Annotated in this window: 110 protein-coding genes and 1 pseudogene (2 of these 111 running past the window's edge); 58 read left to right on the top strand and 53 right to left on the bottom strand. The window is 59.7% G+C overall.

All coding sequences use genetic code 11. The annotated features are described in order from the left end of the window. Together QA646_RS10485 and QA646_RS10490 are read left to right on the top strand one after the other, a co-directional pair. Positions 1-75: the 3' end of a type II toxin-antitoxin system RelE/ParE family toxin gene (locus QA646_RS10485; RefSeq protein WP_349254250.1), read on the top strand. It extends 336 nt beyond the left edge of the window; only the last 75 of its 411 coding nucleotides appear in the window; the start codon falls outside the window, past its left edge; it ends in the stop codon at positions 73-75. Next, positions 68-358 carry an addiction module antidote protein gene (locus QA646_RS10490; RefSeq protein ID WP_283055400.1) on the top strand — a complete coding sequence of 97 codons (291 nt, stop codon included), beginning with the start codon at positions 68-70 and terminating at the stop codon, positions 356-358. The genes QA646_RS10485 and QA646_RS10490 overlap by 8 nt, the downstream gene beginning before the upstream one ends. 100 nt (positions 359-458) lie before the next feature. Here the strand turns inward: QA646_RS10490 and QA646_RS10495 are convergent, their stop codons facing one another. Continuing rightward, positions 459-2312 (bottom strand): ABC transporter ATP-binding protein, encoded by a 1854-nt coding sequence (locus QA646_RS10495; RefSeq protein WP_283055401.1) that lies wholly within the window; start codon positions 2310-2312, stop codon positions 459-461. Positions 2313-2705: 393 nt separating this feature from the next. Here QA646_RS10495 and QA646_RS10500 point away from each other — a divergent pair, with 393 nt between their 5' ends. From QA646_RS10500 to QA646_RS10515, 4 genes are all read left to right on the top strand, one after another. Continuing rightward, a complete protein-coding gene (locus tag QA646_RS10500; protein ID WP_283055402.1) occupies positions 2706-3167 on the top strand; it encodes a tRNA (cytidine(34)-2'-O)-methyltransferase in 462 nt (153 codons plus the stop codon). Between the two features lie 115 nt (positions 3168-3282). Beyond that, on the top strand, positions 3283-4440 hold the full coding sequence (locus QA646_RS10505; protein WP_283055403.1) for a hypothetical protein: 1158 nt from the start codon (positions 3283-3285) through the stop codon (positions 4438-4440). 210 nt (positions 4441-4650) lie between these two features. Further along, positions 4651-6294 carry a Na/Pi cotransporter family protein gene (locus QA646_RS10510; protein WP_283055404.1) on the top strand — a complete coding sequence of 548 codons (1644 nt, stop codon included), beginning with the start codon at positions 4651-4653 and terminating at the stop codon, positions 6292-6294. A 131-nt stretch (positions 6295-6425) separates the two neighbouring features. Continuing rightward, the gene (locus tag QA646_RS10515) at positions 6426-6836 is read left to right on the top strand and encodes a VOC family protein (protein ID WP_283055405.1); all 411 of its coding nucleotides are present in this window, start codon (positions 6426-6428) and stop codon (positions 6834-6836) included. A gap of 15 nt (positions 6837-6851) precedes the next feature. On the opposite strand, the gene QA646_RS10520 is transcribed toward QA646_RS10515, so the two are convergent. Beyond that, the gene (locus tag QA646_RS10520) at positions 6852-7112 is read right to left on the bottom strand and encodes a hypothetical protein (protein WP_283055406.1); all 261 of its coding nucleotides are present in this window, start codon (positions 7110-7112) and stop codon (positions 6852-6854) included. Positions 7113-7281: 169 nt separating this feature from the next. Here QA646_RS10520 and hemF point away from each other — a divergent pair, with 169 nt between their 5' ends. The 3 genes from hemF to QA646_RS10535 all read left to right on the top strand — a co-directional run bounded on the left by hemF (position 7282) and on the right by QA646_RS10535 (position 8880). Further along, the gene (hemF, locus tag QA646_RS10525) at positions 7282-8193 is read left to right on the top strand and encodes an oxygen-dependent coproporphyrinogen oxidase (protein WP_283055407.1); all 912 of its coding nucleotides are present in this window, start codon (positions 7282-7284) and stop codon (positions 8191-8193) included. Between the two features lie 90 nt (positions 8194-8283). Beyond that, positions 8284-8562 carry a hypothetical protein gene (locus QA646_RS10530; RefSeq protein WP_283055408.1) on the top strand — a complete coding sequence of 93 codons (279 nt, stop codon included), beginning with the start codon at positions 8284-8286 and terminating at the stop codon, positions 8560-8562. A gap of 132 nt (positions 8563-8694) precedes the next feature. Next, a complete protein-coding gene (locus QA646_RS10535) occupies positions 8695-8880 on the top strand; it encodes a DUF1059 domain-containing protein (protein ID WP_283055409.1) in 186 nt (61 codons plus the stop codon). A gap of 17 nt (positions 8881-8897) precedes the next feature. Here the strand turns inward: QA646_RS10535 and QA646_RS10540 are convergent, their stop codons facing one another. The 3 genes from QA646_RS10540 to QA646_RS10550 are packed head-to-tail and all read right to left on the bottom strand — an operon-like array spanning position 8898 to position 11406. Further along, positions 8898-10154: a CCA tRNA nucleotidyltransferase gene (locus tag QA646_RS10540; RefSeq protein WP_283055410.1), complete on the bottom strand. Its 1257-nt coding sequence runs from the start codon at positions 10152-10154 to the stop codon at positions 8898-8900. Then, on the bottom strand, positions 10151-10786 hold the full coding sequence (locus tag QA646_RS10545) for a CoA pyrophosphatase (RefSeq protein ID WP_283055411.1): 636 nt from the start codon (positions 10784-10786) through the stop codon (positions 10151-10153). The genes QA646_RS10540 and QA646_RS10545 overlap by 4 nt, the downstream gene beginning before the upstream one ends. Then, the gene (locus QA646_RS10550; protein ID WP_283055412.1) at positions 10783-11406 is read right to left on the bottom strand and encodes a DUF1285 domain-containing protein; all 624 of its coding nucleotides are present in this window, start codon (positions 11404-11406) and stop codon (positions 10783-10785) included. The genes QA646_RS10545 and QA646_RS10550 overlap by 4 nt, the downstream gene beginning before the upstream one ends. Positions 11407-11574: 168 nt before the next feature. Between QA646_RS10550 and QA646_RS10555 the strand changes: the two genes are divergently transcribed. From QA646_RS10555 to QA646_RS10575, 5 genes are read left to right on the top strand one after another with little or no spacing between them, the layout of a single operon-like run. Next, positions 11575-12588 (top strand): MoxR family ATPase, encoded by a 1014-nt coding sequence (locus QA646_RS10555; RefSeq protein ID WP_283055413.1) that lies wholly within the window; start codon positions 11575-11577, stop codon positions 12586-12588. Between the two features lie 27 nt (positions 12589-12615). After that, positions 12616-13536: a DUF58 domain-containing protein gene (locus QA646_RS10560; RefSeq protein ID WP_283055414.1), complete on the top strand. Its 921-nt coding sequence runs from the start codon at positions 12616-12618 to the stop codon at positions 13534-13536. Further along, the gene (locus tag QA646_RS10565) at positions 13533-16358 is read left to right on the top strand and encodes a DUF4159 domain-containing protein (protein ID WP_283055415.1); all 2826 of its coding nucleotides are present in this window, start codon (positions 13533-13535) and stop codon (positions 16356-16358) included. Before QA646_RS10560 ends, QA646_RS10565 begins: the two co-directional genes overlap by 4 nt. A 1-nt stretch (position 16359) precedes the next feature. Next, the gene (locus QA646_RS10570; RefSeq protein ID WP_283055416.1) at positions 16360-18435 is read left to right on the top strand and encodes a glutamine amidotransferase; all 2076 of its coding nucleotides are present in this window, start codon (positions 16360-16362) and stop codon (positions 18433-18435) included. 5 nt (positions 18436-18440) lie between these two features. Then, positions 18441-18866 (top strand): GNAT family N-acetyltransferase, encoded by a 426-nt coding sequence (locus QA646_RS10575; RefSeq protein ID WP_283058836.1) that lies wholly within the window; start codon positions 18441-18443, stop codon positions 18864-18866. Between the two features lie 31 nt (positions 18867-18897). On the opposite strand, the gene QA646_RS10580 is transcribed toward QA646_RS10575, so the two are convergent. Both QA646_RS10580 and QA646_RS10585 read right to left on the bottom strand, forming a co-directional pair. Further along, positions 18898-20889, bottom strand: a complete 1992-nt coding sequence (locus tag QA646_RS10580; RefSeq protein ID WP_283055417.1) for a PhoX family phosphatase — start codon at positions 20887-20889, stop codon at positions 18898-18900. Between the two features lie 141 nt (positions 20890-21030). After that, positions 21031-21603, bottom strand: a complete 573-nt coding sequence (locus tag QA646_RS10585) for an N-acetyltransferase (protein WP_283055418.1) — start codon at positions 21601-21603, stop codon at positions 21031-21033. Positions 21604-21931: 328 nt separating this feature from the next. Between QA646_RS10585 and QA646_RS10590 the strand changes: the two genes are divergently transcribed. Continuing rightward, positions 21932-22921: a glutathione S-transferase family protein gene (locus QA646_RS10590; RefSeq protein WP_283055419.1), complete on the top strand. Its 990-nt coding sequence runs from the start codon at positions 21932-21934 to the stop codon at positions 22919-22921. A 10-nt stretch (positions 22922-22931) separates the two neighbouring features. Here the strand turns inward: QA646_RS10590 and QA646_RS10595 are convergent, their stop codons facing one another. Continuing rightward, complete coding sequence (locus QA646_RS10595) at positions 22932-23423, bottom strand: NUDIX domain-containing protein (protein ID WP_283055420.1); 492 nt, start codon at positions 23421-23423, stop codon at positions 22932-22934. An 80-nt stretch (positions 23424-23503) separates the two neighbouring features. Here QA646_RS10595 and QA646_RS10600 point away from each other — a divergent pair, with 80 nt between their 5' ends. The 5 genes from QA646_RS10600 to QA646_RS10620 all read left to right on the top strand — a co-directional run bounded on the left by QA646_RS10600 (position 23504) and on the right by QA646_RS10620 (position 26950). Next, a complete protein-coding gene (locus QA646_RS10600) occupies positions 23504-24412 on the top strand; it encodes a metallophosphoesterase (RefSeq protein WP_283058838.1) in 909 nt (302 codons plus the stop codon). 111 nt (positions 24413-24523) lie between these two features. After that, on the top strand, positions 24524-25072 hold the full coding sequence (locus tag QA646_RS10605; RefSeq protein WP_283058839.1) for a tetratricopeptide repeat protein: 549 nt from the start codon (positions 24524-24526) through the stop codon (positions 25070-25072). A 210-nt stretch (positions 25073-25282) separates the two neighbouring features. Next, positions 25283-25798, top strand: a complete 516-nt coding sequence (locus QA646_RS10610) for an RNA polymerase sigma factor (RefSeq protein WP_283055421.1) — start codon at positions 25283-25285, stop codon at positions 25796-25798. Between the two features lie 20 nt (positions 25799-25818). Then, positions 25819-26637, top strand: coding sequence for an anti-sigma factor (locus QA646_RS10615; RefSeq protein ID WP_283055422.1), 819 nt, complete (start codon positions 25819-25821; stop codon positions 26635-26637). A 109-nt stretch (positions 26638-26746) separates the two neighbouring features. Further along, positions 26747-26950 carry a hypothetical protein gene (locus QA646_RS10620; RefSeq protein ID WP_283055423.1) on the top strand — a complete coding sequence of 68 codons (204 nt, stop codon included), beginning with the start codon at positions 26747-26749 and terminating at the stop codon, positions 26948-26950. Positions 26951-26995: 45 nt separating this feature from the next. Here QA646_RS10620 and QA646_RS10625 read toward each other — a convergent pair whose 3' ends face one another. Continuing rightward, the gene (locus QA646_RS10625) at positions 26996-27400 is read right to left on the bottom strand and encodes a hypothetical protein (RefSeq protein ID WP_283055424.1); all 405 of its coding nucleotides are present in this window, start codon (positions 27398-27400) and stop codon (positions 26996-26998) included. A 317-nt stretch (positions 27401-27717) separates the two neighbouring features. Between QA646_RS10625 and QA646_RS10630 the strand changes: the two genes are divergently transcribed. Beyond that, complete coding sequence (locus QA646_RS10630) at positions 27718-29568, top strand: ABC transporter ATP-binding protein (protein WP_283055425.1); 1851 nt, start codon at positions 27718-27720, stop codon at positions 29566-29568. Between the two features lie 67 nt (positions 29569-29635). Here the strand turns inward: QA646_RS10630 and leuA are convergent, their stop codons facing one another. After that, the gene (gene leuA, locus QA646_RS10635) at positions 29636-31348 is read right to left on the bottom strand and encodes a 2-isopropylmalate synthase (protein WP_283055427.1); all 1713 of its coding nucleotides are present in this window, start codon (positions 31346-31348) and stop codon (positions 29636-29638) included. 327 nt (positions 31349-31675) lie between these two features. Continuing rightward, complete coding sequence (locus QA646_RS10640; RefSeq protein ID WP_283055428.1) at positions 31676-32860, bottom strand: benzoate/H(+) symporter BenE family transporter; 1185 nt, start codon at positions 32858-32860, stop codon at positions 31676-31678. A gap of 245 nt (positions 32861-33105) precedes the next feature. Here QA646_RS10640 and QA646_RS10645 point away from each other — a divergent pair, with 245 nt between their 5' ends. Further along, positions 33106-33489 carry a YciI family protein gene (locus QA646_RS10645; protein ID WP_283055429.1) on the top strand — a complete coding sequence of 128 codons (384 nt, stop codon included), beginning with the start codon at positions 33106-33108 and terminating at the stop codon, positions 33487-33489. 115 nt (positions 33490-33604) lie between these two features. Here QA646_RS10645 and QA646_RS10650 read toward each other — a convergent pair whose 3' ends face one another. Continuing rightward, the gene (locus tag QA646_RS10650) at positions 33605-34192 is read right to left on the bottom strand and encodes an ATP-dependent Clp protease proteolytic subunit (RefSeq protein ID WP_283055430.1); all 588 of its coding nucleotides are present in this window, start codon (positions 34190-34192) and stop codon (positions 33605-33607) included. Between the two features lie 228 nt (positions 34193-34420). Between QA646_RS10650 and QA646_RS10655 the strand changes: the two genes are divergently transcribed. Then, positions 34421-35218 carry a DUF2076 domain-containing protein gene (locus tag QA646_RS10655; RefSeq protein ID WP_283055431.1) on the top strand — a complete coding sequence of 266 codons (798 nt, stop codon included), beginning with the start codon at positions 34421-34423 and terminating at the stop codon, positions 35216-35218. Between the two features lie 57 nt (positions 35219-35275). Here the strand turns inward: QA646_RS10655 and queF are convergent, their stop codons facing one another. Both queF and QA646_RS10665 read right to left on the bottom strand, forming a co-directional pair. Then, complete coding sequence (gene queF, locus QA646_RS10660; protein ID WP_283055432.1) at positions 35276-35740, bottom strand: preQ(1) synthase; 465 nt, start codon at positions 35738-35740, stop codon at positions 35276-35278. 1 nt (position 35741) lies between these two features. Then, a complete protein-coding gene (locus tag QA646_RS10665) occupies positions 35742-36656 on the bottom strand; it encodes a cation diffusion facilitator family transporter (RefSeq protein ID WP_283055433.1) in 915 nt (304 codons plus the stop codon). Between the two features lie 393 nt (positions 36657-37049). On the opposite strand from QA646_RS10665, the gene bluB reads away from it, so the two are divergent. Then, entirely contained in the window at positions 37050-37799 is a 750-nt protein-coding gene (bluB, locus tag QA646_RS10670) for a 5,6-dimethylbenzimidazole synthase (protein ID WP_283055434.1), read from the top strand. Positions 37800-37952: 153 nt separating this feature from the next. Here the strand turns inward: bluB and QA646_RS10675 are convergent, their stop codons facing one another. Further along, the gene (locus tag QA646_RS10675; protein WP_283055435.1) at positions 37953-40142 is read right to left on the bottom strand and encodes an anthranilate synthase; all 2190 of its coding nucleotides are present in this window, start codon (positions 40140-40142) and stop codon (positions 37953-37955) included. Positions 40143-40460: 318 nt separating this feature from the next. Then, entirely contained in the window at positions 40461-41363 is a 903-nt protein-coding gene (locus QA646_RS10680; RefSeq protein WP_283055436.1) for a LysR family transcriptional regulator, read from the bottom strand. A gap of 128 nt (positions 41364-41491) precedes the next feature. Here QA646_RS10680 and QA646_RS10685 point away from each other — a divergent pair. Then, a pseudogene (locus QA646_RS10685) lies at positions 41492-41877 on the top strand (cupin domain-containing protein); the annotation flags it as partial. A gap of 58 nt (positions 41878-41935) precedes the next feature. Further along, complete coding sequence (locus QA646_RS10690) at positions 41936-43165, top strand: arabinose transporter (protein ID WP_283055437.1); 1230 nt, start codon at positions 41936-41938, stop codon at positions 43163-43165. Between the two features lie 120 nt (positions 43166-43285). On the opposite strand, the gene QA646_RS10695 is transcribed toward QA646_RS10690, so the two are convergent. The 3 genes from QA646_RS10695 to QA646_RS10705 all read right to left on the bottom strand — a co-directional run bounded on the left by QA646_RS10695 (position 43286) and on the right by QA646_RS10705 (position 46069). Further along, positions 43286-44806: an ABC-F family ATP-binding cassette domain-containing protein gene (locus QA646_RS10695; RefSeq protein ID WP_283055438.1), complete on the bottom strand. Its 1521-nt coding sequence runs from the start codon at positions 44804-44806 to the stop codon at positions 43286-43288. 159 nt (positions 44807-44965) lie between these two features. Then, positions 44966-45100 carry a hypothetical protein gene (locus QA646_RS10700; protein ID WP_283055439.1) on the bottom strand — a complete coding sequence of 45 codons (135 nt, stop codon included), beginning with the start codon at positions 45098-45100 and terminating at the stop codon, positions 44966-44968. A gap of 72 nt (positions 45101-45172) precedes the next feature. Then, positions 45173-46069 (bottom strand): SDR family oxidoreductase, encoded by an 897-nt coding sequence (locus QA646_RS10705; RefSeq protein ID WP_283055440.1) that lies wholly within the window; start codon positions 46067-46069, stop codon positions 45173-45175. 98 nt (positions 46070-46167) lie between these two features. Between QA646_RS10705 and QA646_RS10710 the strand changes: the two genes are divergently transcribed. Further along, a complete protein-coding gene (locus QA646_RS10710; RefSeq protein ID WP_283055442.1) occupies positions 46168-46995 on the top strand; it encodes a helix-turn-helix transcriptional regulator in 828 nt (275 codons plus the stop codon). A gap of 94 nt (positions 46996-47089) precedes the next feature. Here QA646_RS10710 and QA646_RS10715 read toward each other — a convergent pair whose 3' ends face one another. Further along, positions 47090-49312: a TonB-dependent hemoglobin/transferrin/lactoferrin family receptor gene (locus QA646_RS10715; RefSeq protein WP_283055443.1), complete on the bottom strand. Its 2223-nt coding sequence runs from the start codon at positions 49310-49312 to the stop codon at positions 47090-47092. Positions 49313-49630: 318 nt separating this feature from the next. Between QA646_RS10715 and QA646_RS10720 the strand changes: the two genes are divergently transcribed. Both QA646_RS10720 and QA646_RS10725 read left to right on the top strand, forming a co-directional pair. Next, a complete protein-coding gene (locus QA646_RS10720; protein WP_283055444.1) occupies positions 49631-50467 on the top strand; it encodes an extensin family protein in 837 nt (278 codons plus the stop codon). 122 nt (positions 50468-50589) lie between these two features. Further along, the gene (locus QA646_RS10725) at positions 50590-50847 is read left to right on the top strand and encodes a ribbon-helix-helix protein, CopG family (protein WP_283055445.1); all 258 of its coding nucleotides are present in this window, start codon (positions 50590-50592) and stop codon (positions 50845-50847) included. Here QA646_RS10725 and QA646_RS10730 read toward each other — a convergent pair. Further along, on the bottom strand, positions 50844-52523 hold the full coding sequence (locus QA646_RS10730; RefSeq protein ID WP_283055446.1) for a formate--tetrahydrofolate ligase: 1680 nt from the start codon (positions 52521-52523) through the stop codon (positions 50844-50846). The genes QA646_RS10725 and QA646_RS10730 overlap by 4 nt on opposite strands. Before the next feature lie 176 nt (positions 52524-52699). Here QA646_RS10730 and QA646_RS10735 point away from each other — a divergent pair, with 176 nt between their 5' ends. Beyond that, positions 52700-53209, top strand: coding sequence for a TIGR00645 family protein (locus tag QA646_RS10735; RefSeq protein ID WP_283055447.1), 510 nt, complete (start codon positions 52700-52702; stop codon positions 53207-53209). Positions 53210-53221: 12 nt separating this feature from the next. Here the strand turns inward: QA646_RS10735 and QA646_RS10740 are convergent, their stop codons facing one another. Next, the gene (locus QA646_RS10740; RefSeq protein ID WP_283055448.1) at positions 53222-54169 is read right to left on the bottom strand and encodes a hypothetical protein; all 948 of its coding nucleotides are present in this window, start codon (positions 54167-54169) and stop codon (positions 53222-53224) included. 358 nt (positions 54170-54527) lie between these two features. On the opposite strand from QA646_RS10740, the gene QA646_RS10745 reads away from it, so the two are divergent. Next, the gene (locus QA646_RS10745) at positions 54528-55253 is read left to right on the top strand and encodes a LuxR family transcriptional regulator (RefSeq protein WP_283058840.1); all 726 of its coding nucleotides are present in this window, start codon (positions 54528-54530) and stop codon (positions 55251-55253) included. 140 nt (positions 55254-55393) lie between these two features. Here QA646_RS10745 and QA646_RS10750 read toward each other — a convergent pair whose 3' ends face one another. From QA646_RS10750 to QA646_RS10765, 4 genes are all read right to left on the bottom strand, one after another. Beyond that, complete coding sequence (locus tag QA646_RS10750; protein WP_283055449.1) at positions 55394-56533, bottom strand: DUF2333 family protein; 1140 nt, start codon at positions 56531-56533, stop codon at positions 55394-55396. Between the two features lie 190 nt (positions 56534-56723). Next, positions 56724-57746: a hypothetical protein gene (locus QA646_RS10755; RefSeq protein WP_283055450.1), complete on the bottom strand. Its 1023-nt coding sequence runs from the start codon at positions 57744-57746 to the stop codon at positions 56724-56726. An 80-nt stretch (positions 57747-57826) separates the two neighbouring features. Next, a complete protein-coding gene (locus QA646_RS10760; RefSeq protein ID WP_283055451.1) occupies positions 57827-58213 on the bottom strand; it encodes a cytochrome c family protein in 387 nt (128 codons plus the stop codon). An 86-nt stretch (positions 58214-58299) separates the two neighbouring features. Continuing rightward, positions 58300-58881 carry a thymidine kinase gene (locus tag QA646_RS10765; RefSeq protein ID WP_283055452.1) on the bottom strand — a complete coding sequence of 194 codons (582 nt, stop codon included), beginning with the start codon at positions 58879-58881 and terminating at the stop codon, positions 58300-58302. A gap of 233 nt (positions 58882-59114) precedes the next feature. On the opposite strand from QA646_RS10765, the gene QA646_RS10770 reads away from it, so the two are divergent. From QA646_RS10770 to QA646_RS10805, 8 genes are all read left to right on the top strand, one after another. Continuing rightward, on the top strand, positions 59115-60071 hold the full coding sequence (locus QA646_RS10770; protein WP_283055453.1) for a choline ABC transporter substrate-binding protein: 957 nt from the start codon (positions 59115-59117) through the stop codon (positions 60069-60071). A 185-nt stretch (positions 60072-60256) separates the two neighbouring features. Further along, positions 60257-61102 (top strand): choline ABC transporter permease subunit, encoded by an 846-nt coding sequence (gene choW, locus QA646_RS10775; protein ID WP_283055454.1) that lies wholly within the window; start codon positions 60257-60259, stop codon positions 61100-61102. Beyond that, a complete protein-coding gene (choV, locus tag QA646_RS10780; protein ID WP_283055455.1) occupies positions 61099-62148 on the top strand; it encodes a choline ABC transporter ATP-binding protein in 1050 nt (349 codons plus the stop codon). Before choW ends, choV begins: the two co-directional genes overlap by 4 nt. A 39-nt stretch (positions 62149-62187) precedes the next feature. Continuing rightward, positions 62188-62937: a pyridoxamine 5'-phosphate oxidase family protein gene (locus tag QA646_RS10785; RefSeq protein ID WP_283055456.1), complete on the top strand. Its 750-nt coding sequence runs from the start codon at positions 62188-62190 to the stop codon at positions 62935-62937. Positions 62938-63052: 115 nt separating this feature from the next. Then, positions 63053-63370, top strand: coding sequence for a metalloregulator ArsR/SmtB family transcription factor (locus QA646_RS10790; protein WP_028751732.1), 318 nt, complete (start codon positions 63053-63055; stop codon positions 63368-63370). Between the two features lie 358 nt (positions 63371-63728). Beyond that, entirely contained in the window at positions 63729-65057 is a 1329-nt protein-coding gene (locus tag QA646_RS10795) for an aspartate aminotransferase family protein (RefSeq protein WP_283055457.1), read from the top strand. A 94-nt stretch (positions 65058-65151) separates the two neighbouring features. Next, complete coding sequence (gene ade, locus QA646_RS10800) at positions 65152-66849, top strand: adenine deaminase (protein ID WP_283055458.1); 1698 nt, start codon at positions 65152-65154, stop codon at positions 66847-66849. 49 nt (positions 66850-66898) lie between these two features. After that, positions 66899-67627: a hypothetical protein gene (locus tag QA646_RS10805; RefSeq protein WP_283055459.1), complete on the top strand. Its 729-nt coding sequence runs from the start codon at positions 66899-66901 to the stop codon at positions 67625-67627. A 109-nt stretch (positions 67628-67736) separates the two neighbouring features. Here the strand turns inward: QA646_RS10805 and QA646_RS10810 are convergent, their stop codons facing one another. Next, the gene (locus tag QA646_RS10810; RefSeq protein WP_283055460.1) at positions 67737-69383 is read right to left on the bottom strand and encodes an alpha-glucosidase family protein; all 1647 of its coding nucleotides are present in this window, start codon (positions 69381-69383) and stop codon (positions 67737-67739) included. A gap of 294 nt (positions 69384-69677) precedes the next feature. On the opposite strand from QA646_RS10810, the gene QA646_RS10815 reads away from it, so the two are divergent. The 8 genes from QA646_RS10815 (at position 69678) to QA646_RS10850 (ending at position 78205) form a co-directional block, all read left to right on the top strand. Further along, complete coding sequence (locus QA646_RS10815) at positions 69678-71258, top strand: peptide ABC transporter substrate-binding protein (protein ID WP_283055461.1); 1581 nt, start codon at positions 69678-69680, stop codon at positions 71256-71258. A gap of 51 nt (positions 71259-71309) precedes the next feature. Continuing rightward, on the top strand, positions 71310-72233 hold the full coding sequence (locus QA646_RS10820) for an ABC transporter permease subunit (protein WP_283055462.1): 924 nt from the start codon (positions 71310-71312) through the stop codon (positions 72231-72233). Beyond that, entirely contained in the window at positions 72230-73147 is a 918-nt protein-coding gene (locus QA646_RS10825) for an ABC transporter permease subunit (RefSeq protein WP_283055463.1), read from the top strand. Before QA646_RS10820 ends, QA646_RS10825 begins: the two co-directional genes overlap by 4 nt. A 1-nt stretch (position 73148) precedes the next feature. Then, entirely contained in the window at positions 73149-74144 is a 996-nt protein-coding gene (locus QA646_RS10830; RefSeq protein WP_283055464.1) for an ABC transporter ATP-binding protein, read from the top strand. Beyond that, the gene (locus QA646_RS10835) at positions 74137-75123 is read left to right on the top strand and encodes an oligopeptide/dipeptide ABC transporter ATP-binding protein (protein ID WP_283055465.1); all 987 of its coding nucleotides are present in this window, start codon (positions 74137-74139) and stop codon (positions 75121-75123) included. The genes QA646_RS10830 and QA646_RS10835 overlap by 8 nt, the downstream gene beginning before the upstream one ends. A 95-nt stretch (positions 75124-75218) precedes the next feature. Beyond that, positions 75219-76136 carry a sugar kinase gene (locus QA646_RS10840; RefSeq protein ID WP_283055466.1) on the top strand — a complete coding sequence of 306 codons (918 nt, stop codon included), beginning with the start codon at positions 75219-75221 and terminating at the stop codon, positions 76134-76136. Positions 76137-76260: 124 nt separating this feature from the next. Beyond that, positions 76261-77367 (top strand): glycosyltransferase family 1 protein, encoded by a 1107-nt coding sequence (locus tag QA646_RS10845; protein WP_283055467.1) that lies wholly within the window; start codon positions 76261-76263, stop codon positions 77365-77367. A 397-nt stretch (positions 77368-77764) separates the two neighbouring features. Continuing rightward, complete coding sequence (locus tag QA646_RS10850) at positions 77765-78205, top strand: MarR family transcriptional regulator (protein ID WP_283055468.1); 441 nt, start codon at positions 77765-77767, stop codon at positions 78203-78205. Between the two features lie 126 nt (positions 78206-78331). Here the strand turns inward: QA646_RS10850 and der are convergent, their stop codons facing one another. The 3 genes from der to QA646_RS10865 all read right to left on the bottom strand — a co-directional run bounded on the left by der (position 78332) and on the right by QA646_RS10865 (position 81142). Next, positions 78332-79759 (bottom strand): ribosome biogenesis GTPase Der, encoded by a 1428-nt coding sequence (der, locus tag QA646_RS10855; protein ID WP_283055469.1) that lies wholly within the window; start codon positions 79757-79759, stop codon positions 78332-78334. 15 nt (positions 79760-79774) lie between these two features. Beyond that, the gene (locus tag QA646_RS10860; protein ID WP_283055470.1) at positions 79775-80458 is read right to left on the bottom strand and encodes a tetratricopeptide repeat protein; all 684 of its coding nucleotides are present in this window, start codon (positions 80456-80458) and stop codon (positions 79775-79777) included. Between the two features lie 102 nt (positions 80459-80560). Beyond that, positions 80561-81142 carry an NnrU family protein gene (locus QA646_RS10865; protein ID WP_283055471.1) on the bottom strand — a complete coding sequence of 194 codons (582 nt, stop codon included), beginning with the start codon at positions 81140-81142 and terminating at the stop codon, positions 80561-80563. A 202-nt stretch (positions 81143-81344) separates the two neighbouring features. Between QA646_RS10865 and QA646_RS10870 the strand changes: the two genes are divergently transcribed. Next, positions 81345-82325: a polysaccharide deacetylase gene (locus QA646_RS10870; protein WP_283058841.1), complete on the top strand. Its 981-nt coding sequence runs from the start codon at positions 81345-81347 to the stop codon at positions 82323-82325. Between the two features lie 162 nt (positions 82326-82487). On the opposite strand, the gene sbmA is transcribed toward QA646_RS10870, so the two are convergent. After that, on the bottom strand, positions 82488-83753 hold the full coding sequence (gene sbmA / locus QA646_RS10875) for a peptide antibiotic transporter SbmA (RefSeq protein ID WP_283055472.1): 1266 nt from the start codon (positions 83751-83753) through the stop codon (positions 82488-82490). A 420-nt stretch (positions 83754-84173) separates the two neighbouring features. Here sbmA and QA646_RS10880 point away from each other — a divergent pair, with 420 nt between their 5' ends. After that, positions 84174-84746, top strand: a complete 573-nt coding sequence (locus QA646_RS10880) for a PadR family transcriptional regulator (protein WP_283055473.1) — start codon at positions 84174-84176, stop codon at positions 84744-84746. Positions 84747-84845: 99 nt separating this feature from the next. On the opposite strand, the gene map is transcribed toward QA646_RS10880, so the two are convergent. From map to glpK, 11 genes are all read right to left on the bottom strand, one after another. Then, positions 84846-85598 (bottom strand): type I methionyl aminopeptidase, encoded by a 753-nt coding sequence (gene map, locus QA646_RS10885; protein ID WP_283055474.1) that lies wholly within the window; start codon positions 85596-85598, stop codon positions 84846-84848. Positions 85599-85638: 40 nt separating this feature from the next. Continuing rightward, positions 85639-86700 (bottom strand): LLM class flavin-dependent oxidoreductase, encoded by a 1062-nt coding sequence (locus tag QA646_RS10890; RefSeq protein WP_283055475.1) that lies wholly within the window; start codon positions 86698-86700, stop codon positions 85639-85641. 95 nt (positions 86701-86795) lie between these two features. Beyond that, positions 86796-87215, bottom strand: a complete 420-nt coding sequence (locus QA646_RS10895) for a type II toxin-antitoxin system VapC family toxin (protein ID WP_283055476.1) — start codon at positions 87213-87215, stop codon at positions 86796-86798. Continuing rightward, entirely contained in the window at positions 87215-87463 is a 249-nt protein-coding gene (locus QA646_RS10900) for a type II toxin-antitoxin system prevent-host-death family antitoxin (RefSeq protein WP_283055477.1), read from the bottom strand. Before QA646_RS10900 ends, QA646_RS10895 begins: the two co-directional genes overlap by 1 nt. A 374-nt stretch (positions 87464-87837) precedes the next feature. After that, positions 87838-88251 (bottom strand): DoxX family protein, encoded by a 414-nt coding sequence (locus QA646_RS10905; RefSeq protein WP_283055478.1) that lies wholly within the window; start codon positions 88249-88251, stop codon positions 87838-87840. Between the two features lie 96 nt (positions 88252-88347). After that, positions 88348-89604 carry an RNA polymerase sigma factor gene (locus tag QA646_RS10910; protein WP_283055479.1) on the bottom strand — a complete coding sequence of 419 codons (1257 nt, stop codon included), beginning with the start codon at positions 89602-89604 and terminating at the stop codon, positions 88348-88350. After that, positions 89601-89975 (bottom strand): YciI family protein, encoded by a 375-nt coding sequence (locus tag QA646_RS10915; protein ID WP_283055480.1) that lies wholly within the window; start codon positions 89973-89975, stop codon positions 89601-89603. The genes QA646_RS10910 and QA646_RS10915 overlap by 4 nt, the downstream gene beginning before the upstream one ends. Positions 89976-90054: 79 nt before the next feature. After that, complete coding sequence (locus QA646_RS10920; RefSeq protein WP_283055481.1) at positions 90055-90495, bottom strand: hypothetical protein; 441 nt, start codon at positions 90493-90495, stop codon at positions 90055-90057. Next, positions 90492-91001, bottom strand: coding sequence for an LD-carboxypeptidase (locus QA646_RS10925; RefSeq protein WP_283055482.1), 510 nt, complete (start codon positions 90999-91001; stop codon positions 90492-90494). The genes QA646_RS10920 and QA646_RS10925 overlap by 4 nt, the downstream gene beginning before the upstream one ends. 79 nt (positions 91002-91080) lie before the next feature. Then, positions 91081-91890: a membrane-anchored protein gene (locus QA646_RS10930; protein ID WP_283055483.1), complete on the bottom strand. Its 810-nt coding sequence runs from the start codon at positions 91888-91890 to the stop codon at positions 91081-91083. Positions 91891-92048: 158 nt separating this feature from the next. Beyond that, entirely contained in the window at positions 92049-93545 is a 1497-nt protein-coding gene (gene glpK / locus QA646_RS10935) for a glycerol kinase GlpK (RefSeq protein WP_283055484.1), read from the bottom strand. A 237-nt stretch (positions 93546-93782) separates the two neighbouring features. Here glpK and QA646_RS10940 point away from each other — a divergent pair, with 237 nt between their 5' ends. From QA646_RS10940 to xdhC, 4 genes are all read left to right on the top strand, one after another. Beyond that, complete coding sequence (locus tag QA646_RS10940; protein ID WP_283055485.1) at positions 93783-94559, top strand: 3-hydroxybutyrate dehydrogenase; 777 nt, start codon at positions 93783-93785, stop codon at positions 94557-94559. Positions 94560-94732: 173 nt separating this feature from the next. After that, positions 94733-96202 (top strand): xanthine dehydrogenase small subunit, encoded by a 1470-nt coding sequence (xdhA, locus tag QA646_RS10945; protein WP_283055486.1) that lies wholly within the window; start codon positions 94733-94735, stop codon positions 96200-96202. Between the two features lie 3 nt (positions 96203-96205). Beyond that, positions 96206-98542 carry a xanthine dehydrogenase molybdopterin binding subunit gene (gene xdhB, locus QA646_RS10950; protein ID WP_283055487.1) on the top strand — a complete coding sequence of 779 codons (2337 nt, stop codon included), beginning with the start codon at positions 96206-96208 and terminating at the stop codon, positions 98540-98542. 1 nt (position 98543) lies between these two features. Further along, entirely contained in the window at positions 98544-99389 is an 846-nt protein-coding gene (gene xdhC / locus QA646_RS10955) for a xanthine dehydrogenase accessory protein XdhC (protein ID WP_283055488.1), read from the top strand. On the opposite strand, the gene QA646_RS10960 is transcribed toward xdhC, so the two are convergent. Beyond that, the gene (locus QA646_RS10960; protein WP_283055489.1) at positions 99365-99565 is read right to left on the bottom strand and encodes a hypothetical protein; all 201 of its coding nucleotides are present in this window, start codon (positions 99563-99565) and stop codon (positions 99365-99367) included. The two genes, xdhC and QA646_RS10960, sit on opposite strands and share 25 nt — an antisense overlap. A 102-nt stretch (positions 99566-99667) precedes the next feature. On the opposite strand from QA646_RS10960, the gene QA646_RS10965 reads away from it, so the two are divergent. Continuing rightward, a complete protein-coding gene (locus tag QA646_RS10965; RefSeq protein WP_283055490.1) occupies positions 99668-100564 on the top strand; it encodes a LysR substrate-binding domain-containing protein in 897 nt (298 codons plus the stop codon). Positions 100565-100571: 7 nt separating this feature from the next. Here QA646_RS10965 and QA646_RS10970 read toward each other — a convergent pair whose 3' ends face one another. Beyond that, positions 100572-100904, bottom strand: a complete 333-nt coding sequence (locus QA646_RS10970) for a hypothetical protein (protein WP_283055491.1) — start codon at positions 100902-100904, stop codon at positions 100572-100574. Positions 100905-101139: 235 nt separating this feature from the next. Between QA646_RS10970 and QA646_RS10975 the strand changes: the two genes are divergently transcribed. From QA646_RS10975 to QA646_RS10985, 3 genes are read left to right on the top strand one after another with little or no spacing between them, the layout of a single operon-like run. After that, positions 101140-102378, top strand: a complete 1239-nt coding sequence (locus QA646_RS10975; protein WP_283055492.1) for a urate hydroxylase PuuD — start codon at positions 101140-101142, stop codon at positions 102376-102378. Next, a complete protein-coding gene (gene guaD, locus QA646_RS10980) occupies positions 102375-103682 on the top strand; it encodes a guanine deaminase (RefSeq protein WP_283055493.1) in 1308 nt (435 codons plus the stop codon). Before QA646_RS10975 ends, guaD begins: the two co-directional genes overlap by 4 nt. Positions 103683-103729: 47 nt before the next feature. After that, the gene (locus QA646_RS10985) at positions 103730-104869 is read left to right on the top strand and encodes an alpha-hydroxy acid oxidase (protein ID WP_283055494.1); all 1140 of its coding nucleotides are present in this window, start codon (positions 103730-103732) and stop codon (positions 104867-104869) included. Here the strand turns inward: QA646_RS10985 and QA646_RS10990 are convergent. From QA646_RS10990 to QA646_RS11025, 8 genes are all read right to left on the bottom strand, one after another. Continuing rightward, a complete protein-coding gene (locus tag QA646_RS10990; RefSeq protein ID WP_283055495.1) occupies positions 104866-105606 on the bottom strand; it encodes a metallophosphoesterase family protein in 741 nt (246 codons plus the stop codon). The genes QA646_RS10985 and QA646_RS10990 overlap by 4 nt on opposite strands. A 3-nt stretch (positions 105607-105609) precedes the next feature. After that, a complete protein-coding gene (gene uraH / locus QA646_RS10995; RefSeq protein ID WP_283055496.1) occupies positions 105610-105966 on the bottom strand; it encodes a hydroxyisourate hydrolase in 357 nt (118 codons plus the stop codon). Beyond that, positions 105963-106463, bottom strand: a complete 501-nt coding sequence (locus QA646_RS11000; RefSeq protein ID WP_283055497.1) for an ureidoglycolate lyase — start codon at positions 106461-106463, stop codon at positions 105963-105965. The genes uraH and QA646_RS11000 overlap by 4 nt, the downstream gene beginning before the upstream one ends. A 7-nt stretch (positions 106464-106470) precedes the next feature. Continuing rightward, positions 106471-106833, bottom strand: coding sequence for a HepT-like ribonuclease domain-containing protein (locus tag QA646_RS11005; RefSeq protein WP_283055498.1), 363 nt, complete (start codon positions 106831-106833; stop codon positions 106471-106473). A gap of 177 nt (positions 106834-107010) precedes the next feature. Next, complete coding sequence (gene uraD / locus QA646_RS11010) at positions 107011-107508, bottom strand: 2-oxo-4-hydroxy-4-carboxy-5-ureidoimidazoline decarboxylase (protein ID WP_283055499.1); 498 nt, start codon at positions 107506-107508, stop codon at positions 107011-107013. 1 nt (position 107509) lies between these two features. Continuing rightward, the gene (gene puuE / locus QA646_RS11015) at positions 107510-108436 is read right to left on the bottom strand and encodes an allantoinase PuuE (RefSeq protein WP_283055500.1); all 927 of its coding nucleotides are present in this window, start codon (positions 108434-108436) and stop codon (positions 107510-107512) included. A gap of 92 nt (positions 108437-108528) precedes the next feature. Continuing rightward, a complete protein-coding gene (locus tag QA646_RS11020) occupies positions 108529-109236 on the bottom strand; it encodes a DUF1045 domain-containing protein (RefSeq protein WP_283055501.1) in 708 nt (235 codons plus the stop codon). Positions 109237-109344: 108 nt separating this feature from the next. Further along, entirely contained in the window at positions 109345-110529 is a 1185-nt protein-coding gene (locus QA646_RS11025) for an FAD-binding oxidoreductase (protein WP_283055502.1), read from the bottom strand. Between QA646_RS11025 and mnmD the strand changes: the two genes are divergently transcribed. Then, positions 110528-111256 (top strand): tRNA (5-methylaminomethyl-2-thiouridine)(34)-methyltransferase MnmD, encoded by a 729-nt coding sequence (gene mnmD, locus QA646_RS11030; RefSeq protein WP_283055503.1) that lies wholly within the window; start codon positions 110528-110530, stop codon positions 111254-111256. The two genes, QA646_RS11025 and mnmD, sit on opposite strands and share 2 nt — an antisense overlap. A 2-nt stretch (positions 111257-111258) precedes the next feature. Here mnmD and QA646_RS11035 read toward each other — a convergent pair whose 3' ends face one another. After that, positions 111259-114191, bottom strand: partial view of a response regulator gene (locus QA646_RS11035; protein ID WP_283055504.1) — the 3' portion only. 322 nt of this gene lie beyond the right edge of the window; the window shows 2933 of its 3255 coding nt (coding positions 323-3255); the start codon falls outside the window, past its right edge; it ends in the stop codon at positions 111259-111261.

Below are 114191 nucleotides of genomic sequence, written 5' to 3' on the forward strand. Positions count from 1 at the left end.
GATAATAGCAGCCAAGCCGGGGATATCGAACAAGCGAAAACGCTCGCCAAAAATTCGGACGAATTTGATGCCTGAGAAATTAATCCCGTACGATCCTGCAGAGGCGCTAACTTCCAACGACGCCGTCGATGAATTCATGAGGGACGCTTTTGAAAGCGGTGATGCGGGATATATCGCCCATGCGCTCGGCGTCGTCGCCCGTTCGAAAGGCATGACTGGAATAGCGAAAGAGACTGGTATGGCGCGGGAAGCACTCTACCGCTCCTTCGCACCGGACGGCAACCCGACACTGAAGTCGGTCCTCGCGATGATGCAATCGCTTGGTTTTGAACTAACAGTCAAACGACACAACACTTGACAATCGGAACCGCCGCATGGATGCCCGTAACCTCTTTCTGGCCAATCTCAGCAATAAATAGCCTTAACAAGAAGGGCGAGCCCGAAGCCCGCCCCTCTCCTCATTCCGCCGCCGCCTCGGCCTCTTCGTGATCGGCCAGGAACCCTCCAGACTGGCGGTTCCAGAGGTCGGCATAGATGCCGCCGTGCTGGACCAGATCATGATGGGTGCCCGTCTCGATGATGCGGCCCTTGTCCAGCACGATGAGGCGGTCCATCTCGGTCAAAGTCGACAGGCGGTGGGCGATGGCGATGACCGTTTTGCCCTGCATCAGCGCGAAGAGGTTTTCCTGGATCGCCGCTTCCACTTCGGAATCGAGCGCCGAGGTCGCCTCGTCCAGCACCAGGATCGGCGCGTCCTTGAGGAAGACGCGGGCAATTGCGATGCGCTGCCGCTGGCCGCCGGAGAGCTTGACGCCACGCTCGCCGACCTGAGCGTCGAGCCCCTTGCGACCCTGCATATCCGTCAGCCCTTCGATGAACTCCCAGGCATTGGCGCGCTTGGCCGCCTGGATCACCTCCGCATCGGTCGCCTCCGGATGACCATAGGCAATGTTGTCGCGGATCGAGCGATGCAGCAGGGATGTATCCTGTGTCACCACACCGATCAGCGAGCGCAGGCTGTCCTGCGTCACCTCGGCGATATCCTGGCCGTCGATGGTGATGCGTCCACCTTCGAGATCGTAGAAACGAAGCAGCAGGTTCATCAGCGTCGTCTTGCCGGCGCCTGAGCGTCCGACGAGACCAACCTTCTCGCCCGCATGGATATCGAAGGTCAGGTTGTCGATGACACCCTTGGCTTTGCCGTAGTGAAAGCGGACCTGATCGAAACGGATCGCCCCCTGCTTGGCCGTGATCGCCCGCGCAGCCGGTGCGTCGACGATATCATGCGGCTTCGTCAGCATCTCGATGCCGTCATAGATCGTGCCGATATTCTCGAACAGTGCCGAGACTTCCCACATGATCCATTGCGACATGCCGTTGACGCGCATGGCAAGCCCGATAGCGATAGCGATGGCGCCGATCGAGATCGAACCGCTCAGCCAGAACCAGATCGACAATGCCGAGATGATGAACAGAGCCACGCAGTTGTTGATGTAGACTGCGATGTAGAACAGCGTCACCTTGCGCATCTGCCCGTAGACGGTCTGCAGGAATTCGCTCATGCCCGCCTTGGCATAGCCCTCTTCGCGGCCCGCATGCGAAAACAGTTTCACCGTCGCGATGTTCGTATAGCTGTCGACCACCCGCCCCGTCATCGTCGAGCGTGCATCGGCCTGAGTGGCTGCAATCTTGCGTAGTCTCGGCACGAAGTAGCTGACGACGCCGATATAGATCGCCATCCATGCCAGGATCGGCAGCATCAACCGCCAGTCCGCTGCAGCGATCACCAGGATCATCGACAGGAAATAAGTGACGACATAGACGAAGACATCGAGGATCTTCATCACCGTTTCACGCACGGCAAGCGAGGTCTGCATCACCTTGGTTGCGACGCGGCCGGCGAACTCGTTGGCGAAGAAGGTCATGCTGTGGCGCAGCAGGAAGCGATGCATCTGCCAGCGGGCAATCATCGGATAGTTGCCGAGCAAGACCTGATGCATGATGACGGAATCAAGCACGGCCGCCACCGGCAAGCCGACCAGCACCATCGCGCCCATCCAGAAGAGCTTCTTCCACTCCGTCTGCAGAAATGTCGCCTTGTCCGCATGCGACAGCCAGTCGACGATATCGCCCAGAAACTTGAATAGAGCCACTTCGCCGATAGCGATCAGCGTTGTGAGAACGGCCATGGCAATCAGCCAGGGCGTGGCCGACTTGGTATAGTGCCAGCAGAAGGCAAAGAGGCCTCGCGGCGGAACGTCCGGCACTTCGCTTGGAAATGGATTTAGTCGGCGTTCGAACCAGCTAAACATTGAAATGCTCCAAAGACTCGACCCTTCGACCACCCACTGCGCTGAAAGATCGCAGACTCATATGGTGGCCGGGTGATAAAACAACGAGGCCATGCCAGCCGCGCAATGACTTAAAGAAGGGGGGTACTTGCGAATACGCGCCTTGTAGCGCTCGTCAAATCCGTGGGTTCACGGCACGGAGGCGCATCATCACAAACAAGATATCCATCTGTGCCTCCTTCTTTCGCAAGTTGTAGAGCGCTTGCCTTTTAGCGCGACTTTTCTTGTTTGAAAAGCGAAATGTGCCTGAAAAATGGGCTAAATCCTTCAATTCTGTTTATGAGGGACATCACAGAAATGAAGGGCTCGCGAAAAATCGAAGACAAATCCCGGCGATTTCGCTAGTTGCAGCACATGACAAAACTGCACATCGCCCTCTATCAGCCCGACATTCCCGGCAACACCGGCACGATCCTCCGGCTCGCCGCTTGCCTCGGCCTTGGCGTCGATATCATCGAGCCGGCGGGTTTCGACATATCGGATCGCAATCTCAAGCGCGCCGGCATGGATTACCTCGCCGCCGTGACCCTGACGCGCCATGTCAATTGGGAGCGTTTCGAAGCCTGGCGGGCGGAAAGCGGGCGGCGGCTGGTGCTCGCCTCCACCAAGGCAGCCGAACGCTATACGGATTTCGCCTTTCGGAAGAACGACATCCTGCTTTTCGGCCGCGAGAGCGCCGGCGTGCCCGATCATGTGCATGAAAAGGCCGACGGCCGCATCCTGATCCCGATGGTTGGCGGACAGCGCTCCATCAACGTTGCCATGTCTGCGGCGATGATTTCGGGCGAGGCGCTGCGGCAGACGAGTTGGTCGTAAATCTCACGGCAAATCTCAGTGCCGCGGCGGCCAATTGCCGTTGGCACACCGGGTAAAGTGTGAGAAGCTTTCCTCTGGAATGCTTTACCTAACGGCAGCCCTGGCGAGGTGACCCATGTTCCAGACGGCATTCACCCTCACCCTCACTCAATTCGCGCGCACCCTTAGCCTCCCCGAGCGGCTGCAGCGCTCGCCGTTACGCAATCTCACCCTGGAGGCTCTCCGCCAGCGCAACACTGCTCTCGATGCGCTGTTTTATGACGTCAAGGTCATCACCCCGGAAGAAGCCTTCTATCTCAGCGGCTCGTTGGCGGCAGAAGGCTCGATCATGGTCGTGCCGCCGAGCGGCGGGGCTCAGATCGTTCTCTGCGAAACGCTGGAGGAGTTCGCGCTTCGCGGCGGTGGCGATGCCAAGGCACTGGCCGTCGCAGGCATCGGCGGCTCCGCCCTTGGTGCTGCCGCCTTCGCCCGCAATGTCGCCGACGCGATCGGCGCGCCGGTCGCCGCCGTCGTCTCCGGATATGGTCTGGCCGACATCGTCACCGAGGCGTTTGGCGGTCACTTCTTCTTCGGCCATCTGAGAGGTCTGCGGCCCCTCTTCGAAATGCTGGACGACTTTGCCGGACGGCCGCAATTCGGAGCCACCGACAAGAATGACAGCGAAACGGCAGCGCGCACCAGCCTCGACACCAGAACCGTGCGCGCACTTCTCGCCGATCCTCGCTTCTCCTTCCGCCTGCTGGCCGGACACTCGAAAGGCGACCTGGTCATTTCGGCCGCTCTTCACGAACTCTGCAAGCAGGATCAAGTCCGGGCCGCGACATTGGCGGAGAGATTGAAGATCGTCACCATCGGCGCCCGCATCGCCATGCCGCCGATCTTTTCCGACGTCGTCGATGTCATCGGCGAATGGGACTGGTTCGGTGAGATGAACTCCAGGCCGTTCATTTCGACCGATCAGCGCATTCCGCATGCCTGGCACCACACCAACACGGATTTGGCCGGCCATCTGCCTGTCACCGCCGTACTCAAAAATATCCTGGCCACAGCCCCGATTTCCGAGGAGACTCAAGCGGCGCCGGTCTTGCATGCCGTAGCCGAGCCGGGGGCATCGACAGCAGAAACCGCCGTCCCGCCGTCCTCGGGGCGTCCGATGCGGCGGCCGGCAACGATCGATAAGATCAGGGAAGCCTTTTCGGAAAAAACGTTGCCCGACATCCCGCCGAGGCAACACGATCGATCCGGTGAAATGCAGCCGCCGAAACCGCATTAAAATCAGTACTCCGCAATTATTGTCTCGATATGTCGTTCGCAGTGTTGGACGGCAGGCCTTCACAGGCATATAATCTTTAGCCGGCAAGCAAATTGCCGCCCGCTCACTAGACAGCTTTAAGCGCTGAAATCCATGCCTTTTCAGTGACTTCCACTCGATTTCCGACACAAGTTGAAACATGACGGCATGAGAAAGATATAAAAAGACGACATGGAATCCACCGTCGTGATGATCAATTTGTTCGGGGCTGTTGCTTTACTGCTATTCGGCCTCGCACAGGTGAAGGATGGTGTGTCGCGCGCCTTCGGCGCCAAACTCAGAACCGGTCTTGCCAGCGGCACGCGTGGCAGGCTCCGCTCCTTCACCTCTGGCTTTTTGGCGACGGTCGCACTGCAAAGCTCGACCGCAACGGCGCTGATGATCGCTTCTTTCGTGGAGCGTGATCTCGTCTTGCCGAGCATGGCGCAGATCGTGCTGCTTGGCGCCAATGTCGGCACCGCGGTGACGGCCTGGATCGTCGCGACGGGCATTGAATGGCTGTCACCACTGATCATTCTCGTCGGCATCGTGCTCTACCGCCGCTCATCCACCACCAAACAGGGCGCGGGTGCGGCGCTGATCGGCATCGGCCTGATGCTGCTATCACTGCAATTGCTGAGCCTCGCTACCGCGCCGATGCGACAGTCGCCGGCGCTTGCCGCCTTCATTGGCCTGCTCGACGGCGCCCTGCCCGTGGCTTTGATCTTTTCGGCTGTACTCGCCTTCGTCTCGTCGTCCAGTCTTGCCATGGTCGTGCTGATCCTGTCGCTCGCTTCCACCGGCATTCTCTCCCCGGCCCTGACGGTCGCGCTCGTTCTCGGCGCCAATCTCGGCGGGGCGATCCCGCCGGTCATGGCAACCCTCTCCGGCCCCGCCACTGCCCGACGGGTGACGCTCGGCAATCTGATCGTGCGCACCATCGGCTGTCTCATCGTCCTGCCTTTTGCGGGCTATATCGGCGAGTGGATGCAGGCCCTGCATTTTTCGCCGGCCAAGTTGCCGGTCGACGTGCACCTGCTCTTCAATATCGCCCTCGCGCTTTGTGCCTGGCCCTTCTCCTCCTTGCTGTCGAAAACGATGCAGCGGATCGTGGCCAACGATCCGCAAGCCGAAGATGGACCGAAATATCTAGATCACAACGCGCTCAACACGCCGGTCGTCGCACTTGCTAGCGCAACGCGCGAGGTTCTGGGCGTCGGCGACCTCATCGAGCGCATGCTGATCCGCACGGAAAACGCCTTCAACAACAATGATCTGGCACCTCTGAGAGAAATCGCAGTTCTGGAAAAGCGCGTCGACCGGATCCAGCAAGAAGTGAAGATCTATCTCTCCAAGCTCGGGCGCGAAGGATTGGACGACGAAAACGGCCGCCGCTCGATCGTTATCATCGACTATGCCATTAACCTCGAGCATATCGGTGACATCATCGAAAAAGGCCTGGCCGAGCAGGTGGCGAAGAAGATCGGCAAAGGCCTGACCTTCTCGGACGATGGCTATCAGGAGCTGCAGAGCCTCTTCAACCTGACGATCGACAATCTGCGCATCGCCCAGACCATCTTCGTCACCCGCGATTTCAACCTCGCTCGCCAACTCATGGAGGTGAAGGTCGACGTTCGCCGGCTGGAGAAACAATCCGCCGAGCGTCACCTCGAACGCCTGCGCGACGGCCGCATTGACAGCCTGCAGACCAGCTCGCTACACCTCGATATGCTGCGCGACCTGAAGCGCATCAATGCCCACATCGTCTCGGTGGCGCATCCGATCCTGGATGAGAGCGGGCTGCTGATCGAGAGCCGGCTGCGAAACACGCAATAGCTGGTTCAGTTCCCCGTCTCTTATGGTTTGATTTTGTTCAACAATAAAGCGACTTCCCTCGCCATTACATTATCGCCACTTTAGAAGCCTATGTTGTAGGGCATCCACAGATGACAGATGGAGGAAACGTCATGCGTCTGGATGCCTATCTGATCTTTGACGGCGATTGCCGGCAGGCCCTCCAGTTCTACCACCGATGCCTTGGCGGCGAACTGACTATCATGGACTACAGCCATCCGAATGTGGCGAGCCAAACGCCGGAACACTGGCGCGAGAAAGTCATGCATGCAAGGCTGACGGTCGGCGACGCGGTCCTGATGGCCTCTGACGGCAGGCCAGGTGAAACCGGCAAGAAATATGGCTTCTCGGTCTCCGTTCAAATCGACAGCGCGGAAGAAGCGGAGAAGCTGTTTGCGGCATTGCAGGAAGGCGGCACGGTGACGATGCCCATCGATGAAACCTTCTGGGCGGAGCGGTTCGGCATGCTGGTCGACAGGTTCGGCGTGCCGTGGATGATCAATTGCCAGCGTTCGACCGCCTGAAGACATTCCGCCGGTTCAATCTGCGGACGGCAGGCGACGCATGGTGAATTCGATGCGGTCGCCTTCCACCTGTCGCCAGCTTTCGACTTCGGTCCAATAGGCGGCTTTCGGAAATTCGTCGAACCACTCGCGCGCCTTAGCGCGCGCTTCCGGGCGACTGAGACAAAAAGTCTCGCGGACAAAATCACCTTTTGCGCCGGTGGGCTTTTCCTGCCGGTAACGTGATATTCTGCGTCTCAACCCGTCAAGGGGCGGCGGTCCGGGTATTTTCATCATGAAACCTCGCCTTCGAGAGGGAAGATAATACCGCATTTGGCAATTTGCGAGTCGATTCTCCGGCGGACCCGGCGCGCTGGTGACGATGCGATGATGCTGATATTCAAACCGGGAATCGACACTACGAGAATCGCGGGCCTATAGCGGCCCGCATTGCCGGAGAACATGCATGGAACGACCGGAACTTCCCAAGGGGCTGCCCGAGGACATCGAAGAAAAGAAAGAAGCGGCAAAGGGCTGGTTTGAAAGCCTGCGGGACGCGATCTGCGCCCAGTTCGAACAGTTGGAGGACGAGCTTGCCGGCCCCCTCTCCGATCAGGAGCCGGGGCGCTTCATCGCCAAGGATTGGCTTAGGGAGAACGGTGAAGGCGGCGGTGGACGCATGTCGATCATGGAAGGCCGCGTCTTCGAAAAAGTCGGCGTTCACACGTCCACCGTTTACGGCGAATTCTCATCTGATTTCCGCAGCCAGATTCCGGGCGCCGAAGAGGATCCGCGTTTCTGGGCCTCCGGCCTGTCGCTGATCGCCCACCCCGTCAATCCGAATGTCCCGACCGTACATATGAATACGCGGATGGTGGTGACGACCAGCCATTGGTTCGGCGGCGGCGCCGACCTGACGCCGGTGCTCAACCGGCGGCGCACGCAGGAAGACCCCGACAGCGTCCTCTTCCATCGCGCGATGCAGATTGTCTGCGATCGTCATACGGTTGCAGACTATCAGCGCTATAAAACATGGTGCGACGATTACTTTTATTTGAAGCATCGTAACGAACCGCGTGGCATCGGCGGCATTTTCTTCGACTGGCTGCATTCTGGGGAGGAGGCAGGCGGTTGGGACGCCGATTTCGCGTTTACGCGCGATGTCGGACGTGCATTTTCCATGGTCTACCCGCGGATCGTGCGCTCGAATTTCAATGAAGTATGGTCCGAGGAGGATCGTGACGAACAATTAATTCGTCGCGGGCGCTATGTGGAGTTCAATTTGCTGTACGATAGGGGTACAATATTCGGGTTAAAAACGGGAGGCAACGTAGAGTCGATTTTATCGTCCTTGCCACCCGTCGCGCGTTGGCCATAGAATGGCAAATGCTAATAAACAAAAACCCCTAAAGTAGTTCGGAGGAGTACCGAGGTTAGGTAATGCTCGTTTCAATCGGAGGAGGTTGTAATGGCAGTACAGAATCAAGTGGCAGAAACCGCGAATGAAAGAAAACTTTCACGCGCAGTTGATACGCCGGAATTCGTAGTCCGGCTGGCTGAAGACATGAGGATCAGAAGCGGGTCGGATCTGCCACTCTCCTGCTTCATCGAGCAGGTGAGAATGCAATTGGCTGGCAAGTCGCCAAGCGACGTCGCCCGCTTCGTATCCGACCGCCCGGCAAGGCAGACGCCCATTCCGAAGTATCAATCTTCGGATTGCTTCAAATCCTGGGCCATGCCGGATTGATATCCCGCAAGCATCGTCCGGCAGGGTGGAGGCCTTGCCGGACGTCCGAAACCTTTCCCCACCTTTTGCGTTTTGACCTTCAGGCCGTTTGGAGTGAAGTCTTTCATAGCGTCAAAATATCAGGAGGCAGATATGCGACTGTTCGAATGTGGTACTTTGGTACCCGGCTGCGACTGGCACACTCGGGCCAATGACGATGCGGAAGTGGTTCGCCGCGCTGTCGAGCACATGCGCAACACCCACGGCGAAACGATCATCCGCGAAAACATGATCGACAATATCAAGGCCCGCATTCGCGACGAAGCAAGCGCCGCCTGATCATCAGACCATAACCATCAGGGCTCGATCAATTCCTTGAGCCGGGCGAGAAGAGCCGCCCGGTCCATGGCGAAGTTGCCGTCGACCCATTGTTGCTCGAGTTTACCCAGAATCTCGCCAACCCTTGGCCCCGCGCTCACTCCGGCGGCCAGAGCATCTGCGCCGTTGACTGGAAAGACCGGCTTCTTCCAGCGTGTCGTCCGCTCCAGCAACTTGCCGAGCCGTGCAGCGCGTGCCATCTCCTCGAAATCGCCTTCTGCTTTGCCCCGCGCAACGGCAAGCGACAGCTTAAGCCGGGTGGCAATGCCGGATGCATCGTGGCGATAGAGCAAGCGATCGAAGGCTGCCTCAGACACGTCATCCTTGATGCTGGGTGCATTTGCCCAGTCCTGCAAATAGGCGGCTTCCGCCTTCGACAGCCTGAGCCGTTCGCCAAGCTTTGCCAGTCTTGCGGCATCCGGAGGCACGATGGCGGCCAACCGCAGCAGCGGATCGGGCGTCCAGCCGAGCGCCTGTTCCGTGGCCACAAGCGCCGGAATGGCATCGATACCCCACCTTTCGGTCTCCGGCAGCACCTCGGTCAAAATCCCGACCTGCCGCATCCAGAGCAACGCTCGCGCTGGATCCTTGGCCGCAAGCAGCTTCTTCATTTCCGACCAGATACGTTCGGCCGAAAGCGCCGCGATCTTCGACCGCGCCGCTGCACAGGCGCGCAATCCGTCCGCGTCCGGTCTTCCACTGCCGTAATAGGCGAAAAAGCGGAAGAAACGCAGAATCCGCAGATGATCCTCGGCAATCCGCGTCGCCGCGTCACCGATGAAGCGGATATTGCGGCGCTCCAGATCGGCGAGCCCGCCGACCATATCGACGACCGTACCATCGGCAGAGGCATAGAGCGCGTTGATCGTGAGATCGCGCCGTTCGGCATCAGCCTGCCAATCATCGCTGAAAGCCACCCGAGCGCGGCGGCCATCCGTTTCAACATCGTGCCGCAAAGTCGTGATTTCGAAAGGCTTTCCGTCGACGACCAGCGTCACTGTCCCATGCGCGATGCCCGTCGGCACCGCCTTGATGCCGGCGGCAACGGCCCTCTCGACGACGGTTTCGGGCAGCAATGTCGTAGCGATATCGATATCGGCAACCGCTAGCCCGAGCAGACTATTGCGCACGGCTCCGCCGACGATACGCCCCTCGCCGCCATCGGCATTCAGCAACGCCAGCACCCGCTGCAGCGCGCCGTCCTGGAACCAGGCCTCATCGGCGATGGAGGTCATGAATAGAGCCTTTCGTAAAGTGTGCGGATAATGCCGGCGGTAATTCCCCAGATCATACGCGGGCCATAGGGCATGCGGTAGAAATGCCGTTCCATCCCCTGCCAGACCATGCTGTCGGTCACATGATGGCCGGGGTCCATGAGGAAGGAGAGCGGCACTTCGAAAGCATCCTCGACTTCGGTGGGATTGAGAGCCAGTTCGAAGCCTGGCTTGACCACCGCGAGGATCGGCGTGATGCGGAAACCGGTCGCAGCCAGATAATACGGCAATCGGGCTACCGGCTCGATGAAAACATCCGCCAATCCGATCTCTTCGCCGGCCTCACGGACGGCTGCCATTTCCGGCGAAGCATCCTCCGGATCGATGGTGCCGCCGGGAAAGGCGATCTGGCCGGAATGCTTGCGCAATGTCGAGGTGCGCAGCGTGAAGATGACATTGGCGTCGTCGCCATCGTCCACCACAGGCACCAGCACCGCGGCATCGCGCAGTTTCAGGCCTTCGACCTGTAAAATCGTATCCGGATTAAGCGCATGGTCGCCATGGTCGCGCCAGGCGAGCTCGATCGGGCCGCCGCTCTGATTGAGCGCACGGCGCCGGAATTCGGCGGCGGAATAAAGCGGAAATTCGCTCATCGCGTCAACGCGTCCAATTCGGCGACCGGCATGATCGGAAAGATCGTGCCGCCCGAGCGCACGCAGAACATTTCGCGACCGGCGATCACCACGGTCTCGCCAAGTTCGACGAGATCGTACATCACCGCGCGCGTTACCAGCGCCTCCAGCCGCCCGCGGACGTGCAGATAGGGTTTCAACTCGTCGTTCTCGCCGCGGATGACGAAGCGGATCGGATGTTCCCTGCCCGCCTCGACGACATCGCCGACATTGGTGCGGAACGTTAGCACCCGCTTGCCCTCACGCTCGGTCACGCTCATTTCGACGGCGATGAAGGGCGCGTCGACGACGCGGATGCCGACCTTTTCCACAGGCGTGACGAGATAGGTCTTCTCATCCGCATCCCTGCGCAGCACTGTCGAAAACAGCCGGACGAGCGGCGCACGGCCGATCGGCGTTCCCATATAGAACCAGGTGCCGTCAGCACGGATTTCCATGTCGATATCGCCGCAAAACGGGGGATTCCAGCGGTCGACGGGCGGAAGGCTTTTCTTGCGTCCGCCGGCATCTCCGGCCGCGCGCGAAATCAGCGCAGCCAGACTTGCCGCATCGCTCGCCTCTCTGATTTCCTCGGTTGCCATTCTTCCGTCCCGGTTTGTGCTTAGTTACGAATACGGCCGTCTCTCACGAGATAGTCATTCGAAACGTGCTTGTCAGCCATCTTCACGGCGATAAGTTCTATTGATTATGGGCCAAATGTGTAAGGTCTGCGAATCGCGCGTACCGTTTTACAGCCGTTGGAGTCCGAAATGGGCATGATCAAATCAACCGAAACAAGCCTCGACGACCAGGCCATTATCGCATCCGCCGAACAGGCGTTGAAAGATATAGCCTCCATACGCGCCGAAGTCTCCAAGGTCATCTTCGGCCAGGAAAGCGTCGTGGAGAACACGCTTCTTGCCGTACTGGCCGGCGGCCATGCGCTGCTCGTCGGCGTGCCCGGCCTTGCCAAGACCAAGCTGGTGACCACGCTCGGCGCCGTTCTCGGCCTTGCCGCCAATCGCGTCCAGTTTACCCCGGACCTGATGCCGTCTGATATTCTCGGTTCGGAAGTCATGGACCAGGATGAAACCGGCCGCCGCTCCTTCCGCTTCGTCAAGGGGCCGGTCTTCGCGCAATTGCTGATGGCCGACGAGATCAACCGCGCTTCACCGCGTACGCAATCGGCGCTGCTGCAGTCCATGCAGGAATATCACGTCACCATCGCCGGGCAGCGCTACGATCTGCCGGCACCGTTCCATGTTCTCGCGACCCAGAACCCCCTGGAACAGGAAGGCACTTATCCGCTGCCGGAGGCGCAGCTCGACCGCTTCCTGCTGCAGGTCGATGTCGATTATCCGGAGCTTGCGGATGAGCGCAAGATCCTGCTTGAAACCACGGGCCTCGGAGAAGCGACGCCGCATGCCGTGATCGATGCCAAGCGATTGATGGAAATCCAGAAGCTGATCCGCCAGATGCCGGTCAGCGACGGCGTCGTCGACGCCATCCTGTCGCTGGTGCGTTCCGCGCGCCCCGGCCAAGGCAATGAAACGACCGACAAGCATGTCGCCTGGGGTCCTGGTCCGCGCGCCGGCCAGGCGATGATGCTCTGCGCCCGCGCCCGTGCGCTTTATGAAGGCCGGCTTGCGCCGTCGCTCGACGATGTGCATGCGCTCGCCGAGCCGGTGCTGGAACATCGCATGGCGCTGACCTTCGCTGCCCGTGCCGAAGGCATGTCGGTACGAGACGTGATCGCAGGGCTGATCAAGCGATCGAGATCGTAACCCAGGATGTCAAGGAGAGTATAGCGCGTGGCATCCATCGGACAGATCGTCAGCCCGACCCCAGGCAATGATGCCCTCTCCCGAGCCCGCAGCCGTGCTGCCCTCGTACCGGATTGCCTTGTCGAAGCCAAGCGCATCGCCAACACCGTGATTGCCGGCTGGCATGGCCGGCGCAAGCGCGGCATCGGCGAAAATTTCTGGCAGTTCCGCCCCTATACCGAAGGCGAAAGCCTGTCCCGCATCGACTGGCGCCGCTCGGCTCGTGACGATCATACCTATATCCGCGACCACGAATGGGAAGCGGCTCACACCGTCTGGCTCTGGGCCGACATGTCGCCGTCGATGATGTACAAATCGACCTATGGCCATGTCTCGAAGGAAGGCCGTGCACTGGTGTTGATGCTGGCGCTCGCCGAAATCCTCGCCCGCTCAGGCGAGCGGATCGGCTGCCCCGGTATCATGGAACCGGTCTCCACCCGCAACGCCGCCGAACGGCTGGCGGCCGCCCTGATGCACACGCCCCTCGAAGGCGGCCTGCCGCAGACCGCCATGATCCGCGGCTGGAGCGATATCGTGCTGATCGGAGATTTTCTGGATGACGCCGACACCGTCATGGGGCGGATCGGACCGCTGGCCCGCCGCGGATTGCGCGGTCACGTGGTCGAGGTAGCCGATCCGGCCGAAGAGCTGTTCCCCTATAGCGGCCGCACCGAATTCACCGATCCGGAAAATGGCTCGAAGCTTGTGGCAGGCCGAGCGGAAAATCTGCGTGAAGATTATCAACGCGCCTATCTCGCTCGCCGGGAAAATCTCGGCCAATCGCTGCGTCATCTCGGCTGGACCTTCGTGAGCCACCGCACCGACCGGCTGACATCGGAAGCGTTGGTCGCCGTGCATATGTATCTCTCCGGCATGCCCGCCAAAGCGGCGCTTGGGGGGCAACCATGAGCGTGCTCTCCTTCGCCTTCGCTTCTCCGGCTATTCTCGGCGCCTTGCTCCTGCTTCCAGCGATCTGGTGGCTGCTGCGCCTGACGCCGCCGCATCCGAGGGCGGAAGTCTTTCCGCCGCTGCGTATCCTGGCAAAGATCCTGAAGCGCGAGGAAACGCCGGCGCGGAGTCCGTGGTGGTTGACGCTGCTTCGTATGGTGCTTGCCACTCTGGTCATCCTCGCCATCGCCAATCCGATGTTCAATCCGCGGAGCAATACGCTGTCGAGCGGTGGACCGTTGGTGCTGCTCATCGACAATAGCTGGGCGAGTGCTGCCGATTGGGAGCGCCGTGTGCAGACGGCAGATGCGTTGATCGACGACGCCGACGCCAAAAGCATACCCGTTTCCATCGCCTTCACCGCGGATCGAAGCAACGACACCACGCCCGGCGCTGCCGCTGCCGCGCGTGACAAGCTGCACGCTGCCAATGCAAGGCCGCTGGTGCCGGATCGCCAGCGTGCCGCCCAGTCCATCAAGGCCGCTTTGAATGGCACCAAGCCGGGCACGATCGCCTTCCTTTCCGACGGCGCCGAAAGCCGTGACAAGGACGATATCGTCAACCTGCTTGCCGCGTTGGAGCCCAGCGATTTGCGATTGATCGAAAGCGATGGCAACGAGGTGCTGGCAATTACGGGCGCCACCAACGCCGCCGACAACATGACCGTCACCGCGACGCGGCTGAACGGCAGCAGCCCGCTCCGGTTGGGGCTCAGCGCGCTGGACAATCAAGGACGGCCGATCGCGGCAGGCTCGTTGAATTTCGCCGGCGGCCAGACGGTCGCGACCGGCACCATCGCCGCCCCCTTCGAAATGCGCAATGATTTCGCCCGCATCAGCATCGACCGCCATGCGAGCGCAGGCGCCGTGCATCTGCTCGACGACGGTTTCAAGCGCCGCCGCGTGGGATTGCTGTCTGGGCAAGCCGCCGACGAATTCCAGCCAATCCTGTCGCCGCTCTATTACATCCAGCGTGCCTTGCAGCCCTATGCCGATCTGGTCCAGCCGAACAGCGCGGATCTGGCGAAGTCGATCCCCGAGCTGCTCGCCGGCAATCCCTCCGTCATCATCATGGCCGATGTCGGCCGCCTACCGCAGGAAAGCTACGCGCCGTTGCAGCGATGGATCCAGAACGGCGGTACATTGGTGCGCTTTGCAGGACCGCGCCTTGCAGCCGCTCCCGCTGACGATCCGCTGGTGCCGGTGACCTTGCGCCAGGGCGAGCGCACCTTCGGCGGCGCGCTCTCCTGGGCCGAGCCACAGCCGCTTGCCGATTTCCCCTCCTTCGGTCCCTTCGCCGGCATGCCGAAGCCGACCAACGTCCTCATCAAGCGGCAGGTGCTGGCCGAGCCGACACCGGATCTTGCCGAACGCACCTGGGCAAGCCTTGCCGATGGTACGCCGTTGGTGACCGAAAAGCAGATGCAGGCCGGTCGCATCGTCCTCTTCCATGTCAGTGCCGAACCTGAATGGTCCGATCTGCCGATCTCGGGCGACTTCGTCGAGATGCTACGCCGTATCGTACAGCTTTCGCGCTCCGGCGGCGTCAAATCGACCGAAAGCGTCGCGAAGACCAGCGAAGCCCTGCCGCCATTCCGGCTGCTGACCGCCAAGGGCGTGCTGACGAGCGAGACCGGCAATGCCCGCCCGCTCAATCCGAACAACAAAGGCGCGATCGCGGCCAATTTCGACAACCCGCCCGGCCTCTACGGATCGGAGGAAGGCTTTACCGCCCTCAACGTCCTGCCCGATGGCGCAGAACTCAAGCCGCTGGATGCTTCCGGCGCGAGCTTATCCGTGACGCGTGAAGGGCTGATCGGCGGTGAAGCTTGGTCAGCCAAGCCGATCCTCTTCACCATTGCCTTCCTGGTGCTTCTGGCAGACAGCCTGATCGTGCTCTTCATGAACGGTGCCTTCCCGCGCCTCAGAAGATCGACGAAGATGATCGCCGGCGGTGCCGCGGTGCTGTTGCTCGCAATCTCGGTCGCCGCCTTCCTGCATCCGACAAATTCCTGGGCCGACGATTCCAAACCCGGTGACGACACTGCCTATTCTCGCCTCGACAAGACCCATCTTGCCTATGTCGTTACCGGCGAATCCGATGTCGATCATATTTCCGAGCGTGGGCTTGCCGGCCTCTCTGATTTCCTCACCTACCGCACGACGCTGGAACCGGGACCGCCTGTCGGCCTGGATCTCGTCAAAGACGAACTCGCCTTCTATCCCATCATTTATTGGCCGATTTCCGCCACCGCGCCGATGCCGTCCACCGACGCCATCAACCGCATCGATGCCTATATGCGCAATGGTGGCACCGTGCTGTTCGATACCCGCGACGCGATCGACACGATGGGCGACAACACCACGCCGAGCCCGAACGGTCAGCGGCTGCAGGCAATCCTCGCCAATCTCGACATTCCAGCGCTGGAGCCGGTGCCGGCCGGTCACGTGCTCACCAAATCATTTTACCTGCTGTCCAGCTTTCCCGGCCGCTATGCCGACAGCCCGCTCTGGATCGAGGCGCGGCAGGATACGCGCGGCGACGGCCACGCGGTCACCTCGTCGGACGGGGTGACACCGATCATGATCACCGGCAACGACTTCGCCGGCGCCTGGGCGACCGATGACAACGGCTCTCCGCTGCTGCCGACGGTGCCGCCGGATGAGACACAGCGCGAATATGCCTACCGCACGGGCGTCAACATCATGATGTACATGCTGACCGGCAACTATAAGTCCGATCAGGTGCATATCCCGGACATTCTGGAACGGTTGGGGCAATAAGATGAATATCGGTTTCGCCCCCTTCCTGCCCTGGCCCATTCTCGCCGCCCTTGCGGTGCTGACGCTCGGCATCGCCGCGCTCGCGATCTACCGGCGCATGCGCGGCAGTTGGATCCGCGCGCTGGCGGCATTCGCCCTGCTTGCCGCCCTTGCCAATCCCGTCTTGATGCAGGAGGACCGCGACCAGCTCTCCACCATCGTCCCGGTCATCGTGGATCGCAGTCCGAGCCAGGAGACACCGGAGCGCATCAAGATGACTGACGATGCGCTGGCCGCACTAAAGGACCGTCTGGCGCAATTCCCGCGGATCGAGCCGCGGATCGTCGAAGTGCGCGAACCCGCCGAATCCGAGTCGCCTTCGACACGGCTCTTCGCGGCGCTCTCCTCGGCGACCGCCGATGTGCCACCCGCCCGTGTCGGCGGTGCGATCTTCCTGACTGACGGTCAGATCCACGATATTCCCGGCGTCAACCAGCCACTCGGCTTCGATGCACCGATCCACGGGCTGATCACCGGCAAGCCGGACGAATTCGACCGGCGCATCGAGGTGGTGCGCGCGCCTCGCTTCGGCATCGTCAACGACGAAGACGTGCAAGTCGTATTGCGTGTCGTGGACGACGGCAAAAGTCCGGGCGGCACGGCGGCCGTGACCGTGAGAATGAACGGCGACGAGATCGCCACCCTGCAGGCCGCGCCCGGCCAGGATACGCCCTTCAGCTTCAAGGTACCCCACGCCGGCAACAATGTCCTTGAATTCGCAGTCGCCGAGGTGCCGGGCGAGGTCACGCCGATCAATAATCGCACCGTTCAGTTGATCGAGGGCATTCGCAAGAACATGCGCGTGCTGCTCGTCTCCGGGGAACCGCACGCGGGTGAGCGCGCCTGGCGCAATCTCCTGAAATCAGATGCTGCCGTCGACCTCGTTCATTTTACCATTCTGCGTCCGCCGGATAAGCAGGATGGTACGCCGATCAACGAGTTATCGCTGATTGCTTTCCCGACGCGTGAACTCTTCGTCGACAAGATCAGTTCTTTCGACCTGATCATCTTCGACCGTTACCAAGACCGCCCCAACGTCCTGCCGACGATCTATTACGATTACATGGCCCAATATGTCGAAAACGGTGGCGCGTTGCTGGTGGCTGCCGGTCCCGAACATGCGACGGGCAACTCGATCGCGTTGACACCACTGTCCTCCGTGCTCCCGGCCGAACCGACCGGCCAGATGATCGAGAAGCCCTTCTATCCGCGCCTGTCAGAACAGGGCCGCAAGCACCCGGTCACGCGCGGGCTGGATGGATCGGATACCGAGCCGCCGCATTGGGGGCGCTGGTTCCGCAGCGTCGATGTCGAGAAGCCGCAGGGCCAGACCGTGATGGTCGGCGCCGACAACCATCCCCTGCTGGTTCTGAACCGCGTCGGCCAGGGCCGGGTCGCCATGCTGCTCTCAGATCAAGGCTGGCTCTGGGCACGCGGCTACGAAGGCGGCGGACCGCATGTGTCGCTTTATCGCCGCATCGCCCATTGGCTGCTGAAGGAACCCGCTCTCGAGGAAGAGGCGCTGACGGCCCACGCTTCCGGCCGTACGCTGGAAGTCACTCGCCAGACGATCGGCGACGATCCCGGCCCCGCCACCGTCAAAGCACCTTCCGGCAAGACGCAGACCATCCAGTTGAAACAGGCGCAGCCAGGTCTCTACCAGGCCCAAAAGCACATGGATGAAATCGGCCTCTACCAGATCACCAGTGGCAATCTCTCGACGCTGGTGCATGTCGGCGCCGTCGACGCGCCGGAATTCAAGGCGATGATTTCGACCACGGAAACGCTGAAGCCCTTGGCGGAAAAAACCAAGGGACTTGTCACCCGTGTCGCGAGCTCCGGCGGCGGCGTCACGGTTCCGCCGATTCTGCCGGTGCGCGGTGCCGTTCGCATCGCCGACAACCAACGCCTGACCATCCGTATGACGGACGAAACCGTCTTGAAGGGCGTCAATAACCTGCCGCTCTTTGCAGGCTTCGCCGGTCTTGCTGCCCTCCTCTTCGCCTTCTCCGCCATGTGGTGGCGTGAAGGACGGTGAATATGATGCCGCAACTCGATGTGACCGATGCCCCGTCAGAAAGCGAACTCGCGGCGATCGGCCAAGGATTGACGGCCTTCAACACCGCTGATGTCGGTCCTTCCGAGCGCCGCTCGCTCGCTGTTCTGATCCGCGACGAAAGCGGCAAGACCATAGGCGGCATTTCGGGCTACACGGCCTGGGGCTGGCTGTTCACGGCATGGCTCTTCGTGCCGGAAACGCTGCGCGGCCAGGGCATGGCGGGAAAGCTGCTGGATGCAGCGGAGACGGAAGCGATCATGCGTGGCTGCCAAGGCGCCTGGATCGACACCTTCAATCCGCAGGCGCTGCGCGCCTATCAGCGGCAGGGCTATACCATCTTCGGCGAGCTGCCGGACTTTCCCAGCGGCCGCAGCCGCTACTTTCTGCAGAAAAAACTATCGCCCCGCTGATGGAAACGGGGCGATAGCCTGCTGCCAAACCTTACACAGCGATCTTGCCGCCGCCGGTCTTCGTGATAACCACCACTGCAGGCCGGACCGGCATGTCCGGCTTGAAATCCGGCCAGCGGGTCGACAGGTCCTCATAATAGGACGGACGGCCGTGTCCGGACCAGTCATCGCCGCCGTCGCCGGGATGCTGTACGGCGACGAAGGCCGTCCGATCATCGGGAAGGAACAGCGGGCCGCAAAGCTCGGCGCCGACCGGCACGCGATAGAACAATTTCGATGTCGCCCGCGCCGCGCCTTCCGTATCGACGGCCCAGAGGCCATCGGTGCGGCCGGTCGCCTTGTTATTGTTGCCATCGGTTGCCACCCAGAGGCGGCCGGCAGCATCGATCGAACAGTTGTCCGGCATGCCGAACCAACCGTTCTTCGTGGTGTCCGTCGAAAAGGACGCGCCGACATCGGCGACGGAAGGATCGCCGCATTTCAGCAGCACTTCCCACTTGCCTGATGTCGCCGAAAACACGCCGTCATCCTCGCTGATCTCGATGATATGGCCGAAGGCATTATCGGCGCGCGGATTGGCGCTGTCGATCTGCTCCGGCTTGCGCTTGGTGTTGTTGGTCAGCATGACATAGACCTTGCCGTTCACGGCATTGGGCTCGATGTCTTCCGGCCGGTCCATCTTGGTTGCGCCGAGCAGGTCTGCGGCGCGACGTGTTTCGATCAGGACATCGGCCTGGCTGGCAAACCCGTTTTCCGCCGTCAGCGGGCCTTGGCCGAAGGTCAGCGGCAGCCATTTCAGCGTACCATCCGCCGAAAACTTGGCGACATAAAGCGTGCCATCGTCGAGCAGATCGAGATTGGCGGCGCGGTCGGCCGCATTATAAGTACCCGCGGTCACGAACTTGTAGACATAGTCGAAGCGCTCGTCGTCGCCGAGATAGAGAACAACGCGGCCATCCTTGGAGACGATATTGGCTGCACCCTCATGCTTGACGCGGCCGAGCGCGGTGCGTTTCTTCGGCACCGACTGCGGATCAAGGGCATCGACTTCCACGATCCAGCCATAACGGTTCGGCTCGTTCGGCTCCTTGGAAAGATCGAAGCGATCGTAGAAATTCGCCCACTCATAAGCGCCTTCCGGCACGCCGTAACGCTTGTAGTTGGCCGCTTCCTTATGGCCTTCCGGCAGCTTGCCGGAGAAATAGCCATGGAAGTTTTCCTCAGCCATGATGTAGGTGCCCCATGGCGTGACGCCGCCGGCGCAATTGTTCATCGTGCCAATCACCTTCGTGCCCGTCGCGTCGGCCGACGTCTTCAGCCGGTCGTGCCCGGCCGCGGGGCCGGTCAACTGCATCTCCGTCGTTGCCGTGATGCGGCGGTTATATTGGCCATCCGGCACGATCTGCCATTTGCCGTCGACCTTTCGGATCTCGACGATCGTACCGCCATGCGCCGCCATTTCGACGTCGACCTGCGCCTGGCTGAGCGGCGCCTGCCTGATCTTGCCATCAGCGATGGTCACCAAACCCGGAAACATCAGATGCGGGTTGGTATATTCGTGATTGACGACCAGCAGGCCGTGCTCGGACGAACCGTTCAGCGGGATATAGCCGACATAATCATTGTTGTAGCCGAACTGTCGGCGCTGGGCCTCGGCCGTCTGGTTCTTGGGATCGAAGGCAGGCGAATCGGCAAAGAGCGCGTCGCCCCAGCGCAGCAGCACGCTAGCGTCATAACCTTCGGCGACATGGTGATCGGCATCAACGCCGGCTTCGACCTCCTTGAACGCGAAAGCCGTACCACCGGCGGCCCGTGCCTTTTCCGCACTCAGCAAAGCGAGCGGCCCCACCGTCGCAGTGATTGCGGAAACGGCGAGCGTCCCCTGCAGGAAGCCACGGCGGGAAAAGCGACGTCCGATGATTTCCCCCATCGTCGGATTGCCGGTGCCATTGCGCCCCTCGCCATCAGCCTCTTCCAGTTGGCTTGTCGGGAATATGTCTTTTTGCGTGAGATTTCCAGTCATTGCACTACCCCCAAGTTTAGCAGCAATCCTAATTTAGAACCGATGAAACTCTAGGTTTGCCATATGACAGGTAGATGAAAAAATGCCCCACGCGGGTAGCGCGCGGGCACCGCGCTACCCTGCCTGTGGAAATCGTTGTGACTAGACCGCGATTGCCCTCAGCGGCAGATCTTCGTCGTCATTCTCCTCATCGGAGACAACATCCGGGATGTCTGCCTCACGCCAGGCGATCGTGCCGGTGAGCCGCGCATGCGTATCGGCGGCGATCGGCACGACGAGCACCCTATTGGGATCGACCGGCCCCGGAAAGGCGAGCGCGTTATAAGCGACCTTCTCGAAACCGAGCGGACCGTAGTAAGGCGGATCGCCGACCAGGATCACCGCTTCCGACCCCTTGCGCTTGGCGGCTTCGACAGCGATCCGCACGAGCTCGCGGCCGATACCCTGGTTCTTGTGCGAGGGCCGCACGGCGAGCGGTCCCAGCAGATGCCCTTTGACAGAACCGGCCAGCACCGGCGTCATCCGGACGGAGGCGATCGTCTCGCCATCGTCGGCGCAGATGAAGGAGAGTGAGCGATCATGCGGCCCCTGCTCGCGAATCCGCGCTGCGGCGCGGGTGAACCGGCCGGGACCGAATGCTTCTTCGTTGATGATTTCGATGACAGCGTCATGCGACGCGTCCTCAGTGAGGTAGACCAGTTCGTGCTTGTGCATTAGACCAAAGAAACCAGATAGACATACGGGATGGTTCTCGAAAACGCTTGTCGAGCGTTCGGGATCATCGGCGTCGTCGCAGGCTTCTGATTGCTTCCATGGCAAGTGGTCCTCAAATTATGACAAGCCCGATAGCAGGAAATGCGCGGCTCGTCCAATGCAAAATGCGAGTGGCGCTTATTGAGGCATGATCTTATCCGAAACCGCCTCGCACTTTTCGGGATCATGTCTGTGACGCACTGTTCATCGTTTGCCGTCTCGAAATTCCGCGGGCATACCGTATTTTCCAGATCAAGTTCTTCGACAGGATCTCCGAAAGGATAGAGCAATGGGCATGTTGGTCGACGGCGCCTGGCATGACGTGTGGTATGACACCAAGGAAACCAAGGGTCATTTCAAGCGCGCGGCTTCGCAGTTTCGCAACTGGATCACCGCGGATGGGGCGCCGGGTCCGAGTGGCACAGGCAGCTTCAAGGCCGAGGCAGGCCGCTACCATCTCTATGTCTCGCTGGCCTGCCCCTGGGCGCACCGCACCTTGATCTTCCGTAAGCTGAAAAAGCTCGAGAGCCTGATCTCCGTTTCCATCGTCGATCCGCTGATGCTGGAAAACGGCTGGGAGTTCAAAGGCAGGGATGGCGGCACTGTCGATCACCTCTTCGGCGCAAAGGCGCTTTGGGAAGTCTACATCAAGGCCGATCCGCATTATTCCGGCCGCGTCACCGTTCCCGTCCTTTGGGACAAGCAGACCGGCACGATCGTCAATAATGAATCCTCCGAGATCATCCGCATGTTCAACAGCGCCTTCGACGGCCTGACCGGTTCGAAGGACGACTTTTATCCCATGGAACTTCGCGGCGACATCGATGCACTGAACGAGATCGTCTACGACACGGTCAATAATGGTGTCTACAAATCCGGCTTCGCCACCACGCAGGAAGCCTATGAGGAAAATGTCCTTCGTCTGTTCGAAACCCTGGACATGCTCGATAAGCGCCTGGAACGGAACCGCTATCTCTTCGGTGACCGGCTAACCGAGGCAGACTGGCGGCTGTTCACCACGCTCGCCCGCTTCGATGCCGTCTATATCGGTCACTTCAAATGCAATATCCGCCGCATCGAGGATTACCGCAATCTGTCCGGATACCTGCGTGACCTCTACCAGGTCTCCGGCGTCGCCGAGACGACCAATCTCGTGCACATCAAAAATCACTATTATCGCAGCCACAAGACGATCAATCCCACCGGCATCGTCCCCGTGGGTCCCGATCTCGATTTCAACCGGCCACATGCCCGCGAACGGCTGGCAAAGGCCGCTTGAGGCAGCAGGCCTACCAGTAATTCGAGGGTGGCATGTCGCCCTCCAGCTCCTTCAACCGCCGGTAGGTTGCCTTGGTCGTTCCGGGCGGCAGGGCATCAAGCGGAAAGAAGCCGCTTTCGACGATTTCCAGATCCGGCTTACGCGGCACGGTCTGCTCGACTTCCACGCGGTAGAAGATGACGTGATCGCGCTTGCTGGTTCTGTTGTTGAAGTAGACGTGGAAGATCTGCGGCCGGCCCGAGATCACCAGATTGCCCTCTTCGCGCAGCTCCTTCGCCAGCGCCTGCTCCACCGTCTCATGGCGCTCGACACCGCCGCCCGGCATGTGCCAGCCGGCAACATAGGAATGCCGCACCAGGAAAATCCGCCCCTCCCGGTCGAAGCAGGCTGCCCGCACGCCCATGGTCATGCTGCGGGTGAGCACGAAATAGCTGTGCAGCATTCGACCGAACAGCTTGGCCCGCCAGCCGCGGACTTCGTCGGGAGCAGCGCTGTCGTTCATGCCCGGCCTCCGGCGTTGCGATCCACCACCGAAAAACCGATGTATTTGTTTTGACAATAGACTGAGCTATGTCTCATCTCATGTTCAAGCTCGCGCATATTTCCGACGTTCACCTGGGCCCCCTCCCACGGCTTTCGATCAGAGAACTCGCCTCCAAACGCATTACCGGATTTGTGAACTGGCACCGGAACCGGCGCAAGCATCTTTTTGGCGGAACGCTCGATCTTCTGCTCGAAGACATCAAGTCTAAGCAGGCCGATCATCTTGCCGTGACCGGCGATCTCGTCAATCTCGCCAGCGGCATCGAAATCCGCACCGCTTCGGAATGGCTGAAGACGCTCGGCGATCCTGCCTTCACCTCCGTCGTGCCCGGGAATCACGACGCCTATGTGCCCGGCTCCTACGAGAAGGCCATGCGCGCTTGGTATCCTTATGTCCAGGGCGACCATGCGCCGGCTGAGTGGCAGGAGGGCCGGCGCATTTTTCCCTATCTGCGCATTCGCGACCGCGTCGCGCTGATCGGCTGCTCGACGGCGGTGGCGACGCCCCCCTTTGCCGCGAGCGGCTTCTATTCGGCCCGGCAGGCACGCGAGACGGTGAATATGCTGCGTGCCGCGGGCGAAGCGGGCCTTTTTCGCGTGGTGATGATCCATCACCCACCGATCCGGGGCGCAACCAGCTTCTATAAGCGCATGATCGGCATCCGCCGCTTCGCCGCCGTCATATCGACAGGCGGCGCCGAACTGGTTCTGCACGGCCACACGCATCTTAACACGCTGCATTGGCTGAGGGGGCAAACCGGCCCGGTGCCCGTCGTCGGCATTGCATCGGCCTCACAAGGTCCTGGCGGACTGAAGCCGCCCGCCGCCTACAATCTCTTCACCATTGACGGCAATCCCGGCGCCTGGGAGCTCAAAGCCGAGCGCTTCAGCCTCAATGCCCGAGGCGACGACGTCGAGGAGCACGGCGTCGATATCTTGGCTTGGTAATCTCCGGCATTTTGTGAAGACGCTCGCGTCGTTTCGGTAGCGTTTTCGAATATCCGGAGCTACAATTCTCGCATCGAATTTCGGGAGGATGGAATGGGTTTTGGTGCAGTAATGAAGAGTTCCGCAGTGACCGCGCTTGCCGTGGGATTTCTCGTTTGCACCAGCCTGCAGGCTCTCGCGGCCGGCTCAGAGAGCGACGAGACGGCACCGCCGCCGAAGACCAAAACCACGACGGAATGCACCGATGGCAAGGTCTGGGACAAGGATAAAAAAGAATGCGTGAAACCGCAGAAAAGTGGTTTTAACGACGATCAGCTTTTCCAGGCGGCGCGCGAGTTCGCCTATGCCGGCCAATATGACAACGCCATCACCGTCCTGAAACTCGCCAAGAACCAGGACGATCCCCGCATTCTCAACTATCTCGGTTATTCCAACCGCAAAGCCGGGCGCATGCAGCTCGGCATGACCTATTATCGCAAGGCTCTCCAGCGCGACGAGAACTACATCCTCGCTCGTTCCTATATGGGCCAGGCGCTGCTCGAACAGGGCGATGTGCAGGCAGCGCGCGTGCAACTTGTTGAAATTCGTGATCGCGGCGGCGAAAACACCTGGGCCTATCGTTCGCTGCTGCAATCGCTGAATGGTCAAATCAGGTATTGAAAAGGTGCAGAAACCCTATTCCTCAAGATCGTGTGAGAAGTGGAGATGAAGCGCCAAACCGTTTTTTGAAGACTTGCGAAACGGCACGAAAATGGTCCATACCAACACAGAACGATCCTTCGGCTCAATTAACTCTTTCCCAAAGAAAAGCCGTCTTTTGCCGGAGAATGACCGCAGTTTGACAACCCCCAACTCGCTTCTGGAAAGACAATGCCTACGCCGGTAGCCGCCATCGACATCAGACGAGATCTGGTCGGCCTTCTTCCGAAGCTCCGGCGCTTCGCCTTGACATTAGCGGGCGATACGACTGACGCGGACGAACTCGTGCAGAGCGTCTGCCAGCGCGGCATTGCGAAATTCCATCTGTGGAACAATGACGGCCGGCTCGAAAGCTGGCTTTACACCATGTCCCGCCATCAATGGGTGGATGAGGCGCGGCGTCTTCGGCTGCGGCCTGCGTCAAAGGGTAGCGCGCTGGAACAAGGCGAACTGACAGCACCGGGCATACGCGCCAATCCGGTCGAAGCAAACGAAGCGCATCAAATGGTCACATCTTTGCCCGAAGGGCTTGCCAGTGTCTTCCTGCTCGTCGATGTCGAAGGGCACAGCTACAAACAGGCGGCCGATATTCTTGGCATTTCCTTGTCGACGGTGGCGTCGCGGCTTTCCGGCGCCCGCCTTCGCCTCGCCACTCAAGGTCACAGCCGCTCGCCGCGAAGGTTTTAGAATTGCAGGATATGAAGAAAATGCCGCTCGAAACTCGTTTATCCGCCTTTATGGACGGTGAGACGAGCCGCGAGGAGAAAGAGGAGCTGGAGCGGCTCATTGCCTCCGATCCGGAAGCGCGGCGGATTTTCGATGAGCTGAAGCATGGCTCCGATGTCGGCCGCAAGGCTTTCGACGAGGTGCTGAAGGAGCCGGTGCCGCTGGCGCTGGTGCGCTCCATCAAAAGCGCTCAGGCGCCGAAGGCGCGCGAGCCCGCCCCTCGCGTTTCCCGGCCGTCCCTCAAGCTTGCTCCGACCGGTCGACAGGCGCTCGCCGCCGCCCTCATCCTCTTCGTGGTCGGCGGCGGCATCGGTTATCTCTTTGGCATCCAACCATCCGGTGCGCCTGCTGCCGCCCCGGCGTCGCCCGCGCTGAACCACACATGGCTGGATGATATCGTCGTCTATCACCGCATCTATGCGCATCAGCCCCGCCATGTCGTCGAAGTACAGGCGACGGAAGCCGACGAGATCATCAAATGGCTGAAGGGGACCGTCGGCGTGAAATTCAATGTACCGGATCTCGCCGCCGACGGGTTGGCCTTGCAGGGCGCACGCATGCTCATCGCCAACGGCAAACCGGCCGGCCAGTTGATCTACAAAGATCTCGACGGCGATGTCATCGCCATCTGCTTCATGAGGGATGAAGGCGTCGCCGACAACGGCAACTTTGACGAGACCATCAGGGATGACGTGAGCATCGTATCCTGGCATCGCAACGGCACGGCCTATGCCGTCGTCGGCCCCTCTTCCGACGCAATGCTCGACCATATCGCTGACCGGGTGTCGACGCAAATTTGAGCTGGCCCGTCGGCTCTGCTTGCGACTTTCGTTCAGCCAGGGATACTATCCGTCTGCCAATCGTGGCCGAAGGCTTTATCCGACGGGGCGCGTTTCCTGGAGATTGACCATGTCCGACATTCTGCTGACCATCCCGGAAATTGACGAGCGCATCGCGGCAATAAGGGAAAATCTTCGCGAGTTGATCGAGCAGGCGGCCGCATATTCCGGCGCAGCAGACGAGGAACTCGCATCGGAGCGCATCGCCGAACAGGAGGAAGAACTCGAACGCCTGCTGAAACGGCGCGAGGAACTTTCGGGGCAAAAACCCTGACGGCCAGAAGACGGCGTTATTTATATGCCGTCTCCTGTTGCAAGATCAGTGGGACCGCGCCGGCGAAATCGTTGCCGTGGCCTGCTCACTTGAAAAGATGATGAAGGCGAACAACAGAACGCCGAAGAAGATCACGATCGAGGCTGCCGCGACGATCGGCTCCATCGCCGTATTGCCGAGAAGCATCAGATACAATGCCGGCACCAGGACTGCGACGCCGGTTGTGTAGACGTAATATTGAATCATCGCCAACCGCCTTTCCGCCTTTTGCGGGTTCAGCGCATGGTAACCGCCGAAGAGCGCCATGGTCACCCAGCCGAGGAGATTGGCATGCGCATGGGCGCCGATGACGCTGTGATCCTCGGTGATTGCCATTTTCAGGCCTATTCCAATTCCGATGATCAGGAAGATGATTGCTGTTTTGAAATACAGATTGGCAATACGTGGCATAACGTCTCCCCCCATTAGGATTGCCGGTGGTTTAAGATATCACGCCAATCAGCCTGCCGGAATTCAGCCTAATGGGCGATAGCGGGTCGCTTGGCGTCATGAGTTTCAGATCTTATCCGGAGAAACGCCCTTCAATGGATGCCATTCTTGCTGACATAGGCACCATCATGCGTTATAGAACCCTCCAAGCGACTGGAGAGGAGAGCATTTGATGAGAACCCACGGCACAGGAAACCACCGCTGAAAAGCAGTGCCGTGAAGGGCTGCTTGTTTAGCCCATCCATCAAATTGTCATCTCTCGCCCCTGGAGGGCACTCATGTTTCGTCGCTTTGAAAAGCTCGTCGATCCGTTCCAAAATTATGCTGAGCTGAACCCGCCGTCCGATCCATGGCGGTATCTTGAGAGCAACCTGCATCCGTTCCGCTTCGTCATGGCAATGAGCCTTGCCTTGGCCGTCGTCGGTGCTGTCATCGAGATCTGGCTCATTGGATATACCAGTAAGCTCGTGGACATTCTGGCAGCTGTTCGGCCGGATCAACTTTGGGCATCCCACGGCACCGAATTGCTGGCCGCCGCCGCCCTTGTGTTGATTGGGCGGCCGCTCGCCGGCTATGTCAGGGAAAGCCTCGACGACATCGCGTTTCGGCCGAATGCCGAGACCCTGTTCCGCTGGCGGGCTCATCGCCATGTCCTGCGGCAATCCGTGGGCTGGTTCCGCCACGACTTTTCCGGACGCATCGCCAGTCAGGTGCGCGACATAGGCAATTCCGCAACCGGAGCGGCCTATGCGGTGCTGCATACGCTATCCTTCGTCACGATCTATATCGCCGGCTCGCTATGGCTCATGGCCTCGATCGATCTGCGTCTCATCTGGCCTCTGCTCGTCTGGATCTGCTGCTATCTGGGCCTGATGGCGCTTGTCATTCCGCGACTCCGCCGGGCGTCCGAGGAATTTCAGGGCGCCTGTGCCTCGCTGACGGGCATGTTGGTCGACACCTATGCCAATGTCGACGTCATCAAGCTCTTTGCCAATGCAGCGGAAGAGGACCGTGAAGGACGGCAGCGCTTCGCCGCTGCACGCAAAACGTTCGTGCGCGTGCAGAAGCTCGAAGTCATAGTCAATTCGAGCATGCTGTTCCTGGGCAGCTTCCTGATCGTCGGCCTAGTCGGCTATGCCGTGATCCTTTGGCAGGCCGGCAGCGCGCCGCTCGGCCTGATTGCCGCCTCGCTCGCCTTGAGCTTCCGCATCACCGGCATGGCGGAATGGATGCTCGACGCCGTCTCGTCACTGTTCGGCCAGCTCGGCGCAATGCGGCAATCGCTGCTGACCGTAGCGCAACCGCTCGCCATTACGGATGAACCTGATGCCCGCCAACTCATAGTCAGCGGCGGCGCCATCACCTTCAAGGACGTGACGCATCATTACGGCAAGGGCAATGGCGGGCTGGCCAGCGTCTCACTGCGGATTGCGCAGGGCGAAAAGGTCGGCCTTGTCGGCCGTTCCGGCACCGGCAAGTCGACGCTCGTCAATCTGCTGCTGCGGTTCTTCGATCCGGAGGCAGGCTCCATCGAAATCGACGGACAGAATATCCGCGGAATCACTCAGGAAAGCTTGCGCAGACAGATAGGCATGGTGACCCAGGACGCTGCCCTGCTCCACCGCTCGGTTCGCGATAACATTTCCCATGGCGACCCCCGGTTCTCCGAAAACGCGATGATGGCGGCAGCAGACAAGGCGGCGGCAAGCGGATTTATCGCAACGCTCCGGGACCACGAAGGCCGTACCGGCTATGACGCCCATGTCGGTGAGCGCGGGGTCCAGCTATCGGGCGGACAAAGGCAACGCATCGCCCTTGCCCGCGCCATCCTGAAGGACGCGCCCATCCTCGTGCTGGACGAAGCGACGTCAGCCCTGGATTCGGAGGTGGAGGCTGTCATCCAGGATACGCTCTATGGCGTCATGGAGGGCAAAACGGTCATAGCGATCGCCCATCGCCTCTCGACCATCGCACGTATGGATCGCATCGTCGTCCTCGATGAAGGGCGGATCGTCGAAGACGGTGCCCATGGAGATCTGCTCGCGCAAAACGGCATCTATGCCGCATTATGGGCGCGCCAATCCGGCGGCTTCATCGGCGACGACGATCCTATCTTTAACGATGAATAACGAACAAAAAATCCCCTCGATGATGTCATCGAGGGGATTTGTCTTCACCAGGTATAATGACTGAAATTCAGCCCTGTTTCGCCCGAATATCGAGCACGCGGTTCGCCGCTGAGACGATCGCCTCGAGAGAGGCAGCAACGATGTTCGTGTTGATCCCGGCACCGAAGAGCTTGCCGCCGGGATAGGAGGTTTCGACATAGGAGATCGCCGAGGCATTCGAGCCGTGCTGCAGCGAATGCTCGGAATAATCCTCGACCGACATCGGAATGCCGAGATAGATCGAGAGAGCATTGATGAAGCCGTCGATCGGGCCGTTGCCGCGGCCTTCGATGCGCTTCACCTCACCATTGTCGGTGATCTCTGCGGCAACGATGCGCTGCCCCTTGTTCTCCGGATCGGCGAAGGTGTGATGGTCGACGAAGCGGATGCGCGCGTCCGACTGGGTCACGTAACGCTCGATGAAGTGATCGTAGATGCGCTTGGACGGCAGCTCCTTGCCCTCTTCGTCGGTGATGCGCTGGATCTCCTCGCGATATTCCACCTGGAGATTACGCGGCAGGTTGAGCCCGTAATCCTGCTGCATGATATAGGCGATGCCACCCTTGCCCGACTGCGAGTTGATGCGGATGATCGCCTCGTAGGTGCGGCCGACATCCTGTGGATCGATCGGCAGATACGGCACTTCCCAAATCGGATGGTTCGCGACCTTGGCGGCCTTCATGCCCTTGTTGATCGCATCCTGATGCGAGCCGGAAAAGGCGGTGTAGACCAGCTCGCCGACATAAGGGTGACGCTCACCGATCGCCATCTGGTTGGAATATTCGAAGACTTCCTTCATGCGCTCGATGTTGGAGCAATCCAGCTCGGGATCGACGCCTTGCGTGAACATGTTCAGCGCCATGGTGACGACATCGACATTGCCGGTGCGCTCGCCATTGCCGAACAGCGTGCCTTCGACACGATCGGCGCCGGCCATCAGCGCCAGTTCCGCAGCGGCGATACCCGTGCCGCGGTCATTGTGCGGATGCAGCGAGATAATCAGGTTTTCGCGGTTGTCGAGATTGCGGCACATCCATTCGATCTGGTCGGCATAGATGTTCGGCGTCGCCATTTCGACGGTGGACGGCAGGTTGATGATCAGCTTGTTGTCCGGCGTCGGTTTCACCACCTCGATAACGGCGTTGCAGATCTCCAGCGCCACATCCAGCTCGGTGCCGGTAAAGCTTTCCGGCGAATATTCGAAGCGGTAGCCGCCCCCTGCTTTGGCCGCCATGTCTGTGATCATCTTGGCCGCATCGACGGCGATCTCCTTGATCCCCTTCACATCCTTGGCAAACACCACACGGCGCTGCAATTCGCTGGTGGAATTGTAGAAATGCACGATCGGCCTGTTGGCACCTTGCAGGGCCTCGAAAGTGCGGGTGATCAGCTCTGGGCGGCACTGCACCAAAACCTGCAGCGAAACGTCGTCAGGCACATTGCCTTGCTCGATGCACCAGCGGGCGAAGTCAAAATCGGTCTGCGATGCCGAAGGAAAACCGATCTCGATTTCCTTGAAGCCCATCTCCAGCAACAGATGGAACATGCGGGCCTTGCGGTCATGACCCATCGGATCGATGAGCGCCTGGTTGCCGTCGCGCAAATCGACGGAACACCAGATCGGCGCCTTGGTGATGGTTTTTGAAGGCCAGGTTCGATCGGGAATATTGATCTGCGGGTAAGCCCGGTATTTCACCGCTGCCTCGGGCATGCCTTTGGGGGAATGGCTGTTCGCGTCCATGTTTCGTCTCTTCCTTTCCCGTCATTTGCTTCGCGTCTTAACCGATCGTGTGCGGCTTGGCGATGACAAATACGGACCCGCTATAGGGTATACTATCGATTTCGGGGATATGTCGCGAGGAGCGATGGCCGGGCGGGCTCTACGGCCGCCGAGCGCTCCTCAAAGGACCCGGCAACCGCGCGTAAGGCCGAGAAGAAGAAGCGAAGTAAGGGCGCGCGTATTGTCACGCAGGGCAACGCGCCCACGTGCAATCTGTTCGGAAATCTTCGCGCCAGTCGTCTTCATGCCTGCGCTTATAGCCGTCCACTCAAGAAGAAGCAACCCTGCTTATTTCCTCAGCAATTGCACCCCATGCGACAGTGCCATCATCAATCCGCCGGCAAACAGGCCCCAGAAAGCGCCGGAGATCCCGGCGAAGGAAACACCCGATGCCGTGACGAGGAAAGTGATCGCGGCGGCCTCGCGCGATTCTGCTTTTTGGAAGGCATTCAAAGCCGAGTTGGATAATGCGCCGACCAGCGCCAAGCCGGCGACGGCCTCGATCAGGATCGGCGGCGCCAGCGCCACGAAGGCGGTAACCGCGCCGGCGAGCAGCCCAAGGATAATGTAAACGACCCCGGCAATAATCGCCGCCCAATAGCGCCGCTTCGGCTCGGCATGAGCGTCCTGTCCCGCACACATGGCGGCGGTAATCGCGGCAAGATTGACGGCATGGCCACCGAAGGGGGCGCTGAACAGCGAAAACAGGCCCGTAACGGCAAAGAGCGGGCCGGGCTTCGGATCATAGTGGTGAACCTTCAGCACCGCGATGCCCGGAATATTCTGCGAGGCCATGGTGACGATGAAGAGCGGCAGCGCGATGGAGACGAGGCCGGCAACAGTGAAGGCCGGCTTGACCAGTTCGAGGCTTGGCAGCAGCGAATGCTGCAGCGATGCCAGCGCCCCATCCGGCACCTTCATGCCAAGCGCCAGTACCAGCGCAAAAGCGGCAAGCGCCGCCGGCACGGCCCAGAGCCGCTTGAACGCTCCGACGACGATCCAGGCGATGATGATTGGCAGACCAAGCAACGGATTGAAGCCGATCGCCTTGACCGGCGCGAAACAAAGTCCGAGCAACACGCCGGCAAGCATGGCATTGGCAAGCGGCGCCGGGATCGCCGCAACAGCGCGTCCAAGCGGTCGGAATAGGCCGGCAATCACGATCAGCGCCGCACAAACGAGAAACGCGCCGACCGCCACCGGAAAGCCGCCTTCGATGGCGCCGGCACTGGCAAGCAAAGCCGCCCCTGGCGTCGACCAGGCGATACTGACAGGCAGCCTCGTCGCGGCGCTGAGCACGATGGCGCAGAGCCCCATCGAAACCGACAAAGCCGTCAAAGCGGATGCGGCCTGCGCATCCGTTGCACCGACCGCCTGCAATCCATGCAGAACGACCGCAAACGAACTGGCAAAGCCGACAAAAGCGGTGAGGCAACCCATGAAAAGGCTTTGAACGGAAAAATCTTTGAGCATGACGATGGCTGGAGACTCGTGGGTGCAATGAGAACCGCATGGAGCATCACAAGCGGCGGTCGTGCAAGTGCAGTTTCGCCAAGATCAGGCAATCCGCGTCACCGAGCGTTATTCGATTGGTAAACGAGCGCAGACAGGGATTGCGCAGCAACCATCAAACCTATGTAGTCAAATACAACTATTAAGCTTCTGAATTCCGGTCGATAACATCGATGATCGATAGATGCATAAAGGAGGAATGATCCATGTATTACGCCATCTTGGCCTATCACGAAGAGGGTGTGGTCGAATCCTGGACCAAGGAGGAGGATGCGGCATTGATGAGCGAACTCCTCCAGATCAATGATCGCCTCGTTCAGGAAAAGTCTTTAGGACCGGCCGCACGGCTTGGCGCGACGCAAAGCGCCGTGACGCTGCGAGGCAAAGGGGCCGGTATCGTCACTGACGGGCCCTTTGCGGAAACCAAGGAGCAATTGCTGGGCTTCTACGTCGTGGATTTTCCAACGCTTGAGGCGGCCGTCGCCGCAGCGCGCGACCTCCGGCGCGTCAATCCGACGGCAGTCTACGAAATCAGACCGATTTCGCTTTATATTCCCGGTGCGCCACTGGCATCCCGGGATGAGGAATAGCAAGTTCGGCTGAGCAGCCACTCGTCGTCGGAGCTTCTGCTACCCAACAACGCAAAACGCCCTCGCCTGCCTTTCGGCAAACGAGGGCGGTTCAACTGAGCGAAAAGCCGTTGGCTTAAATATCGGCCTGCGACGTCACGATCCGCGAAACCAGGCCATAAGCCTTGGCTTCTTCCGCAGACAACCAGTAATCGCGGTCGGTATCCTTGGCGATGCGCTCGACGGGCTGGCCAGTGGCTTCCGAGAAGATCCTGTTCAGACGCTCGTTCATCTTGATGATCTCGCGAGCCTGAATTTCGATGTCGGAGGCCATGCCGCGCGTGCCGCCAGACGGTTGGTGCAGCAGGAAGCGGGTGTTCGGCAGGCAGATGCGGCGTTCCCTGGGAGCTGCCACGTAGATCAGCGCGCCCGCGGAAGCGACCCAGCCGGAACCGATCATCCAGACCTTCGGCTTGATGAACTTGATCATGTCGTGAATGGAATCGCCGGATTCGACGTGGCCGCCGGGCGAATTCACGTAAATGCGGATATCCTCATCGCTGGCGGCCGCGAGTGCCACGAGCTGCGAGCAGACCTTCTGCGCCAGTTCCTGCGTGATGCCGCCATAGATGAAGATCGAGCGCGATTTGAAAAGATTCGCCTCCGCGTCCTTGCCCAACGGCAGCTCTTTTGTCTTTTCTTCCTGTTCGTCTTCGTCGTTCATTCGCAAGTCTCCAGCAGATGTGTCCTACCCGACATAGTGCGACTCAATCCGTAAAACAATGCCGGAAAAAGGCAAGGCGCGAATAGCCCGGGAAAGCATGGCGTTATGGTTGCGGATTACCGAATTGTAACTTGAAGAGGCTTTGAAAAGTCGGAATTCCATCCTACGTCAGGTGAGCGCGAGAATCGCGCCCCGAATTTGCAGCAACAGATAGCCAAGGAGGCCATCATGTCGCCTGAAGAACGTCAACTGCTCGCGTCCCTCTTCGATCGAGTCCGCGCTACGTCCAGCACCCAGCGCGATGCCGATGCGGAAACCTTCATCAATCAATCGGTTCGCGATCAGCCCTATGCACCCTATTTCCTCGCCCAAGCCGTGCTCATGCAGGAACAGGGCATGAAGGCGGCAGCCGACCGCATCCAGCAGCTTGAAGCGCGCGTGCGCGAACTGGAACAACAGGGCGCCGACAATCACCCGCAGGCGCAGAGCGGCGGCTTCCTCGGCGGACTTGGCTCGCTGTTCGGCGGCGGCCAACAGCAGCCGCAGCGTGGCCCGGGGCCACAAGCCGGCAATCCGCAGCAGCAGGGCCGTCTCTATGACGATTATGCCCGCAACGCTCCGCAGCCCGGCCCTTGGGGCGGCCAACAACAGCCGAGCGGCCCCTGGAACCCGCAGGCCGGGGCTCCCTCGGCAGGCGGCAGTTTCCTGCGCGGCGCCCTCGGGACTGCGGCGGGCGTTGCCGGTGGCGTCATGCTGGCGGAATCGCTCTCCAGCCTGTTCAGCCCCCATCTCGGCGGCACCGGTGGCAGTGGTCTCGGCGGCCTCTTCGGCGGCACGGCCGCCAACGCAGCCGAACAGCCGGCTCAGGAAACGATCATCAACAACAATTATTTCGGCAACGATGGCAACGACCAGAACGATAATGGTCAGACCAATGTCGATTATGCATCTGATGATCAGGACGACAACGACTATGACTATGACGACTCGTCCGACAATGGCGGCGACGACAGTTCGTTTGCCTGAAGCCAATCGTCTCTGATTGCAAAAAGCCGCCTCCCTTCGGATGGCGGCTTTTTTGGTTTACCCGCGCCCGCGATAAGGCTGCACGCCCTGATCCGGCAGCCATACCCCCTCGGGCGGCTTGCCCGTCTGCCAGAACACATCGATCGGAATACCGCCTCGGGGATACCAGTAGGCACCGATCCTGAGCCATTTCGGCTCCAGCAGTTCGACCAGTCGCTTGGCGATGTAGATCGAGCAATCCTCGTGGAAGGCGCCGTGGTTGCGGAAGGAATGCAGGAAGAGCTTCAGCGACTTCGATTCCACCAGCCACTCGTTCGGGATGTAATCGATGACGATATGGGCAAAATCCGGCTGACCGGTCATCGGGCAAAGGGAGGTGAATTCCGGCGCGGTAAAGCGCACGACATAATCCGTGCCGGCATGGCCGGACGGCACCTTTTCCAGAACGGCGACTTCGGGGTTGGCGGCCGTTTCTGTCTGACTGCCGAGCATCGACAGACCGGATACATCGGTGGTGGGCATCTTAGGTCTCCTTGATCACTTTGACGCGGATGCCATGGGCCTTCTCGCCCTCGGGCTCCACGTGAATGGTTATTTCCGCACCCGCATGGATCGCCCGTATGGCGTCTTCAAGGCGGTCGCAGATGCGATGCGCCTCACGGACCGGCATTGCCGCTGGCACGACGAGGTGGAAATCGACGAAAGTCACGGCGCCTGCCCGGCGCGTCTTCAGATCGTGCACACCTAGCGAGCCGTTGGCATGCGTGGCGATCGCCTCCTTGATCGCCGTCTCCTCTTCCGGCAACACGGCCTTGTCCATCAGTCCATCGATGGAATTGGAAATCACTTTCCAACCTTGATAGAGGATGTTGATGGCGACGAGAATGGCAAGGACCGGGTCGAATATCGGATAGCCGGTGCCAAGCGCCAGCAGCAGTCCGACCAATACGCCAATCGAGGTATAGACATCGGACATGATGTGCTGCCCATCCGCAGTCAGGGCCGGCGAGCGGTGTTCGTGCCCAGCGCGGATCAAGGTCAGCGCCCATAGGGCATTGATGATACCGGCGGCAAAGTTGATGGCAAGGCCAAGGACGGGCGCCTGCAACGGCTGCGGATTGCTCAAATGCCCCACCGCCTCCTGCACGATCATCAGCGCAGCGACGATGATCATCGCGCCTTCGGTGACGGCCGAAAGATACTCCGCCTTGTGATGGCCGAAGGGATGATCGTGATCCGCCGGCTTCTGCGCATAGCGGATGACGAAGAAAGCGATGAACGCGGCCACGACATTGACGAGGGATTCCAAGGCGTCCGACAGCAGCGCCACGGAGCCCGTCACCCACCAGGCGAGCATCTTCAGCGCCAAGACGCCGAGCGATAGCGGAATGCCCCAGAGGGCCAATTGCCGTATCGTCTGGTTGCCCTGTCCGTTCATGCGTTTCTCCAATGCGGATGCGCGCGCCATGCATATGCGAACGAATTGCAAAAACCGCGCCATTCAAATGCAAAACCGCCCGCGCGAAAATCGCGCAGGCGGCTCATTGGCATTCATATGATGCAGAATGCACCGTTTGTCAAAGGACGGCCTGGGCCGCGCACATCACAATTTATCCCAAATAGCCCGGTTAAACAAAGGCGGGCCGCAAAGCTGCCGCTGAAAGACGATGACACGACAAAGATGACGGCCGGCATATCCTATGCTTGCCTGTGAAAATCATGGTGGCACCTTCCCGTGCAAGCATGCACTAGGCTATACGTCAACCTCTAACGCCAGCGAACGGCATTCCGCCACGAAACGTCGCCGCTCCCTCCAGATTCACGGTGGAACATGCCCTCTTTTGATGATCCCTCCCATTCGCACAACGCAGCTTCAGTCGCCGATGTCTCGCCAAAAGACGCGGACCATCTGATAGCGGCATGCGCCTTTTCCGAAGCGGAGCGCGCCGCCGTCTACCGCGCCATCGAAACTCGCCGCGACGTGCGCGATCAGTTCCGGTCTGATCCTTTGCCTGAAGATCTCGTCAGACGGCTGCTCGAGGCGGCCCATCGTGCGCCGTCGGTCGGTTTCATGCAGCCATGGAATTTCCTGCTGGTCCGGCAGCAGGAGACTCGCGAGCGCGTCTGGAAGGCCTTTCACCAGGCCAATGAGGAAGCCTGCCAGATGTTCGAAGGCGATCGCCGCGCCCAATATCAGCGGCTGAAACTCGAAGGCATCCGCAAGGCGCCCCTCAGCATCTGCATCACCTGCGATACCAAACGTGGCGGGCCTGTCGTGCTTGGGCGGACGCACAATCCGGCGACGGACGTCTATTCGACAGTCTGCGCTGTTCAGAACCTCTGGCTTGCCGCCCGCGCCGAGGGTGTCGGCGTTGGTTGGGTGAGCATTTTTCACGAGGACGCGATCAAGAACATCCTGAACATACCCGAGCATGTCAAAATCGTCGCATGGCTCTGCGTCGGCTATGTCGACGAGCTCTATGACATGCCCGAGCTTGCGGTGAAGGGTTGGCGCGAGCGCCTGCCGCTCGATGAGCTGATTTTCGAGGAATGCTGGCACGCAGATGGCAAGGAACGCTAGAGCAGGAAAAGCGTTTCACGGAATCGCTTTCCTGCTCTATCCCTTTGTTTTTGCGCATTCCAGACGGAAAACCGCTTCGCACTTTTCCTGGAACTGCTCTGGATCTCGCAGAGACCCAGCGCTCTTTGGATGTCAATCAGCGAAGCCGCGCTGTCACGCCGCCTTCGTCTTCACCCGCCGCGCCAGATGCGCCACGACATTCTCGATCATCCGCATGCCGGCGTCACCGCCAAGCGTCATGATCGATTCCGGATGGAACTGCACGGCTGCAATCGGCTCCTTGACATGCTCGATGCCCATGATCGTGCCATCCTCGCTTTCGGCCGTGATCATGAAGTCACGCGGCAGACTTGACGGATCGGCAAAGATCGAATGATAGCGACCGACCGTAACCTCGCGGCCAAGACCTGAAAAGACGAGGCCGGACTCCAGCACGCGAATGCGCGACGGCTTGCCATGCATCGGGATGGCAAGATGGCGCAACTCGCCGCCATAGGCTTCGGCGAGCGCCTGCAAGCCCAGGCAGACGCCGAAGATCGGCAGGTTGCGCGCCCTCGCCTTCTTGATGGTTGCCTTGCAGTCGAAATCCTTCGGATTGCCGGGACCTGGCGACAGCACGACCAGATCCGGATCGAGCCGGTCGAAGACCTCTTCCGGCACCGGCGTACGCACCGTAGAAACCGTGGCACCCGTCTGGCGGAAATAATTGGCAAGCGTATGGACGAAGCTATCCTCGTGGTCAACGAGCAGGATTTTCACGCCCTTGCCCACGGAGGCGACGTCACGTTGCTGTTTGCCGGAATTGCCGGTCTTGGCATCACGGATGGCGGAAAGCATGGCGGAGGCCTTCAGTTCGGTTTCTGCTTCTTCTTCCTCGGGGATCGAGTCGTTCAACAGCGTCGCGCCGGCACGCACCTCGGCAATGCCGTCCTTGATGCGAACGGTGCGCAACGTCAGGCCGGTGTTCATGTCGCCATTGAAGCCGACCATGCCGATCGCGCCACCATACCATGCACGCGGGCTCTTCTCGTGGTTTTCGATGAAGCGCATAGCCCAGAGCTTCGGCGCGCCGGTGACGGTGACGGCCCAGGCGTGGCTGAGGAAGCCATCAAAAGCATCCATATCGTCGCGCAGGCGGCCTTCGATATGGTCGACCGTGTGGATCAGGCGCGAATACATCTCGATCTGCCGGCGGCCGATGACCTTGACCGAACCCGGCTCACAAACACGGCTCTTATCGTTGCGATCAACGTCGGAGCACATGGTCAGCTCGGACTCGTCCTTCTTGGAGTTCAAGAGCTTCAGGATCTGCTCGCTGTCGGCGATCGGATCGTCGCCGCGCTTGATCGTACCCGAAATCGGGCAGGTTTCGATGCGGCGGCCGGACACGCGCACGAACATCTCAGGCGAAGCGCCGACGAGATATTCCTGATTGCCAAGATTGATGAAGAAGGAATAGGGCGACGGATTGATCGCCTTCAGACGCTTGGAAATATCGGACGGCTTGCTTTCGCAGCGCTCCATGAACTTCTGGCCGGGCACGACCTCGAAAAGATCGCCCTTGCGGAAGCTTTCCTTCGCCTTGACCACCAGTTCGGCATATTCGCCGGGGCGATGATCGCTCTTCGGCGGAATGGCATCGGTGTGGCGGAACGGCTCGGCAGCGATCTCGCCGGACTTGCCTTCAGTAGAGATACCGCCCTTGGCGAAATCGTAACGATCGATCCAGGCCTTGGCCGAATAATTGTCCACCACCAGGATTTCATCCGGCAGATAGAGCACCATGTCGCGCTGGTCGTCGGGACGCTCGAGCTTCAGGCTGATCGCGTCGAACTGGAAAGCGAGGTCGTAGCCGAAGGCGCCGTAGAAGCCAATGCTGGCATCGGCCTGCGAATAGAAGAGATCGGTGACGGCGCGCAGCACCGTGAAGACCGTCGGGGTCTTCGAGCGCTCTTCCTCGGTAAAGACGCGATCCGGTGTCTTCACCGTCAGGTCAAGCCGGCGGGCCGTGGACGCGCCGAGCACCAGTTCGGATACCGTCTTCAGCTTTTCGGCGATGAAGCCGAGTATGACCTCGCCGCGCTCATTATAGGCGTCGATCCAGACATTACGACCGTTACAGGACAGACCGAGCGGCGGATCGACGATGGCGGTATCCCAACGGGTGTAGCGGCCGGGATATTCGTAATTCGACGAGAAGACCGCACCGCGGCGCTCATCGAGCTTGTCGATATAGGACGAAACCGCATCCGCATAGGGCGTCGGCCGGCGCTGCCGAGTGACGGTGATCCCGCCCTTCGTCTCGTAGATTTCCGCACCATCATCCCGAAGGATCGTTACCATTGTTCCTCACTCCGTTATCGGGCCCGGATGACAGGCGGCCTTTATAACAAAAAAGCCGCCTCGAAATCTCGGGCGGCTCACTCGTCGTCTTTGAACACGATTGGTCGAGGCCGCCTCAGCGAGCCCACCACCACGATGCATGGTTGTTCAAGGACATACTCATGGAGCGAATTGTTAGCGTGAGATGAGGTGATGCGCAAGCGGGGATTGGGTGTAAAGTTTTCCAGGGTGGGCAAAAAAAGCCCTGGGGCTCATATGCGCCAGCTAAGATCAGCATTAACCAACGAAGTCGCCGGTGCCCCTCGGACAACGGCTCGCCTACACCCCCGACGGCTGACATCGCAGTTCGTTGATCAAAAGTGTGAACGCGGGAGACTGGTGACGTCGGCTGGGATAATAGAGGTGATAACCCGGAAACGGCGGGCACCAGTCGTCCAGCACCTGCACGAGGCGGCCTTCCGCAATGTGCTGGCGCGTAACGTCTTCGTGCAGGTAAGCCAATCCGTATCCATCCAGCGCTGCTGCGAGAACTTGCGGCACGCCATTAAACGCAAGTTGACCGTCGACCCTTACTCTGAGTTCCTGCCCATTTTTGGCGAATTCCCATGCATAGAACCCGCCATAGGTCGGCAGGCGAAGATTAATGCAGGGATGCTCGGTCAATTCCGGCGGCACAGCAGGAGGCCTGCGGTTTTCGAAGCATACCGGTGAGCCCACCACGATCATTCGGGCTTCCGGTCCAATGCGCACCGCAATCATATCCCTCTCGACCTGATCGCCCAGCCGTACGCCCGCGTCGAAACGTTCAGCGACGATGTCCGTCAGGGCCGACTCCGCAACCAACTCGATCTTGATGTCCGGATAGTGGCGAAGGAAAGCGGAGAGCTTTGGCCAAAGGATAGTGTCGATCGCGTGTTGACCTGCCGTGATCCGGAAACTCCCCGCAGGCTTGTCCCGGAACTCGCTCAGCGCTGACAACTGCGCCTCGATATTCCCGAGAGCGGGGCCGAGCGTCGCAAGCAGTTGTTCTCCGGCAATGGTCGGCGAAAGGCTGCGCGTCGTCCGCGTAAGCAAGCGAACGCCGAGCCGTTCTTCAAGTCGTCGAATGATAAGGCTGAGCGAGGACTGAGACGTCCCGAGCCTTGCGGCCGCCTTGGTAAAGCTCCGCTCCTCCGCCACGGTCAGGAAGGCCAGTAAATCGCCGAGTTCTTCACGACGCATTTATTGATCTCCGATATAAGTTCAATCTCATAATATCGCCTAATCGAAACAAATGACAGGCTTTATATTCCGTCGCAAGGCAACTGGTGTGGTTGGGCATAAAGAGCCGCGATCCGAGGAGCAGACCGATGGACATAAAGAGAACTGGATCGCAGCCCTCAGGCAAAGGCCCCGCTGACTGGTTCACCGGAACAATAGGTATCGATCCGCTATTTCAGGCACCTGCACCTGCACCTGCTCGTGTCTCAGCAGCAAGCGTCATATTCGAACCCGGAGCCCCCCGCCTCGCACACGCATCCGCTCGGGAAAACGCTTATCATCACAGCAGGCTTCGGGCTGGTCCAGCGCGAAGGCGGTCTGATCGAGGAAATCCCCGCGTCGCGGTCTGGTTTGCTCCCGGTGAAAGACACTGGCATGCGGCCTCGTCCAACACGGCCATGCACACATCGCCATTCAGGAAGCGAGGGACGGAAAAGTCGGCGATTGGATGGAACATGTGAGCGACGAGCAATACACGACCCGTTCACCCTTCACGGACACACCCCATCAAGTTGCTTCGGAACGAAAAGATAATGAACCCGACGAGACCGCCATCTGCGGCCGACCCAGCCTATCGTGATCACGCCACCGACCGTCCTTTGCGGTCTGTGACTTTGATCCTGTTCGCAGTCTTCGTAGCCTTCTTCATCACCGGTCTTGCCATGCCGGTACTGCCGCTGCACGTACATACCGGATTGGGAATGAGCACGCTCATCGTTGGCTTTGTCACTGGAAGCCAATTTGCAGCGGCACTCATCTCCCGTGTTTGGTCGGGTAACTACGCAGACAGCCGCGGCGGCAAGCCGGCATTGCTGGCCGGGCTAGTGGCTGCGATCGTTTCGGGGCTGCTTTATCTGGCTTCCCTTCCCCTCGCCGGAGCACCGGTACTTTCCGTCACCCTGCTGCTGTTGGGGCGCGCGGTTCTAGGTGGGGCCGAAGGCTTCATCATCACCGGTGCATTCAGTTGGGCTTTGATGATGTTAGGCCCTCAGAGCACGGGCAGAATCTTGTCCTGGATCGGGATCGCAATGTATAGCGCATTTGCCATCGCAGCGCCGATCGGTGCCAGCCTATATTCTCGCTATGGCTTCCTAGCAATCGGACTTGGCACAGTGCTCCTCCCGCTTGCCAGCCTTTTGCTCACATATCCCATGCGTTTTGTCGCGCCGAGACCAGCCCGACGTCCACCTCTCATCCAGGTGATTGGCGCCGTCTGGCTTCCTGGCATCGGCCTTGCTTTTGCAAGCGTCGGCTTCGCAGCGATCAATGCCTTTGTCTCGCTGTTCTTTGTCGAACGCGGATGGGGTCCCGTCTGGCTGGTCTTCACGATCTATTCTGGCTCCTTCATGCTCTCCCGCGTTTTGTTCGGACATCTGCCGGACAAGCTGGGGGCAACCAAGGTCGCGCTCCTATTCGTATCGATGGAGGCCACCGGACAGGCCGTGATCTGGCTCGCGCCACAGCCAGAGATCGCCTTTCTGGGCGTGGCGCTGACCGGATTTGGCTATTCCCTGGTCCATCCGGCCTTCGGAGTGGAGGCAGTCATGCAGGCACCGCTTCAAAGCCGCAGCCTTGCCATGGGCGCGTACACCACGTTCCTCGATCTGGCGCTCGGAACCGCAGCCCCAGTTCTTGGATTCGTTGCGAACCGGGGTGGGCTCAGAAGTGTGTATCTAGCGAGCACCTTGGTCGTCGCCTGCGCCATCATCGTCGCCATTGCGTTGCTGTGTAGACGAAAAGATCCGGAGCCGCTGAGCCCATGACCAGCGAGGCGAGCCATGACCGCCGTTACAATGCGCGGAATTTGAAGGAAGGCCACCCGCCCCATGGGCAAGATAAGTCTGCATCCGCTGCATCGCCAGGTCAGCGGGGCCGACCGTCCTTCACCGCTTGCCCACCTCCGCGAAAAACGCCTCCGGCCCATCCACTTCGACCAGTCGCTTCTTCTCGATCAGCCAAAAGCGATTGCCGATCGCGCGGACGAAGCTGCGGTCGTGAGATACAAGCAGACAACTTGCTTCCTGCGCCATCAACTCACCCTCCAGCGCCTCCTGTCCATCGATATCGAGATGGTTGGTCGGTTCGTCGAGCAGGTAAAAGTTCGGATTGGTGAGCCTGAGTACCAGCATGGACAACCGCGCCTTCTGACCGCCCGAAAGCCTGCCAATGGCACGGCCCTGCATGTCGACGCCCATGCCGGCACCAGCAAGCAGCGTGCGCGCCCGCTGTTCGCCGAGTTCGAACAGCCGCGTGATCACGCCGAGCGGCGTATCGTCATGACCGAGATGCGAGAGCACCTGATCGCTATAGCCCAGCGCCAGCGATGGCGTTGCCCGGATCGCTCCCGATGCGCTTTGATCGGCAATGGCCCGACGTATCATCTCGACAAGGCGGGTCTTGCCCGCTCCATTATGACCGAGCAAGACGATGCGATCGCCCTGGCAGATCCAGCGTTTGCCGGTCTTGAACAGCAATGTGCCATCCGGCGTCCCGACGCAGGCATCATCGAGCGTCACCAATATTTTCGCCTGAATGCCGCAATTGGCGAGCTTGATCGCACCGGACGAACGCTCCTGATGGCCTGGCCGCGCCTCATCTTCGAGGCGCTCGGCGCGCGCCTTGAGCTGCTTCGTCTTCACCGTCAGCAGATCGCTACCGGAATTGATACCGAGATTATTGAGCTTGGCCGCTTGCTTGCGCAGTTGCTGCGCCGTCTTCATATCCTTCTGATAACGCCGCTCGTCCGAAGCGTCAGCCTCGTCCAGTGCCGCTCGCGCGCGGCCATAGGGCAAGGAGTAGGCCGTCGATTGCTCCTGACGCAGAAACAGAGTGCGGTTGGTCACGGCATCGAGAAAGGCGCGGTCATGGCTAGCGATCAGAACCGGTATATCGCGCGGCAGAGCGTTCAACCAATCTTCCAGCAGCGCGATCTTGGCGAGATCGAGATGGTTGGTCGGCTCGTCCAGCAGCAGGACGTCCGGCTCGGTCACCCAAACGCGCGCGAGCATGGCCAGCCGCTGCCAGCCGCCACTGAGATCAGCAAGCGCTCTCTCCCGCAGCGCCTGAGGCACGTCGAGCGAATCAAGCGTCACGTCGACGCGCCAGCCCTCGCTCTCGGCTTGTTCGGTCGGTAGAGCGCGAAGAACCGCATCGTAGAAAGGGATAGCAGCCAGACCGGCAGGCACATTCTGTTCGACATAGCCGACCCGTATGCCACGCGAACGGGTGATGTCGCCCGCCGTCGGCTCCAGCCCGCCAGCGATGCAATTCAGCAGGGTGGATTTCCCTCGGCCATTTGCGGCAACGATGCCGATGCGATCGCCCGCGCCCACGGTGAAATTGAGATTGGAGATAAGCGGCATCCCCAGGGTGATGCCAAAATTGCGGAGATTGATCAGAGTCATGGTCTTCTTCCGGTCTGACCCAAGCACGCCGCGACGCCCCATCGGCGTGGTTATCGGCGGGAACTCGGTTGAGTGTCATCCATGCAGCCGCGCAAACATGCGCGCTGCATTACCCACAGGGGCAGACCAGAAAGACGGTGATCGAGAAGCGGTCTCTGATCAGCCCTGCAAACGCATTTGCAGGGCTTGGTTCGGGCCGAACTGGCGATTGCGCCAGACAAACGTGATCATCTCCGGCCCTCCTTTCTCAATAGGTTGCACAGCTTTGATAACATTGAACGCTTCGATAGACAATCGCGCGGCATTCCCAGGCAAGTAGATAAGCGAGACCCAGCGCGTCCATGCGCCCGGCTTCGCCAAAAATGCTCAGGCCGTGAAATATTCGTCACGATCGATGTCCTCAATGAGCCCGGGCTGCTCTGGCTCCCATCCCAACAGTTCCCGTGTCTGCTGGCTGGAGGCCGGGCAATCGAGTTCGGCAAAATGGACGAACCAACCGAAATGCTCGACCGCCTCCTCTGACGTCTTGCTGACGACCGGCAGGTTCAGACGACGACCGATCACGCCGGCGATATCCCGGAACGGCACGCCCTCTTCAGCGACGCCGTGATATCGAGCCACCCTCGAATCCGTCTCGATCGCGAGCCGGTAGAGACGCGCGGCGTCGAGCCGATGCACAGCCGGCCAGAGATTGCGCCCATCGCCGATATAAGCGGAAACGCCCTTCTCCCGGGCGATACGGATGAGGATCGGCACAAAACCATGATCGCCGGCGCCATGAACCGAAGGAGGAAGCCGCATCACGGATGCGCGCACGCCTTTCGCGGCAACCGACAACGCCGCCTGTTCGGAAGCGACGCGGGGAAACGAAGCGGGGCCGAAATCCGGAAGCATGTCTTCGGTCGCGAAACGACCCGGCGAAAGAAGCCCGGTCCCGGAGGTGACGATCAGTGGACGATCGGAGCCGGCCAGCGCCGAACCTAGCGCCTCGATAACTCGCCCGTCCGTCTCGCAATTTTCCGCAAATTTTGAGAAGTCGTGATTGAACGCAGTATGGATCACACCATCCGACGCCGCCGCGCCCTTGCGCAGGCTTTCCAGATCCTCAAGACCGCCACGATGCACTTCGGCACCTGCGGCGGCTAGAGATCTGGCGCCCGCCTCCGAGCGAGCGAGACCGAGCACCCGATGGCCGGCGGCGATCAACTCAGCAACGACAGCGGACCCTACGAAACCGGTCGCACCGGTAACAAAAACACGCATAAGAAATTCTCCAGGTTCAAACCGGGATCACTATCGGCGGGCGCATTATCAGGGTAAAGTAGTGATCTTATACGGGTATAATGACTAACAGGACGACCATGCCCGCCATCAACGACAACCCGCTTGGAACCTACCTTAGGGATCGCCGCACCAAACTCGATCCGACGGCATTCGGCCTTCCGTCGGGACGCAGGCGAACGGCCGGCCTGCGACGCGAGGAAGTGGCACAGCGCGCCAATATCAGCGCGACTTGGTATACATGGCTCGAGCAGGGACGCGGCGGAGCGCCCTCGGCCGATGTGCTCGATCGGATCACCCGCGCCCTTATGCTGACCGATGTCGAACGCGAGCACCTGTTCCTGCTCGCCCTCGGTCGGCCGCCCGAAGTCCGTTACCAGCGGGTCGAGGGTGTAACACCGCGGCTTCAGCGCGTGCTCGACTCGCTGGAGCTCAGCCCGGCGCTCGTGAAAAACTCCACATGGGACATCATCGCCTGGAACCGCGCCGCTTCGGTCGTGCTCGCCAACTACGACGATATCCCGCCGGAGGAACGCAACATCCTGCGTCTCGTCTTCTCCAGTTCCCGCGTGCGCAACGCCATGCCGGAATGGGAGGCCGATGCCCGCTTCGTGGTGGGGGCGTTCCGTGCAGAGGTGGCCCGGGCCGGAGCCGCCGAAAACGTCAAAGACCTGGTCGAAGACCTCAGCCGCCGAAGCCCTGAATTCGAAGCGATGTGGCGCAACAACGACGTGCGCAGCTATGGCGAAGGCACCAAGCATCTGCAGCATCCAACCGTCGGCCTGATCGCCCTCGAATATTCGAGCTTTGCCGTCGACGGCAGGCCCGATCTCGGCATGGTGGTCTACAATCCTGCGACATCGGCTGACATCGATAAGGTAAGATCGCTGCTCACAGAGCGGGCCTGACCAAGCGATGCATAATGCGGACGGGGTGACAGGCCAGTGAACACAAAAAGGGCGATGCCGAAGCACCGCCCACCCGCCATTACGACGAAATCGCTCAGAACTTCTGCGTCAGCGTCAGCTTGAAGGTCCGGCCTGGCTCCGAATAGAATTCGTGCGGTTGCGTCAGGCTGGTCGAGGCGACGTTGAGTGCGTCGTAATAGGTCTTGTTGAAGATGTTGTAGACCCCTGCCCGCAGCGTCAGGCCTTTCACCTGCTCCGGCTCCCACCATCCCGTCAGGTCGAAGATGCCGTAACCTGGCGTGCGGAAGCTGTCGCCATCCTTCTTCGGCTCGCTTGTCGTCGTGATGAAGGTCAGGTCGGTTCCCCATATCTCGGTGGCATAGCCGACAGTGAAGGCCGCCTTGGCCGGAGCGACGGAGTCGAGCCATTCGCCGGTATCGGAGTCCTTGCCATTGGCATAAGCAAGCGCGCCCTTGATGTGAATGCCGTTGTCGAACTTCTTGTGCGCATTGACCTCGACGCCGAAGATGCGGACGTTGTCGCGATTGAAGTATTTTGTGATCCCCAACGGGTAAGTGCGCGTCGGATCGACGGAAGTCTCGCTATCGATGAAGTTCTTATACTTGTTGTAGAAGCCGCCGATATGGCCGCCGAAATCATCATCGCCGAGGTTCGCGCCGATTTCGACGCCATTGCTGGTCTCCGGCTTCAGATCGGGATTGCCGTAGCTGACATAGCCGCCGGGCACGCCGTAGTTCAGGTAGAGTTCGCTGACATTCGGTGCGCGGAAGCCCATTGCCCACTGCGCATAAAACTCGACATTATCCTGCGGCTGGAACGCCGCACGCAGCTTCGGCGAGAAACGGGTATCGGACTGTCCGGGCGGCAGGCCGGCATAGTTGGCGCTGTCGCGATAGGCGTCGGTATTCTTTGGCGAATAATCGTACCAGTCGAAGCGCAGGCCTGGCGTCAGCGAGAAGCCGCTGGAGCCGATTTCGATCTTGTCGTCGATGAAGGCGCCGACGCGTTTGCCGTCGACATCGGGCATGTCAGACTGGTTGGTATGCAGGAATGCGCAGGAAGCGGCCCAGCGGGGAAGGTTGCAACTGTCGCCGCCGGCCGAATATTGATGCGTCTTGGTGAAGGCGACGTCGAGGCCGAAGGTGACGTTGTGATGCAGGCTGCCGGTATCGAAGGACTTCGAGGCATTGCCGTTGAAGCCGATGCTGCGATCCTCGACCTCGTTGCGGCGCCAATAATCGCCGATGACGGAGGTATAACGATAACCCTCGGCGCCGTTCTCGCGCATCAGGTTCTGCCAGTAAAAGACGGCATTGGCGGTGTCGACCAACGAGTCGGCGCTGTCAGCCTCGTATTTATAGTCGAGCGAAACGCGGTTGCGCTCGATATTGTCGGTCGTATCGTAGTTGCCGGGCCGGAAGTTTCCTGTCGGGCTCTGCAGATGCATGGCATCGATATCTGTATCTTTATTGTAGTGTTCGGCCGTAATGCCAAAAGTTCCGACATCGGTATATTGGCGGATCTTGAAGAGGCCATTGCGCTGGTTGTAGTCGGCCGGATCGGCCTCGGTGCGCTTGGTGGAGTAGCCGCCGACATCGCCGTTATTTTCCAACTCATGACCATGCGTGTATCCGCCCTCGAAAAGAATAGCGGTATTGTCGATGCGCTTGGCAACCCCGGCCGAGCCGCCGACGCTGCGATCATCGCCATTATAGCCAAGTTTGAAGACGCCGCCCCAGGTCGAACCAGGCGCGATCAGATCTTCCGGCTCCAGCGTGCGCAGCACAAAAGCGCCGCCAAGAGCGCCGGAACCAGCGCGGCTGGAATCGGAGCCGCGCACGACGTCGACCGTCGAAAGTGTGTTGAAGTCGAAGCTATTAACGCCGCCGTCCGCAGCGCGAGCGCCGTCCAGCAGAAACGGGACCTCGATGCCGTCGATCGTCGTCAGCACGCGGTCGTCTTCGAGGCCGCGAATATTGATGCTGCCGCTGGTGCGGTCGAAGCCAACGCCGACTTCCGTGCTGCGACCAAGGTCCTCGATACGGCTGATCTGATTGTCATCGATCTCCTTGGCCGTCGTCTCGCTGGTCGTCGGCGAGTCAGCAAGCACATCTTTCGATGCTTTGCCCTTGACCACGATCGGCTTCAGATCCGTTGCGCGGTCGCTCTTCGCCGCCGCTCCATCTGCAGCCGCATCACTTTGATTTGCCGTCTGCGCATAAGAGGCAGTGCCGAGCCCGAGGGCCAGAAACGCCGTGCACGCCAAGGGAACCGAGCGGGATCGCCGGACAACCATAACCATTCCTTTCGAATTGCTTCACCGGGCTGGCTGGTTGGTGCCTTCTGATGCACGCAAGGGGCTGGCTGGGTTCTTTTCGTTGAACGAAGCGGAGCAATTTCCGCCTTCTTTCTGCCGCATAAAAAACATGACTATTATTGTCAATATATCCACCTGATATAATCATGAATAAAATTATCATGTTTAAAAGCAGACCGATAAAGTTGCTGAATTGCAACGAAATCGCTGCATCGAGCGTTCTCCCGGCGTTGCCATTAGAAATGGGTGAAATACTTGATGCTGCTCCGGATCATCTCCGTCACGACCGCCGTCGCCATGCTGACGGCAGCCTCCCTCCCCGAAACCGGCCCGACTCCACAGCCCAAGCCGGATAGCGAACAAACCCAATCGCCTACTGAGCCGCCGATACCGCCACAAAAACCAGAGAAATCCGAGACCGGTCCGCTGCCACAAACCAAGCCGAATAGCGGACAAGCCGAAGAACCCAGTGGGGCGCCGATACCCGCACAAAAACCCGAGACTTCCGAGACCGAACCGACTGAGGGGGAAATGCAGGGGCCGCCCAAACCGCCGCCGACAGTCGCGGCAGAGTCGGACGAAGAGCATCAAGCCTGTCTCAAAGAGTTGAGCGCCATGGGTGCGGTATTCAAGGACATTCCCCGCATCGACGACGGCAACGGCTGCGGCATCGACAAGCCGATTGCGCTCTCTGAACCGCTGCCTGACATCAAGTTGAAACCGGAAGGCACGATGCGCTGTGAGGCCGCCTTGGCGCTTGCCCACTGGATGAAGGAGAGCGTGATCCCCGCCGCAGCAACCGCGCTGAAGGAAAACGGCCGGATTACCGCGCTCAACCAGGCCTCGACCTATATCTGCCGCCTACGCAACAACGCCGCCGCGGGCAAGATCTCGGAACATGCCCGCGGCAACGCTATAGACATCGCCAGCTTCACCTTCGAAAATGGCAAGACCGTCGATATCGAACCGCGGCAGGAAGACCCGACGCTAACGGGCGCATTCCAGCGCAGCGCCAGCGCCTCCGCCTGCCTCTATTTCACAACCGTCCTTGACCCGAACAGCGACGCCGCACACGAGACGCATTTCCATCTGGATGTAGTGAAGAGGAACGGCGAGTTCAGATATTGCCACTGAACCTTCAATGCTTATCGGTTATCGAGGATAAAAAATCCCTCTCTTTCAAAGGATTATGATTCTTGCTTGAATCAGATCACAAGACCTCTAGACTCGCCAGTGAGTGATGGATCAGGATTCTCATGACGGTATTTAGCTTTCAGATGCAAGAATCTACGGTATCGCGCTTGGACCGGCTGGCCAAACGACGCCAACTATCGTCCGCAGAAATGGCAACTCAGGCTATCGAAGAATTCTTGGAACGCGAAGAGTGGCAACTCGCCGAAATCGAAGCCGCCATCGCCGAAGCTGATCGCGGAGATTTTGCAAGCGAGGAAGAAGTTGCAGCCGTATTGTCCAAATATGCGGGTTCCCGGTCCTGCACCGGAATCAGAACTTAAAATAATCCCTCGATATATCCCTGTTCATTGAGGAAAATCCGTTCTGCCGCCGGGGATTTCGGCAGGCCTGGCATGGTCATGATCTCGCCAGTGATGACGACGACGAAGCCGGCGCCGGCCGAGAGGCGCACTTCGCGGACAGGCACGATATGACCCTCCGGCGCGCCGCGGACGTTCGGGTCGGTCGAAAAGGAATATTGCGTCTTCGCCATGCAGACCGGCAAATGGCCGTAACCCTGATCCTCCCAGGAGCGTAGCTGGTCGCGCACGGCCTTGTCGGCGGTCACCTCGCCGGCATGGTAGATCTTTGAAGCGACGATCTCGATCTTTTCAAGCAGGGAGAGATTATCGGGATAAAGCGGCTGGAATCTCGCCTGGCCGGATTCGGCAAGCTCGACCACCTTGTAGGCAAGCTCTTCGATCCCCGCCGATCCCTCGGCCCAATGACGACAAAGGATCGCCTCGGCGCCGAGCCGCGCCACGTAATTCTTCAGCGCCTCGACTTCCGCATCCGTATCCGAAATGAAGTGATTGATGGCAACGACGACCGGCACGCCGAATTTCCGGACATTGGCGACGTGCCGGCCAAGATTGGCACAGCCCTTCACCAGAGCTCCGACGTTCTCCTGGCCGAGATCTTCCCTCTTGGCGCCGCCATTCATCTTCAATGCCCGCACCGTCGCGACGATAACGGCAGCATCCGGTGAAAGACCCGCCTTGCGGCACTTGATATCGAAGAATTTTTCCGCGCCAAGATCGGCGCCGAAGCCCGCTTCGGTCACGACATAATCGCCAAGTTTCAGCGCCGTGCGCGTGGCGATCACCGAATTGCAGCCATGGGCGATGTTGGCGAAGGGGCCGCCATGCACCAGAGCCGGATTGTTTTCCAGCGTCTGTACCAGGTTCGGCTGCATCGCGTCCTTGAGCAGCACCGCCATTGCCCCATCCGCCTTCAGATCGCGGGCATAGACCGGCGTGCGGTCGCGGCGATAACCGATGATGATGCTGCCGAGCCGCTTTTCCAGGTCCTTGAGATCGGCAGCCAAGCAGAGGATGGCCATGACCTCGGAGGCAACGGTGATGTCGAAACCGCCCTCGCGCGGAAAGCCGTTGGCCACGCCGCCGAGAGAGGTGACGATATCGCGCAATGCCCGGTCGTTCATGTCCATGGCGCGGCGCCAGGTGATACGACGAACATCGATATTCTGTTCGTTGCCCCAATAGATATGATTGTCGATCAGCGCCGCCAAAAGATTGTGCGCCGCAGTGACGGCATGGAAATCGCCGGTGAAATGCAGGTTGATGTCTTCCATGGGGATGACCTGCGCATAACCGCCGCCCGCCGCCCCGCCCTTCACGCCGAAGCAAGGTCCGAGCGAAGCCTCACGCACACAGACGATCGCCTTTTTGCCGATGCGGTTCAGCCCGTCACCGAGGCCAACGGTCGTCGTCGTCTTCCCCTCACCGGCCGGCGTCGGATTGATGGCGGTGACGAGGATCAGCTTGCCGTCCTTATTGCCTGCTTTCGAAGCGATGAACTTCGCCCCTATCTTCGCCTTGTCATGTCCGTAAGGCGCAAGGTCTTCAGCAGGAATGCCGAGCTTGGCGCCGATTTCCGCGATCGGCAATTTCTTCGCGGCACGCGCGATTTCTATATCGGATTTTACCGCTGTCATCGAACCTGTTCCCGCCCTGAACATGGAGGCATGCACACTGCCGGGATAGCCCAATAAATATCCGCTGTGAATAGCTGCAGATTGCGGTCCTTCCTGAAACCATGCTGCCTTGCAGCAAAGCTCAGACGACCCTATTTTCCCGGGCGAACTGCAGGACGAACGGAAAAGGATAAGGCATGAAGTCCCTGGAACTACTGGTCGAGCGCATCATCCTCTCCAGCCGTTGGATTCTGGTGGTCTTCTATCTCGGTCTTGCGGCCGCCCTTGCGATCTATGCCGTCTCGTTCGGCTACAAGTTCCTGAAGGTCGCCGCCGGCGTCTTTGATTATGACGAGGCGGACATGATCCTCGCCATTCTCGGCCTTATCGATGCCGCACTGGTGGCCAGCCTCATCGTCATGGTGATGATTTCCGGCTATGAAAATTTCGTCAGCCGCTTCGACGAGGCAGACGACGAAGTCTCCTTCCTCGGCAAGCTCGATTCCGGCAGCCTCAAGATCAAGGTTGCTTCTTCCATCGTCGCCATTTCGTCGATCCACCTGCTGCAGATCTTTCTCAACGCCACCCAATACGAGAACGGCAAGCTGATGTGGCTCACCATCATGCATCTCGCCTTCGTCGTCTCGGCGCTTCTGCTCGGCTATCTGGAAAAGATCATGGCGAAGGCCAAAGCCAAGGACGCCTAACCGAAAGCGTCGTTATTCGCCGACAGCCACTGGCGCCGCCGAGGGAGGCGTCGGTGCGGCGCACTTCGCAATCGATTGGTTGCTCTTGCAATCCCTGGCGGCAACAAGCTGATCGGCAGCGGCGAGCTCGGTTGTCAACCGCAGCTTCAGCGCATCCATCTGCGCGATGAGATGGATCGATGTTGGCGCAGTGCCCAGCATCAGACCGACAAGCGATTTGTCGATGCCCATCTCCTTGAGGAAATCGACGAGTCGCGCCGTCTGTCGCTTGTCGAGCTTGGTCGTATCGTGCTTACCGACGAATTTACGCCCCACCTCCCGTTTGGAGAGGATCTTTCGCTTGCCGTTCACCATTTCGTATTCGGTGCGGTATTGGACGCGCACCTCGCTGTAGGTCGTGGTGATCTGATGTACGCCAAGAAGTGCGAAGGGGCTGGAGACGCGCTCGACGCCACCGGCAAAAAATAGCGGGCAGGCGGAAAAGCAGATGGCACCGAGAGAAAACGTCTCGCCCTTGATGGAGCCGTCCTTTGCGCGGGCAGCCGAGCAGATCGGCTCGGCATAGGGGCAATCGCGCGAGCGCGTCCTACCGACGGCGATCGCGAGTTTCTGCTTGCGGATGGCATAGGCCATCTCCATGGCCGCCCGGACATCGCCGCCTGGCGAGCTGACGATGATCGGCAATTTCCTGCCGCCGAGACGTTTCAGCAACCTTTGCAGCTTCTTCGGCGAATCCGCCATGATCTGCCCTTCGGCGGAGATCCAGTCGGGGCAATTATTGTCGGCGCGGCACCAGGCCATGTCACCATGCACCACAATGAAATCCATGGACTGACCGGCGGCAGCGCCGGACGCCTCAGCGGAGCTGAAGGAAAGCAACAGAAGAAAAACGGTTGCCAGGAACCACAAGGTCCTTTGGCAACACCGAGCGAGACGCTGCGGGAACAAACGGAAGGTCATGTAATAGAAGCCTGGAAGCAATTGCCGTGAAAGACCGATAGCAATCGCTTTTGACCTTCGCAAGGCAGGCCTCGACAGTCGTCTGTCAGCGGTTACCAACGGCGATCAGGCTGGCATTTCCGCCGGCGATTGCTAGGTGTCCACAGGCTCCACGCACCTCCCACAATGGAGAAGTCAAAGAAGTAATATTTTTGCCGCAAAAGCCACCTTTCGGAAAAGTATTACAAATCAGAACTTTACCATATTAAGACATATGAAAATGGAATTATTTCTAATTGGTGTCGCAAATTTGTCTCTAGCATTCGCCCGGAAATCCGGTATTTGATACCGATAACACGCTATGGGCGCTTACATCCAAATGTCCTATATCATCACCGCCGAGAGACAATTATTGCTTTCCGCCGAGCTGGCCGCAGCCCGCACACAGGCGGCTTTTGGGCAGGCTTTGGAGCGTGCGAGTTCCGCTTTCGGCTTCAGCCATGTAGCGCTGATGAATGCTCCGGTTTCCGAAGATTCCATGCTGACGCCGCTGGTCATCGAAGGCTCGCTGACGCCGCAATTCCTGCGTGAATTCGATCGCAATCAGTTGCTCCGCCAATGCTCGATGTTGATGCGTGTGCGGGACTCGGTCATGCCGCTTCCGTGGCATCTGCTGGAAAAAGGCGCCGACGTCGACATGTCGCGCGAGCTGCGCTCGCTCTTCTCCAACCACAGTTGCACGATGGGCGTCGTCATTCCCATCAATTCCTCTGACGGACAACGTCTCGTCTTCTGGTTCATGGGCAGTCGCAGCAGCCTTGGGCAAAGCGAGCTCAACGAGCTCACCATGATCATGCTGCAGGGGCTCGACGCCTACAACTGCATCAAGCGCAGTGACAGTTCCGTGCCGCATATGCTCTCCACCAGAGAGCTGGAAGTGGTTCGCTGGACGGCGCAGGGAAAAACTTCGGTCGAAATCGGCCAGATTCTTTCCCTCTCCGACCACACGGTCAACGCCTATATGACCAACGCGATCAGGAAACTCGATTGCGTCAATCGCACCCAGTTGGTCGCCAAGGCCATCCGTTTGAAACTGATCAGCTAGAGCGCTTCCAGGAAAAGTGCGAAGTGCGGTTTTCCGTCCGGAATGCGCAGAAACAAAGGGATAAAGCGGGAAAGCGATACCGTGAAGCGCTTTCCCGCTCCAATCGTTTCAGCAAATTCCCCTGACGACTGCCTTGCTCTTTAACGGCCGCCGAGAACGGTGCGCATTTCGACCAGATTAGAGCGCACACGCAGGATGTAGAATCCCATCGTCGCGAGATGGCTCGGCATGATCCAGCCGTCCTCCCGCCCGTTGGAAATGATGGCGGGCTGGATACGCAAGGCGGCCTGTAACTGTTTCATGGTGCCCGTCCAGAGCGTACCGAGATTGCGCTCGGCGATGACTTGCTGAAAATCGGCGCCAACGGCGCTCAAGATACCGTAGTAGCCGTAGAGCTGACCATAGGCGAACCAGAAGCGGTCGTCGGCGCGCATGTCGAACCAGCCGTAATTGTGGTTCTCCGACCGCTCCGCCAGAATGTCCGACGTGCTGCCGAGATCGTTGGCAACACGATCGATGAATTGCAGGAGATTGTCGGCGCGGCTGTCGAAAACGGCATTGCAGGCGCCGAGATCGGTATTGAACTTGCGCAGGCTGTTGATTGCAGCGCGATAATAGCTCGGCGTCGGCGTCTTCGGGCCAAAGGGGCGCAGGCCGAAATACCAGCTCGTTTCATCGAATTGCAGATTGCCACGGGCGCTCTGCAGGTCGCCGTTGATACCGGAGGTGCCGCGTACGCGGCCGAGCGTATCAACCAATTCTACCGACGTGCGCCGCACAGCCTGATTCACGCCGCGCTGAAAAGCCGCCTTGTTGTCGAGGAAAGGCGTGTCGTCCCAGCTCACGCCGAAGAACCCCAGCTTGAAAAGCAGCATCGAGGAGATCCAGGCATTCTGGTTGACGTTGAAATCGGTGAGGTCGGCGGTAACGTCGACGATCGCGGAGGTCTGGCAAGCCTTCGGCGCATTCGCGGCTGCCTGCTGTCCATTCACTGCCGGCAGCTCCTGCCCTGCCCCGACCTTGCGGTCTGAAAACTTGTAGACGTCTGGATAATTGGCATCGAAGCCGCTCCAGACCTGTGTCTGCCAGATGAAATAGATGTAAAGCACCGCGACCAGCGCCACGAAAGCGGCAATCGGCAGCTTGATCATCCAATTGCGCTGCCGGTACCAGCCGTGAGCGGCAAGGAAGGGCCAGAGGATCCAGACGACGAGAAGCCCCAGGCCGCGCGCAATGGCACTGCCGATCCGCTTGAAGAACGCAGTGATCGAATCAAGCATGAACCTCTCCTTTGCTGCGGCTGCGCGTCCGTCTGACTGGCAATGAACGCAGGACCCCTTGCGCCTCCCACATGAACCGAAAATCGCTGCGGATTTTCATGCATGCAGAGGCACGTCGCTATTCTCGCCCAAGCAAATATGTGTTCCCGAAGAAGACAGCAACCGGGTGTTGTCATTTTTCAATCAATGATCAGGTCTCCGGCTCGGTCTCTTCCGACGGCTCGGCATCCGCGGCAGGCATAGCCAGCAGATGCGGCTCCAGCCGCCGGGTAAAGATGTCATCGGCACGGGCCTTGCGCGATGCGAGATCGTGCCCCGCAAGCACGTTCGCCTCGAAGGCGGCAATCAGAGCGGCGACTGCAGTTGGCCTTTCCGTGCTCGGCAGCGGCGGTACGGCTTCCGATGTCACCGCCTTCAGCAAGGCAATCCGCTGCTCGATGTCGATGGCAAGCTTGCCCGCCATCGCATTGATGGCGGCAATTTGCACGTTCAGGACGTTCACCAGCTCCTCGTAGATATCGATCAGCCGCTGCAGTGCAGCCCGTCCCGGTTGCAATGCCCGCTCCTGCTCATGCAGATCATTCTGCTCGGCGGTCAGCCGGCTGTATTCCGCCTCCAATTCGGATCGTGACCCTGCGTCGTGAGCCGAGGAAATGCTGCTGCGCCGGTCGAAAATTCTTGGAATCAAGCCATCTGCCCGGCGCTGCACCTCCTCTATCTCGAAATCGATATGTTGTCGCCGCTCGATGACCCGCACCAGATGCGCCTCGCAATCGCGAAAGGACCGAACCAGCGCCAACCGGGCCGCCTTGAACTGCGCATCGAGCGAAGCCGAAGCTGCGAGCGCCGCTTCGAGATCGGCCGCGATCGACGTCGGCTTGGCGTGGCTCTGCCCGATCCTGCGCCCGAGCAGCCCGGAGGTGTCGATCCCGGCCTTCTCATCGAACAGCCGCCGATGCTGCAAATCAGCAGTCGCGGTCAGCGAATCCAGTTGCTTCACCAACGACAGAGCCAGAGTTTTCCAGCGGCCGAGCAACGCAATCGTCTCGCGCACCAACGCCTCTTCCACCGGGAAATTGATGGCTTCGAGACGCCCATTGCCCTTAGCATTGCTGCCGAGCCCGGCATTGGCCGCATCCATGCCCTTGATCGCATCGTCGAGCGCCGCGCGGGCCTTGTCGATCTCGCCGTCGAAAGAATGGGCCTTGACCATGAAAGCGTCTCTCAATTGCCGTTGTCGGCGAGACTAACCGCTTAAATGCGCAAAGAAAATGCCCACCGTGCAAACCTGCCTCAGTGTGCGACAGCCGGGCTCTTCAAATAGGCAATCAGATTGTCCAAATCCTTGTCGCTCTTCAAACCGGGAAAGGTCATTTTCGTACCTTTCACAAGGAATTGCGGACTGGGCAGGTATTTTCTGAGCAACGCCTCATCCCAGACCTTGCCGTCGGCCCCGAACGCTTTCATCGCCGGCGAGTAGTTGTAGTCCGGCACGGTCGCAACGGGACGACCGACCACGCCCATCAGCGACGGCCCGACATGGTTCTCATGTTCGGTGGCCGTGTGACAGACGGCGCACTTCTTGAAGACTGCCGCACCGGCAACTGCGTCTCCGTCGGCAAGCGCGGCCGAAGCGGAAAAAAGAACGGCGGCCACGGCCGCCAGACAGCGCAATTTCATGTTTCCTCCACCATCGAATGTTCCCGCTTGCACGACCATAGAGAAATTCGCCGCCGCCTGCCGGATGACGCGATGCCGCGGATAGTTCACTCCCCGGCCATCGCCTCCTCCCAGTGACGACGGCAGAGCGAAACATATTTGTCGCTGCCGCCGATCTCGATCTGCGCGCCCTCGTGCACCACTCTGCCCTGTCCATCCAGGCGCACCAGCATCGTCGCCTTGCGGCCGCAGTGGCAGATCGTCCGCACCTCGCGCATCTCGTCGGCAATCGTCAGAAGCTCCTGCGAGCCCGGAAACAGCTTGCCTTGGAAATCGGTGCGCAGCCCATAGGCCATGACTGGCACGCCAAGGCGATCGACGATGTGGGCAAGCTGCCAGACCTGCTCGCGCGACAGAAACTGCGCCTCGTCGACGAAGACGCAGGCAAGCGCTTCCTCGGCGTGCAGATTGTCCGCCATCGCAAAGAGATCGTCCGCTTCATCGAAAGGCGTGGCCTCCATCTCCAAGCCGATGCGCGAAGCGATCTTGCCACGACCGGCGCGGTCATCGAGCGCCGCGATGAAGGCAACCGTCCGCATGCCGCGCTCCTGATAGTTATAGGCCGCCTGCAGCAGCATGGTCGACTTGCCGGCATTCATCGTCGAATAATGGAAGTAGAGCTTGGCCATGATAGTCTCCTTGAGCGTTTCATGGGTTCTCCCTTATGCGAAGGAAAGATGCCTTCGGCGAAAACCACAGGAATTGCAGGCTCCTCTGAGACAAGATCGGCTCGGCGACACAGCGCTGAAAAAATATTGGGGAGTCGCAATCAGCCCCTCCAAACCGACGCAAATACAATGAGGTCGCTTGAAAATGTCCGTTATTGGTGGTTGCTTGGGAACGTCACACTGGGAGTCACACAATGATAAAAATGACTTTAACCTCTTTTGCCTTCGCCTCAGCCCTTTCCATGCTGACGCTGGGCGCAACCACCGCATCCGCCGCTGAGCCGGCAAGCTGTGGCACCGTGCATTTTGCCGATGTCGGCTGGACCGACATCACCTCCACCACGGCGACGGCCTCCGTCCTTCTGAAGGCTCTCGGCTACGACACCGACGTCAAGGTGCTCGCCGTACCGGTGACCTATCAGTCCTTGAAGAACAAGGACATCGACGTGTTCCTCGGCAACTGGATGCCCTCCATGGCCGAGAACATCAAACCGTTTGCCGCAGACAAGTCGGTCGAAACCGTTCGCCCCAATCTGGAAGGTGCGAAGTACACGCTTGCGACGAATGAAAAGGGTGCGGCGCTCGGTATCAAGGATTTCAAGGATATCGCCACGCACAAGGATGACCTCGACGGCAAGATCTACGGCATCGAGCCGGGCAACGACGGCAACCGACTGGTTATCGACATGGTCGACAAGAACACTTTCGGCCTGAAGGGCTTCGAAGTGGTCGAATCCTCCGAGCAGGGCATGCTGGCCCAGGTTTCGCGGGCCGACAAGGAAGGCAAGCCGATCGTCTTCCTCGGCTGGGCGCCCCATCCGATGAACACGACCTACAAAATGACCTATCTTACCGGCGGTGACGACATCTTCGGACCGAACTTCGGCGGTGCGACGGTCTACACGAACGTCCGCGCAGGTTATCTGCAGGAGTGCCCGAATGTCGGCACCTTCGTCAAAAACCTCGTCTTCTCGCTGCCGATGGAAAACGAGATCATGGGTAAGATCCTGAACGACGGCAAGGAGCCGGAAGCGGCTGCCACGGAATGGCTGAAGGCAAATCCGACCGCAGTCACCCCCTGGCTCGCCGGCGTCACCACCAAGGACGGCGGCGACGGGGCTGCGGCAGTCAAGTCCAAACTCGGCCTCTAACAACATTGGGGGATAAGGGGCGGCTCAACCGCCCCTTTCTCTTCCGATGAACGAGAGGCTGCTTCCTTCCTGTTGCGCCATCTATCGGGCAGTGTCCGCAGGCGCCATAGGCCGTTATTCTCCGGCGGCCCTATCCGGAACCATCTAAGACGCCCGGAATGGCCGCCCCAATGGTGGGCAAAGACGTGAACTGGTTAAACGATTACCGCATCCCCATCGGTCCATGGGCCAAGGCCGTCGTGGATTGGCTGACAAGCAATTTCATATGGTTCTTCGACGGCCTTTCCTTCATTGCCTCGCATGGAATCAAAGGACTGTTGTTCCTCCTTCAGGAGCCACATCCGCTGGTCGTCGTCGTCTTTTTCGCCGCCGTTGCCTACTGGTTGCGCCGGAGCATTCCGGTCACGATCCTGACCCTGGTCGGCCTGCTGATCACCATTAATCAGGGCTATTGGAAGGAAACGACGGAGACGCTGGCGCTGGTGCTGGCCTCCACTTTCGTCTGCATGCTCGTCGGAGTCCCCCTCGGCATCGCTGCAGCCCGCCGCCCCTGGCTCTACGCTTTCATGCGGCCAATCCTTGACCTGATGCAGACCATCCCGACCTTCGTCTATCTGGTGCCGGCGATGATCCTGCTCGGCCTTGGCATGGTCCCGGGCCTGATCGCAACCGTCGTCTTCGCCATCCCCGCATCGATCCGTATGACCCGTCTCGGCATCATCTCGACACCACCTTCTCTCGTCGAAGCAGCCGAAGCCTTCGGCGCGACACCGCGCCAGGTGCTGCGCAAGGTCGAGGTACCCTTCGCCCTGCCGCAAATCATGGCCGGCCTGACCCAGACGATCATGCTGTCGCTCTCGATGGTCTCCATCGCTGCTCTCGTCGGCGCGCCTGGCCTCGGCGTGCCGGTGTTGCGCGCACTGAATAGCGTCAACGTCGCCAAGAGCTTCGATTCCGGCGCCTGCATCGTCATCCTGGCGATCATTCTCGACCGCATGTTCCGTGCCCCCGGCGAAGGAGAAAAATCATGACCACCGCCGTCGGCTTCAAAAATGTCAGCATCATCTTCGGTGATCGTCCTGAGGCAGCGCTCAAGCTTGCCGATGCGGGAAAAACACGCGACGAGATCGGTAAGGCGACCGGCCTGGTGCTCGGCGTCGCCAATGCCTCCCTCGAGATCAAGGAAGGTGAAATCCTCGTGCTCATGGGCCTGTCCGGCTCCGGCAAGTCCACGCTGCTGCGCGCCGTCAACGGCTTGGCGCCAGTGGTGCGCGGCGAGGTCGTCGTCAACAGCAAGAGCGGACCGGTCAACCCCTATAGCTGTAGTCCCAAGGCGCTGCGGGACCTGCGCATGCATACCGTCTCCATGGTGTTCCAGCAGTTCGCGCTACTGCCCTGGCGCACCGTCGCCGACAATGTCGGCTTCGGCTTAGAGCTGGCCGGCGTGCCGGAGGCCGAGCGCAAGAAGCGCGTCGACGAGCAATTGCAGCTCGTCAATCTGACGCAATGGGCAAACCGCAAGGTCAACGAACTCTCCGGCGGCATGCAGCAGCGCGTCGGCCTCGCCCGTGCTTTCGCCACCGGCGCGCCGATCCTGCTCATGGACGAGCCGTTCTCCGCGCTCGATCCGCTGATCCGCACCCGCCTGCAGGACGAGCTTTTGGAATTCCAGCGCCGCCTGAAGCGGACGATCCTTTTCGTCAGCCACGATCTCGACGAGGCCTTCCGCATCGGCAACCGTATCGCCATCATGGAGAGCGGGCGGATCATCCAGTGCGGCACGCCGCAGGAAATCGTTAAGAACCCCGCTGACCAATATGTCGCCGACTTCGTGCAGCATATGAACCCGATCAGCATGTTGACCGCCCGCGACGTCATGCAACAGGGCCTCAGCCACTCCGCAGCAGGCGGCTCGGTCACCGCGACGGCCACGGCCACAACGCCGCTCGTCGAAATCCTCGACGCGCTGACACATCAGCCGGGCAATATCGGCGTCGTTGACAACGGCGTGATTATCGGGACGATTTCTGCCCAGGATATCGTGGCTGGCCTCACCAGCCACCGGCGGAGGGAGTAGTCTATCTCAGGCTCTCTCCCGTCCTGAGAGAGAGCGACGATGAACGACAAACCGTCCGTATTGCGGGAAACCGATGACCAGGCGCGCAAGCAGGCACGTATTCTGCTGCGCTCCGGCCGCTTTGCGTCGCTCGCCGTCCTCGACCCGGAAACAGGCTTTCCTTCCGTCAGCCGCGTGCTGACCGGCACGGATATCGACGGCGTGCCGGTCATTCTTGTGTCCGGCCTTTCAGCCCATACCAAGGCGCTGTCGAAAGATCCGCGCGCCTCGATTCTTTTCGGCGAACCTGGCAAAGGCGATCCTCTCGCCCATCCGCGCCTCAGCGTTCAGTGCAGGGCCGAACGTGTTGATCGCGAAAACCGTCTGCATGGACGCATTCGCTCGCGCTTTCTTGCCCGGCATCCTAAAGCCAAGCTTTATGCCGATTTTGCCGATTTCTGCTTTTTCCGCCTCATACCGCTTACCGCCAGCCTGAATGGCGGTTTCGGGAAAGCCTATGTTCTGCCGGGAAACGATCTGATGATTCTTTCAGCAGCTAACGAAATGCTCGCTGAACAGGCTGATGTGATAGTGCGAGAATTACTAGCCCACTATCCGCGTATCATTACAACTATAGTGAGTAGCCTAAGAGGATCGGTCGGTAAAAATTGGCGGATTTGTGGCTTAGATATGGCGGGAATCGACCTAATTCGGGGAGATGAGGCCTTGAGATGGGAATTCGACCCATCCTTTGGGGAGCTGCACGACGCTCATACATACATATCTAAAATAGCATACTCGATACCTTAAATTTAGGTATATACAATCTTTGGCCTATATTGGTATTGTTACTTATCGGATTAATTCCCGATTAGAAAAACGCCCGCAATTTCTGATGTACGCTCCGCATTAGGAAGATTAAAAGATGAAGACAAGAAATTTGGCCGAACACTCCAACGTGGCGGCAGCATTATTATCTGCTATGGCGAACCCGAAGCGCCTCATGATTCTTTGCAGCCTGGTCAAGGGTGAAGTTCCAGTTGGCGTATTGGCCAATCAGGTGGGACTCAGCCAATCTGCACTTTCCCAGCATCTTTCGAAGCTGCGCGCCCAGAAGCTGGTGAAGACCCGCCGCGATGCTCAAACGATTTACTACTCCAGCACCTCAGACTCGGTCATCCGGGTTCTTGAAACGCTGGAAGACATTTATTGTGAACCGGAAAAAAGTAGATCGGCTGCTTAATAGCTGGAATGGCTCTGAGTATGTCGAGGCAGGATCCGCAAGGAGGATAATTTCCAACTGTAAGATCAGGCCTCTTTCATCACCATTATGTAACGATTTGGCTGGCAAATTTTCCAATTTGCCAGCCTTTTCGCGTTTGCTGCCTTGTCCGCAATAAGCGCCTGGCGGCATGCGGCTATGCACCAGGCCGTGTAGCACATTATCCGAGACGGTCTCCACTTTAGAACAACGCTTTGTTCCACCGCCCACCTTTGTCTTGACGCCAAGGGGCCGGCTGATAATTTGACCGGGCAGTAAATAATCACGCGGCCCACGGCCGCGATCGGGAAATGGCCCCCGAATGGCCATGGAGAACAGCATGTCCGACCGTCAGAATGCCACCCCCAACGATCTGCGCGCCTTTTGGATGCCGTTTACGGCTAATCGCCAGTTCAAGAAGGAACCTCGCCTCTTCGTCGGCGCCAAGGATATGTACTACACCACCCATGACGGGCGACAGGTGCTGGACGGGACGGCCGGCCTCTGGTGCGTGAATGCCGGCCATTGCCGGCCGAAGATCACCGAAGCAATTCGCGAGCAGGCGGGCGAACTCGATTATGCGCCCGCCTTCCAGCTCGGCCATCCCAAAGCTTTTGAGCTGGCGAACCGGCTGGTCGACATTGCCCCAGAGGGCATGAACCACGTTCTCTACACCAATTCAGGTTCTGAATCCGTCGAAACCGCGCTTAAGGTGGCGCTTGCCTACCATCGGGTGAAGGGCAACGGCTCGCGTTTCCGCCTCATCGGCCGCGAGCGCGGCTATCACGGCGTCAATTTCGGCGGCATCTCCGTCGGCGGCATCGTCTCCAACCGCAAGATGTTCGGTACGCTGCTGACCGGCGTCGACCACATGCCCCACACCCATGTTCCCGGCAAGAATGCCTTCACGCGCGGCCAGCCGGAGCACGGCGGCGACATCGCCAGCGAGCTGGAGCGCATTGTCACGCTGCATGACGCCTCCACCATCGCTGCCGTCATTGTCGAGCCGATCGCCGGCTCTACGGGCGTGCTGATCCCGCCGAAGGGCTATCTGCAGAAGCTGCGCGAAATCTGCACCAAGCACGGCATCCTGCTGATCTTCGACGAAGTCATCACCGGCTTTGGCCGCCTCGGAGCCCCCTTCGCCGCGCAATATTACGACGTGAAGCCGGACATGATCACCACGGCCAAGGGCCTGACGAACGGCGTCATTCCGATGGGTGCGGTCTTCGTGACATCGGAAATTCACGACGCCTTCATGCAGGGACCCGAGCATATGATCGAGTTCTTCCATGGCTATACCTATTCCGGCAACCCGATCGCCTCTGCCGCAGCTCTCGCGACGCTCGATACCTACAAGGAAGAAGGCCTGCTGACACGCGCCGCCGAGCTTTCGGACTATTGGGCCGATGCGCTGCATTCCCTGAAGGATTGCCCTAATGTCATCGACATCAGGAACACCGGCCTGATCGGCGCCATCGAGCTCGACCCTATCGCCGGCGAACCCACCAAACGCGCCTTCACCGCCTTTCTCAAGGCCTATGAAAAAGGCCTGCTGATCCGCACCACCGGCGACATCATCGCGCTCTCCCCACCGCTGATCATCGAAAAGCACCATATCGACGAACTCTTCGGCAAACTTAGGGATATCTTGCAGAATAATATCTGAGGCTTAGTCTCGTGAGAATCGGCCCCTCATACCCCCATTGTTGCAATTGCAGAATGGTCGGGCATGAGGGGCAAACTTTATATGAGGAAAAGCCATGTCAGCCGAACTTGAACGCTATATCGACCAGGGTGTCGGCCGGGAGCCGGCGGATATCGTGCTCAAGGGTGGGCAGTTCTTCGACCTGGTGACGGGTGAACTCGTCGCCTCGGACATCGCCATTTGCGGTGATCGCATCGTCGGCACCTGCGGCACCTATCAGGGCCGCGAGGAAATCGACATCTCCGGACGCATTGTCGTTCCAGGCTTCATCGACACGCATCTGCATATCGAATCCTCGCTGGTCACGCCGCATGAGTTCGACCGCTGCGTCCTGCCCTATGGCGTGACCACGGCCATCTGCGATCCGCATGAGATCGCCAACGTCCTCGGCACCGAAGGCATCCAGTATTTTCTGGATTCCTCGCTGGAAACCATCATGGACATCCGCGTCCAGCTCTCCTCCTGCGTGCCGGCGACCCATCTCGAAACATCCGGCGCCGATCTGCCGATCGAGCGGCTCCTGCCCTTCCGCGATCATCCGAAGGTCATCGGCCTCGCGGAATTCATGAATTTCCCGGGCGTCGTGCACAAGGACCCCATCTGCATGGCCAAGCTTGACGCCTTCCAGGGCGGCCATATCGATGGCCATGCGCCACTTTTGCGCGGCAATGATCTCAACGGCTATCTCGCCGCCGGCATCCGCACCGAACATGAATCGACGACCGCCGAGGAAGCGCTCGAAAAGATCCGCAAGGGCATGCACATCCTGGTGCGCGAAGGCTCGGTCTCCAAGGACCTGCACGCTCTGATGCCGATCCTGACCGAACGCCTGTCGCCCTACCTGGCGCTTTGCACCGATGACCGCAATCCGCTCGACATCGCCGAACAGGGCCACCTCGACTATATGATCCGCACCGCGATTGCCCACGGCGTCGAGCCACTGGCGATCTATCGTGCAGCCTCCATCTCGGCCGCCCGCGCCTTCGGCCTGCGCGACCGCGGGCTGGTGGCGCCCGGCTGGCGCGCCGATCTGGTCGTCATCGACAGTTTGCAGAACTGCAAGGCGGAGACCGTTTTCTCCGCGGGCCGGCGCGTCACCGCGGAACTCTTCGCCAGCCGCAAATCCGTCGCCCCGGTCGGTCTCGACAGCGTCAAAGCGCGCCCGATCAACGCCGCCGATTTCGGCGTGCCGGTGACCGAGGGCGAAAGTTCCGTGATCGGCGTCACCCCCGGGAAAATCATCACGCAGCATCGCCGCTACCGGCTGCCGGTCAAAGGCAACCAGACCGATATCGACCTCGGTAATGATGTCATCAAGGTGGCCGTCATCGAACGGCACGGCAAGAACGGCAATCACGCCAATGGTTTCGTCCAGGGCTTCGGCCTGAAGAAGGGCGCGATCGCCTCGACGGTCGGTCACGACAGTCACAATATCTGCGTCGTCGGCGTCAATGAAGACGATATGGCCCGCGCCGCCAACCGCCTCAGCGAAATCAACGGCGGCTTCGTCGTCGTCGAAAATGGCGTCGTCACCGGCGAAATCGCCCTGCCCGTCGCCGGCCTCATGAGCCTCGAGCCCTATGAAACCGTACGCGATACGCTGCATCACCTGCGCCAGGCGGCCTACGCCCTCGGCGCGACGCTGGAAGAGCCTTTCCTGCAACTCGCCTTTCTGCCGCTGCCGGTCATCCCGCATCTGAAGATCTCGGACCGGGGTCTTGTCGATGTCGACAAGTTTATGCTGATTGGCTAGCATTTCATATGCTTCCCCGAATTTTATTCTGAATAAACAAGAAATACCTATGATTAAAGAAGAAAAATTTTCAAAAAGGTTGGTTCGTATGTGGGGAATGTCACTCGACACGTGGAACAATATATTATTATTGTTTTTGGCTATCGCCGCTGTCGCAGCAGCAGTCGTTGGATTCTCTACATACGCCACCATTCGCTTGGCTAAAGAGGAATCCGTTGCCGCCAAGGCGGAGTTGGATGCGTATAAATTAGCTGCCGATGAAAAGGTGGCTGACGCCAAACGTGAAGGAATTAAGGCTGGCGAAAACGCAGCAAATGCTCAGCTTAAAGCCGCGGAACTGGAAAAAGAGGCCGCCCACGCCAAATTGCAGACTGAACAAATAAAACAAGTTGTCACATGGCGTACGCTATCTAGAAAGAATGCTGAAGACCTAAATCGCGTATTAAAATTGTCGCCCGGCAGAGTAAATTTAAGATATACCGACGGTGACCCTGAATCCTTATTTTTGGCAATCCAGCTATCCAAGGTGCTCAGCGATTCCGGTTGGCAAGTCGCCCCGGGGGCATACAAGAGCAATGCTATAGTATTCGGAATTAATCTTCCTGATGGAACGGATCGCGACGCGGAAGTGCTACAGAATGCGTTCTCGTCAGCAAGTATCGGTTTTTCAACAGCTCCGGTGCCGGTCACAGGGTCTTCGGTTAGCTTTAACGTGGCAACTATCCCCGGCGCTCCGACATTGATGGTCGGCTCGCGACCTCCGCCAATCTTGCAATAGCCGAGGCATGCATAAAATCAAATAATATCAGAGCATCTATTATGCCCTCATATTCGTCAGCAAATCTCAATAGCTAAATTTGGCATATAACAATAAGCTTCTGCGTCAATCAAATAACCTGTCCGCAGAACACATCCAGCGCCGCGAGCGTCACCACATCGCTCGCGTGGGCAGTGGCAAAGCCCGGCATCGGCACGGTCTTCGCCACTTTGCTCCCCTTTGGCAGAGCAACCTTTACCGGCTCACGGGAGAGGTTGAAGACAAAGAGCAGCGTTTCGTCGCCCTTCTTGCGCGTAAAGGCCAAGACGTTCTCCTCGGTATCGAGGAAGGTCATATCGCCGTCGATCAATGCTGCATGCTGCTTTCGGAAGGCCAGCGTCTCGCGGTAGTGGTGAAGAACGGACTGCGGATCCGCCTCCTGCTTGTCGACGGCGAGTGACGCGTGCTGATAGGGCACCGGCAGCCATGATTTCTCCGCCGTGGAAAAGCCCGCATGCACCCGGCTAGCTTCCCAGGGCATCGGCGTGCGGCATCCGTCGCGGCCCTTGAAGGCAGGCCAGAAGCGGATGCCGTAGGGATCCCGAAGATCCTCGAAGGCAAGCTCCGCCTCGGGCAGGCCCAGTTCTTCGCCCTGATAGAGACAGATGGACCCGCGCAAGGTGGACAGCAAGGAAATCGCCAATTTGGCGACACGCGGCTGCTCGGCCTCCGTTTCGGCAAACCGGCTGACATGACGGTTTACGTCATGGTTGGAGAAGGCCCAGCAAACCCAGCCGTCTATGACGTTTTTTTGGAAATCGCCGACATAGCGGCGGAAATGTTCCGGTGTGAAATCCGGACCCAGAAGGTCGAAAGTATAGCACATATGCAGCTTGTCGCCGCCGCCGGTGTAGGCGGCGACCGTCTGCAGCGAGCGAGCGCCGTCGCCGACTTCGCCGACGGCCGTGCGTCCCTCATACTGATCGAGCAGCTTGCGGAAGCGTTTCAGGAAGCCGATGTTTTCCGGCTGCGTCTTGTCATGGAGATGATTCTGCATGCCATAGGGGTTGCTCTCCGGCGCATCCAGTCCGCCAACGGCAATCGCAGCCGGCGGATTGTCCCGCAGCTTCTTATCGCAGAAATAATAGTTCACCGTATCCAGCCGGAAACCGTCGACGCCGCGGTCGAGCCAGAACTTGACCGCCGCCAGCACGGCATCCTGCACCTCTCCGTTGTGGAAATTCAAATCCGGCTGCGAGGTCAGAAAGTTATGCTGGTAATATTGCCGGCGCACACCGTCCCATTCCCATCCTGGCCCGCCAAAGATCGACAGCCAATTGTTCGGCGCCGTTCCGTCCGGCTTCGGATCAGCCCAGACATACCAGTCCGCTTTGGGATTGTTGCGGCTTGCCCGGCTCTCGACGAACCAGGGATGGCGATCCGACGTATGCGAGATCACCTGATCGATGATGACCCTGAGGCCAAGCGCATGCGCGGCCGTCATCATCTCGTCGAAATCGGCGAGCGTGCCGAAGATCGGATCGACGTCGCAATAGTCGGCGACATCATAACCCATATCGGCCATAGGCGAGGTGAAGAAGGGAGCCAGCCAAATGGCATCGACGCCGAGTGAGGCAATATGCGGCAGGCGGCGAGTAATGCCCTTGATATCGCCGAGCCCGTTGGCGTCGGTATCCTGAAACGACCGCGGATAGACTTGATAGATCACCGCACCGCGCCACCAATCGGCTCCCGCCGCTTTGTCCGTTGATTTCATGAAACAATCCGCTTCGGTTTCCTCTCACCCTTCAGATCGCACACTAAGCCTTGGGCGGCAAGCTGCAAACCCGAGTGAAGGATGAGCCTGCGATTGAATATGCAAAAATTGTGAAGTGATTTCGGAAAACTGCCGATGTAGATATTCACAGCCTCAAGCTGCGGCTCGCTTTAGGACTTGAAAGCGACGTTGCATCGGATAACTTGCGACATTGACCTGCACGTACAGGTCACCTGCGGGAATAAAAATAGCCTTAAAAACAAGGCCCATAGCTCCAGAAAGGTGGGGAAAGATATGACTCATTTCAGCAAGAAATTCATCGTGTCGGCGTTCGTCGGCACGTTGTTGAGCGTTTCTGCACATGCCGCAACCCTCAATATCCACAACGGCGGCGACCCGACTTCACTCGACCCGCAAAAGATTTCCGGCGACTGGGAAAACCGCATCGACGGCGACATTTTCGAAGGCCTGGTAACGGAAGACCCCAAGGACAACCCGATCCCTGGCCAGGCGGCAAGCTGGACTATTTCCCCCGACCAGAAGGTCTACACCTTCAAGCTGCGTGACGGCATCAAGTGGTCCGATGGCCAGCCGGTGACGGCTCAGGATTTCGTCTTTGCCTTCCAGCGCCTGATGGATCCAAAGACCGCAGCCCAGTACGCTTACCTGCAATATACGATCCTGAATGCGGAAAAGATCAACAAGGGCGAGATCAAGGATCTGACCCAGCTCGGCGTCAAGGCGATCGACGACAAGACGCTGGAAATCACGCTTGAGAACCCGACGCCTTACTTCCTCAATGCTTTGATGCACTACACGGCCTATCCGCTGCCGAAGCATGTCGTGGAAGCAAAGGGCGACGAATGGGTCAAGATCGGCAACATCGTCACCAACGGTCCCTATAAGCCGGTCGAATGGGTGCCCGGCTCGCACGTCACCAACGTCAAGAACGATCAGTACTACGACGCCAAGGACATCAAGATCGATAAGGTGAACTTCTACACGCTGGAGGATCAGGCGGCCGCCCTGAAGCGCTATCGCGCCGGCGAATTCGATATTCTGACGTCGTTCCCCGCCGACCAGTATGATTGGATTCAGAAGAACCTTCCCGGTCAGGCGCATGTGGTTCCGTTCCTCGGCACCTATTATTACGTTCTGAATGCCACCAAGCCGCCCTTCAACGACAAGCGCGTCCGCCAGGCTCTCTCCATGGCCGTCAACCGCGAGGTCATCGGTCCGAAGATCCTCGGCACCGGCGAACTGCCGATGTATTCCTGGGTACCGCCGGGCACGGCCAATTACGGCGAGCCGGCCTATGTGAGCTGGAAGGACGAGCCCTACAAACAGAAGGTCGAAGAGGCCAAGAAACTGCTGAAGGACGCCGGCTTCGGCCCCGACCATCCGCTGAAGGCGCAACTTCGCTACAACACCAACGACAACCATAAGCGTATCGCCGTTGCAATCGCCGCCATGTGGAAACCGCTCGGCGTCGATATCGAGCTCTACAACACCGAAACCAAGGTGCATTACGATGAAATGCAGCGCGGCCAGGTGGAAATCGGCCGTGCCGGCTGGCTTGCCGACTATAACGACCCGATCAACTTCCTGAACCTGCTCTCCACCGGCGTCGAGATGAACTACGGCCGCTGGAGCAACCCGGATTACGATACGCTGATCAAGCGGGGCAATGAACAGACCGATCTGAAGAAGCGCGCCGAAATCTACAAGAAGGCCGAGCAGCTCGCTCTCGACGACAGCGCTGCGATCCCGATCTACTACTATGTTTCCCAGAACATCGTTGCCCCGAAGGTCCAGGGCTTCGTCGATAATATCCAGGACATCCACCGCACTCGTTGGCTGTCGATCAAAGAATAATTGGGAACAGGCTCCCTCCCGGATACAAGCGGGAGGGAGCCGTCTAAGACCATGTTTGGCTATGCTCTCCGTCGTTTGCTGTCGACAATCCCCGTCCTGTGGATTGCCGTGACAGTGTGTTTTTTCATTCTGCGCCTCGCTCCCGGCGGCCCTTTCGATGGCGAAAGGCCATTGCCGCCGGAAGTCAAAGCCAACCTCGCGGCTCATTACAATCTCGACAAGCCTCTGGTTGAGCAATACCTGATCTATGTCGGCGATGTCATGAAGGGCGATCTTGGCCCCTCCTTCGCCAACCAGGACTTCACCGTCACCCAGCAGATCATGTCCGGATTTCCCTATACGCTGACCATCGGCGGCGCCGCTTTCGTGCTCGCGACCATCGTCGGTGTGCTGATAGGCTGTCTTGGGGCGCTCTATCAGAACCGCTCGGCCGATTATTGGCTGGGCGGCGGCCTCCTCATCGGCTTGGTCATGCCGAGCTTCCTGATCGCCCCGATCCTTCAGCTCGTCTTCGGCAATACGCTCGGCTGGCTACCGGTCGGCGGTTGGGGCGATGGCTCGATCCGGTTCCTGATCCTGCCGATCATCGTCCTGACGCTGCCGCATGCAGCACGCATCTCACGCCTGATGCGCGGCTCGATGATCGAGGTAATGAGCCAGAACTTCATCCGTACCGCCAAGGCCAAGGGCATCGGCCCGCGCCTCACCGTCATGCGGCACGCACTGAAGCCTGCCTTGATGCCGGTCGTCTCCTATCTCGGACCCGCGGCAAGCTACCTGCTCACCGGTTCGCTGGTCGTCGAAAGCATCTTCGGCCTTCCCGGCGTCGGCCGCTACTTCGTCGGTGCGGCGCTGAACCGCGACTACGGCATGGTCCTCGGCACGGTCATTTTCTACATGGTCCTGATCGTGGTCCTCAACCTGCTGGTCGACATCGCCTATGCCTGGCTCGATCCGAAAGTGAGAATGCGATGATCCTCAATTCCGCCAAGAGAGAATTGCTGGAAGCGGAATTGCTTTCGGCAGAGGGCCTTGCACCCGAGGGACGTTCCCTCACCGGCGATGCAATGCGCCGCTTGCTCCGCAACAAGGCCGCAGCCCTTTCGCTGATCATACTGGCAATACTGGTTCTGGTTGCGATATTCGGCCCCTATTTCCTGCCCTTCAACTACGAGGATCCGGACTGGACCTCCTTCCGAGGTCCTCCGGACTTTGCCGCCGGCCACTATTTCGGCACGGATGGCAACGGCCGCGACCTACTGGCACGCACGCTCTACGGCACCCGCGTTTCGCTCACCGTCGCGCTCGTCGCCACCCTGGTCTCGGTTATCATCGGTGTGCTCTACGGCGCTGTGGCCGGCTATTTCGGCGGTCGCGTAGATGCGATCATGATGCGCTTCGTCGATATCATGTACGCGCTCCCCTACGTCCTCTTCGTCATTCTGCTGATGGTGATCTTCGGCCGCAACGTCTACCTGCTGTTTGCGGCGATCGGCGCGCTCGAATGGCTGACCATGGCCCGTATCGTCCGCGGCCAGACGCTCTCCATCAAGCAGCGGGAGTTCATAGAAGCCGCGCGGGCCTCGGGGCAACGATCGTTCAAGATCATCCTCAGGCACATCGTTCCGAACCTGGTCGGTCCGGTCGTCATCTACGCGACGCTCACCATCCCGGAAATCATCGCGACGGAAAGCTTCCTCTCCTACCTGGGCTTCGGCGTGCAGGAACCGCTGACCTCGCTCGGCACGCTGATTGCGGAAGGCTCCGCCGGCATGGAGACCACGCCCTGGCTGTTGTTCTTCCCCGCTGGCTTTCTTGTCGCCCTGTTGATGAGCCTGCTCTTCATCGGCGATGGCCTGCGCGACGCTTTCGATCCGAAGGATCGCTGACATGACAGACACACTTCTCGAACTCAAAGACTACTCCATCACCTTCCGCACCCCGGAAGGCGAAGTCGCCGCCGTCTCGAAGATGAACCTCAAGATCGGCTGTGGCGAACGCATCGCCATCGTCGGCGAATCCGGTTCCGGCAAGAGCCAGACCTTCCTCGGCCTGATGGGCCTGCTTGCCAAGAACGGCCGCACCAGCGGCCAGGCGCTGCTGGAAGGCAAGGACCTGTTGACGCTGAAGCCGCGCGAACTCGACCGTGTGCGCGGCAAGGACATGGCCATGGTCTTCCAGGACCCGATGACAGCGCTCAATCCGTCGCTGCGCATATCCCGGCAATTGACCGAGCAGCTCGAAGTCCATGGCGGGCTTTCGGCGCGGGCCGCCTCGGCGGCAGCACTCGACATGCTGAAGCGCGTCGGCATTCCCGATCCGACGCGGCGCTTCAATCTCTACCCGCACGAACTCTCGGGCGGCATGCGTCAGCGCATCGTCATCGCCATGGCTTTGCTCACCAAGCCGAAGCTCCTGATCGCCGACGAGCCGACGACGGCGCTCGATGTCACGATCCAGGCGCAGATCCTCGATCTCTTCAACGAGCTGACGGCGGAAATGCATACGGCGCTCGTGATGATCACCCACGATCTCGGCGTTGTTGCCGGCCTCGCCGATCGCGTCGCCGTCATGTATGCCGGCCGCATCGTCGAGGAGGCACCGGTCGAGGAGCTGTTCGAAAATCCGGCCCATCCTTACACTGCGGCGCTTCACGCCTCCATCCCGCGCCCGGATCAGGATGTCGACGATCTCGCCGTCATTCCCGGCAGACCGCCGAACCTGATGCATCTGCCGCGCGGCTGCTCTTTCTCGCCGCGCTGTGCTCATGTGCAGGACGATTGCCTGGACGCGCCGCCGCCGCTCGACCGGCTTGCGCCGCAACGCTGCGCCGCCTGCTTCCATCCTCTTTCCGCTCAGCAGGAACGGAGCCTCATCCATGGCTGAACCCACGCTTCTGAAGGTCGAGCATCTGACCACCGAATTCGAGCTGCCATCGAAATCTCTCTTCAAACCGCCGTTGGTCCTGACTGCGGTCAACGATGTCAGCTTCGAACTGAAGACCGGCCGCACGCTCGGTATCGTCGGCGAATCCGGCTGCGGCAAATCCACACTCGGCCGCTCCATCCTGCGGCTGATCAAGGCGCAGAAGGGCCGCATCATGTGGCAGGGCGGCAACCTGCTGGATCTTTCCGAAGAGGAAATGCGCGCCGCCCGCCGCGATATGCAGATCATCTTCCAGGACCCGATCGCCTCCCTCGACCCGCGCATGACGGTCGGCGACATCATCGCCGAGCCGCTGACCGTGTTCGAGCCGAAGCTGACGAAAGCTGAGCGGCAGGACCGCGTCCGTGAGATCATGGCGGCGGTCGGGCTCGTGCCGGAGATGATCAATCGCTATCCGCACGAGTTCTCCGGCGGCCAGGCGCAGCGCATCGGCATTGCCCGCGCCGTGGTCACGCGGCCGAAGCTGATCGTCTGCGATGAGCCGGTCTCGGCCCTCGACGTCTCGATCCAGGGCCAGGTGATCACGCTGTTGCGCAGGCTGCGCAAGGAGTTCGGCCTGACGCTGATCTTCATCAGCCACGATCTCTCCGTCGTGCGCCTGATCTCGGACGACGTGCTGGTGCTTTACCTCGGCAAGGTGGTTGAAGCAGGCGACGCCGCCACCGTCTTCGACCATCCGGCCCATCCCTACACACAGGCCTTGTTCTCTGCCGCGCCTATCCCCGATCCGAAGCGGGCGCGTGGCCGCGAGCGCATTCGCCTGCAGGGCGATCCGCCCTCGCCGCTCTATCCCCCCGTCGGCTGCGTCTTCTCGCCGCGCTGCTGGAAGGCGACGGATATTTGCAGGACGAAGATGCCGCCGACCGAGCAGGTTCGCCCCGGCCAGACCGCGGCGTGCTATCATATGGACAGGCCATAAAGCTTAAAAAGGTGGACGGCGCAGCCCGCCGTTCGCCTTGCTCCGGCAGCCGCATACGCGTATGCAGCAACGAAGCGAAAACGCAGGAGGACGTCTTGGGCGGGCATTTTCTATCGATCGGCGAATGCATGGTGGAGCTGTCGCAGGCTGAGGACGGACTTCTGCGCAAGGGCTTTGCCGGCGACACCTTCAACACGGCCTGGTATGCCCGCGCCTGCCTGCCGGCTGATTGGTCCGTCGACTATTTCACGGCGCTCGGCGACGACGCGATGTCGGACGAAATGCTGAATTTCATGAAGGCGCATGACATCGGCACGTCGAACATCCGCCGTCTCCGCGGCAAGACGCCCGGTCTCTACATGATCAACCTGAAGAATGGTGAACGGTCCTTCAGCTATTGGCGCGACAGTTCGGCTGCCCGCCAGCTTGCCGCCGATGGCGACCGGCTTCGTACCGCGATCGAAGAATCCAACGTCCTCTATTTTTCCGGCATCACCCTGGCGATCCTGTCGCATGAAGACGCCGAGACGCTGCTCGCCGAGCTCCGCCGCGCCAAGGCCGTCGGCAAGCTGGTGGTCTTCGACCCCAACCTGCGCCCACGCCTTTGGTCGAGCTTTGACGCCATGCATACGATGATCGGCGAAGGCGCCCGCGCCTCGACGCTGGTGATGCCGAGCTTCGACGACGAAGTCTCGCATTTCGCTGATGACTCGATCGCCGGCACCATCCGCCGTTACCGGCTGCACGGCGCCAATATGGTCGTCGTCAAGAATGGTGCCGAGGGCGCGACCGTCGGAACCGATGCCGGTGAAACGCTTGTTCCAGCCGTCAAGGTCGCCAAGGTCGTCGACACCACCAGCGCCGGCGACAGCTTCAATGGCGCTTTCCTCGCCCATTATCTGGAGCATGATGACGCCGTCGCCGCCGCCCATTTTGCTGCGGGGATCGCCGCAAAGGTCATCCAGGAACATGGCGCTTTGGTGCCGCCGGAAAAGCTGCAGGCCGCCGGCTGAGAACTGTAATATTTCCATCATAGACACCCCGCACAATAGAACAGGCGCGGGAATCATCTTTGCTGCACCGGACTTGGTTGTGCCGGCACCATGAGGGTGCGGTGCGGATGGAACGTTTTTGGATATGTTGCAGCGCTTGTCGGACATTGATCACAGAGCATGGGCTGAAGCGGCAAGCCAGGTCGCAACCCCGGAACGCCTGCTTATCGTCAGCGATGCCTGGCATCCGCAGGTGAACGGCGTCGTCCGCTCCATCGAAAATACCAACCGCGAACTGGCGCGCATCGGCGTCGATGTCGTCATGATCACGCCGGAAGGGTTTCGCAACGTTCCCTGCCCGACCTATCCGGAAATCCGCCTGTCGATCGCAAGCTACCGCAAAGTCGCCGCCAGGATCGAAGCGGTCCGGCCAACCTATGTGCATATCGCGACGGAGGGCCCGCTCGGGCTGACGGCTCGCCGCTGGTGCGTGAAAAACGGCATGCCGTTTTCGACGAGCTATCACACCCGCTTCCCCGAATATGTCGCGGCCAGGCTGCCGATCCCACAGAGCTGGCTCTATGCCTTCGTCAAATGGTTCCACAATGCCGGTTCCGGCTGCATGGTAGCGACACCGAGCCTTGCCAATGAGCTCAAGCAGAAGGGCATCCACAATCTGCTGCCCTGGAGCCGCGGCATCGACTCGACGCTTTTTCGGCCGCAACCGCTGGAAGAGAACCCCTTCGGCCTGCCCCGCCCGATCTTCATGACCGTCGGCCGGGTGGCGCTCGAGAAGAACCTACCGGCCTTCCTCGAGCTGGACCTGCCCGGCTCGAAGGTCGTTGTCGGCGACGGACCGGCACGCGCCGAGTTGCAGAAACTCTATCCCAAGGTGCTCTTCCTCGGCTCGAAGTTCGGCGAAGCGCTGGCGCATGCCTATTCGCAAGCCGACGTTTTCGTCTTCCCGTCGAAGACCGATACATTCGGCAATGCCATTTTGGAGGCGCTGGCGAGCGGCGTTCCGGTCGCCGCCTATCCTGTCACCGGCCCCGCAGATATCCTCAGCGGCAACGATGCAGCCGGCGTCGTGAATGACGATCTGGCAAAGGCCTGCCGTGACGCACTTTCCTCTTCCCGCGAGGCGGCCCGCGCCCTGGCGCTCAACTACTCCTGGGAAGCCGCCACGGCGCAATTCATCGGCAATGTCCGCCTCGCCAATCACCGCGGCCGGACGTTGGCTCAAAACCGCTGAGTGCGGGCTACGCGCCGTCCACCAACGCCGTTATCGCGTGCAAGGCACGTATGAATTCACCTTTCCTCGACCCTTTAGCCGACAAGCAACGGGATTCGCATCACAGGCGGCTCCCGGCAGCGCGGCTGTGATGTCAGACCGTGCTATGTGGCGAGGGAACAGTTGGCCGGTTCACTGCGTTCACTGGCACGCATAGCGGTGGCCATCCGCGAACTAGCCGGGCATGGCCTATCCATGCCACCGAGTATCCAACCGCGGTGCCGGTTCTCCAAGGCGACCTTACATTGCGCAAGACTCTTTATCGGCAAAATCAAGAAAACGCATAGCTCTCATGCATTTTTATGGATACGATTATTTATCGCACGATTTAAGTAGAGTTGCCTATGGAGTGCTAGACATGACAGACGACCCGCTGAAACTGGATACTTTCATATGCTTCGCCCTCTATTCGGCGAACCATGCGATGAACCGGCTATACAAGCCGATGCTCGATGAGCTGAACCTCACCTATCCGCAATATCTCGTCATGGTGACGTTGTGGGAGGAGGATGGCCAGACCGTCGGTGGTATCGGCGAGAAGCTTTTTCTGGAATCAAGTACGCTGACGCCACTGCTGAAACGCCTGGAAGCAGCCGGCTTCATTCAGCGCACCCGCAGCAAGGAAGACGAGCGCCAGGTGCTGATCCGCCTCACGAGCCAAGGCGCGGCTTTGAAGAAGAAAGCCGCAGGCATTCCCGCCTGCATCCTTGATGCATCGGATACAACGGCGAGCGAGCTGACGCGCTTGAAAGCGGAAGTCGTCAAGCTACGCGAAGCGCTGAGCAAGAACGCGGCCTGATCTCTCAGCGCCCCGATCCCGAGAGCGGTCCAGCGTTTCATGGAATCGCTTTCCGCTCTATCCCTTTGTTTTACGCATTCCGGACGGAAAACCGCTACGCATTTTTCCTGGAACTGCTCTAAGGCGTCACCGCTTCTTTTTGGTCTCGTAAGGATTTTCCGACGAGCGGAAATGGATGCGGATCGGCACGCCCGGCATGGCGAAATCTTGACGCAGGCCGTTGATCAAGTAACGCACATAGGATTCCGGCAGCGCATCCGAGCGCGTGCAGGAAATCATGAAGGCCGGCGGACGCGCCTTCACCTGGGTCATGTATTTCAGCTTGATGCGCCGGCCGGAAACGGCCGGTGGCGGATGCTGAACCTGCTGCGTCTCCAGCCAGCGATTGAGCTTGGCGGTGGACACGCGCTTATTCCAGACCTTATCGGTATCGACGACCGCTTGCATCAACCGATCCAGCCCCTCGCCCGTCTGACCGGAAATCGGGACGGCGCGAATGCCGCGCGCCTGCGGCAGCAGCCGATCGGTCTTTTCGCGCAGATCGGCAAGTACGGCTTGGCGATCCTCGATCATGTCCCACTTGTTGAAGGCAAGCACGGCGGCCCGGCCCTCGCGGACGACGAGATCGACGATCTGCAGGTCCTGCTTTTCGAACGGAATGGTGGCGTCGAAGACGATGACCACGGTCTCGGCGAAACGAATGGCGCGCAACGCGTCGGCGACGGAGAGCTTTTCAAGCTTTTCGATCACCTTGGCCTTGCGGCGCATGCCGGCGGTATCGAACATTTTCACTGTCCGGCCGCGCCAGCTCCAATCGACCGAGATCGAATCGCGGGTGATTCCGGCTTCCGGACCGGTCAGCAGCCGATCTTCGCCAAGGAAGCGATTGATCAGCGTCGATTTGCCGGCATTCGGGCGGCCAACGATGGCGACACGCAGCGGCCGCGTCTCGTCATAGGCCGGCTCCTCGTCGATCTCTTCCCCGTCCTCACCGATCGCAGGGCGTGGAATGCTGACATTCGTCTCCGCCTCATCATCCTTTGGCGGAAAAGCACGCTCATGGCCGAGCGCCTCGATGATGGCATCGCGCAGATCCATCATGCCCTGGCCATGTTCGGCAGAGATCGGGCATGGCTCGCCAAGGCCAAGCGTGAAAGCATCGTAGAAGCCGCTATCCGAGCCCCGGGCTTCCGACTTGTTGGCGACGAGAACCACCGGACGTCCGCGCTTGCGCAGCATTTCGGCCAACGTCTTGTCGACATGCGTCAGGCCCATTTTGGCGTCGACGACGAACAGCGTCAGATCGGCTTCGTCGATCGCCGCTTCCGTCTGGGCGCGCATGCGGCCTTCCAACGTCTCCTCGCTGGCTTCTTCGAGACCAGCGGTGTCGACAATACGAAAACGAAGATCAACGAGGCGCGCATCGCCAGGACGGCGGTCGCGCGTCACGCCCGGCGTATCGTCGACAAGCGCCAGCTTCTTGCCAACCAGCCGGTTGAAAAGAGTGGACTTGCCGACATTCGGGCGACCGACGATCGCAACCGTGAAACTCATTTAGTGATTTACCCTTCAGCCTTTTGCGACCGGTGCCTTGCCGGATGCAGTAATGAGGTCGAGCAGCATCTGGGCGCGGTTGCCGACATTGCGCGGGCTCTGGGGATCGTCGACGATCGCCTGGAACCATTGACGTGCCTTGGCGAAATCGTCGGCCTTGTAGGCAGCAAGACCCAGTACCTCACGCGCGGAATGCCGGAAAGCATTGGCCGGCACGGCCAGTTCCTGCGCCTCGGCGGCAACCTGATCGTACGCGCCCGTATCGACAAGCAGATAGGCTGCACGCAGGCGAGCCGCGTCCTGGATAACGGCCGGAACGCCGGATTCCTTGCCAATGGCCGAGAACGCCGCAATCGCGCCGGCCGTATCGCCCTTCTGCGCCTGCAGCGAGGCGGCACGCATGCGTGCCAGCAGCGGATAGGAACCGCTGCCGCTCTTCTCGATAGTAGTCAGCGCGGCCAGCGCATCGTCCGTCTTGTTCTGATCAGCCAGCGTCAGCGCGGCGATGAACTGATCGCCGCTGCTACCGGCCTGACGACCGGACCAGTAGCGGTAGCCGCTAAAGGCGGCAGTGCCGAGAACGATGAGCACGGCAGCGCCGATGATAAGCCGGCCAAAACGGCGCCATACGAACCGCAATTGGTCCGAACGCAGTTCCTCGTTCACCTCGCGGATGAAGCTATCGTCGTTGAATGCCATTCTCGTCTCCGGCCCAGGCCTAAAATATTCGCAAAGAGCTTATGGGTAGTGGGGCCTTCTACTCCATTTTGCGGCTGTTGTAAGGGGGAATGGCAGAAATCGTCACATAACGAGCGGTGAAACCCCGATAATCCACTCGTGCAGCTTCCAAATGATCAATCCCCAGACCACGATACCGATGACGACGGCATAAAGATCGTATTTCGCCGAAACGAAGGGCCGCAGAGAAATCTCGCCTGCGCGTTCACGCCGCTTCAGCGATATCCGCATGATAACGCCCCAGGCGAGGAACGCGGCAAACAACAGCATGGCGGCGCCGTCGCCGTTGGAAAGCAGATGCGCAAAGGCCCAGATCTTCACCGACAGCACCATCGGATGCTTCGTCCTGACCGCGATATGCCCTGCCGGCAGCAGCGAGGCGACGAGACAGATCAGAGCAAAAAGCATCAACAGAATGGTGATATGGCTCATCCAGAACGGCGGAGACCAGATCGGGGTCGAATCGCGCGCTTGCCCGAAGCCGTAGATCAATAGAATCAGCGTGACGATGCTGGCGATCGAATAGCCGATCTTCCAGCCGGCCTCGCCAAGACTCGCGATCATCGAGCGGCGGAAACCGGGTATCACGACGCGGATCAGATGAATGCCGAGGAAAAGGATGATGCCAAGGATAAGCAGTGACATGAGTGAAATCCCGTTCGTGTCTTATGAAGACATCAGTATCGACTATGACGAAAAATTGCCAGCGGGACCGCAGCTTTGCCGCATTTGACCGGCAGGGAGACAGAAAAGCCGGGTATGCCCCACTAACCGCAGGTACGCGAAGCGAAAAGCCTGAAACAGGTTACGGGAGATCATGCCCACCCCCATAATTTTCACGGTGCCCATGTTTCGTTTTGTCTCTTTCGCCTCCCTCGCCCTTTCCCTTGCCCTGCCGGCGATCGCCGAGGCTCAGGATAAGCCGAAGCAATTGGTGATGATCTCTTTCGACGGCGCACATGACAATGCGCTGTGGACGAAGAGCCGCGAGATCGCCTCGCGCAACGGCGCGCATTTCACCTACTTCCTTTCCTGCACCTTCCTGATGAACCACGATCAGGCCAAGGCCTATCAGGCGCCCGGACAGAAAGTCGGCAAGTCGAATGTCGGCTTCGCCAAGAGCGACGACGACGTGCGCACGCGCATCGCCAATATCTGGGGTGCCCATCTGGAAGGCCACGATATCTCCAGCCACGCCTGCGGCCATTTCGACGGCAAGGCGTGGACATCAGCGGACTGGCAACAGGAATTCATGAGCGCGCGCAAGGCGCTGCGCGACGCCTGGAAGAACGTCGGCGAAGCGGACAAGGAGCCTGCCGGCTGGCAGGAATTCGCAACGAAAGACGTCAAAGGCTTCCGCGCGCCCTATCTTTCCACCAGCGACGGCCTGGTGCCGGCCGAAAAGGCCATGGGCTTCCAATATGACGCCAGCCTGGTGACCAAGGGCCCCGCGTTGCCGCAGGTGGTCGACGGCCTCTACCGCTTCGGCCTGCCGCTCATCCCCGAGGGACCGGACCACCATCCGGTGATCGGCATGGACTATAATCTCTATGTCCACCATTCCAAGGGCGTCGAAGACAAGGCGGATTCCAAGTCCTTCGAAGACCGCACCTTCGATGCATTCAAAGCAGCTTTCGCCAAACAATATAACGGCGACCGCATCCCGCTGCAGCTCGGCTTTCATTTCGTCGAAATGAACGACGGCGCCTATTGGCGTGCCCTCGACCGCTTCGTCAGCGACGTCTGCCATAAGGACGGCGTTGCCTGCGTCAGCTATTCCGAGGCGATCCCATTGATCGCTGCTCGCGGCAAGCTGCAACAGGGGTGAGGAGCGGTCGGGCGAAGCCCGAGCAATCGACCCGGTGGGTCGATTGCAGCGACGAACGCCATGAGCCGAAGTGAAGGCCGGCGGTTAGCCTTCAGCCTAAGCCCACTTCCCCGCATTGTTGTCATCGAAAAAGGCCCCGTTTCGGGGCCTTGCCTAGTTTCATCAGCCGTCGACATGGACGACGGAAGGATCTCGCTCCAGGTAATGCTGGTCGATCTTCGGCAGCGGCTCATCATCGATCGCCGCTTCGAAAGTCTTAAGGCGCTTGTGGATCGACAGAAGCTCGATGATCGTCGTCCAGGAGTTGACGAGATACTGGAATGAATTGCTGACCTGACCGAAGGCGGTCGCGATCTGTTGATATATGCCGTAGGTGATCGCGCCGGCGACAAACGTCGGAACCAGCATGAACAATACGAACATCGAGTCGGCCTGCAGATAGAAATAGCGGGCGATGTTGAAATAGACGTAGTGGAAGTAAATGCGGTAGTAGTTCCGCCTCACATTCGCGAAGAGCTCTCTGACGGTCGCCGGCTGGGCACGCTCGCCATTATCTTCGCCGTAAACGAGCTCCTTGCGGTAAGCCGCTTCCACGCGCTGGTTCTTGAAATTCAGGCCGGGCAGCTTGATGCCGGCAACCGCCAGCAGCACCGTACCGAAAGCCGACCAGAAGAGTGCCAGCCAGAAGAGCGAATGGGAAATCTTGCCGATGATCGGCAGTTCGGTGACATAGCTCGAAAGCGCGAGCAAGATCGGCAGAAAGACGATCAGCGTCATCACCGAGTTGATCAGGCTGATACCCAATCCTTCCAGCGTGCTCGAAAAGCGCATCGTATCTTCCTGCACACGCTGCGAAGCGCCTTCGATGTGACGCAGCTTTTCCCATTTCGACATGTAGAAGCTGTTCATCGCCGTGCGCCAGCGGAAGATATAATGGCTGGTGTAGAAGTCCGTCAGGATGGAGACGAACATGCTAAGGAAAGCGATCTGCGCGAAGATTATCATCAACGTGTAGAAGCTCTCCACCGTCACCCCAGGCTGTTTTGTAAGCGCAGCCTGCAAGAGGTCACCGAAAGGACGGCGGAAATTGTTGACGACGACAGATACTTGGACACCAAAATAGGTGACCAGAATGATCAGTGCCGAGCCCCAGATCGACCAGAGTTTCCAAGGATGATTCCAGGCTTTGATGTGCCATGCCCCACAGAAGATCGCGGTGCATAAAAAGAAAAACCCGTAGAACCAGAGATTTCCCCACAGCACGAAATAGCTGAGATCGTATGGTTCCTGCCCTTCCGGCGGCATGACGAAACCGAGATGCGTCCCCAAATCGGAGAAAGACGCATACCAGACTGCTATGCAGAAAATCGTCCAGACCACCATCGAGGTGAAGAACAGCTTTGGCTGAGGGAAGAAGGAGTGAAACACGGGAGGCAAGCTTTCTTGATTGGGTCAGCGACCGCAATGACGTTTATTCGCGGCGAACCTAAGGCAGTTCGGTAGAGGCGGCAACCGGCCTTGGCTTATTCTTACATAGATGTAATCGCTTATCCCATGATCGTGATGCGATTGTTCAGCCGCAGTTTCCCGTTTTAGGAAGGCCAACCTGTCGCCTTTCGGAGATCCGGCAACCCCTCACAGCAAAAATCCCATTCCCCCTTGCGGATTTCTATCTTACGATATATATCTTACGACATGACGAACGATATAAACCCTCATCATCAAAGGAGACACGTTATGAGAGGCTTTAGAGATCGCATGTGCGGCGATAGCTTTGACACCATCGAGGCATATATCCTACGACATGGCGAAAGCCGTGATTCACACGGCAGGCACAGGAGAGACTTCATGAGAGGCTTCAAGGGCGGCATGTTCGGCGGCGGGTTTCGGACCGGCCGGAAATTCGATGCCGCCGATCTGCAGCTCATCATTCTCGCCCTGCTTTCCGAGCAGCCGCGACATGGCTACGAACTGATCAAGACCCTGGAAGAGCGCTCCGGCGGCTTCTATGTGCCGAGCCCCGGCGTCATCTACCCCGCCCTCACCTACCTGGAAGAGACGGGTCTGGCCGAAGTCGAAGCGAGCGGCACGAAGAAACTCTACCGCATCACCGAAAGCGGTCAGAAGCGTGTCCAGGAAAACCAGGCGCTGGTCGAGGCGACGTTGGCCAAGCTTAGCGCCATCGGCGAGAAGATGGCGCATGTCAGGCGCGTCTTTGGCGGCGAGGATGCCGGCGACGATGAAGGCCGCGAGGGCCCGTTCGGCCGCGATGCCGGCGATGTTCACCTCGCACGCCAGCTTCTGCGCTCGGCGCTGCGCTCAAAATATCCGTGGAGCAAGGCTGAGGGCGCGCGCATCGCCGCAATTCTCGAACGCGCCGCCGCCGATATCATCCGCGGTGAGACGAAGGCGGAAGACTGAAGCAATTCCAGAAAAAGTGCGTAGCGGTTTTTCGTTCGGAATTGTGAATGAACAAAAAGACAGAGTGGTTCCGCGAAAAGCTGAACCGCTCTGAGTCGCTCAGTTGTCCGCCAAGGTCAGGATCATCGGCCCATTGCGGGTGGCGACGACGGTATGCTCGAACTGAACCGTAGGCGCGCGGGGATCGGCATAGAGCGTCCAGGCATCATCGCCGCCCTCCGCCCAGCTTCCGCCGAGTGACAGGAACGGCTCGACGGTGAAAACGAGGCCGTCCTGCATGATGCGGGTCTCGTCCGGGTCGGCCCAGGTAGACACCTCCGCCGGCTCTTCATGCAGCGAACGGCCGATGCCATGGCTCGCCAGATTGGCGATCAGCGTGTAACGGTTCTTCTGGGCAAAAGCGCCGACGGCGTGGCCGATCTTCGAGAATGGCGCGCCACTGCGCACCTGGTTCAGCCCGACCCAGAGCGCCCGCTTGCCGTCGCGGCAAAGACGTTCGATCTTCGGCTTGACCGGCGGCACGGCAAAGGACGAGCCGGTGTCGGAGAAGAAGCCATCCTTCTCAGCCGAAACGTCGAGATTGACGAGATCGCCGGCCTGGATCACCCGCGGACCGGGAATGCCGTGCGCAACCTCCTCATTGACGCTGATGCAGGTGGCGCCGGGAAATTTATAAACGAGTTCCGGCGCCGAGCGCGCGCCGGCATCCTCCAGCACCTTGCGGCCAATATTGTCGAGTTCCAGCGTGGTGATCCCCGGCTCCAGCGCCGCCGCCATCGCCTGTATGGCGTTGGCGCAGATGCGGCCGATCTCTTTCAGCTTGGTCAGTTCGTCGTCGTTCGAGATGATCATTCAAAGCTTCCGGCTGGCGTGCGTCTGTTGAGGCGGGCACTCAAGCCGTCGCTTTCGCCCCTTCGCTTTCTCCAGTCAATGCCTTTCTGACAAGCGGCGCGACTTTCGTGCCGTAAAGCTCGATGCCGTGCATGATCTGCTCATGCGGCATCGTGCCGATCGCCATCTGCAGCAGGAAGCGGTCGTTCCTGAACAGCTTGTGATGAGCGACGATTTTCTCCGCCACCACTTCGGGAGCGCCGACGAAGAGAGCACCATGCGACCCGCGCGATTGATCGAAATGCGCCCGGCTTGTCGGCCCCCAGCCACGCTCGCGCCCGATGCGGTTCATCACCTCGGCCTGCGGTCCGTAGAACTGATCGGCGGCGGCCTCGGTCGTATCGGCAACGAAACCATGAACATTGATGCTGGTCTTCAGCCTGGCGGCATCCTGCCCTGCGCGGCGAGCAGCCTCGCGATAGAGATCGATGAGCGGCGCAAACCGGCGCGGCTCGCCGCCGATGATGGCAAGCGCCATCGGCAGGCCAAGAGCCCCGGCGCGCGCGACCGACTGCGGCGTACCACCGACTGCGATCCAGATCGGCAACGGATCCTGCAACGGTCGGGGATAGACTCCTCGCCCTTGAATCGGTGCGCGGAGATCGCCCGCCCAACTCACCTGCTCGCTCTCACGGATCGCCAACAGCAGATCGAGCTTTTCCTCGAAGAGCTGGTCGTAATCTTCGAGATTGTAACCAAAGAGCGGAAAGGATTCGATGAACGAGCCTCGGCCCGCCATGATCTCGGCGCGGCCGTTGGAAATAAGGTCGAGCGTCGCGAACTGCTGGAATACGCGCACCGGATCGTCCGAGCTCAGTACTGTGACAGCGCTGCTGAGCCGAATGTTCTTCGTCTTTGCCGCAGCCGCCGCAAGCGCGACGGCCGGAGCCGATGCTGCATACTCCGGCCGGTGATGCTCTCCGAGCCCGAAGACATCAAGACCGACCTGATCGGCCAACTCGATCTCCTCGATCAAATTCTTCAGGCGACGCGCCGCCTCCGCACCCTTGTTGAGAGCGGGATCGGGATTAACGTCAGCGAAGGTATAGAGGCCAAGTTCCATGATAAAAATCCATCCGTTGTTGATGGACGAAATAGGAAGACGAAGCTGCTACCGCAAATATGAATTGTCGAACGGTTTGTTCGAGAATGTTGATACTAGGTGCTCCAAGGATTTAGCAGCTCTATGTCCATTCCCTGAAAATGACGCGTATTGCGGGTCACGAGAATGAAGCCTCGTTCCCATGCGGTCGCACCAATGAAGGCATCCCGCAATTCCCGCGGATCGGGCACGCTGTAGTAAGCGCAACGCAGCGCAATCTGATCGTTGATCGCAACTACGCGGTGCTGAAACGCAGCTTTCACACCTTGCTCCATCCAGCTTCGCAGCGCAGCTCCCTGAACTTTATCACGGCGCTCCACCTGCAAGATGCCAAGCTCAATTTCGAAGAGTGTAACGGCCGATATAAAAAGGAGCTGCTCCGGAACAGACGCTATCCAATCCAATACCGCTTGGTCTGCCTTTCCCGAACGAGCTCGGCGAACATCGGAAACAATGTTGGTGTCGAGCAGGTACATCAGGAAAGATCAACCGGCTTCGGGCTGAAGTTTGTCATTCGTGGTGGCTCGAAATCAATGTCCTCGCCACCAGGCATCGCCAATGCATCGATGATGTTGCCCTTCTTCGCCAATTTCAGATACTCATCCATGCTGAGCAGCACATGCGAAGGCTTGCCGCGATCCGTAATAAAAACCGGGCCTTCCGAAGCCGCACGTTTAGCGCCGCTCGTATCTTGATTGAACTCTCGACTGCTCATGATTGTCATTGTGCGAACTCCGTTTGTAGAGAAGTTACTACATAAACAAAAATAAGCAATTCGAATCCGAATTCAACAGCTTGCCCGCCGCTTCGGAATCGACCTCGGAAGCCTTTGATGTCGAACATCAAAGGCGCGGGTCGTCCGACAGCAACGCCCAGCGTTCATGATCGCACCAGATGCCGCCGATCCTCAGATATTTGGGTGAAAATCCAGAAAGGGGTAAGCCCATGGCGTATGGTAAGCGCGGCTCGCAACATTCGCCGCGATCAGTTCGCCGGCGTCGGATTGCCTGACCGATGCGATGGTGACTTGCGGCATGGCTCGCTCTACGAACAAATGAGGCAGCGAGGCATAGCAAATCGAATCCAAAATCAACAGCTTCAGCGCATAAACGGAATCAATTTCCGAACCGCTTCATAGCGAAGATAAAGCCCGCCCCAGGCAATTACGCCGAGATAGAGACCGAACAGCAGATGCGAGAATACCGGGCTGCCGGCCCTGAGATGCGTTGCCATCGCTCCTCCGAGCAGCCCTGTAAAAAGGATCGCCCCGAGAACCGATGTCTGCGGAATTGCATATAGAACGGCGCAAAGAAGCGTGATGGCGCCGAGCAGCCGCGCCAAAGCCGGATCGGCGGAATAGCCGAGCGCTTCCATGGTCTCCGTGACCACAGGCAACGGAATGAGCTTGATCACGCCGTCGAAAACAAGAAAGGCGATAATCAGGCCGCTGAGGATCGTGCCGGCCACACGTTGCACGCGCGAACTGGATGGTGATTCTGTTGCATAGAACATTGCCGTATCCCCCGGAATTGAATCAACAATTCAGATCCTGTGTCTCAAGGACGCTGACGGCAGCCTCTTCCCGACATGGAAGAACGGATTTTTCGATTATTTTGCGATTGCCGGAGCCGACGCGCCGAGACGGTCGAGCTGATGACGGATATGGGCGGCTTCGGCGGGCGAATGGGCAAGCGCGATTGCACGGTCGAAGGCAACGTGCGCCTCCTGCGGCCGACCCAATTGCGCGAGCAGACCGCCGCGAAGCCCATGAAAATAAAAATAGGCATCGAGCCTATCCGTCAGCGCCTCGACCAAGGTCAGCGCCTCCTCCGGACCCTTAAGCTTGGCGACTGCGACGGCGCGGTTCAGCGTGACGACTGGCGACGGATGCTGCCGCTCCAGTGTTTGGTAAAGCAGATCGATCTCCGCCCAGTCGGTATCTTCGGCTCGCTTGGCGCGCGAATGCAGCGCGGCGATGGCCGCCTGAAGCTGATAGGATCCGGGACGGCGGTGGCGGATTGCCTTGTCGAGCAGAGCAAGCGCCTCGTCGATCAATTGGCGGTTCCAGCGGGACCGGTCCTGATCCTCAAGCAGGATGATCTGGCCGTCGGAATCGAAACGGGCGGTATTCCGCGATTGCTGCAGCAGCATCAGCGCCAGCAGGCCCATGATCTCAGGCTCCGCCGGAAAGATGCGTAGCAACAGCCGCCCCAACCGGATAGCCTCATCGGCAAATGCGGACGCTTCGCGGCCCGGTCCGCCGGCGGAATAGCCCTCGTTGTAGATGAGATAGATCATGGCGCTGACAAGCGCCACGCGCTCGGCCCGCTCGACCGCACCCGGCGTCTCGAAAGGTACGCCGGCCGCGGCAACGCGCGCCTTGGCGCGGGTGATGCGCTGCTCCATAGCACTTTCGCTGACGAGGAAGGCACGGGCGATCTGGGTCACCGAAAGGCCGGAGACAACGCGCAGCGCCAGCGCGATCTGTTGCGTCGCCGGCAGGTCCGGATGACAGCAGATGAACAGCAGCCGCAGAATATCGTCACGATAGTTGGAGCCGTCGAGCCGCTCGGCAAGATCGCTTTCGGCATCGCCGGTATCGGAGATCACCTCTTCGTCCGGCAAACCCTGCGTCTTTGACTGCTTGCGCACCGCGTCGATACCGCTGTTGCGGCCGACGAAAATCAGCCAGGCAACGGGATCGCGCGGCGGCCCCTTATCCGGCCATGTCTTCAGTGCTCTAAGGCAAGCTTCCTGAAATGCCTCCTCGGCAATGTCGAGATTGCGGAAATACCGCAGTAGCGCGCCGAGCACCTGCGGCCGGGCATTGGTGAATGCGATATCGATCCAGGCGAGGTCCGTCATGTCGCGATCGTCCCCGGTCTAAAGACATAAAGCGGGCGAATTTCATAGGAGCCGGCGCCAGGATTGGCGACAGCCAATTTCTTTGAAAATTCAATTGCTTCGTCTAGCGTCTCAAAATCGATGACGTAAAAGCCGAGCAATTGCTCCTTCGTTTCCGCAAAGGGTCCGTCGATGATGAGGGGTTCGTTCTTGCCCTTGCGCAGCGTCGTTGCCGCCGTGGTCGGCATCAGCCGCGCGACCGGGCCGAGCTTGCCGGCTTCGCCAAGCGGCGCCTGCACCGCCCGCAACCGGTTCATCGTCGCGTCTTCCTCCTCCTTGGACCAGGAAAACACGGCGTCTTCGTCGTTGTAGCATAGGATCGCATAGAGCATGAGGACCTCCTTCTTATGTAAGACGAGGGAGTATCGCCCGCGCCGACAAGCCGCGTCAAAAAATTATCGCGGCAGAAAGCTATCTATCGCCGCGCGGCACTGTCAGCGTCCCCGCTTTCGCATTGAGCACAGCGACCGCGCCGATCGGGACGTTCAGCGGACTGCGCCCATGCCCGAGCGGCAAGCCGCCGAGGACCGGCACGCCGAGCGTATCGAGATGCTCGCGCAGAATATCGATGACAGAGAAGCGGCGATCGAATTCGAAGCGGGTGAACTGTCCAACCGCAACGCCTGCCAGACCGTTCAAATGCCCTGCCTTGCGCAACATCGTCAATTGTCGGTCGACTTGCCCGCGATACATGTTGACCGCTTCGAGCAACAGGATCGCACCGCGCAGATCCGGCAAGGCCCAGCCGGCGGCCGTTGCGACCATATCGAGATTGCCGCCGATCAAGCGGCCGGTGACTGAGCCCTCGGTCGTCAGAGCCGATGTCGGCTCCTCCAGGCGCGAGCGTATCACGATGCCTCTGACGTCATCAGCACCCGGCGAAGGGAATCGCACGTTTCGATGCTGACATCCTGTTCGCCGTCATTGACGAAAAGAGCGCCGTGGACACCAACTTGGCGGCAGTGCGTCCACAGACTGAGATGCAGTATGGTGATATCGCTGAAACCGACGAGAAACTTCGGGTCACGCCGGACAGCCTCGAAATCCAGCCGATCGGCGATACGGTAAGACCCTTTGCCGCCGCGCGTGGCGAAAATCGCCCGAACCTCAGGATCACGGAGCGCCGCGTTGAAATCCGCCAGCCGCTCCTCATCCGTTCCGGCAAGATAGCCGTGCTTGCAAAACGCATGTTCGCCGAAATCGACGTCGAGCCCCCAACCCCTCAGTATCTCGACCTGCTTCAGAATGAGGCCCCTGTCGGGCGGGCTTGCGGGCGAAACGAAGCGGATTTTATCGCCCGGCCGGAGCAGCGGCGGCGTCAGGATGCGATCGGTTTCGGCACGATCAGATGATTCCATGCGGGGATTTTGGCATGGAACGCTAATGGGCGTTAGCCTGCACGGACCTCATTCGCCGGAAAGACGAATGATGGCTCGATCAACGCAGCGATGGAGTCAAGTGAGCAGCCCCTTTCGCAGCCGCCCGCGCAGCATTCACGGGGGCTTGCGCCTCCCGCCGGGCCGACGCCTTACCTTGCCACAAAGGCAAGCCGATGGATTCCGATACGGCTGGATCGGCCGTAAAGACCGGATAACCCCGCTCCATCAACCGCAGCAGGATTTCCTTGTCCCTTTGAATATGCAGCCGCGCCAGATTTGCCTGATTGTAGATGTGTCCACCGGAAGCCGGATTGATGCCGGTGATGATCACCGCCGTTGCGCCGTTATAGAGCGCAAAAAGTACCGCATTGACGCCGTTCGAACATTTGTCGTCCGCACCCAGTTCGCTGCATTTTACGCCGCCGATCCGGTCGAGAAGCGCCATGCGCTTATAGCGGTCGACGATTTCAAGATCGTCGTATTGGTAGTCGAAGGCCTTCAGACCATCTTCGAGTCGCTCGCGGCTCTTTCGCCAGAGCAGAATGTAAAGCTTCTTCGTGCGCTCGCCATTGAGGACGCGGCGCACTTCGACGGCGTTCGTATTCGTCCCCTCGATCTGGTTGAACTGGACGAACGAGACATCCGGCACTTCAACGCCCCATGCCTTGGTGACGACCTGAGAGCCATTGATGGTGATGACCTTGAAGGTCTCGTCGAAATCCGCGGGCTTGTGCGACACCGGCGCCGATCCGACCACGAGAACGGGTCCGGAAAAAGGCTCGGCAAGCGTCGGTGGCTTCGGTCGGCAAAGCCAGTATTTGACGCTCCGATAAAGGTGTCTCTTCAATTCCGTAAAATTAGCAGCCATGCCCCGCCTTGATGTCCGCGAAAGGCTTTCATCGGAAAACAGTCGAATCCAGTCCCCATTCGAAGGGCGCACTATCGCCGCTTCGATCTACATTAGGAAAATAAAAATATCTTACATAATCAAACCTTAGGTGATCTATCGACTGGCTTCTGCCGCCTTCACCCAGCACTCAACGTACGCGCCACCGCCTTCTTCCATCCTTTGAGCTTCACGCTTCGCGTCTTCTCGTCCATATCGGGCTCGAAACGCCGGTCGCGGGCCCAGGCCTTGGCAAAGCTCTTGCGGTCCGGCCAGACACCGGCGCGGCTGCCGGCAAGCCAGGCGGCGCCGAGTGCGGTGGTTTCCAGGATGGTGGGACGGTCGACGGGCGCATCGAGAAGGTCGGCGAGCCGCTGCATCGTCCAGTCGGAGGCGACCATGCCGCCGTCGACGCGCAGCACTGTATCCGTGCCGCTGCCATTCTTCCAATCCTTGTGCATAGCATCCAGCAGGTCGCGCGACTGATAGCAGACCGCCTCCAGCGCAGCGCGAACGATTTCTTCCGGGCCGGTATTGCGCGTCAGCCCGAAGATCGCACCGCGCGCATCCGGATCCCAATGCGGCGCGCCGAGACCGGTGAAGGCCGGCACGAGATAAACCTCCTGCATCGGATCGGCTTTTTCCGCCAATCCGTCGGAATCGGCGGCGCGCTTGATTGCCTTCAGCCCGTCGCGCAGCCATTGCACGGCCGCGCCGGCGATGAAGATCGAGCCTTCCAGCGCGTAGGTCGTCTCGCCATTCAGCCGATAGGCGATGGTGGTCAGCAGGCGATTTTTCGAGCGCACCATATCCGTACCGGTGTTGAGCAGCGCGAAGCAGCCGGTGCCATAGGTCGATTTCATCATGCCGCGCTCGAAACAAGCCTGGCCGATGGTCGCCGCTTGCTGGTCGCCCGCAACGCCGAGGATGGGGATTGTCGCCCCGAAGATCGATGGATCGGTGACGCCGAAATTGGCCGCGCAGTCCTTCACCTCCGGCAGCATCGCGGCGGGAACGCGCAGGATATCGAGCAGATCCTCGTCCCACGCATTGTTGCCGATATTGTACATCAGCGTCCGCGAGGCGTTGGTCGCATCGGTGACGAAACTCTTGCCGCCGGTCAGCCGCCAGATGAGGAAAGTGTCGATGGTGCCGAAGCAGAGCTCGCCCTTGGCGGCGCGCGCGCGGGCGCCTTTCACATTGGCCAGCATCCACGAAAGCTTGGTGCCGGAAAAATAGGGATCGAGCAGCAGACCGGTATGGCGGGTGAACAGCTTTTCCAGATCCTGTCGCTTCAGCTTCTCGCAATAGCTGGCGGTGCGGCGATCTTGCCAAACGATGGCATTGTGGATCGGCTTGCCGGTCGCTCGGTCCCACACCACGACCGTCTCGCGCTGATTGGTGATGCCGAGAGCGGCGATATCCTTTGCAGTGATGCCCGCGGCTTCGATCGCTTTTTTGACGGTCGCAACGACGGAAGCCCAGATTTCTTCGGGATCATGCTCGACCCAACCAGGTTTCGGATAGTGCTGCGTGAACTCCTTCTGGTTGACGCCGACAATCTTCATGTCGCCGTCAAAAACGATAGCCCGCGTCGACGTCGTTCCCTGGTCGATCGCCAAGACATAACCGCTCATGCACTCCTCCCGATTGTTCCGGTCCCTAAAACAACAAATACGGCAGCAAAACGAATGTGAAAAGAAAGCAAAACGAAATTTTTTGACGAAAATTCTTTATTCCAGCTTGCGAATATATGAAGTGAACTGTCGCAAAAGAGTCTCGCCGCGATGCGATTGCCATATCCGCCGGTTTGAGACTAACCTCAGAGCAGCTATTGCGCTGCAACAGCAGCCGCGCCGTCCAAGGAGAAAATCATGGCAAGAACAGTCGTTGTCACCGGCTCTACAAGCGGTATCGGCCTCGCCATCGCGACCGCCTTCGCCGCGAAGGGTGAAAACATCATCCTCAACGGCTTCGGCAAGCCTGAAGAGATCGATGCCATCAGAAACACGCTCGAAACCTCAGGCGGCGGCAAGGTGGTCTACCATCCGGCCGACATGACCAAGCCCTCAGATATCGCCGACCTGATCGCCACCGCCAATTCGACCTTCGGCGGCGTCGATGTCCTCGTCAACAATGCCGGCATCCAGCATGTCGAGAAGATCGAGGACTTTCCGATCGAGAAGTGGGACCAGATCATCGCCATCAACCTGTCGAGCTCGTTCCATACGATGCGCGCCGCCATTCCGCTGATGAAGGCGAAGAAATACGGCCGCATCATCAACATCGCCTCGGCCCACGCCCTCGTCGCCTCGCCCTTTAAATCCGCCTATGTCGCGGCAAAACATGGTATTCTGGGTTTGACCAAGACTGCGGCACTGGAGCTTGCCGAGTTCGGCGTCACCGTCAACGCCATCTGCCCCGGCTATGTCCTGACCCCGCTCGTCGAAAAGCAGATACCGGATACGGCCAAGGCGCGTGGCATGACCGAAGAGCAGGTCAAGAACGAGGTCATTCTCAAGGCGCAGCCGACGCATGAATTCGTCAAGGCCGAAGAGATTGCGGCATTGTCGATCTATCTTGCCAGCGACGATGCGCGTCAGGTCACCGGCACGCATGTCTCGATTGACGGTGGCTGGACTGCGGCATAACCATAAACGGCCGAGCATGATCTCAAAAAAACGCGAAGCGGTTCTTACATAAGATCATGTTCAACCGAACAGAGAGAACGGGATGATGGTTCGAAGAGACATTATCTCGTTCCAAGGCACGGACAGGTAATGCCCTCTGCCCGGCCTGAAAAGACCAAATTATTGGGAACGACATGAACGACAGCATCCGCTTTATCCTCAACGGCGAGGATATTTCACTTTCCAGCCTACGCCCGACCGAGACGCTCCTCGATTTTCTGCGTCTCAACCGGCATCTGACCGGCACGAAGGAAGGATGCGCAGAAGGCGACTGCGGCGCCTGCACCGTATTGGTCGGCCGGCTGATCGATGGCGGATTGCACTATGAGTCGGTCAATGCCTGTATCCGTTTTGTCGGATCGCTGCATGCCACCCATGTCGTCACCGTCGAACATCTGGCCGCCAAGGACGGCACGCTGCACCCGGTCCAGCAGGCCATGGTCGATTGTCATGGCTCGCAATGCGGTTTCTGCACGCCGGGTTTCGTGATGTCGCTTTACGGCCTGTGGCTTTCGACCGAAAAGCCGAGCCGGGCACAGATCGAAAAGGCCCTGCAAGGCAATCTCTGTCGCTGCACGGGTTACGAGCCGATCGTCAAGGCAGCCGAACAGGTAAGTCAGACGCGTCCGAGTGCTCTGTTCGATCCTCTTGAAAAGACCAGGGCGGACATCATCGCCCGGCTCTGGGCCATGCAGGGCGGTGATACCATCACCATTGCTTCCGGCGAAGATCGCCTGATCGTGCCGGGCTCGGTCGCGGCCCTTGCGCAAGTGTTGGCCGACGAACCGAAGGCAACCGTCGTTGCCGGTTCCACCGACGTCGGTCTCTGGGTCACCAAACAGATGCGCAAGCTCGACCCGGTCGTCTTCATCAATCATCTGACCGACTTGCAGAAGATCACCTTCGAAGATACGGGCCTCACCATTGGCGCGGGCGTTACTTACAGCCAGGCGTTTGCAGCCATGGCCGAGAAGATTCCGGCAATCGCCAGCCTGATCAACCGCATCGGCGGCGAGCAGGTGCGCAATATGGGGACGATCGGCGGCAATATCGCCAACGGATCGCCCATCGGCGACACGCCGCCGCCGCTGATCGCGCTCGGCGCGACCGTGAAACTGCGTTCGGTTGCCGGTACCCGCACGTTGCCGCTGGAAGACTTCTTCATCGATTACGGCAAGCAGGATCGCAATCCCGGCGAATTCGTCGAAAGCATTTTCGTGCCTTACCCCACCGAAGGCACTCATTTCGCGGTCTACAAGATCTCCAAGCGCCGGGACGAGGACATTTCGGCGCTCTGCGGCGCTTTCCACCTGGCGCTGGATGCGGACGGCAACGTCGCCGACATCCGCATCGCCTTCGGCGGCATGGCCGGCACGCCGAAGCGCGCCCGCACGGTCGAAGCCGAACTGATCGGCAAACCCTGGACGGAGGCGACGGTCACCGCCGCCCGCTCGGCCTTCGATGCCGATTACACGCCGCTCACCGACTGGCGCGCCACCGCCGAATACCGGCAGTTGACCGCCAAGAACCTGCTCATTCGCTTTTATCTCGAAACCGCCGGTGCGCCGCAGGAACTGAAGCGTTTCGCAACGGTGGAGGCTTGAACCATGGATAAATCCACCTTCGAAGAACGCAAGGTCATCAACGGTTCGATGCATGGTGCGCTGAAGCATGATTCGGCACACAAGCACGTGACGGGCGCCGCTGACTATATCGACGACCTGCCGGAACCTGCTGGCCTGCTGCATGGCGCACTTGGCCTTTCCGACCGTGCCCATGCGGACATCGTCGGCATCGACCTCTCCGCCGTGAGAGCCTACCCCGGTGTGGTCTGGGTGTTCACAGCTAAGGACATTCCCGGCGTCAACGACACCAGCTTCAACGGCATGCATGACGAGCCGCTGCTCGCAGACACCAAGGTCGAGTTTCACGGCCAGCCGATCTTCGCCGTCATCGCAGAGACCCGTGATACAGCCCGCCGCGCCGCACGCCTTGCCAAGATCGACTATCGCGACTTGCCCCATTGGAGCGACATCGATGGCGCCCTCGCCAACGGCGCACCCTTGGTCTACGAGCCGATGACGCTGAAGCGCGGCCAGCCGGAAACCGAGATGGCCAACGCCAAGCACCGCATCAAGGCGCAGATGCGCATCGGCGGTCAGGAGCATTTCTATCTCGAAAGCCACATCGCGATGGCAATACCCGGCGAAGATGATGAAGTGACCGTCTGGTCGTCGACCCAGCATCCGAGTGAGATCCAGCACATCGTCGGCCATGTGCTCAACATTCCGTCCAACGCCGTCACCGTCAATGTGCGCCGCATGGGCGGCGGCTTCGGCGGCAAGGAAACGCAGGGCAACCAGTTCGCCGCACTCGCCGCCATCGCCGCCAAGAAGCTCGGTCGCGCCATCAAATTCCGCCCCGACCGCGACGAGGACATGGCAGCCACCGGCAAACGCCATGACTTCCTGGTCGACTACGAAATCGGCTTCGACGATGACGGCCGCATCCATGCCGTCGATGCAACTTACGCCGCCCGCTGCGGCTTCTCCTCAGACCTCTCCGGCCCCGTCACCGACCGCGCATTGTTCCATGCGGATTCGAGCTATTTCTACCCACATGTGCATCTCGTCTCGAAACCGCTGAAGACCCACACGGTTTCCAACACCGCCTTCCGCGGCTTCGGCGGTCCTCAAGGCATGGTTGGCGGTGAGCGGTTTATCGAAGAGATTGCCTATGCGCTGGGCAAGGACCCGCTGGAAGTTCGCCGTGCGAATTTCTACGGCCAGCCGGGCTCAGGCCGCACGCTGACGCCCTATCATCAGGAGGTGGAGGACAACATCATCCACCGCATCGTCGACGAGCTGGAAGAATCCTCCGACTACCAGGCGCGGCGCAACGCCATCATCGAGTTCAACCGCTCCAGCCGCTTCATCCGCAAGGGTATCGCGCTGACGCCGGTGAAATTCGGCATCTCCTTCACCATGACCGCCTTCAACCAGGCCGGCGCGCTGGTGCACATCTATCAGGACGGCTCCATCCATCTGAACCATGGCGGCACGGAAATGGGCCAGGGCCTCTATACCAAGGTGGCGCAGGTTTTGGCCGACAGTTTCCAGGTGGATGTCGACCGGGTGAAGATCACGGCCACCACCACCGGCAAGGTCCCGAACACCTCGGCGACCGCAGCCTCCTCCGGCTCCGACCTTAACGGCATGGCGGCATTTGACGCCGCGCGGCAAATCAAGGACCGGCTGGTTGCCTTTGCTGTCGAGAAATGGGGCGTCGCTGCCGAAGAGATACAGTTCCTGCCGAACCGGGTGCGGGTCGGCGACATGGAAATTCCCTTCCCGGATTTCATCAAGCAAGCCTATTTCGCCCGTGTGCAGCTTTCCGCCGCCGGCTTCTACAAGACGCCGAAAATCCATTGGGACCGCAAGGCCGGCCGCGGCACGCCGTTCTATTATTTCTCTTATGGCGCCGCCTGCTCGGAAGTGTCGATCGATACGCTGACCGGCGAATATCTGGTAGACCGTACCGATATCCTCCACGATGTCGGCCGGTCGCTGAACCCGGCGATCGATATCGGTCAGGTCGAAGGCGCCTTCGTGCAGGGCATGGGTTGGCTGACCACCGAAGAACTTTGGTGGGACAATAAGGGCCGGCTGCGCACGCATGCGCCTTCGACCTACAAGATCCCGCTCGCTTCGGATCGGCCGAAGATATTCAATGTCCGCCTCGCCGAATGGTCTGAAAATGCCGAGGCGACCATCGGCCGCTCCAAGGCAGTCGGCGAACCGCCCTTCATGCTCAGCATCTCGGTTCTCGAAGCTCTATCCATGGCCGTCGCAAGCGTCGCGGACTACCGCATCTGCCCGCGGCTCGACGCGCCGGCAACGCCGGAACGGGTGCTGATGGCAGTCGAGCGGCTGAAGGGGATGTGACATGGCGGTCCGCGAAGTGCTTTCCGGTGTCATACCCAGGAGCGACTTCCACGCATTTCTCGCGACACGCCCCTCCTCCATCCTCATCGAGATCGTTGGAACGCAGGGCTCGACGCCACGCGAAGCTGGGGCCTTCATGCTCGTTTCCGAAAATGCCATCTGGGGCACGATCGGCGGCGGGCAGCTCGAATTTTTGGCGATCCAGAACGCCCGCGAATTGCTGACAGGCAAGGGCGTTGATATGATGGACATACCGCTCGGGCCGGAGATCGGCCAATGCTGCGGCGGTCGCACGCAACTGCGCTTCCAGAAGATGACGGCACAATTGCTTAAAGAGCTCGAAGCCAAACAGGCCAGCGAGGCAGAGCATCGGCCGGAGACCTATCTCTTCGGCGCGGGCCATGTCGGGCACGCGCTCGCCGCCGCGCTAGCACCCCTGCCGCTTTCCGTGACGGTGATCGAGACGCGGAAAGAGGAATTGGCAAACTTGCCGGCAGAGACGAAGACTGTGCTTTCGCCAATGCCGGAGGCGCTGGTGCGGGATATTCCAGCCGGCTCAGCCGTCGTCATCTTGACCCATGATCACGCCCTGGATTTCCTGATCGCCCAGGAAGCGCTCGCTCGCTCCGATCTCGCCTATGTCGGCATGATCGGCTCGGCGACGAAGCGCGCCACTTTCTCCCATTGGCTGAGCCGCGAAGGCGGCGATAAGGCCTTGATCGAGCGGCTGACGCTGCCGATCGGCGGCGCCGCAGTGAAGGACAAGCGCCCGGAAGTCATCGCCGCCATGACGGCAGCCGAGCTGCTGACGGCCTTCGCGACCTATGCCATGCGATCGTCCTCGTAACGCGGCTCGCGCCCGTCCAGAAATCCGAGATCGCGCTTGAGCCGATCGGGCATTTCATCCAGATCCAGGCGGGGCGAAGGTTCCCAACCTCTTATGAATATCTGCGCCGCTGTTTCCAACACGCGGGCCAAGGCTGACGGCCTGGCGTTCGTCTGTTCGACGGCATAGCAATCCATGACAGTACCTCAATTCAATCGATGATGTGGATTGCAGTTTGCCGGGGAAAATGCTGAATTTCCAATCGAACAATCGTCTGCACACATGAAGAGAACTTATCCATGAAGCTCTCGAAACAGTTCCCTCTGAATGCGCTGCGGGTCTTCGAGGCCGCTGCCCGGCACGGCAGCTTCACGCGCGCAGGCAAAGAGCTCGGCATGACGCAGACAGCCGTCAGCTATCAGATCAAGCTTCTGGAGGAGAACGTCGGCGAGCCGCTGTTCCTGCGGCGGCCGCGCCAGATCGAGTTGACCGACGCAGGCCAACGATTGGCGCCGAAGGTAAGCGAAGCCTTTAGCATGCTGCATGAGGCGATGGCTTCTGTCAGCAGCGATGCCGAAACCACGCTCCTCATTCACTCGACGCCGACCTTCGCTTCACAATGGCTTGCCCGCCACCTCGGCTCGTTTCAATTGCAGCATCCGAATGTCGCGGTGCGGCTTGCCACATCGGACGCGCTCATCGATTTCTCTCGTGAGCCTTCGGATATCGCCATTCGCAACGGGCGCGGAAATTGGCCGGGGCTGCGCGCACATCTTTTGATGAAAATGAACTTCACGCCAATGCTGAGCCCGGCATTGGCGGCCAGTATCGGCGGCGTTCATACGCCGGCCGATCTCCTCAAACTTCGGATCATCGATGCCGGCGACCCGTGGTGGGTACAATGGTTCGAAGCAGCCGGCGTTCCAGACCCCGGCCTGCAAGATCGACCGAGAAGCCGGCTTGGGGCACAATCCTTCGAAGCAAGTGCCGCCATCGCCGGACAGGGCGTCGCCGTCCTGACCCCTGAATTCTATGCCGACGACCTCGCCGCCGGCCGGCTTATCCAGCCCTTCGATATTCTCTGCAACGATGGCTCGAACTATTGGCTTGCCTATCCCGAAAGCAGACGTCACACGCCGCGAATCCGTGTTTTCCGGAATTGGATACTCGGCGAGTTCGGCATGCCGCTGGAGTGAGCGTCACCTAATAAGACATATCCGGCGCATAGAAGCAGCGCGGCGTGTTCTCGTCCGGAAACAGACAGAGATGATAGGCTCCATCCGGCGAACGCATCGTCTTGCGCTGTGGCAGCGTGAAGATATGGGCGTGCGTCACATAGCGATGATCGCCGGGATAGAGCGTAATCCGATAGCCGCCGGGGATAACGGTTACGGTTCGCGACGGGATCATCTCGCAATCGCCGGTCTTGCTGTCGCCATTACAACAATAAGGATCGTAGGACCAGCCGGAGGGCGCGTCGTGCGCCATGGCGGAAGTTGCAAGAAGGAATAGTGCAAACGCCAGTATACCACGCATGGGCAAATCTCCGACGATGCGGCGAACCGTGGGCTCCGCTGCCCGCCTATCGCCGACGGCGCTAAAAAAGCGTCCGATTTTGATCTATGTCGAAGTCAGCGCTCGGCAAGAGCGGCCGCATATCGGTCACGGAAGTGTGTGATGACACGAAAAGCAGTCCCTCGATCAAACTCCGCTTCCCTCGACGCCCAACATTTTGCAAGGTGTCGAGTCGGAGGAAGAAAAGGGGACCTGAATGTATGAATACGCCATCGCGTGGGAATGGCTGGCTTTTGCTGCCCGCTGGTTTCACGTCATAACCGCTATTGCCTGGATCGGCTCGTCCTTTTATTTCATTGCGCTCGATCTCGGGCTGGTGAAGCGCCCGCATCTTCCGCCCGGCGCCTATGGCGAGGAATGGCAGGTGCATGGCGGCGGCTTCTATCACATCCAGAAATATCTGGTGGCGCCGGCCACGATGCCCGAGCACCTGACCTGGTTCAAATATGAGAGCTATTTCACCTGGCTTTCCGGCTTCCTGATGCTCTGCATCGTCTATTACGGCGGCGCCAATCTCTTCCTCATCGACCGGCACGTGCTCGATGTCAGCGTTCCCGTCGCCATCCTGATTTCACTGGCTTCACTTGTCGGTGGCTGGATCGTCTACGACCTGCTCTGCAAGTCGCCGCTCGGCAACACTACCTGGAGCCTGATGGCGGTGCTCTACGCCGTCCTCGTCTTCATGGCCTGGGGCTATACGCATCTCTTCACTGGCCGCGCCGCCTTCCTGCATCTCGGCGCCTTCACGGCGACGATCATGTCGGCCAATGTTTTCATGATCATCATCCCCAACCAGAAGATCGTCGTCGCCGATCTCATCGCCGGACGAACGCCGGACCCGAAATATGGCCGCATCGCCAAGCAGCGCTCGCTACACAACAACTACCTGACGCTGCCGGTCATCTTCTTCATGCTATCGAACCATTATCCGCTGGCCTTCGGCACCGCCTATAACTGGATCATCGCAGCGCTGGTGTTCCTCATGGGCGTCACCATTCGTCACTGGTTCAACACGATCCATGCCCGCAAGGGTCGGCCGACCTGGACCTGGATCGCCACCTTCATCCTCTTCATTCTCATCATTTGGCTTTCGACCGTGCCGAAGATTCTGACCGGTGAGAAGGATGCCAACGCCGTCGCACCCGCGTTCCAGCAGTTCGCGTCGGATGCACACTTTCCGGCGGTAAAGCAGATGATCTCGACGCGCTGTTCGATGTGCCATGCCGCCGAACCCGCTTTTGAGGGCATTGCGCGCGCACCGAAGGAAGTGATGCTGGAAAACGACGCGGAAATCGCTATGCATGCCCGCGAGATCTATATTCAGGCCGGCCGCAGCCACGCCATGCCTCCCGGCAACGTCACCGATGTGACACCGGAGGAACGCAAGCTGCTGGTCGCCTGGTTCGAAAGCTCCGTCGGAGAAAAAGACCAATGATTACCCTTTTGCGCGGCCGCCTGCTCTCCTTCAAGCGCGCGCCGCAGAGCCTGAACGACACGGACAGCTATTCGTATGAGAGCGATGGTGGTCTGCTGATCGAAAATGGCATCATCGCTGCCGTCGGTCCCTATGCGGAGGTCAAGGCGAAAGCGCCCGCAAACGCCGCCGAAGTCGACCATCGGCCGCACCTGATCCTGCCGGGCTTCATCGACATGCACCTGCATTTTCCGCAGATGCAGGTCATCGCTTCCTATGCCCCAAACCTGCTGGAATGGCTGAACACCTATACCTTCCCCGAGGAATGCCGCTTTGTCGAAAGTGCCCATGCTAAGCGCATCGCCGCCCATTTCTACGACGAGCTGATCCGTCACGGTACGACGACGGCAGTTGCCTATTGCTCCGTGCACAAGACTTCCGCAGATGCTTATTTTGCCGAGGCCATGCGTCGCAACATGTGCATGGTCGGCGGCAAGGTGATGATGGACCGCAATGCGCCGCAAGGCCTGCTCGACACACCGCAGATGGGCTACGATGAGACCAGGCAGGTCATCGCCGACTGGCATGGCAAGGGCCGCAATCACGTCGCCATCACGCCGCGCTTCGCCATTACCTCGACGCCCGAGCAGATGGAGGCGACCGCCGCACTCGCGCGCGAATTCCCGGATCTGCATATTCAGACGCACTTGTCCGAGAACGACGACGAAATCAAGTTTACCTGCGAGCTCTATCCGGAAGCGATCGACTATACCGATATCTATGCGCGCTACGGCCTGCTCGGCCACAAGAGCCTGTTCGGCCACGCGATCCACCTTTCCGAGCGCGAAGCCGACGCTATGAGCGAAGCCGGCGCCATCGCCGTCCACTGCCCGACCTCCAACCTCTTCCTCGGCTCCGGCCTTTTCCCGCTGAAAGCGCTCGCTCGTCGCGAAAAGCCTGTCCGCATCGGCGTCGCCACCGATATCGGCGGTGGCTCCAGCTATTCGATGCTGCGCACGATGGACGAGGCCTACAAGATCCAGCAGCTTCTCGGCGAACGGCTGAACCCGCTGGAAAGCTATTATTACATGACCCTTGGCAACGCCGAGGCCCTGTCGCTGGCCGACAAGATCGGTACTCTCGACCCCGGCACCGACGCCGACCTCGTGATCCTCAACGCCTCGGCAACGCCGGCGATGGCGCTGAAGATGGAAGTGGTGAGGAGCCTGACCGAGGAGCTCTTCCTGTTGCAGACCATGGGGGATGATCGGGCCGTCATTGAAACCTATGTCGCTGGAAAGCCGATGAAATCGATCCTCCAATAAGGCGATCCCACCTCACCGCAATGTAACCGCCCAGAGGACCAACAGCCATGACCGCGCCGCTCACCATTGCCGAACTGAAAAAGCTCGCGGAGCGGCGCGTCCCGAAGATGTTCTTTCAATATGCCGATTCCGGCTCGTGGACGGAAACGACCTATGAGGCGAACGAGGCGGATTTTAAGAAGATCAAGCTGCGTCAGCGCGTCCTCGTCGATATGTCCGACCGGTCGCTCGCCACCACGATGGTCGGCCAGAAGGCTGCCATGCCGGTGGCACTGGCGCCGACGGGCCTCACCGGTATGCAGCATGCCGATGGCGAGATGCTGGCGGCGCGCGCGGCGGAGGAATTCGGCATTCCCTTCACGCTGTCGACGATGAGTATATGCTCGATCGAGGACATCGCCTCGGTCACGAAGCAGCCCTTCTGGTTCCAGCTTTACGTCATGAAGGACCGCGATTTCGTCCTGAATCTGATCCATCGCGCCAAGGCAGCGAGATGCTCTGCGCTCGTGCTGACGGCCGACCTGCAGATCCTCGGTCAGCGGCATAACGACATCCGCAACGGACTTTCGGCGCCACCGAAATTCACGGCGAAAAATCTGTGGCAGATGGCGACGCGCCCGGGCTGGTGCATGGGCATGCTAAAGACCAAGCGTCATTCCTTCGGCAATATCATCGCTCATGCCAAGGATATCTCCGACATGACGACGCTGGCGCACTGGACGCATTCGCAGTTCGACACCAAGCTTTCATGGAGCGATGTCGGCTGGATCAAGGAGCGCTGGGGCGGGCCGCTGATCATCAAGGGCATTCTCGATGTCGAGGATGCGAAGGCGGCCGTCGCCACCGGCGCGGACGCGATCATCGTTTCCAATCATGGCGGCCGTCAGCTTGACGGCGCCCCCTCCTCCATCAGCATGCTGCCTGCCATCGTCGATGCAGTCGGCGACAAGATCGAGGTGCATATGGATGGCGGCATCCGCTCCGGCCAGGATGTATTGAAGGCCGTGGCCCTCGGCGCCAAGGGCACCTTCATCGGACGCCCCTTCCTCTATGGCCTGGGCGCCATGGGTAAGGAAGGCGTCACGCTCGCGCTTGAGATCATCCGTAAGGAATTGGATATCTCCATGGCGCTCTGCGGCAAGCGAGATATCAAAACGGTGGATCGCACCATTCTGGCCGATCTTTAGCACAACCAACCCGTCGCCAGACCGCTGGCCCATTCCATGCGGCCATTCTGCGCCGCCAGCTTCGCCATCGCCATGTGATCGTAAGCGACCTGTCGGAATATTGGCAGCCACACGCCTTCGACCTTTTCCAGAATGGCATAGGAGGCGAAGGGATGGCCGGCTTCTACCTTATGATAATGAGGCAGATCGTCGTCATAGGCGGGACAGCCGACGCTGCCGGGATTGACGATGAGACGGCCATCGGAAAGCCTGACAAGACGCGGAATATGAGTATGTCCACAGAGGATCAGCGGGAAATCGATGCCGGCGGCCAGTGCTTCGATTTCCTTGAGCGGCTTCTGGTGAATATGGCCGTCTGCCGAGACGGATTCGAGCCAATAGATGTAATCGGCCGCCGGTGTGGCATGGCAAAGATAGGCCTCATCCCTATAGACGGCACTGAAGGGCAAGGTCCGCAGCCAATCGAGATGACGCTCGGCCAGTTCCGCATGGGCCGCACCGTCCGAAGCATGCATCTGCTCCGGCATCTGTTCGATCAAATACCGATCATGGTTGCCGCGAACCGTCACGGCATCGAGTGCAAGCAGAATGTCCGCCGTCTTTCCCGCCGTCAGCGGTCCGCTAAAGCAGTCACCGAGATTGACGATGTCGGTGATACCCTGCTTACGGATATCCGCAAGCACCGCCTCCAGCGCCAGATGATTGCCATGCACATCTGCAATCGCGGCAAAACGCAAATCTCAGCTCCCGCGATAGGTGGAATAGCCGTATGGCGAGATCAGCAGCGGCACATGATAATGCGCCGTCGTGTCGGCAATGCCGAAACGGATCGGCACGAGATCGAGGAACGCCGGCTCGGGCAGCTTGGCCCCGGTTGCGCGCAGATAGTCGCCGGCGCGGAAGAGCAGCTCATAGGTGCCGGCGACAAAACTGTCGCCGATCAGGATCGGCCCGCCGTCGACGCGCCCATCCGAATTGGTCGTGACCGTTTTCAAATGCCTCCGCGTCTCACCTTCGATCTTGAAAAGATCGATCGTCAGGCCCTCGGCGGGCTTGCCGAGGGCAGTGTCGAGCACGTGGGTGGTCAGTCCGGTCATAGCGTCGGCGCTCCGATGATGAAGGGGGTGTCGAAGAAATATTCCTCGAGATTATTTCCAGGCCCGTCTCGGTCCACGATGAGGAAATCGCTCCGCTCACCGAGGGTCATGAGGGGATAGTGCCAGACGTTGATCCGGTAGTTCACGCCTTGATCGCCTCGCGCCAGGAATACTTGCGGCCGGCCGGGCTTGCCGCCTTCATCCTGAGCGACGACGACGAGGAATGGCCGGTCGTTCAGCGGCACGAAACACTGGCTGCCGAAGGGATGGCGTTCCATCATGTCGATCGAGAAGGGAAAGGCACGCGGCTGGCCGCGGAACAGATTGATGATGACCCGCGCTCCATCGCCAACGGCCTCCGCGCTTGAAAGCGCATGAAACCGCTCCGTCGTGCCGCCATTGATGTACCGCATCGTTGCCGGATCAGCCTCGATCACATCGCCGAACGGCGCAAATGCAGTTTTTGTCAAAGGGTGGATGTCTAGATGCTGTGTCATTGAATGATCATTCGCCTTCCGCACGCCAATGGCGAGTGGACTCTAGTTGCAGGACCAACTCCGGAAGAGATTTCTGCGTGAGGTCCCATAGGGTCGTCAATTCCATGTCGAAATATTCTTGCGTAATCCGATTCCTGAAGTCGCGCATCATCTCCCAAGGCATCTCCGGATGGTCAACGACAAACTCCGGATAGTGCTCCGCAATGCGCGCAGCCGCCTCACCGATCAACATGAGGTTCATGCCGATGGCGCGCTGCTTTTCAATATTCTTGAAAAACACGGCTTGATCGATTCCTTGAAGAAATTGATCAATTTCGGATGCAGCCCGCTGCATGCGCTCGAGGTAAATGATCAGCCGATCCAAACTCATACCAGCTTCACTTCATCGACAATGCCGAGTTTCTTCGTGGTGAAACGCCTCTTGGCTTTACCGATCGGCCGTCTGCTTCCAGTTCTTCTATCCAATGCTTTCCAAAGCCTCATAACAACGCCTACCAAGCGGATGCTAAGCCATCAACGGACCGAAAAATAGCGCATAGGCCTCATATCAGCTTTCAGGAAGCATGGATTGCAGCCGCAGCAGGGCGATCTTCTCTACCTGCGCCGTCGCGGTCGCAAATTCCGCGTCCCGGTCATTGCCGATCCGTGTTTCGAAGGCGGCAAGAATGTCGTCTTTGCCGAGTCCCTTGACCGCAATGATAAAGGGAAAGCCGAATTTTGCCACGTAGGCCGTATTGAGCTCGGTGAAGCGGGCATGCTCGGCCGGCGTCAGCCGGTCAAGGCCGGCGCCTGCCTGTTCCTTGCGGCTGTCTTCGGTAAGCTCACCGGCAATTGCCAGCCTACCGGCGAGGTCGGGATGTGCGCGCAAAACGCCAAGCCGCTCGTCGGCGCTGGCGGAGCGGAAGATGGCAGCCAGCGCGCCATGGACTCCGCCCGATGTCAAAGGCTCGGCAATCTTGCCGGCATCATAAGCGCGTTCGGCAATGAACGGAGAGTGCTCGAAGACGCCGCCGAAGCGCGCCACGAAATCATCACGCGATATCATCTTAGGGTGCGCCCACGGGAAGGTGATGCTGGTGCCAATGATTGGCGATGTCGATGCGCTTGGGTATCCAGACCTTGTCGTGCTTCAGCACATATTCGATGAAGCGCCTGAGCGCCGCTGCGCGACCCGGCCGGCCAACCAGGCGGCAATGAAGGCCGACCGACATCATCTTCGGGCTGCCCTGCTTGCCCTCTTCATAGAGCGTGTCGAAGGCATCCTTGAGGTAGGTGAAGAACTGATCGCCGGAGTTGAAGCCCTGCGGTGTGGCGAAGCGCATATCGTTGGTTTCGAGCGTATAGGGGATGATCAGAAAGGGCTTACCCTGGATGCTATCGACCCAATAAGGCAGATCGTCGGCATAGGAATCCGACGAATAGAGGAAGCCGCCCTCCTCCATCACCAGCCGCAATGTATTGTCAGAAGGCTTGCCTTGATACATGCCGTAGGGCCGCTCGCCGGTCAGCTCGGTATGCAGGCGCACGGCCTCGAGAATGTGCTTGCGCTCCAGATCCTCGGCAAAATCCTTATATTCCAGCCAGCGGTAGCCATGGCTCGCAATCTCCCAACCGGCCTCCTTCATGGCGGCCACGGCTTCCGGATTGCGCGCCATGGCGAGCGTTACACCGTAGACGGTTGCCTGGACTTTGAGTTCGGTGAACATGCGCCACAGCCGCCAGAAACCGGCGCGCGAACCATATTCATAGATCGATTCCATGTTGAGACTGCGCTGATTCGGCCACGGCGCTGCACCGACGATTTCCGAGAGCAGGTTCTCCGATGCGGGATCGCCATCGAGAATGCAACTTTCTCCGCCCTCTTCGTAGTTGATCACAAACTGCACCGCGATGCGGGCATCGCCCGGCCATTTCGGATCGGGTGTATTACGGCCATAGCCGATGAGATTGCGGGGATAGGTATCGGACATCAAAGCACCTTCTCAACTATGTCGAGACGGTAGCATTCATGGCCGGAAAGTCGAGACGGAAAGTGCGAAACCCACTTTCCGTTCAGCGAGGAGCCTCAGGCGATCTTGCGGGCGCTGACCTTGCCCATCGGATGCAGCGAGTGCACCCGGAACGGCCCGCCTGCACCCTCCTCCACCATCAGCGCGATGTTCGACACCGGCATCGGCTCGGCAAGCACCGGCTCGAAGAAATCCCGCAATACCCGCTCCATCCGCGGCATATCGGCGGGACTGACCGTGCCGGTCAACATCATCTGGAAGCGGAATTCATCCATGACATGGGGATGACCCCAGCGGTGCAGATTGGCGAATTGCGCTGCCGAGAGGCCGTCAGGATCGCTGCGTTCGATTTCTGCTTCGGTCAGCGGCGCGCGATAGTGATCGAAGGCCTGGATCAACGACGCGGCCAGGAAATGCATTTGCTGAGATGGTTCTGACGGCACCAGGCCGAATGCACCGCCGAGGCGCGCAACTTCCATCCGTGGAATCTCGAACGGCGTCACGGTACCGGAAAAACGCATAAGATCGCGCAAAAGTGCTGCCTCGGACATATCCTCCGCCAGGCGGAACGGTGCTTTCAAGATACCGTTGAAGCCGTAACGACGCGGCACGGCGGTATGGAAGGCGACTTCGTGAATGCCCAGCCCGCGAATGGCGGGCGGATCGACCATCTCGCCGGAATAGACATTGCGGCCGAGCCAATTTGCGGCCACCAGCGTCAGCGGATCGCTCGCAGACGGCGTGAAGCAAACAGCATAGCGCATAAACTCTCCTCCAGCGCAAAAAACCGGCCGACCGATCCAACCGGCAGCCGACGGGCAAGGAGATAGGTGATTTGCGTGACAGATTGACGACCTGAGCGGTGTTTATATTCACGTTTTATGTGATGCTACCATAATGTGATGCGAAAGGGCGAAGCCCTCAGGTAGCTTGAAGGAGCAGGGAATTTCCATGGCCTCCCGGACCGCCGCTTCCGCCAAACGATGCGCCAGACCGAAGCTGACCTTGAAGCCGCCGGTCAGCGCTATGAGCCGCGAATGGTCCGGATGCGCTCCCACCATGGGATCCCGATCGATCGCCTTCGGCCGCAAACCGGCCCAACGTTCGACCACTTCGGCATCCGCCAGCGCCGGCGCCATCATCCGCGCAGCAGTCAGCAGGTCGTCCAACTGGTGATCCGTCGACATCGGATCGTCGAAGCGATTCTCGCTCGTACTGCCGACAGCTACCAATCCGCCCTCATGCGGAACAATATAAAGCCCATCGCGGAAAATCACCGGCAGGCCGGCATCGACATCCGCCTTCAGCAGCGCCGCCTGCCCTTTAACCGCCTGGCCGAGGGGAGAATGACGTCCGGGCGTCAATCCATCCAGCACCGGAAAGGAGCGATGCCCGGCAGAGAGGATGCAACGGCGGAAATTAATAATGCCTTCTCGTGTCGTAGCGGTACCACGATCCGGATCGATGCTCTCGATTTCCAGACCTTCGGCAAGCCGAACATGCTTCGCCTTCCCAGCAAAGCCGGCAAGAACTCTCAGGAAGGCGCGCGGCGCGACGCGGGCGGCGAGCGTGTCGAAGACGAATCCGCTTTCGCCGGCGGCCGGATCGATCCAACCTTCTACCGGCGCGGCGTCGAGCACATTCCAATGAAATCGTCGCTCGCCATGATACCAATGCGCTTCGGCATCCTGCGAATGGCCGAAGGCGATCTTGCGGAGATGCGGCTTCGGCAATGGCATCAGCCGGCCGGAACGGCGGTATCCGGCGGAAAGCCCGGTTACTGCCTCAAGTTCCGCAATTTCGTCCTCCAAGGACACGAGCGCATCGAACTGGAACTGCTTCTTCTCAGACCATTTATCCGGCATATGCGGCATCAGTGCGCCCAGTAGGCCGCCGCTTGCCCCCTGCCCCAGCCGACCGGCGTCGACGAGCAGAGCTTCGACGCCCAGGCGCTCCGCATGCACCGCCGCCCAAAGGCCCATGATGCCGCCGCCGACGATCAATAGTTCGGCGGATGATTGACCGGCAAGCCCCGGAGGATTATCGGCTCTTTCCATGACAGATCCAGTTTCCGATCAGACGCCCGCGGCGAAGACCAATGCGGCAAGCCAAGCGCTGGAATGGCGCGACGGCGATATGCCCTATTCGATCGCCTTTGGCGACCATTTTTATTGCCAGACCGACGGCCGGCTGGAATGCGGCCATGTCTTTCTCGCCGGCAACGGCCTGCCCGCGCGCTGGAATGGGCAACGAAACTTCCTGATCGGCGAGCTCGGTTTCGGCACTGGCCTGAATTTCTGCGAGACCTGGCGGCAATGGCGCCAGCACCGCAAGCCGGATTCGCAACTTCATTTCATGTCCTTCGAACTCTATCCGATGCGTGCCGAGGAGATCGACCGCGCACTGTCGCACTGGCCGGAAATCGATGTTGAACGTCAGGCGCTCGTCGCCGCCTGGCTGGAAAAACCGCGCGACATCGTTACGCTCGCCCTCGACGCCGAGACACGCCTTAGCGTCGTCTGCGGCACAGCAATCGACGGCGTGCGCCAAGCTGCAACGGGCTTCGACGCCTGGTATCTCGACGGCTTTGCCCCTTCCAGAAACTGCGACATGTGGTCGCCGGAGCTCATGCAGCTCCTCCATGACAAGACTGTCCCCGGCGGCACCTTCGCCACCTACGCCGCCGCCGGTTTCGTGCGCCGCAACCTGCAGGCGGCAGGCTTCACGGTCGAGCGGCGGAAGGGATTTGCGGGAAAACGCGAAATGCTCTGCGGCGTCAAATAGCCTTACTTGCTGGAGCGCTCGGTCTGAAGCACAGCATCGCCGAGCCAGCGGCGGGCCTTGGCTTCCAAGAGTTCGGGGCTGATCGGCTTGGACATATAGTCATCCATGCCCGCTTCCAGACACATGTCGCGGTCGACATCGAGCGCATGTGCGGTGACGCCGACGATCGGAACGTGCCAGCCCTGCCCTGCCTCGGCTTCCAGGTGTCGGATCATGCGCGTTGCCTGATGGCCATTCATGATCGGCATCGAGACATCCATCATAATCAGCGATGGCCGAAGCTTCCGCCAGGCGTTCACGGCTTCCTGGCCATTCTGGACCACGAGGAAGCGCAGGCCCGTAACCTGCAGAATCTGCGTGAAGACGATCTGGTTGACCTCGTTATCCTCGGCAACCAGGATATCGATAGCGCTGACCGGCTTTGCCGCAACTTCGCGCTCGACAGCATCGATGGCGGCAATCGCTTCGGCCTCGATCGACTTCGAAACGGCAGCGATTTCATCGCCGCTCATCCGCTGCCGGCGCGCCGTGCGCACGACATCGATGATGGTGTTGCGCAGCACATTGGCGCGGGCGGGCTTCATCAGATGCGCCTGACCGTTCAGTGCCGCGAATTCCTTATCGCTGCCGGCAACGTCCATGGACGTCAGGAAGATCAGCGACACCTTGTCGAAGCGAGAGTCGGCGCGAATGGCACGCGCGACTTCATCGCCGTTCATGTCCGGCATGTGATAGTCGAGGATCACGGCATCGACCGGTACGCCCATGTCGAATGCCGCATGGAGGATGGCGAGTCCCGTCTTGCCATCCTCGGCCGCGTAGCCGTCAAAACCCCATTGCGCCAACTGCTCGGCCAATATCCGGCGGTTGATCTCGTTATCGTCGACGACCAGGATCCCGGCGCCCTTGACGTTGACCGGCACCGGACGCGGTTCGCTGCGCATGGCCACCGGCGGCATTGGCAGATGCACGGTAAAGACCGAACCCTTGCCCCATTCGCTCTCGACTTCGAGATAGCCGCCGAACAGATCGACGAGCCCGGCGGTGATGGCAAGACCAAGGCCAGTGCCCTCGTGACGGCGTGTCGAAGAAGCGTCGACCTGTGAAAACTTCTCGAAAATCGAATCCAGCTTCTCGTCGGGAATACCGATGCCGGTGTCCTCGATACGAAGCGTCAACATGATCTCGCCATTGTCGATCGCCCGGCTGTCCACCTCGACCAACACATGGCCGCGCTCGGTGAATTTGACCGCATTGCCGACGAGATTGGTGATGATCTGGCGGAAGCGGCCGGCATCTCCCAGCACCATGGCCGGCATATCGGGCGCGGTGCGCACCAGCAACTCGATGTTCTTTTCCGCCGCTGTGGACGACAGGAGCGTCGCGACGTCCTCCACTGCCTCGGCCGGATCGAAGGCAGCTTTGCGCAGCCGCATCTGCCCGGCATCGATCTTCGAGAAATCCAGGATGTCGTTGATGATCGTCAACAACGCATTGCCCGACTTGACGATGATGTCGACGAAGGTCTTCTGCCGGGCATCGAGATCGGTCTTGGCCAGAAGCTCCGCCATGCCGAGAACACCGTTCATCGGCGTGCGGATTTCATGGCTCATATTGGCGAGAAATTCGGATTTGGCACGATCGGCGGCTTCGCTGCGTGAAAGCAGCAATTGCAGCTCGGCCTCCCGTTCCTTCATCTCGGTGACATCGGTCAGCACGACTGTCCAACGGCGGCTTTCGCTGATCGTCGCTTCGAGCTGCATCCAGCGCTCGCCAGCGACCTTGAATACCGCCGAAACCGGCTTGTTCGCCGCCATGCTCCTGCCCCAGGCACGACGAACCACCTCAGGATTGTCGCCGAAATCGCCACGCACGGCGCAATGATCGAATGCGACGGACCAATGCTTGCCGACGACGAGATGATCTGCGGGTATGCGCAGCATGTCCCTCACTGCATCGTTTGCCAGCATAACGATGCCGTCTTCCACGATGAGCAGTCCCTGCGACATGGCGCGCGTGGCGTCCTTCATCAGCTCGCCAAGACGCTCCAGAGCAAGACGTGCCTCGCTGATCTCGCGGGCTTGCTGGCGTACGGAGGAGATGTCTGCATAGGCGACCAGCGTGCGGCCGTTCGAAATGCGCCGTGCATCCATGACGACCGATTTGCCATCGGCAAAGTTCATCTCGATCTGGAAATGCGGTCCGGCGTTGCGGAAGGTTTCCAGGCGCGCCTGATAGATATCGTCGATACTGCCGGCATCGGTATCGTAGCGGCCAAGCTCGAAATGTTTGGCGACAAGGTCTCGATAAGACCGGCCTTCAAAGCGCTCGTCCTTCGGGAATTCCCAGATGTCGTAAAAGGCATCGTTGGTATATTCCACGATATAGTCGTTGTCATGGATCATCACGCCGATCGTCATCGAGCGCAGTATGTTCTCCAAATCCTGATGCAATGTTTCGGCATGCGCCTGCGCCTCGATCAACTCGGTCTCGCGCAGCTTCAACACGGAAATATCGGTCATGGACCCGACGGCATAGCGCTTGCCGTCCGAGGTGACCACACGGTTGACGCGCGTCATGATCGGATGCGTCACATGGTTCCGATCGATCACCGTGCCTTCGAATTCGAGTGCACGCCCCTCGTTCAGCACCTGCTCGTTTTCCGCGAAGTAATCCTCGCCGCCGGTTTCGAACATTTCCTGTTCGGTCTTGCCCAGGACTTCGGCGCGACTAAGCCCCGTGATCGCCGCATAGGCCTCGTTGGAATAGATCAGCCGATGGCTCGCATCCCGCACGAAAGAGGCAACCGGCAGATCCTCGAGGATCGTGCGGTAAAGCCCGATCTCATCGACGTCACTTGGAATATCGCCGCTTTCCCGATCGGTAGGCGAACGCGATGGCGCGGCCGGCGCATCGAGAAACATACCAAAGACAT

The organism is Rhizobium sp. CB3090 (genome assembly GCF_029714285.1).
Classification (GTDB): domain Bacteria; phylum Pseudomonadota; class Alphaproteobacteria; order Rhizobiales; family Rhizobiaceae; genus Rhizobium.

Coding starts and splice junctions, on each gene's coding strand:
- QA646_RS10490 (WP_283055400.1), top strand. CDS start 68: ATGCCTGAGAAATTAATCCCGTACGATCCTGCAGAGGCGCTAACTTCC.
- QA646_RS10495 (WP_283055401.1), bottom strand. CDS start 2,312: ATGTTTAGCTGGTTCGAACGCCGACTAAATCCATTTCCAAGCGAAGTG.
- QA646_RS10500 (WP_283055402.1), top strand. CDS start 2,706: ATGACAAAACTGCACATCGCCCTCTATCAGCCCGACATTCCCGGCAAC.
- QA646_RS10505 (WP_283055403.1), top strand. CDS start 3,283: ATGTTCCAGACGGCATTCACCCTCACCCTCACTCAATTCGCGCGCACC.
- QA646_RS10510 (WP_283055404.1), top strand. CDS start 4,651: ATGGAATCCACCGTCGTGATGATCAATTTGTTCGGGGCTGTTGCTTTA.
- QA646_RS10515 (WP_283055405.1), top strand. CDS start 6,426: ATGCGTCTGGATGCCTATCTGATCTTTGACGGCGATTGCCGGCAGGCC.
- QA646_RS10520 (WP_283055406.1), bottom strand. CDS start 7,112: ATGATGAAAATACCCGGACCGCCGCCCCTTGACGGGTTGAGACGCAGA.
- hemF (WP_283055407.1), top strand. CDS start 7,282: ATGGAACGACCGGAACTTCCCAAGGGGCTGCCCGAGGACATCGAAGAA.
- QA646_RS10530 (WP_283055408.1), top strand. CDS start 8,284: ATGGCAGTACAGAATCAAGTGGCAGAAACCGCGAATGAAAGAAAACTT.
- QA646_RS10535 (WP_283055409.1), top strand. CDS start 8,695: ATGCGACTGTTCGAATGTGGTACTTTGGTACCCGGCTGCGACTGGCAC.
- QA646_RS10540 (WP_283055410.1), bottom strand. CDS start 10,154: ATGACCTCCATCGCCGATGAGGCCTGGTTCCAGGACGGCGCGCTGCAG.
- QA646_RS10545 (WP_283055411.1), bottom strand. CDS start 10,786: ATGAGCGAATTTCCGCTTTATTCCGCCGCCGAATTCCGGCGCCGTGCG.
- QA646_RS10550 (WP_283055412.1), bottom strand. CDS start 11,406: ATGGCAACCGAGGAAATCAGAGAGGCGAGCGATGCGGCAAGTCTGGCT.
- QA646_RS10555 (WP_283055413.1), top strand. CDS start 11,575: ATGGGCATGATCAAATCAACCGAAACAAGCCTCGACGACCAGGCCATT.
- QA646_RS10565 (WP_283055415.1), top strand. CDS start 13,533: ATGAGCGTGCTCTCCTTCGCCTTCGCTTCTCCGGCTATTCTCGGCGCC.
- QA646_RS10570 (WP_283055416.1), top strand. CDS start 16,360: ATGAATATCGGTTTCGCCCCCTTCCTGCCCTGGCCCATTCTCGCCGCC.
- QA646_RS10575 (WP_283058836.1), top strand. CDS start 18,441: ATGCCGCAACTCGATGTGACCGATGCCCCGTCAGAAAGCGAACTCGCG.
- QA646_RS10580 (WP_283055417.1), bottom strand. CDS start 20,889: ATGACTGGAAATCTCACGCAAAAAGACATATTCCCGACAAGCCAACTG.
- QA646_RS10585 (WP_283055418.1), bottom strand. CDS start 21,603: ATGCACAAGCACGAACTGGTCTACCTCACTGAGGACGCGTCGCATGAC.
- QA646_RS10590 (WP_283055419.1), top strand. CDS start 21,932: ATGGGCATGTTGGTCGACGGCGCCTGGCATGACGTGTGGTATGACACC.
- QA646_RS10595 (WP_283055420.1), bottom strand. CDS start 23,423: ATGAACGACAGCGCTGCTCCCGACGAAGTCCGCGGCTGGCGGGCCAAG.
- QA646_RS10600 (WP_283058838.1), top strand. CDS start 23,504: ATGTTCAAGCTCGCGCATATTTCCGACGTTCACCTGGGCCCCCTCCCA.
- QA646_RS10605 (WP_283058839.1), top strand. CDS start 24,524: ATGAAGAGTTCCGCAGTGACCGCGCTTGCCGTGGGATTTCTCGTTTGC.
- QA646_RS10610 (WP_283055421.1), top strand. CDS start 25,283: ATGCCTACGCCGGTAGCCGCCATCGACATCAGACGAGATCTGGTCGGC.
- QA646_RS10615 (WP_283055422.1), top strand. CDS start 25,819: ATGCCGCTCGAAACTCGTTTATCCGCCTTTATGGACGGTGAGACGAGC.
- QA646_RS10620 (WP_283055423.1), top strand. CDS start 26,747: ATGTCCGACATTCTGCTGACCATCCCGGAAATTGACGAGCGCATCGCG.
- QA646_RS10625 (WP_283055424.1), bottom strand. CDS start 27,400: ATGCCACGTATTGCCAATCTGTATTTCAAAACAGCAATCATCTTCCTG.
- QA646_RS10630 (WP_283055425.1), top strand. CDS start 27,718: ATGTTTCGTCGCTTTGAAAAGCTCGTCGATCCGTTCCAAAATTATGCT.
- leuA (WP_283055427.1), bottom strand. CDS start 31,348: ATGGACGCGAACAGCCATTCCCCCAAAGGCATGCCCGAGGCAGCGGTG.
- QA646_RS10640 (WP_283055428.1), bottom strand. CDS start 32,860: ATGCTCAAAGATTTTTCCGTTCAAAGCCTTTTCATGGGTTGCCTCACC.
- QA646_RS10645 (WP_283055429.1), top strand. CDS start 33,106: ATGTATTACGCCATCTTGGCCTATCACGAAGAGGGTGTGGTCGAATCC.
- QA646_RS10650 (WP_283055430.1), bottom strand. CDS start 34,192: ATGAACGACGAAGACGAACAGGAAGAAAAGACAAAAGAGCTGCCGTTG.
- QA646_RS10655 (WP_283055431.1), top strand. CDS start 34,421: ATGTCGCCTGAAGAACGTCAACTGCTCGCGTCCCTCTTCGATCGAGTC.
- queF (WP_283055432.1), bottom strand. CDS start 35,740: ATGCCCACCACCGATGTATCCGGTCTGTCGATGCTCGGCAGTCAGACA.
- QA646_RS10665 (WP_283055433.1), bottom strand. CDS start 36,656: ATGAACGGACAGGGCAACCAGACGATACGGCAATTGGCCCTCTGGGGC.
- bluB (WP_283055434.1), top strand. CDS start 37,050: ATGCCCTCTTTTGATGATCCCTCCCATTCGCACAACGCAGCTTCAGTC.
- QA646_RS10675 (WP_283055435.1), bottom strand. CDS start 40,142: ATGGTAACGATCCTTCGGGATGATGGTGCGGAAATCTACGAGACGAAG.
- QA646_RS10680 (WP_283055436.1), bottom strand. CDS start 41,363: ATGCGTCGTGAAGAACTCGGCGATTTACTGGCCTTCCTGACCGTGGCG.
- QA646_RS10690 (WP_283055437.1), top strand. CDS start 41,936: ATGAACCCGACGAGACCGCCATCTGCGGCCGACCCAGCCTATCGTGAT.
- QA646_RS10695 (WP_283055438.1), bottom strand. CDS start 44,806: ATGACTCTGATCAATCTCCGCAATTTTGGCATCACCCTGGGGATGCCG.
- QA646_RS10705 (WP_283055440.1), bottom strand. CDS start 46,069: ATGCGTGTTTTTGTTACCGGTGCGACCGGTTTCGTAGGGTCCGCTGTC.
- QA646_RS10710 (WP_283055442.1), top strand. CDS start 46,168: ATGCCCGCCATCAACGACAACCCGCTTGGAACCTACCTTAGGGATCGC.
- QA646_RS10715 (WP_283055443.1), bottom strand. CDS start 49,312: ATGGTTGTCCGGCGATCCCGCTCGGTTCCCTTGGCGTGCACGGCGTTT.
- QA646_RS10720 (WP_283055444.1), top strand. CDS start 49,631: ATGCTGACGGCAGCCTCCCTCCCCGAAACCGGCCCGACTCCACAGCCC.
- QA646_RS10725 (WP_283055445.1), top strand. CDS start 50,590: ATGACGGTATTTAGCTTTCAGATGCAAGAATCTACGGTATCGCGCTTG.
- QA646_RS10730 (WP_283055446.1), bottom strand. CDS start 52,523: ATGACAGCGGTAAAATCCGATATAGAAATCGCGCGTGCCGCGAAGAAA.
- QA646_RS10735 (WP_283055447.1), top strand. CDS start 52,700: ATGAAGTCCCTGGAACTACTGGTCGAGCGCATCATCCTCTCCAGCCGT.
- QA646_RS10740 (WP_283055448.1), bottom strand. CDS start 54,169: ATGACCTTCCGTTTGTTCCCGCAGCGTCTCGCTCGGTGTTGCCAAAGG.
- QA646_RS10745 (WP_283058840.1), top strand. CDS start 54,528: ATGTCCTATATCATCACCGCCGAGAGACAATTATTGCTTTCCGCCGAG.
- QA646_RS10750 (WP_283055449.1), bottom strand. CDS start 56,533: ATGCTTGATTCGATCACTGCGTTCTTCAAGCGGATCGGCAGTGCCATT.
- QA646_RS10755 (WP_283055450.1), bottom strand. CDS start 57,746: ATGGTCAAGGCCCATTCTTTCGACGGCGAGATCGACAAGGCCCGCGCG.
- QA646_RS10760 (WP_283055451.1), bottom strand. CDS start 58,213: ATGAAATTGCGCTGTCTGGCGGCCGTGGCCGCCGTTCTTTTTTCCGCT.
- QA646_RS10765 (WP_283055452.1), bottom strand. CDS start 58,881: ATGGCCAAGCTCTACTTCCATTATTCGACGATGAATGCCGGCAAGTCG.
- QA646_RS10770 (WP_283055453.1), top strand. CDS start 59,115: ATGATAAAAATGACTTTAACCTCTTTTGCCTTCGCCTCAGCCCTTTCC.
- choV (WP_283055455.1), top strand. CDS start 61,099: ATGACCACCGCCGTCGGCTTCAAAAATGTCAGCATCATCTTCGGTGAT.
- QA646_RS10785 (WP_283055456.1), top strand. CDS start 62,188: ATGAACGACAAACCGTCCGTATTGCGGGAAACCGATGACCAGGCGCGC.
- QA646_RS10790 (WP_028751732.1), top strand. CDS start 63,053: ATGAAGACAAGAAATTTGGCCGAACACTCCAACGTGGCGGCAGCATTA.
- QA646_RS10795 (WP_283055457.1), top strand. CDS start 63,729: ATGTCCGACCGTCAGAATGCCACCCCCAACGATCTGCGCGCCTTTTGG.
- ade (WP_283055458.1), top strand. CDS start 65,152: ATGTCAGCCGAACTTGAACGCTATATCGACCAGGGTGTCGGCCGGGAG.
- QA646_RS10805 (WP_283055459.1), top strand. CDS start 66,899: ATGATTAAAGAAGAAAAATTTTCAAAAAGGTTGGTTCGTATGTGGGGA.
- QA646_RS10810 (WP_283055460.1), bottom strand. CDS start 69,383: ATGAAATCAACGGACAAAGCGGCGGGAGCCGATTGGTGGCGCGGTGCG.
- QA646_RS10815 (WP_283055461.1), top strand. CDS start 69,678: ATGACTCATTTCAGCAAGAAATTCATCGTGTCGGCGTTCGTCGGCACG.
- QA646_RS10820 (WP_283055462.1), top strand. CDS start 71,310: ATGTTTGGCTATGCTCTCCGTCGTTTGCTGTCGACAATCCCCGTCCTG.
- QA646_RS10825 (WP_283055463.1), top strand. CDS start 72,230: ATGATCCTCAATTCCGCCAAGAGAGAATTGCTGGAAGCGGAATTGCTT.
- QA646_RS10830 (WP_283055464.1), top strand. CDS start 73,149: ATGACAGACACACTTCTCGAACTCAAAGACTACTCCATCACCTTCCGC.
- QA646_RS10835 (WP_283055465.1), top strand. CDS start 74,137: ATGGCTGAACCCACGCTTCTGAAGGTCGAGCATCTGACCACCGAATTC.
- QA646_RS10845 (WP_283055467.1), top strand. CDS start 76,261: ATGTTGCAGCGCTTGTCGGACATTGATCACAGAGCATGGGCTGAAGCG.
- QA646_RS10850 (WP_283055468.1), top strand. CDS start 77,765: ATGACAGACGACCCGCTGAAACTGGATACTTTCATATGCTTCGCCCTC.
- der (WP_283055469.1), bottom strand. CDS start 79,759: ATGAGTTTCACGGTTGCGATCGTCGGTCGCCCGAATGTCGGCAAGTCC.
- QA646_RS10860 (WP_283055470.1), bottom strand. CDS start 80,458: ATGGCATTCAACGACGATAGCTTCATCCGCGAGGTGAACGAGGAACTG.
- QA646_RS10865 (WP_283055471.1), bottom strand. CDS start 81,142: ATGTCACTGCTTATCCTTGGCATCATCCTTTTCCTCGGCATTCATCTG.
- QA646_RS10870 (WP_283058841.1), top strand. CDS start 81,345: ATGTTTCGTTTTGTCTCTTTCGCCTCCCTCGCCCTTTCCCTTGCCCTG.
- QA646_RS10880 (WP_283055473.1), top strand. CDS start 84,174: ATGAGAGGCTTCAAGGGCGGCATGTTCGGCGGCGGGTTTCGGACCGGC.
- map (WP_283055474.1), bottom strand. CDS start 85,598: ATGATCATCTCGAACGACGACGAACTGACCAAGCTGAAAGAGATCGGC.
- QA646_RS10890 (WP_283055475.1), bottom strand. CDS start 86,700: ATGGAACTTGGCCTCTATACCTTCGCTGACGTTAATCCCGATCCCGCT.
- QA646_RS10895 (WP_283055476.1), bottom strand. CDS start 87,215: ATGTACCTGCTCGACACCAACATTGTTTCCGATGTTCGCCGAGCTCGT.
- QA646_RS10900 (WP_283055477.1), bottom strand. CDS start 87,463: ATGACAATCATGAGCAGTCGAGAGTTCAATCAAGATACGAGCGGCGCT.
- QA646_RS10905 (WP_283055478.1), bottom strand. CDS start 88,251: ATGTTCTATGCAACAGAATCACCATCCAGTTCGCGCGTGCAACGTGTG.
- QA646_RS10910 (WP_283055479.1), bottom strand. CDS start 89,604: ATGACGGACCTCGCCTGGATCGATATCGCATTCACCAATGCCCGGCCG.
- QA646_RS10915 (WP_283055480.1), bottom strand. CDS start 89,975: ATGCTCTATGCGATCCTATGCTACAACGACGAAGACGCCGTGTTTTCC.
- QA646_RS10925 (WP_283055482.1), bottom strand. CDS start 91,001: ATGGAATCATCTGATCGTGCCGAAACCGATCGCATCCTGACGCCGCCG.
- QA646_RS10930 (WP_283055483.1), bottom strand. CDS start 91,890: ATGGCTGCTAATTTTACGGAATTGAAGAGACACCTTTATCGGAGCGTC.
- glpK (WP_283055484.1), bottom strand. CDS start 93,545: ATGAGCGGTTATGTCTTGGCGATCGACCAGGGAACGACGTCGACGCGG.
- QA646_RS10940 (WP_283055485.1), top strand. CDS start 93,783: ATGGCAAGAACAGTCGTTGTCACCGGCTCTACAAGCGGTATCGGCCTC.
- xdhA (WP_283055486.1), top strand. CDS start 94,733: ATGAACGACAGCATCCGCTTTATCCTCAACGGCGAGGATATTTCACTT.
- xdhB (WP_283055487.1), top strand. CDS start 96,206: ATGGATAAATCCACCTTCGAAGAACGCAAGGTCATCAACGGTTCGATG.
- xdhC (WP_283055488.1), top strand. CDS start 98,544: ATGGCGGTCCGCGAAGTGCTTTCCGGTGTCATACCCAGGAGCGACTTC.
- QA646_RS10960 (WP_283055489.1), bottom strand. CDS start 99,565: ATGGATTGCTATGCCGTCGAACAGACGAACGCCAGGCCGTCAGCCTTG.
- QA646_RS10965 (WP_283055490.1), top strand. CDS start 99,668: ATGAAGCTCTCGAAACAGTTCCCTCTGAATGCGCTGCGGGTCTTCGAG.
- QA646_RS10970 (WP_283055491.1), bottom strand. CDS start 100,904: ATGCGTGGTATACTGGCGTTTGCACTATTCCTTCTTGCAACTTCCGCC.
- QA646_RS10975 (WP_283055492.1), top strand. CDS start 101,140: ATGTATGAATACGCCATCGCGTGGGAATGGCTGGCTTTTGCTGCCCGC.
- guaD (WP_283055493.1), top strand. CDS start 102,375: ATGATTACCCTTTTGCGCGGCCGCCTGCTCTCCTTCAAGCGCGCGCCG.
- QA646_RS10985 (WP_283055494.1), top strand. CDS start 103,730: ATGACCGCGCCGCTCACCATTGCCGAACTGAAAAAGCTCGCGGAGCGG.
- uraH (WP_283055496.1), bottom strand. CDS start 105,966: ATGACCGGACTGACCACCCACGTGCTCGACACTGCCCTCGGCAAGCCC.
- QA646_RS11000 (WP_283055497.1), bottom strand. CDS start 106,463: ATGACACAGCATCTAGACATCCACCCTTTGACAAAAACTGCATTTGCG.
- QA646_RS11005 (WP_283055498.1), bottom strand. CDS start 106,833: ATGAGTTTGGATCGGCTGATCATTTACCTCGAGCGCATGCAGCGGGCT.
- uraD (WP_283055499.1), bottom strand. CDS start 107,508: ATGATATCGCGTGATGATTTCGTGGCGCGCTTCGGCGGCGTCTTCGAG.
- QA646_RS11020 (WP_283055501.1), bottom strand. CDS start 109,236: ATGCGCTATGCTGTTTGCTTCACGCCGTCTGCGAGCGATCCGCTGACG.
- mnmD (WP_283055503.1), top strand. CDS start 110,528: ATGACAGATCCAGTTTCCGATCAGACGCCCGCGGCGAAGACCAATGCG.
- QA646_RS11025 (WP_283055502.1), bottom strand. CDS start 110,529: ATGGAAAGAGCCGATAATCCTCCGGGGCTTGCCGGTCAATCATCCGCC.